Origin of the sequence: Thiohalophilus thiocyanatoxydans (assembly GCF_004366735.1) — a bacterium.
Taxonomy (GTDB): domain Bacteria; phylum Pseudomonadota; class Gammaproteobacteria; order UBA6429; family Thiohalophilaceae; genus Thiohalophilus; species Thiohalophilus thiocyanatoxydans.
In genome coordinates this window covers 458,312-573,654 of sequence record NZ_SOQX01000001.1, presented here as the reverse complement: position 1 = coordinate 573,654, position 115,343 = coordinate 458,312, and the positions used below count along the sequence as shown (strand labels likewise).

Here is a 115,343-nt window from a genome sequence, read left to right as displayed (position 1 = left end):
CTGGTTGGCGGGGCGCCGCTGGTGGTCAAGCTGCTGGAAGGCACCCAGGGCAAGGGGGTGGTGCTGGCCGAGACCAAAAAGGCGGCGGAAAGCGTTATCGACGCCTTTCGCGAACTGAACGCCAACTTCCTGGTGCAGGAGTTCATCAAGGAGGCCGGCGGCTCGGACATCCGCGCCCTGGTCATCGGCGAGAAGGTCGTGGCGGCGATGATGCGTACCGCCAAGGAAGGCGAGTTTCGCTCCAACCTGCATCGCGGCGGCTCGGCCAGGGTAATCAAACTGACCCCGGAGGAGCGCTCTACCGCGGTGCGCGCCGCCAAGACCATGGGCCTGAATGTCGCCGGGGTGGATATCCTGCGCTCCAACCACGGCCCGGTCATCATGGAGGTTAACTCCTCCCCGGGGCTGGAGGGGATTGAACTGGCCACCGGCAAGGATGTGGCCGGGCAGATCATCGACTTCATCGACAAGTCCGCCAAACCCCACAAAACCAAGACCCGGGGCAAGGGTTGAGTCGATGGACGCCGAGTTCATCTCCGTCAACGGTAACCGGATCCCGCGTAACAGCCGGGTCACGCTCGATCTGCCGGTTGCCCGACTCTATACCCACTCCCAGGTGGCCATGCCGGTCCAGGTCATTCGCGGCAAGAAGCCCGGCCCGGCACTGTTTGTCAGCGCCGCCATCCACGGCGATGAACTCAATGGCGTGGAAATCATCCGCCGCCTGTTGCGGCTCCCGGTGCTGAAACGCTTGCGTGGCACCCTGTTTGCCATCCCCATCGTCAATGTTTACGGCTTTATCCAGCAATCGCGCTACCTGCCCGACCGGCGCGATCTGAACCGCAGTTTCCCCGGTTCGGAGCGCGGTTCCCTGGCCGCCCGGGTGGCCTACCAGTTCATGCACGAGATCGTCGAACAGAGCACCCACGGGATCGATCTGCACACCGGCGCCATCCATCGCACCAACCTGCCGCAGATCCGCGCCAACATCGATGATTCGCAGACCGCCGATCTGGCCCATGTGTTCGGCGTACCGGTGATCCTCAATGCCGATCTGCGCGACAACTCCCTGCGCGAGGCGGCGGCGGAAAAAGGCATTCCCATGCTGCTCTATGAAGCCGGCGAGGCGTTGCGTTTCGACGAGGTCAGCATCCGCGCCGGGCTCAAGGGCATCACCAATGTGATGCGTCATCTGGAGATGCTGCCACCCTCCCGCAGCCGACGTCAGCGCGAACACAAGCCCCTCTACGCCCGGGCCAGCAGCTGGGTCCGGGCCCCGGCCGGCGGCATTCTGCGCACCATGGTGCCGCTGGGCGGCAGCGTGGAAAAGGACCAGCTGCTCGGGATCCTGGCCGATCCCTTTGGCGAACATGAGATGGAAATCCAGGCCCCCTGCGACGGCATCGTGATCGGCCGCACCAACCTGCCGCTGGCCAACGAGGGCGACGCCCTGTTCCACGTTGCCCGCTATCGCAAACTGGAAACCGTCACCGCCCGGGTCGAGGAATTCACCGAACAGCACCAGCCCGATACCGATCCCGGCAGCCCCCCTGACGCCGAGCCGCCCATTGTATAAAGTTCCAGATTTGGCAAAATCACATGCAACGCATTTCACCGCAGAGACGCAGAGGATGCAAAGAAATATAATGATATGCGGAAGATACTTTTAGCCTCGACCAGTTATCCTGAAGATCATCGCTAATTAAATCCACTTACTTTATATTTAGTTACCATATTTGAATTACCACCCGGTACCATAGTTTATTTATTCTCTGCGTCCTCTGCGTCTCTGCGGTGAAATAATCTTTTGAGAACCCTATACAACCACTCGTTATTAATCTGAGTATACAGTTATGAATAACAAAGAATTAATGCAACGGGATCTGTCGGTGCTGTGGCATCCCTGCACGCAGATGAAAGACCACGAATCACTTCCGGTCACTCCGATTAAACGCGGGGAAGGTGTCTGGCTGGAAGACTTCGACGGCAACCGTTATATTGATGCCATCAGTTCCTGGTGGGTCAACCTGTTCGGTCACTGCAATCCGCGTATCAACGACCGCATCAAACAGCAACTGGACACGCTTGAGCATGTCATTCTGGCTGGCTTTACTCACCAACCGATCATAGAACTCTCGGAGAGGCTGATCGACATCACGCCGGACGGTCTGTCACACTGCTTTTATGCCGACAACGGTTCCTCGGCCATCGAGGTCGCGCTAAAGATGAGTTATCACTACTGGCGCAACACCGGCAAGCCTCAAAAGACCAAGTTCATTACTCTGAGTAATAGCTATCACGGCGAGACCCTGGGTGCACTGGCTGCGGGCGATGTACCTCTATACAAAGAAACCTACAAGCCGCTATTAATGGACGTAATTACTGCGCCCTCGCCCGACTGTTTTTATCGCGAACCGGGAGAAAGCTGCCGGGATTACAGTGCGCGCCAGTTCGAGCACATGCGCGCCTTGCTTGAACGGCATAGCGATGAGGTCTGTGCCGTGTTCATCGAGCCCCTGGTACAATGCGCAGGCACCATGCGCATGCACGACCCGGTCTATCTCAAGCTGCTGCGCGAGGCCTGTGATGAATACGGCGTGCATCTCATCGCCGATGAGATCGCGGTCGGCTTTGGTCGCACCGGCACCCTGTTCGCCTGCGAACAGGCTGACATCAGTCCCGATTTCATGTGCCTGTCCAAGGGGCTGACCGGCGGCTATCTGCCGGTCTCGGTCACCCTGACCCATGAGCGGATCTATCAGGCCTTTTATGACGAGTACGATAAACTCTCCGCCTTTCTCCACTCACACAGTTACAACGGTAATCCGCTGGGCTGTGCCGCAGCCCTGGCTACCCTGGATATCTTCGAACAGGACGATGTGATCGAACAAAACAGGCGGCTTGCAACTGTCATGCAACAGGCAACCGAACACCTCAAGGATCATCCCCACGTGGGCGAAGTGCGTCAAACCGGCATGATCCTGGCGGTAGAGATGGTCAAGGACAAGGCAGCGCGTATCACCTACCCATGGCAGGAACGTCGTGGATTGCATGTCTATCAGCACGCCCTGAAAAACGAGGCCCTGCTGCGTCCGCTGGGTAACGTCTCCTACCTGATGCCGCCCTATGTCATTACCCCGGAACAGATTGAACACCTGGCCCGGGTGATGACTGAAGGGATCGATCTGGCCACCCGCGACTGACATCCCCTCGTATGCGCATTCCCCGCTTCTATCAGGATCAGCCCCTGCGCGCCGGCAGCACCATCGAGCTGGACACAGCCGCCATGCGCCACAGTATCGGTGTGCTGCGCCTGAAACCTGACGACAGCTTGATCCTGTTTAACGGGGATGGCAGAGATTACAGTGGCAAGCTGACGGCCATATCCAAGAAACAGGCCAGCGTCTATATTGAAGCATCGCATGCAGTAGACAACGAATCCCCCCTGCAAAGCCATCTTGCACTGGGTATCGCCAAGGGCGAACGCATGGACTATGCGATCCAGAAAGCGGTGGAACTGGGTATCAATCACCTGACCCCGCTGCAGACCGAACGCTGTGTTGTACAACTGGATGACAGGCGTGAGCAAAAGCGCCGCCTGCACTGGCAGGGCATTATCCGCAGTGCCTGCGAGCAGTCCGGGCGGGCGGTCTTGCCAAAACTCGATCCGGTGACCGCGTATCAGACGTTTCTTGAAACCCCTTTGGCCGGACAGCACATGATTCTCGATCCGCGCAGCGAACAGGACCTGTCAGACTGCAATCGACCGCAGCCGCTTGTCCTGATGATCGGTCCCGAAGGCGGCTTTAGCGAGGCGGAACGCAAACTGGCCTATCAACACGACGCCATCGGCGTCCGTCTCGGCCCACGGATCCTGCGCACCGAAACCGCCGTCGTCGCCGGCCTCACCGCCGCGCAAACCCTCTGGGGTGACCTCGACCAGGCCCCTTCTCAAGGTCAGAATGATTAACGCGGAGTTCGCGGAGGCGCGGAGACGCAGAGTGAAAAATAAACTGACTTAAGTGAGAATCTTCGGCGAAAGCGTTGGACAAGGACGCAATGCCCTCAATTTAGCGAGACAAAACCTTTACTCTCCGCGCCTCTGCGTCCTCTGCGTTACATTCCAGAGAACTCGAAAAAAGGACTCACACCACCTGCAGACGCTGGATGCGGGATTCGAGGTCGTCGATATCAGGGACGACCAGCGAGACGCCGTCAAGCTGCACGAAACCGGCGATGGACTGCCGATCACCCAGGTCGCGTGAATCCGGCGTAACCTGTTCTTCACGGGCCAGTTTCAGACTGGGCAGCCCCTGGGTCACGATGGCAATATAGGGAAGCCGTGGATTACCCTGCAGGGTATTGAGTACGGCGACGCGTGCGCCATCCAGCGCACCGGGATCCTGACCGCCACTGGCCACCTCAAACGAGACCAGCGGGACCTTGTGTTCACGCCAGGTAATTTTTCCCAGGTACCAATCGGGGGCGCCCGGCTGCGGTTCCGGCTCGAGATAGCCGACCACTTCGGCCACCGCCGCATTGGGCAACAGGATCGACTCCTCGTACATGGGTATCTGCAGGCAGTGAACCGCATCACTGGCCTGTTTGCCGGTCACCGCCATCCCGTCGCGGCGTGTATTAATGGGGGTAATTTCAGCCATAGTCTGCCTGCCGTTGTGTCAGATGTTCCACCAGTTTAGCGGCCAATTGCTCCGGCGTGCCAGTATAGCTGCTGACGCCGGTATTGCGAACCTGATCGGGCATGTTGCTGATGACGCAGCTTTCTGCCTCCTGGGTCCAGATCGGGCCGCCCATGGCATGCATGGCGCGCACACCCAGGACACTGTCATCACACATGCCACTGAAAATAATCGCCCCGCTGTTAGCGCCAAAACGCAGGCCGATATCGGTGATAACCGTATCAATCGAGGGCGTGTAAAACGAAGGAATCACCTGGGGGAGTAACTCGATCACCCCGATGGGATTAATTCTCAATCGCTGCCCGACTGGCGCGACAATGATTTCACCATGGTGCAGCGAGTGGCCGACCCGGGCCGGCATCACCCTGAGGGGCGTGATGCGATCCAGTTGTTGCGCCAATAACGGCTCAAAACTGGCGCCAAGATGCTGAGCCAGAATCAGACTGGCTGGAAAATCCTCGGGCAGCTTCGCCAGAAAGCGTTTGATGGCATCGGGCCCCCCCAGTGAAGCCGCCAACACCCAGACCCGGGTCGCCAGGGTCTTGTCCCGCGCCGACAATGTTTCATTGACAGCATAGCTGCCGGCCTCCATATCCGGCATTTCACCTTCCAGCCGGCCTGTAATTTCGGCAATCTTGCCCATCAGAATACCGAACCATTTGCCCTGTTTTCCCGGTTCATTAAATGCCAGGGCGCTGACATCATTAAATATAATCGGGATCTCTGTCGACTCAAGCAACTTTTCCAGTAACAAATGCTGTGTTTCATCCCCTTCGTCGAGATCGAGCAGCAAAACATCGATCTTGTTGTGGGGAATTTTGGCAATGAAACTGTCACTGAAAGGCTCATTCAATATAACCCGCAGGCCCGCACGCTCGAATATCTTCTGCAGCTTATCACGGTGGCGCGAGGAAGCCGTGGCCACCGCGATACGAATCCCGCGCAACTCGCTCTTCGGCAAATTTACCGACATGAATATTTCGCCATCCATAGAAGCAGTTTTGCCGCGTTCATCCTGTTAAAAGTCTTCCGGCAAGCTCGCCAGGAGCCTTTCTGTCCATCAATGCTTACCAGAAGGACGGAGCGGGATCACAACTTACTGTCCGATCAATGAGTTGATATTTTCCAGTAACGAGGCATCGTTATAGGGCTTGCCCATATAGACATTCACACCGACATCCATAGCGCGCTGACGATGTTTCTCACCCGTCCGGGAGGTGATCATGATAATGGGGACATCCTGGGTACGCTCGCTGCCGCGCATATTGCCCGCCAGCTCGTAACCATCCATTCGGGGCATTTCAACGTCCAGCAGCATGATATCGGGAACCTGTTCCTGTAACTGTGACAGGGCATCCACGCCGTCTTTTGCCTGAACCACTTCGAAGCCGTTGCGTTCGAGCAAACGTGTCGTTACCCGGCGAACAGTAATCGAGTCGTCAACAATCATCACCACCGGTTTGGTATGCACTTTCGGTGCTTCTTGCGGTGTGAGATCGATTACCTCTTCTTCTCGGTGGACCGCGGTCAGGCGGACGAGAACCGCGAGATCCAGAATCAGCACCACGCTGCCATCGCCCATAATGGTTGCGCCCGAGATTCCGCGCAGCGTACTCAGTTGCGGGCCGACAGGTTTAACCACGATTTCGCGACTCCCTGTCAGCCCCTCTACCCGTATTGCGGCGCGGTAGTCACCACTACGCACCAGCAATAAGGGCAGTCGTTCATCATCATCCGGCACAGCCGGCACAGTACCGCCCAGCAGGTTGCCCAGATGCAGCAATTTGTAATCTTCATTAACCCAGGTATAAACCGGATCATCACTTTGCATCAGTGTCCGTAGTTCCCTGTTGCTGATACGTTCGACACCCTGAACATTGAGCAACGGCACAGCGTACAATTCATCACCGACATACACCATCAAAGCCCGCGAGATTGCCAGGGTCAGTGGCAGACTGATGGTAAAGCTTGCTCCGCGCCCTTCTTCGGTATCAATTTCCAGCAGGCCGCCAAGCTGCTTGATTTCACTGTTCACCACATCCATACCCACGCCCCGACCGGCGATCTGGGTTACCTCGTCGGCGGTACTGAAGCCTGACTGCATAATCATATTAAGCAGGATGTCCTTGTTGACCTTCTCGCCCGGATTGAGCAGGCCGCGTTCGATAGCTTTTTGGTGAATCGCTTTCAGATCAAGTCCCTTGCCGTCGTCGTAAATCCGAATCACAATATCCGAGCCTTCACGGGTAAGCGCCATATTGACATTGCCGGTATCGGGCTTACCGGCTGCCTGGCGTTGTTCAGGACTTTCAATACCGTGCGCCACAGCGTTACGCAGCATATGCTCGATGGGCGGGATAACCCGATCCAGTACCTGGCGATCCAGTTCTGCATCCACTCCGGCCAGATGCAATTCCACCTGTTTACCCATCTCATCGGCGGTCTGGCGCACAATACGCCGCAGACGCGGTGCCTGTCCCGAGAACGGCACCATGCGGGTACGCATCAAGCCTTCCTGCAGTTCGGTGTTGACCCGGGACTGTTGCAACAGCAGGGTTTCGGACTCACGGGTAACGTTACCCAGAATCCCCTTGATACTGTCCAGATCGCTGAGACTTTCCATCATCCCGCGCGACAGATGCTGCATCTGGGTAAAGCGGTCGAATTCGAGCGGGTCAAAGTCTTCATACCCCTTCTCCAGACGTTCTTCTTTCTTGAACTGGATCTGGGTTTCCGCCTCGATCTCGAACTGGCGCAACTGCTCACGCAAACGCGACACCGTGTCATCCAGTTCCTGCAAATTGAAACGGAAGGCGTTGGTCTGCTGCTCCATGCGTGAGCGGTAGATGCTCACCTCACCGGCAAAATTGACCAGATTATCAAGCAGGTCAGCACGTACCCGCACCTGTTCATACTGTACCCGCGAGGCCTTGCGTCGATCACGCGAACCATCACCGTCATCCTCGGCCGGTTGCTGTGTCGAAGCCGCGCTCGGAAGCTCTGTTTCTGCCGCAGCTTCCGGCGCTGTATCCGCCAGCTCGCCATCCGGGGCTGCTGCATCCGAATTAACGACGTCGTCCTCGACAACGGCGCCTGACGCAGCGTCAACGGTCTCCGCGTTCCCGGCTTCTGTCTCCGCAGTCTCGTTGCCGCCTGCCTGTCGTCCCAGGCTCGGGCGTCCCAGCAGGCTGTCCACTTCCTGAACCAGATCCTCGGCCGGCTGCGGGCGTAAGCTCTGTTTGACCTGTTCCAGCATGCCGACCAGCCGATCCTGCGCGCGCTGCACCAGGCCGAACATCGGCGGCGAAACCGCCATGTGACCATCCACCACGGCCGTCAACATCGACTCGAGACTGTGACCGAGATCGCCGATTTCGGATACCCCGGCCATGCGTGCGCCCCCCTTGAGGGTGTGCAGTTGCCGTTGCAACGACTCGATCAGCGCCTGGTTATCCGGCTCATCGCGCCATTGCAACAGGGTATCATCGCTTTGCTCCAGAATTTCCTCACCTTCCTCAATGAAGATATCCAGCAAATCCGAATCGTAATCCGCCGACAGGGGCTCGGCCGACGCTGACGCTTCTTCTTCGGGTTGTATTGCTTCCGCCGGCGCTGACACCTCTTCTTCGGGTTGTGTGGCTTCCGCCGACGCTGACGCCTCTTCTTCGGGTTGTGCTTCCGGCTGCCGGGGGGGGGCGGGAGTCGCTGGCGACTCGCCCTCTGCCGGTTGCGCTATTTGCTGCTCGAGATCACTGGACTCCGGCGGCTCAAAATTATCCAGCATAGACTGGATCGAGGCCATTAATCCGCTGCTGTCGGGCAATTCCGCGCCGGGTTGTTCAATAATCTCGACCGCCCGCGAGACATAGCCGTGCAATACCTCCAACAGCTCGACCATGGCCTGATCCACTGGCTGGCTGTATTGCTGCAGTTCCTTGATGTATTTTTCAAACACGCTGCACAGCTCGGCAACGCTCGTTATTCCCGTGGTGCGCGAACTGCCGGTGAGGGTATGCAAGGCACGCAACAGATCGTTACTGGCACTCCGATCGACCCCGTCATACCAGTTAGAGATATATGTCTGCAGGGTCGCCAGATGGGTATCCACCTCCTTGCGATAAATATCCAACAGGACCGGATCAATCCCCGCTGCCTCGGTTTCGTTTTCTTCGATGTTTATGCTCTGTTCCGGCGCCTCTTGCGTCGCATCAGCTGACGAGGACGATGCCGCCGTCTCGTCAGGCGCCGGTGCGGCGGAGGACTCTTTTAGTGCCACCGACTTGCCGTGACTCAGGGCATCGGCATGCTCCATCAGGGCGAGGACGGATTGTGACGGCCGGCTCCCCTGACGAAACTGCTCGAATATCTCGGGCAGGGCTTGTTCGGCCTGCTCCAGGACCTGGAACATTTCCGGTCCGGGCTCAATAGTCTTATCGATCACCCGATTGAGCATGTTCTCAAACGCCCAGGCGAACTCGCCGACATCACTGGCGCCAACCAGCCGGCCACTGCCTTTGAGGGTGTGGAAAGAACGACGCAAATCATGAAGCGCCTGATTATCCTGAGGATTATTCAGCCACTGCGGTAACAGGCGCTGGATATTGGCATGTTCTTCTTGCGCTTCTTCCATGAAAATGTCGATGATTTCATCATCGACTTCGTCAAACCCCGATGCCGGCTCACTCTGCTGTTCCGTTGCAGGTGACTCTTGCTCCTCCACAAGGTCCGCCGCTGCGGCAGGCCGCTCCACACTTTGTGCTCCGTCCTGCTCAGATTCGGTAAAATTTTCTTCCCCGAAACTCAGCTCAACATTCTGCTCTTCAGTACTCTGTATACCTTCAAGCCCGGTTTCATCAAGGTTGTCTAAATTGACGCTGAGATCATCGACTGCACCCAGAACGACGGCCTCCTCATCATCCTTGTCGGGGGAATCACCGGAGTTATCCACCGTATTCTCGAGTTCGCCCCCGTCCTCTTCTGACACGAACCAATCTTCCGGCGTCGCCTCGTCGATTGATCCGCCGTCAGGGTTTCGGGGAGTCGCCGGTTCCGCCTCGGAAAGGCCCTGAGACAGATGATTCAGACTCTGCTCTGCGACATTGAGGATGGCATCGGGATTGCCCCATTTACCTGCCAACGATTCCAGATAATATTCGATGCTGCTGATGGCGTCGGCCAGATGATCCAGGCTGTCTTCGTCCGGTGCCGCCGTATCGACCTGCAACTTGCGGATATAACCTGTCAGCCGATCAAGCAGATCGGCCGCGCGATCCAGATTCAGGATCAGAATACTGCCGCGAATCTGCTCAAAAGAGTGCGGCACCGCAGCCAGTATGTCGCGGTTGCCGGGTTCCCGGCTGAAATCGCTGAGCACTTCCTTGATTCGCGCCAGCTCGACCTTGGCCTGCTCGATGACGGTCTGCAGCAGCTTCTGGCGCTCGACACCCTGCAGACGCTCGGCGCTCTCGGCCTTGTCAGTGTTTTCGTCATATTCCTCATTGGCGGCACGGGCAGTGGCGATTTCTCCCAGCGAGTTTTCGATCGAAAGCATGGCGCCGGCCATGTCCATCAGCGTCGTGTCATCTACTTCCCTTTCACCTGAGACCATCGCCTCGAGAGTTTCAATCTGCTCATTGATCACATTACGTTGTACGCCAAGCCCCAGCATGCCGAGCGTATCCGCCATCTGCTTGAGTGTGTCGCAAACAGGACGGAGTTCTTCGCTATGCCGCTCTTCCGCCCGGACAAACAGATCCAGGTTATCTTTGACCCGGGTCAGATCTTCCAGCAGCACGGTCGAGACTGTTTTCATCAACTGGGCGTTCGGACCACTCAGATCGGCACGCGCCCGTTCCAGCTCACCCGCGCCGGGAAGGATATCCTTCAGCTTGAAGGCTTCTTTGATCTCGCGGGTCAGTTCCCCGTCCGATTGGGAGCTGGCCACATAATAGAGCAGGTTTTTCAGCAGCTCGGCGGGGGGCTCGTGGCTCAGCGCGGTAACGCCGTTATCAATGATCTTCTTGAATTGACGGTCCAGCTGACCGAGTAACAGCTTGATGGAGACATTGCTGTCCAGCCCGCCCTGACGCAGACTCTCGACCAGACCGCTGGCCACCCATAACAGGCGATTCATTTCTTCCTCGCTGGCCGACTCGCGCAAGGTGTTAATCACCTCGGCAATGCGGGCCAGCGAGGCGTCGCTGTCCTGATCGCGGAACCAGCCCAGTAACCCCAGGTGGTAGTTATGCCGCAGTTTGCGGGTCAGCTCACTGAGGTTCTCGCCGGTAATGGTCTCGTTGACCGGCGCCTTGACTGCCAGATCGGGATTGAACAGGGCATTATCTGAAAGCAGGGATTCACCGCGGGTTGCGCGCATGTCATTGAGCAGCGGCAACAGTACCATCGGCATATCCTGGTGACCGGCCAGCAGATGGTCCAGGTAATCGGGCAGCTGCAGAATCCCCCGCATCAATACTTCATAAGCATCATTGCGATTGCCGATTTCACCTTCAATCAAGCTGTCGAGAAGGTGCTCCATCTCCTCGGCAGCCATTGCCGCGCCGTACAACTCGACCATTTGCAATGTGCCGTATACCTGATGCAGGTAGTTTTTGACAAATTGCAGCTGGGTTTCATCCGCCTCATCCTCGACATACACTTCCAGCGCGGAACGCGCCTGACCCAGCGTGTCATCCAGCTCCGCTTTAACCCAGCTCAGGGTATTGAGATCGAGGTCGTTATCCACGCTCATGCCTCAGTCTCCAGCGCTGAGCGTCGATAAGCCAGAGCACCCTGCCGACTTTCGGCCTGGACCAAAGGATTGTGCCAATCGATAATTTCACCGGCGCCCAGCACCAGCAGACCACCCGGTTTGAGATGTTCCGCCAGGTAATCCAGGATTTCCAGGCGCCGTTCGCGCGGGAAATAGATCAGAACATTCTGGCAAAAAATAATGTCCATCTTGCCGATGCGGGACTGGCCCAGCTCCAGCAGATTCTGGCGCATGAAGCAGACGCGTCGCTGTAACTCGGGAATAACCTGTACATGCTGTTCGTCCAGTGCCTCAAAATAATGAGTCTGGAACGATTCGGGCAGATTCTTGATCCGGTGGTAATGGTAAACACCCTTGCGCCCGGCGGTCAGTGCCGCAGAGCTGACATCCGTAGCGGTAATACCGAGATAGGCACAACTGCCGCTATGGATGAACAGATCGTCAAGCAAAATCGCCAGTGAATAGGCTTCCTCGCCGGTGGCGCAGCCGACACTCCAGATGTCAAAGCGCTCGGAGCTTGACGGGTGCTGCTCCAGCCACTGCCGGGCGTGCTGCCGCACCACGGCCAGAGCCTGTTCGTCGCGATAGAAACGGGTTTCATGAACCGTCAGCCGATCGACCAGAATCTCCCATTCCACGGCGCCGCGGGCGCCGGTCGTCAGATAGTTGAAATAGGTCTCATAGTCGGCAATGCCCAGTTCCTGCATGCGAATGTTAAGACTGGAGATCAGAAAGGAACGCCGTCTCGACGGCAAATAGATGCCCGTGCGCCGCTCCAGCAGGTTTGCCCAGCGGCTGAATTGCGCCTCATCCATCGTCTCGCTCGGCGACGATAGCGGCACGGGTTTGTCTAGCACAGCCGTCAATCGACGTTCCTCCAGCACTGTGCGGTTATTGTTGCGGCAGACGGAAACCGGCAACTGAATGGCGTAGTTCATTCGCCAGTTCGGCCAGATTACCGATGGAAGCCGCCGTTTCGTTGGTCCCGGCCGACGTCTGGGTGGTGATCTCCTGAATCACGTTCATGGTGTCGGAAATATTGGTCGCGGCCGTGGCCTGCTGTTTCGCCGCATTGGAGATATGCGCAATCAGTTCCGCAAGATGATTGGAGACCGATTCGATCTCTTCCAGTGCGGTACCGGCGTCCTGGGCCAGCTTGGCCCCGTGTACTACCCCGGAAGTACTCTGTTCCATGGAAGCCACCGCCTCGTTGGTATCCGACTGGATCGCTTTTACCAGCGCGTCGATCTGGCGGGTCGCGTCACCGGAACGTTCCGCCAGGCGCTGGACTTCGTCCGCAACCACCGCGAAACCACGCCCGGCCTCCCCGGCCATGGCCGCCTGGATGGCGGCATTCAGGGCCAGAATGTTGGTCTGCTCGGCGATGTCGTTAATCAGCTCCACGATGTCCCCGATTTCCTGCGAGGATTCACCCAGACGTTTGATACGTTTGGAGGTTTCCTGGATCTGCTCGCGGATAGTGTCCATCCCGTGAATGGTACGTTGCACCGCGTCGGAGCCCTTGCCCGCGATCTGTACCGCGCGCTGGGCTTCATCGGCCAGCTCGGCCGCGTTGTTGGATACGCCTTCGATAGAGACCGCCATTTCATTGATCGCGGTACTGGCGCCGGTGATCTGCTGCGCCTGGTGATCGGAGGCTTCGGCCAGATGCATGGCCGTGGCCTGACTCTGCTGGGCCGCCGAGGAAACCTGCTCGGTGGTATCGTTGATTGCTGATACCAGACTGCGCAGGGCGTCGATCGCGTAGTTAATGGAGTCGGCGATCGCGCCGGTGATGTCCTCGGTGACCGTCGCGGAGACGGTCAGGTCACCGTCGGCCAGGTCACCCATCTCGTCCAGCAGTCGCAGGATCGCTTCCTGGTTCTGGGCGTTGGTCTGCGCGATTGCAGAACGCTGCTGCTCGATCTCTTTGAGTCGTTTGCGTGAATCGCGCCAGTAGAGAATCCCCATCAACACCAGCAGCACAATGGTCAGTGCCGCGAATGCATAAACCAGCACGGCTTCATAGCGCAACTTGATGGCATTCGCATAAGCCTCACCCAGTTGCTGAACATCGGTTAACACGCCATCCGATTGGGCCAGGACTTCTTCCGCGGCGTTGGAGACCTCAAACATCTCGGGAGAACGTTCCAGAATCCCCCCGACCTGCTCGCGCAGGGCACGGAACTGCTCCTGTACCTGTTCCAGTTTTTCGCGTGAGGCGGGATCGGTTATGCGGCGAATCCCCATGTTCCGGTTACCCCGCAACATGTCCGTGATAACCCGGCCGAACAACGCCGCATCACGACCGAAACGGTCCGCGGCGGTCACCGCCTCTTCACCCCCTTCCAGTATCCGGTTAACGTTACTGTGAATACGCTGGGTCAACATCAACTGCCGGGTGGCGATGTAGATCTGATCGGGCTCCGCCCCCTGTTCGGTCATGGTGGCAACGACTTCGTCGGAGAGGGCCAGCAGGTTCGGGATCTGTTCATTGATATTCTGGATATGCTCGCGCATGGTGGTCACTACGTCGCGGTTCTCGAGCATGACATCGACGTTACGGCGATACGCTTCCCAGGACTCGTTCATTCGCTCCAGCGCGGCAGAAGCTTCTGGCGGCGTTCGCGCCGACTGCCAGCGGATACCTTCATTAAACTGATCACGCACCTGCGACAATTTCGGAAAAGCGTCGAGATCACCGCGTGCCGCCTGGGTGGCAAACTTGGCGATTTCCTGCGACAGCACCTGCTGACTACCGGCCCGGTCGACGTATTCCACGTCCTGCGCCTCTTTCTGGGCGTTGAGGTAGAAGCTGACCCCCATTGCCAGTACCGAGGCCAGTAATGCCAGACCCAACAGCGCGAGCAGACGGCCTGTCGAGACCCCTCCTTTCAGACTGATACCTTTGACTTTCATATCTTTACTCCTGCCATCGCATTCGTTTCTGCCGGCATTGTTATTAGCTGTACTGTCCCGCCGTCCTGCCTTGCCGGTACAGACTGTGACACGACGCCCCTAACCGCGCGAGGCGACCTCCATAAACCGGGTGCTTTTCGCCAGATTCCGCATATCGAAAATGCCCCAGACCGTGTTTCCCTGTTTGAACGCGCCATTGAGGTAGGTTGCCAGATTGGTGGACACCGCCGGCAACTGGTCGCTGCGTTCTTCTTCAAAAAAGTGGCGCATCCCCAGAACTTCATCCACCAACAGGCCACTGGTAAAACCACCCTGTTGAATTACCAGCACCCGTGACTCGCGTTGCAACTTGACGGGCTCCTCGCCCAGAAAGGCTTTAAGGTCCATCACCGGCACCAGACTGCCCCGGATATTGGCAATACCCTTGACCCAGGAGAGCGCACTGGGCACCCGGGTTAACGGGGGATACTTGAGTATCTCCAGCACCTCGTCGGTCGGCGAAACCAGCTGCTGATCACCGAGGCGAAAACCGATACCCGACCAGGTCCGGCGTACTTCGATTTTTTGTGGCAGACCCAGTGCTTTTTGCTGGCTGCGGAACTCGATATCCCGCAGCAGCGCAAACGGCTCCTGACTCCGGACTGCCGCCATCTCTTTCAGCCGCCCAGTACCGCGTTGATTTTATTATTGAGATCCGTCTCTTCGACCGGCTTGGTAATATAATCCCGGGCGCCCTGACGCATACCCCAGACCCGGTCAGTCTCCTGATCCTTGGTCGTTACGATAATAATCGGAATATTCTGGGTATCGGGATCCTTGGTCAGGGCCCGGGTTGCCTGAAAGCCGTTCATCCCCGGCATCACCACATCCATCAGCACCAGATCCGGACGGGTCTCCTTGGTGCGGGCAATCCCGCCTTCGGCATTATCCGCGGCATCGACCTGGTGGCCGTTTTTCTCCAGCATTCCCTTGAGCACGTGGGTCTCGGTCGGGGAATCGTCGACAATCAATATGCGCGCCATTTAGTTAAACCTCCTAACACTGAACTGAACAGAATCGTGCCGTCACGTGACGGGTTGTTCTCAGATTTATTCCAGTACCAGACTCTTGATCGCCCCGAGCAACTCTTCTTTGGTAAAGGGTTTGGTCAGGTATTGCTCCGAGCCCACAATCCGTCCTCGCGCCCGGTCAAACAGCCCGTCCTTGCTGGAGAGCATGACCACCGGGGTATCCCGAAAAACCTTGTTATTCTTGATCAGGGCGGTTGTCTGGTAACCGTCCAGCCGCGGCATCATGATATCCACGAAAATGATGTCCGGATGGGTATCCGCAATCTTGGAGAGGGCCTCGAACCCATCCTCGGCGGTAATCACCTCACACCCCACTTTTTTCAACAGAGTCTCCGCGGTCCGGCGGATGGTTTTACTGTCATCGATCACCAGGACCTTGAGACCTTCGTAACTGTCTGTCATTGCTTGCTCTGCCAACACCCGTGCCCACCTGCGTTGAAAATCAAGACCGACTGGAAATTCTTCTCATTCTCAATTGACCCCAGTATAGCCCAGTGCCTCCGAATATTTAACACAGATTTGAGAAACAATCTATAAGTGCGTATATTTTCTCGATAATTTCGTTTCTGTGCGACGGCGATCCGGGCTCCGGGTCGGGAGAATGTCAGTCTTATCGGCGTACTCCTGCTATAACGGCAGGTCGTAACGATACTTTATTTTTCTCATCGAATAATCGATAGCGGATATGGCCTGCGTCCGCGTTCATCTTGGGGTAGTATTTCACTATATTTGCTACCTGAAAAGCCAGCGAGAAAATCAATGAGCGTTGAGCATCTACATGCCGTCCCCCATCTGACCACCGCCCTCTCGGGGCCGCTGCACGATATCGAGTCCCATTTTCTGGCTCACCAGGCACACATCGAGGCCTGGTTCCGCAGCGAGTGGGTCAAGACCCCGGCCCCGTTTTACGCCTCGGTCGATCTGCGCAATGCCGGTTTCAAGCTGGCCCCGGTGGACACCAACCTGTTCCCGGCCGGCTTCAATAATCTTAACGAGGCCTTCATGCCCCTGTGCATTCAGGCGGCACAGGCGGCCATCGAACGGGTCTGCCCCGATGCCGCCAAAGTGCTGATTATCCCCGAAAGTCACACCCGTAATCCCTATTACCTGGAGAGCGTGGCGACCCTGACCGAGATCATTCGCAAGGGCGGCTTTGAGGTCCGGATCGCCAGTCTGAACGAGGAGCTGCCCCTGCCGCAGACAATCGAACTGGAGTCGGGCCGCAGCGTGCTGCTGGAAAAACCCGAACGTCGGGACAAACGCCTGACCCTCGGCGACGACTTCGATCCCTGCGTGGTTCTGCTCAATAACGACCTCTCCGGCGGCCGTCCGGCTATCCTGGAGAACCTGGATCAGAAGGTGATCCCGCCGCTGAATCTGGGCTGGGCGGATCGCCTCAAGTCGGAGCACTTTGCCCACTACCGCTCGGTGGCCCAGGAATTTGCCCGCATGGCGGAGATCGACCCCTGGTTTATCGACCCCCTGTTTCGCAATTGCGGCGAGATCAACTTCATGAAGCGCGACGGGGAGGAGTGTCTGCACAAAAATGTCACCCGCCTGCTGGGGGATATTCAGAAAAAGTATGACGAATACAATATCGACAAACCGCCCTATGTCATTATCAAGGCCGACGCCGGCACCTACGGCATGGGTATCATGAGCGTCCAGTCCGCCGAGGAGGCGCTGGAGCTGAACCGCAAACAGCGCACCAAAATGTCCAAGAGCAAGGGCGGTCAGGCCGTGACCCAGGTGATCATGCAGGAGGGGGTTTATACCTTTGAAACCTGGGGTGAACAGCAGGCGGTTGCCGAACCGGTGGTCTATATGCTGGATCACTTCGTGGTGGGCGGGTTTTACCGGGTACACAAGGAACGCGGCAGTACTGAAAATCTGAACGCCCCCGGCATGCACTTCGAACCGCTGGCCTTCGCCGAAAGCTGCAACACCCCGGATGAGAGCAAGGCTCCGGACGCCAACCCGAACCGCTTCTATGCCTACGGTGTCATCGCCCGCCTGGCCCTGCTGGCCGCGGCCCGCGAATACGCCGAGCATCCGTAACTTCCATGACGATTCAGCTGGGCGTGGTGATGGATCCCATCGGATCCATCAATTACAAAAAAGACTCGACCCTGGCCATGCTGCTGGCGGCCGCCCGGCGGGGCTGGCAACTCCATTATATGGAGCAGCCCGATCTCTATCTCGACGGCAATCGTCCCGGCGCCCGCAGCCGTCCATTAACTGTCCGGGCCGATCCCGAAAACTGGTACGAACTGGGTAGCGAACAGGCGCAGCCCCTCGAGGCACTGGATGTGATCCTGATGCGCAAGGATCCGCCGTTCGATCTCGACTTTCTCTATGCCACCCACCTGCTCGAACTGGCCGAGGCGCGCGGTGTGCGGGTGGTCAATAAGCCGCAAAGCCTGCGCGACGCCAATGAAAAACTGTTCACCGCCTGGTTCCCCGACTGCATGCCGCCGACCCTGGTCAGCAGCCAGCCGGCCCAACTGCGCGAGTTTTTGAACAAGCACCAGGACATTATTGTCAAACCGCTGGACAGCATGGGCGGCAGTTCGGTGTTCCGGCTGCAGCGTGACGGACTGAATACCGGCGTCATCCTGGAGACCATGACCCAACACGGCAAAAGGCTGATCATGGCCCAGCGCTTCGTCCCCGAGATCCGCGAGGGCGACAAACGCATCCTGCTGATCGACGGCGAACCGGTGCCCTATGCCCTGGCCCGGATCCCCGCCGCCGGTGAGACCCGCGCCAACCTGGCGGTGGGCGGTCGCGGCAGCGGGGTACCACTGAGCACGCGGGACTACCAGATCTGCGAACAGGTGGCACCGGTGCTGCGCGACAAGGGCCTGCTGTTTGTCGGGCTGGATGTCATTGGCGATTATCTGACTGAAATCAACGTCACCTCGCCGACCTGCATTCGCGAGCTGGATGAACTTTATCAGCTGAATATCGCCGACCAGTTAATGCACGCAATCGAACAACATTTATCCACGCAGTAATCATTATGAACCGTTTAAAAATCCTGTTTAGTACCTTTATTTTCGTTTTTCTGCTGAGCGCCTGCCAGCAGGAGCCCGAGCCCGAAGAACACAAAAGCACCATGATGGTGTTCGGCACACTGGTCACCATCACCCTGTGGGATGTGGAAGAGGACAAGGCCAATGAGGCGATCAGCGCCGTGGCCGACGATCTGAGTTTTATGCACGAGGCCTGGCATCCCTGGCGCCCCGGCCCCATGGGCCGCATGAACCAGCTGCTGGGGATGGCCGGTGAATTTACCGGAAATATTTCGGTCATACCGCTGATTGAAAAATCCCGCACCCTGTCAGAACAAAGCCAGGGGCTCTTCAACCCGGCGCTGGGCAAGCTGGTGAAGTTATGGGGTTTTCATCAGGAAGATATGTTTGCCAGCTTCCCGCCCCCGCAGGAGGAGATCGACAAATTGCTGGCGGCGAATCCGCAGATCAGCGATATCAGGATCGATGACGTGCGGATCAGTAACGACAATCCCGCCGTGCGTCTCGATCTGGGCGCCATCGCCAAGGGCGAGGCGGTAGAACGGAGTATCGACTATCTGCGATCTATTGGCATTGACCATGCCATGGTCAATGCGGGTGGTGATCTCAAGGCCATCGGCCGTCATGGCGATCGCCCCTGGCACATTGGTGTGCGCCATCCGCGCAAGCAGTGTCAAGAAGAGAATCAGGCCGAGTGCCTTATCGCCCGACTTGATGTACGGGACAACGAAGCTGTCTTCACGTCCGGCGACTATGAACGCTATTTTGAAGACAACGATAAACGTTATCATCATATTCTCGATCCGCGCACCGGCTATCCGGCGGATCAGACCACCTCCGTCACCGTCATTCACCACGACGGCGCCACTGCCGACGCCGCTGCCACGGCATTGTTTATCGCCGGGCCCGAGCAGTGGCCGCAAATTGCCCGCAACATGGGCATCGAACACGTCATGTTAATCGACAAACAGGGCCGGGCACACCTGACCCCGTCAATGGCCGAGCGCATCGAACTGCAGGACGATGATATCGAAACCGTGATTCAGGAATTACCATGACCCTGGCCGACAAAGCGGTGGTGTTCATCGCCGTGCTGGCGGCAGGACTCAGTTTTTACTTTGCCTGGCAACCCTCCGCGCCCGGTACACTGCTGGAGATATATCAGGACAACACCCTCTATGAACGTCATTCATTGAATGAACCGGCCACCCTGAACGTGCCGGGCAAACTGGGCGACAGCGTGATCGAGATCGACCAGGGGCGGGCGCGTTTTCAATCCTCGCCCTGTACCAGCAAATTCTGCGTCCACGCCGGCTGGATGCAGCAGGCCGGCGACGTCATCGCCTGCCTGCCCAACGGCGTCCACATCCAGATCCACGGCGGCCAGGGCCGCTTCGATGCGATTGCTTTTTGACATACAAAACCTTCAACGCAGAGACGCGAATACTAATTATGAATTTTTAATGTTGAATTTTAAATTTTGAACTTTTTTATCAGGGACAGGCACATCAAGCAGGCTACTCAAGGCACTGGCGCGCCCAAGAGTTAATTCAAAATTCAGCATTTAAAATTCAACATTACACCTGTCTGCGTTAAGCTCTTTGCCTGAATCACCCGGGCCTCTCAAAATTGAAACTACACCTGCACCCCACTGTCGAAGATCATCGTATTGCCTGGCTGGCGGCAGCGGCGGTGTCGATCCATATTCTGGAGGCGCTGCTGCCCAGCCCGCTGCCCGGCTTGAAACCGGGCTTTGCCAATGTCATTACCATCTGCGTGCTGTGTCTGTACGGCTGGTCGACAGCGGCCTGGGTCAGTCTGCTGCGGGTGCTGGTGGGCAGTCTGTTGCTGGGGACCTTTTTGTCGCCCACCTTCATGCTCTCGCTGGCCGGCGCGCTGGCCTCGTTGTTGATCCTCTGGCCCATGACCCGCCTGCCCGGGCGCGGCTTCGGGCCGGTCGGTTACAGCCTGGCCGCGGCCATGGCCCATATCAGTGGCCAGTTCCTGCTCGCCTGGGGCTGGTTTGTCCCGCATGCGGGGATCTGGAGACTGTTTCCGGTTTTGCTCAGCTTTGCCGTGCTGGTGGGACTGGTCAACGGTATAATTACCCAGAAAGTGGTAAAACATCTGCATGACTGAAGCTGTACGCAACAATTCGAACCCGGTAACCCCGGGCGATCGGTTCGGGATGACCCTGTTCCTGGCACTGGCGATACACGCCATCCTGATTCTTGGCGTGGGATTCGATCTGACCGATCCCGACGCCAATGACGCCCTGACCACCATGGAAGTCACCCTGGTGCATAACGAGTCGGACGCCGAGCCGGAAGACGCCGAGTATCTCGCCCAGGCCAACCAGGAAGGCGGCGGCAATGTGCAGGAAAAAGTCCGCGACAGCAGCCCCTTCTCCAATCCGCAGCCGACCGACGAGAGCGGCATGGCGCCCGACAGTCCGCAGGACCTGGCGCCCCCGCCCACCCCGGAACAGACAGCCCGGCAGGAAGTGATGACCGCTCCCCGGACCCCCGAGAAGGTCGACAGCGAGACGCAACAGGAGAAGGAACCGCCGCAACCGACGGAGGTCACCGCCGCCCAGCTCTACGAGCGCAGCCGGCAGATCGCCCGGCTCAGCGCCGAGATCGACGAGATGAAACAGGCCTATCAAGTCACTCCGCGGGAGACCTACGTACGCGGCGCCAAGACCCGCGAGCACCGCTTTGCCGCCTATCTCGATGCCTGGCGCGCCAAGGTCGAACGGATCGGCAATCTCAACTACCCCGAACAGGCGGTGCGTAACAACCTCACCGGTGATCTATTGCTCGATGTCGCCATCAACCCCGACGGCACCCTCAAGTCAGTCCGCGTGTTGCGCTCTTCGGGGCACGAGGTACTAGATGAGGCGGCACAGAATATCGTCCGCCTGGCCGCGCCGTTCCCGCCCTTGACCGAGGCGATCCTGGAAGACACCGACATCCTGCACATTCCCCGGGTCTGGCGGTTTAAAAGCGGATCGACGCTGGGGTTAACACGCTAGAGTGGGTCAGGTTGCGCGAAGCGCTACCTGACATTCTCCGTATCGCCAGCGTCACTGACAGAATTAACCAGCTTATAAAGTGTGCATGAAATTTGAAATAGTTGTTTAGATGCAACTTGTCTGTGCCGCCATCCTGCCCGATACTTGAAGCATGAGTTACATCGCCCAACTGAGTAACCAGTTTCTCATCGCCATGCCGTCCCTGGCGGATCCCAACTTTGAGCACACGGTCGCCTATCTGTGCGAGCACAATCCGCAGGGCGCGCTGGGCATCATCATCAACCGGCCCACCGATCTGACCCTTACCGATCTGGCCACGCAGCTGGACATCGAGGTGACCGAGCCGGAACTGGCCGACACGCCGATCTACCAGGGGGGGCCGGTCCAGCTGGAACGCGGCTTCGTCCTGCACACCCCGCTGGGCGAGTGGGACAGCACCCTGGAGGTCACCCCCGAGGTGGGGCTGACCATGTCCCAGGACATCATCGACGCCATCGCCGGCGGGGTGGGGCCGGAGCAGTTTCTGATCGCCCTGGGCTATGCCGGCTGGGGCGAAGGCCAGCTGGAAGAGGAGCTGGCCGCCAACAGCTGGCTGAGCGGCCCGGCCGACAGCCGGATCATTTTCGACTACCCGGTGGAAAAACGCTGGAGCGCCGCGGCGGCGGGACTCGGCGTGGATATCGCGACCCTGTCGACGGACATGGGTCACGCGTGAGTCGACCCATGACCCGACCCACACCCCGACCCAGAACCCTGCTGGGGTTCGATTACGGTCTGCGGCGCATCGGCGTGGCCGTCGGCCAGGAAGTGACCCGCAGCGTCGCCCCGCTCATCACCCTCAGTCGCAAGACCGACAAGCCCGACTGGGACGCCATTACCCGGCTCATTGCCGAATGGCAGCCCGATCTGCTCATTGTCGGCCTCCCCCTGACCCTGGAGGGGGAAGACCAGGAGATGACCCGGCGCGCAAGACGCTTTGGTAATCAGCTCAAAGGGCGTTACAATCTGCCCGTCGAGATGGTCGATGAGCGGCTGACCTCCTACGAGGCGGAACAACTGCTCGAAGAACGCTCGCACAACGGAGCCGGCCGGTCCGATCCCGAGGATATCGATCAGGTCGCCGCGCAACTGATACTGCAAAGCTGGTTCGACCAGCAACTGACCCCGGAACAACATGAGCGAACGCCGTGACGTCCAGACCCTGCTGAGCCCGATGGCCGGCGATCTGCAATCCCTGCTCAACTCACGGCATATCACCGATCCGGCCATCATCGGCATCCACACCGGTGGCGCCTGGATCGCCGAACGGATTCATCAGCAACTCAAGCCCGAGCAACCGCTGGGCACGCTCAACATCACCTTCTATCGCGACGACTTCACCCGCATCGGTCTGCATCCGCAGGTGGAGCCCTCCAACCTGCCGTTCTCGGTCGATGATCGGCACATCGTGCTGATCGACGACGTGCTGCACACCGGGCGCACGATTCGCGCCGCCATGAACGAAATTTTCGACTACGGCCGGCCCGCCTCGATCATCCTGGCCTGCCTGGTGGAACGCAGCGGGCGCGAACTGCCCATCTGCGCCGACGTGGCCGGCGAGCGCCTGACTCTCGAGGCGCACCAGCATGTCAAACTGACCGGGCCGGATCCGCTGGAGCTGTTAATCCAGGAGAGCAAATGAAACGGCAGGATATTCAATGCGACAGCCAGGGCCAGTTGCGCCATTTTCTGACCATTGAAGGGCACAAGCGCGAGACCCTCACCCAGATACTCGATACCGCCGAAAACTTCGTTACCGTCGGCAACCAGCCGGTCAAGAAAGTCCCGCTGTTGCGCGGCAAGACCATCGTCAACCTGTTCTTCGAATCCAGTACCCGCACCCGCACCACCTTTGAGCTGGCCGCCAAGCGGCTCTCCGCCGACGTGCTCAACGTCAACATCAGCACCTCCTCCACCAGCAAGGGCGAGAGCCTGCTCGACATGCTGCATAACCTGGAGGCGATGCACTGCGACATGTTCGTGGTGCGCCACGAACAAAGCGGCGCGGCCCATTTTATCGCCCAGCACGTGGTACCGCACATCAGTATTATCAACGCCGGCGACGGGCGTCACGCCCATCCGACCCAGGCGATGCTCGATGTGTTCACCATTCGCAAGCACAAACCCGACTTCACCGCGCTGCGCGTGGCCATCGTCGGGGATCTGATGCACTCGCGGGTGGCCCGCTCGCAGATCCACGCCCTCAATACCCTGGGGGTGCCGGAAATCCGCGCTATCGGCCCCTGCACCCTGATCCCGCCCTACCTGGAGCAGATGGGTGTGCATGTCTATCACGATGTCCGCGAGGGACTGAAGGACGTGGATGTGGTGATCATGCTGCGCCTGCAACGCGAGCGCATGGACGGCGCCCTGCTGCCCAGTGAACTGGAGTATTTCCAGACCTACGGCCTGACCCAGGAGAAACTGGCGCTGGCCAAACCCGACGCCATCGTCATGCACCCCGGCCCCATTAACCGCGGCGTGGAGATCGAGTCGAGCGTTGCCGACGGGCCCCAGTCGGTGATTCTGGAACAGGTCAGCAACGGCATCGCGGTGCGCATGGCGGTCATGTCGGTGGTGCTGGGCCGCAAACCGTCCGGCGAGGAGGGGGAAGCCTGATGCGTATCCATATAAAAGGGGGGCGCCTCATCGACCCGGCCAACCAGATCGATGGCCGGCATGATCTCTATCTCGCCGACGGCCAGGTGGCCGCCATCGACACGGCGCCGGACGGCTTCAGCGCCGATCAGGTGATCGACGCCACGGATCGGATCGTGATCCCCGGGCTGGTGGATCTCAACGCCCGCCTGCGCGAGCCGGGCCAGGAGCACAAATCAACCATCGCCAGCGAGACCCGCGCCGCGGCCGCCGGCGGCATCACCACGTTGTGCGTGCAACCGGATACCGATCCGATTATCGACACCCCGGCGGTCGCCGAGCTGATCCATCACCGCGCCCGCCAGGCCGGCTATGCCCGGGTGGTGACCCTGGGCGCCCTGACCGTGCAGTTGCAGGGCGAACACCTGAGCGAGATGGAAGAGCTGATGCGCGAGGGCGGCTGTATCGCCGTCAGCAACGCCCTGCAGCCGCTGAACAATACCCTGGTCTATCGCCGCGCCCTGGAATACGCCGCTAACTTCAATCTGACGGTGTTTATCTACGCCAACGATCCCTGGCTGAGCAATACCGGCTGCGCCCACGAAGGGGCCATCAGCACCCGGCTCGGCCTGCCCGGGATTCCCGAATCGGCCGAGACCGTGGCGGTGGCCCGGGATCTGATGCTGATTGAACAGACCGGGGTACGCGCGCACTTCATGCATTTGAGCTGCACCCAGTCGATCCAGAAGATCGCCCGCGCCCGGCACGACAACCTGCCGGTCTCGACCGACGTGGCCGCCCATCAGCTCTATCTCACCGAGATGGACATCGGCGACTTCAACAGTGCCTGCCATGTGATCCCGCCGCTGCGCACCCGGCGCGATCTGGACGGCCTGCGCGCCGGTCTGGGCAAGGGCACCATCAACGCCATCAGCTCGGCCCACCAGCCGCACGATCCCGATGCCAAGCTGGCGCCGTTTTGCGAGACCGAACCGGGTATCTCGGCACTGGAGACCCTGCTGCCGCTGACCCTGCGCCTGGCGGAGGAAAACGTCATGTCCCTCTCCGACGCCATCGCCCGGATCACCCACGAGCCGGCCACGATTCTCGGCATCGACGGCGGCCGCCTCGGGGTCGGTGATCGCGCCGATGTCTGCATCTTCGATCCCGACGAGCGCTGGACCGTCGATTACAACACCCTGGCCAGTGCCGGCAAGAACACGCCGTTTCTCGGCTGGGAGATGCAGGGTCGGGTCAACCAGACCCTGCTGGCCGGCGAATCCGTTTATCAGGTCAACCTGTGAACGCCGCCCTGTCACAGCGCGAGACGATTTTTGTCGAAGAGGCCGAGATTCTGGCGCACGACGCCCACCCCGGCGATCAATACACCCTGCGTCTGCAGGCGCCGCAGATCGCCGCCCGCGCCCTGCCCGGCAGCTTCGTGCATCTGACCGTCAACGCCCAGCGTCCCATGCGCCGGCCCATCTCGATCATGCGGGTCGATGCGCAAAAGGGTTACGTGGATCTGCTCTACAAGGTGTTCGGTGAAGGCACCGCGCTTTTGGCGCAAAACGGCATCGGCGATACGCTGAACCTGATGGGGCCCATCGGCAAGCCGTTCGAATTTCATGCTGACAAAAAGCGCCCCTTGCTGATCGGCGGTGGCGTCGGCATGCCGCCGATGATCTTCTGCGCCGATGTTCTGCGCCAGGACACAAATTACCAGCCCTTTGTGATCCTCGGCTCCGAAGTGCCCTTTCCCTTCCAGAGCCAGCCGTCCGAATTCATGGTTCCCGGCATGCCCGGGGGTGTTATCGCAGCCATGCCGTTGATCGAACAGTGGAACATCCCCTCGCGCCTGACCAGCACGCAGGGCTACCCCGGTTGCCATGACGGTTACGTCACCGACCTTGCCCGCCACTGGCTCGATTCCCTGGCGGATGAAGAACGTCATGAAGTGGAAATCTTCAGTTGCGGCCCGCACCCCATGCTGGAAGCCGTCGCCAGACTCGCTAAAGAATACGATCTGCCCTGCCAGGTCTCGCTGGAAGAATTCATGGCCTGCGCAGTCGGCGGTTGCGCCGGTTGCGTGGTGCAGGTTCAAACTGAACAGGGTCCGGCCATGAAACGCGTCTGTGTCGACGGACCAGTGTTCGACGCCTACGCTGTTTTCTGAAAAGGAGCCTCAACGCAGAGGCGCGAAGGCGTTTATGCCCGTTGTTTGGGTGCAGAGGACCGCAGAGTAAAAATTATTTCGTCATTCCGGCGAATGCCGGAATCCAGGCATCACCGTAAACCCGATATAATCAAAAAGAAATTCTACCCATCTCCGGTTAATATACAGCCGGTCAGAAGGTTTCGTTACCCGGTATGCCGAGATTGTTGATTCGTGTCTTGCCCAGAAGCTTGAGTAACAGGTTGCGAAAAGATCGAAACACCGGGTACAACACGCGAGAGCGTCTTTGTGAGCTGAACAGCCAGTAATTGAACCGATTGAACACGCCCGAGCGCTGACTGATCAACGCCAGCATATGGATGGCATCAGCCCCGTAGTACAACCTGTCACCCATTTTCAGTACCATCCCTTGATCGATATCCAGGCCATTGTCGGTGATCTCCCGCAGCACCTCGCTGTCATCGCGCGCATCGACAATTTGCAGATCCCCAACACTCTCGCGAATCCGAACAAGCCGGCAATACATGTCACAGACCGGACACTCCTTGTCATAGACCAGCAATAGCGCGGGTTGTGTCATAGTTTCCGGCTCATATCGACCTGAATTGTATTCCGAATACCGCCTTTTCCCGGTAAGCTTTGGTCATCATGAAATCACTCCTGACAGGACGAGTCTCTGCATACCGACCCACAAGTGACCTTCACGGACCAAGCATAGCAAACTTTGCGACGAGCAGGCTGACCGACAGTCATAGCGGATTTCAAAAACCCTTTGATGCAGTATTACAATAGCTGCGGCGCCGGACGCCGAAATCAGGCCGGTTATGAGTGAAGATGATTCAATAAAACCAGCCGGTCCGAAATGACACGCCAACGATCACAAACAACACAGAAATGATAGTTACAGGGATCACATGCCAGGCCAGAGCGACCAGGTTGTTTTCAGAAAGATTGGGAATAATCCGCAGACGCGCATCGACCGCAAAAACGGCGGTCACTAACAGCAACAACAGCTTGATGCCCACAAGTTGCGAAACCGAACCGTCGAAGCTGAACCACCGGGCCACGTCCGGCACCATGCGCCAGGCCAGCATGATGCCGGTGATCACCTGTACCAGCAGCGCCGGGATTCCGATCTTTTCATAGCCCGACTCGAAACGCAGCAGTTCCCCGGCAGAGCGCCGGCGTAACACTCCCGGCAGCACGACCAGAGACAGTACAAGATGTCCGCCGGTCCAGATCGTCGCGCCGAGAAGATGTAACAGCAACAGGATATCGAACATACCCTCCACTCTCCGTGCAATATGTCATTACCCGTAATGGATGGACTATGACAGAACGAGCCTGACCCTCGCCATTGCCGGATCAACACTACCCCCCGGCACGGTTTAAAGTAATGCCGGATTGAGCTGCCAGACCGTGTAATTCAATATTACGGCAAAACCGACCCACAGCAGATAAGGCACCAGTAACACCCCCGCCAAATGACTGGTGTGCCAGAAGGCCACCAGCGTTGCCAGGATCAACCCCCACAACAGGAGCACCTCGGCAAATGCCCAGCCGCCGAGATGCCAGCCGAAAAACAGCCAGCTCCACAGCACATTAAAAACAAGCTGAACGAAATACAGCGACAGCGCAACCCGCGCACCGGCAACGCCGTTGGTGCGCCAGACCAGCCAGGCGGCGATGGCCATCAGGACAAACAGGGTCGTCCACACCGGCGAGAATACCGACCCGGGCGGCGCCCAGGCCGGCCGCTCGAGCTGAAGATAAAACGATCCGGCTTCGATCGAGGCCCAGGCACCCAGAGCCGCCGCCACCAAGGTCAGCAACAGCCAGAGAAGCAGACCGGCGAACTGCCGGGGCACGGACAGCACAGACATGGTTCAGACTTTTTTGATCAGCAGGACGATATACAGCAGGACAATCGCCCCCACCGTCGCGGTAATGATCTCGCCAATCAACCCGGTCGCGGCCAGGCCGAGTACCCGGAACATGACCCCGCCGAGCACCGCGCCGACGATCCCGACCACGATGTTTCCCAGCACGCCAAACCCGCGTCCCGTGATCACCTTGCCGGCGATCCAGCCCGCCAGTGCGCCGATTAACAAAAAGACAATCAGGCCGGTAATATCCATAGTTCCTCCACAAGTTATCGTTTCACAGCGAGATAGAGGCCCACAACAAAGCTGGCCGCCCCGCCGATATAGAACATCATCACCCTGTCGCGTTCCGCGCCGGTCAGTGCTTCGGTTATTTGCGAACCGACAGACTGGGATAACTGGTAACCCCAGATCGCCAGCCCGATGCCGACCACGATAAGTGCCAGTCCCAGAACCTTGCCTGTCGGACTCGAACCCTTTGCCATTGTCATCTCCTGATAAGAATTAGGTTAATTACGGCTTGCAGAGCTTTGTCACTGCCGCCGCAGGTTCCCCACGGCAACGCCAGCGTATCTTTTCGCCCTCCACCACCGCGCTCAAGGTCATCCTGAGCGAGTACGATTTCCCAGTAATTATCATCCTGCCCTGCTCGTCAAGCACCAGCGAACCGATTAGATCCGAACACTTGTTGTTGAACTTTACATCGACCACGCCCTTACTGAGAACCTGTCGCGCCACTCGTTCACGAAAATTCTGCGTGCATTTCAGCATCGAAGCCGATGCGATTCTTGAAAGTGTCTCCTCATCCGATTTCGGCAGCATAAACAACAGTACCGCGAATAAGAGAATAACACCAACGACCCACCGGCTAATCATTTGCAATCACCTGATTCATACTGAGAGCGCGGCATCTTGGAATTTTCTATATGCCTACCAGGAAGCAGCATCACCCTGTACGCTGGTACGTTAGTACAAGCAAGGCATCGAATACAAAAAATACCGTAAAAGCCCCTTCCCACCGAACCAGTTTTTTCAGTCCTCAGAGTATTGTGCGAATCCGAGGTTGTTACCTTATTCATTAAACCACCTGCATGGAGCGGACAATAAGAAAGGTGATACAGGGATTGTTTTTAACCTGTTCGCTCGCCTTACTCCTTCCTTTGTGCCGGTCAAAATTTACCCCCTCCACACCCCCTTTTCTCTTTTCCAGGCTTTTCTGAGGCAAAACAGGCAGGGATTATTGCTCCGCTGAATTGTATGCGTCGGGGCCGACGGTAAGCAGATCCGTGCTGACCGCACCATTTGTCATCCCTGAAAATGGTACACCTACTTATTCAGTATAGTCAGGGTTGGCACAGTAAAAAAATTCTTACTTTGACCAACTTCAAATAAATGTCACCAAATATGGGCTTTAAATATCTTTCAATGAACATGGCGCCTATACTTTCCGTATTGCAATCAAGAAACAGGAATTGAGAATATGAACAAACTGCTTTTAGTTGTGGGCCTATCTGCAACGCTGGCGCTGACCGGCTGCACAACCTTTGACCCCTATACCGGCGAAGAGAAAACCAGCAATACCGCCAAGGGTGCGGGAATCGGCGCGGGTACCGCGCTGGTCGTCTCTTATCTTGCCAACAAAGACAAATCAAGCAGCGAACGCCAAAAACGCATGCTGCGCGATGCCGGTATCGGCGCCATTGTCGGCGGCGGCGTGGGTTATTACATGGACACCCAGGAAGCCAAGTTACGCAAACAACTGCGCGGTACCGGGGTCAGTGTTGAGCGTGATGGGGACAATATCAACCTGATCATGCCCGGCAACATCACCTTCCCGACAGACGGCAGCAACCTGCGAGCTGATTTTCATTCGGTTCTAGATTCAGTAGCGCTGGTACTCGATGAATATGAAAAAACAATTATCGTCGTTGCCGGTTATACCGATTCACGGGGATCAGATTCTTATAACCAGTCCCTCTCAGAAAGACGCGCACAAGCTGTGGCAGATTACCTGAAATCGAAAGAAATCATTCCGGCCCGATTTGAAATCGTCGGCTTTGGAGAACGTAACCCGATCGCCGACAACTCCACCGCAGAAGGACGCAGCCTGAACCGACGCGTCGAGCTTTCGCTGGTCCCTATTACTGAATAACTTCCATTTACAATTATCAGTGTCGCTCAAAGGGTCAGGGGACTTGAGATCAGCATGACGCCCGGATTTAAAGTATCCCTCTCTTTTTATCGTTATTATTAACCAAGCACCACGGGGCTGCGAAAGGCAAAAGACAAGACCACCGGCCCCAGCAGCCCGTAAATCCCCACAAGCCGCAACCCCAGTGCGAGAAGCTCAATTCCTTTCATTATTCATCCTTAGATTACCTGGCTAATTTTTAATCCCTCCGTCACCTTTTTCTCTCCTTTTTCTCTTAGTTAGATGCCGAGCATCATAAACAGTGCCGGGGGACGAGTTACGAGGGGCGAAGGAGGTTTGAGAGTGTTCGGTACGTGGAACGCACCCTATCGCTATGAAATTTCATTCCCGTCAGACGACGCCGAGCATCGCAGTGGAAGGAGGAATAGCCCGAAGGGTGCGCGCAGGGTGCCCTGACCCATCGGAGATGGGTAGGGTTGCCCTGACGCTGAAAGCGTAGGGTACTCACAATGAACCCGGAGGGTTCTGTGAGACAACATAATGAAACCCGAAGGGGTTCTATGAGACAAGCCGCCACTCGCCAGTCGGCACAGGGACGTGCCGTCTGGCGAGCCCGACTGGAATGAGAAGCGCAGGGAACCGGTGTAGCAATTGATAAATTGCTACACCGGCGGTGTTTTCGGGGGAGCTTCTTTGGGTACTTTCTAGTCGGTACAAGAAAGTACCTCGCCGCGCGGGCGCGAGAGCCCGCTTTCAAGATCAAGCTCGCCCGGAGGGCGGTCATTCTGATAAAGGCTTGATGCTTGATCACCCCTCCCTCACCCTCCCCTTGCAGGGGAGGGGAACAGGGGTTCAGGTTTCCTGAATAGTAATCCCGTCCAACGCCCCGGTCATCGCATCCACATCCTCGCCTTTAGTCTCGCCCAGCTTGATCATCAGGCGCAGTTCGTTGGCGGAATCGGCGTAGTTGATGGCGTCTTCGTAGGTGATGCTGCCTTCACTGTAGAGTCTGAACAGAGCCTGATCGAAGGTCTGCATGCCGCTCTGGGTGGACTTGGCCATCAGTTCCTTCATTTTGGACACTTCCCCCTTGCGGATGTGATCGGCCATCAACGGGGTGTTGATCAATATCTCGGCACAGAGCACCCGGCCATCGCCGTCGGGGGTCGGAATCAGTTGCTGGGCGATCATCGCCTTGAGATTGAGTGACAAATCGAGATAGAGCTGGTTGAAGCGATCCTCGGGGAAAAAGTTGACAATACGATCCAGTGCCTGGTTGGCGTTGTTGGCGTGCAGGGTCGCCAGACACAGATGACCGGTTTCGGCGAAGGCGATGGCGTGTTCCATGGTTTCGCGCGAACGGATCTCGCCGATCAGAATCACGTCGGGAGCCTGGCGCAGGGTATTCTGCAGTGCCACTTCGAAACTCTCGGTATCCAGCCCCACCTCACGCTGGGTAACGATGCAACCTTCGTGATGATGAATGAACTCGATCGGATCCTCGATGGTGATGATATGGCCGGCACTGTTCTTGTTGCGATGGCCAACCATGGCCGCCAGCGAACTCGACTTACCCGAACCGGTGCCACCGACGAAGATCACCAGCCCTCGCTTGGTCATGGCGATGTCGCGCAATACCGGCGGCAGCTTCAACTCCTCGAAGTTGGGGATCTTGACCTCGATTTTACGCAGCACCATGCCGGCGTGGTTGCGCTGACGAAAGGCGCTGACACGAAAGCGGCCCACGCCGGAGGCGGAGATGGCGAAATTGCATTCGTGATGCTCTTCGAACTCCGCCTTCTGTGACGCGTTCATGATGCCCTTGACCAGCTCCTCGGCCTGTGCCGGCGTCAGTGTCGCCTGGGTCACGGGCATAATCTTGCCGTTGACCTTCATACTCGGTGCGACGCCGGCAGTGATAAACAGATCCGAAGCGTTTTTATGCACCATCAATTTCAATAATGATTCAAAATCCATGACATTAACCTCAAGTCAGCGACCGGCATCCGCCAGTCTGACAGATTACTCGAACGTATCCTTACTGGCCGCCTTGAGCCGGGCTTCCTGCTTGCTGACCACGCCGCGCTGGACCAGATCCTGCAGGTTCTGATCCAGGGTCTGCATGCCGTATTGTTGACCGGTCTGTATGGCCGAGTACATCTGCGCCACCTTGTCCTCGCGAATCAGGTTACGGATGGCCGAGGTGCCGACCATGATCTCGTGGGCCGCAACCCGGCCGCCACCGATCTTCTTGAGCAGGCTCTGGGCGATGACCGCGCGCAGCGACTCGGACAACATGGAGCGCACCATGCCCTTTTCCGCCGCCGGGAACACGTCGACAATACGATCGATGGTCTTGGCGGCGGAGCTGGTATGCAGCGTGCCGAACACCAGATGGCCGGTTTCCGCGGCGGTCAGGGCCAGGCGAATGGTCTCCAGATCACGCAGCTCGCCCACCAGGATGATATCCGGGTCCTCACGCAGGGCCGAGCGCAGCGCCTCGCTGAAGCCGAGGGTGTCGCGGTGCACCTCGCGCTGGTTGACCAGACACTTCTTGGACTCGTGGACGAATTCGATCGGATCCTCGATGGTCAGAATATGACCATAATCGTTTTCGTTCTTGTAGTCGACCATGGCGGCCAGAGTGGTGGACTTCCCCGAACCGGTCGGGCCGGTCACCAGCACGATGCCGCGCGCGTTGTCGGAGACCTCCTTGAACACGGGCGGGCAGTTGAGATCCTCCAGGGTCATAATCTTGGAGGGGATGGTCCGAAATACGGCCGCCGCGCCGCGGTTGTGGTTGAACACGTTCACACGAAAACGGGCCAGTCCCTGGATCTCGAAGGAAAAGTCCGTCTCCAGAAACTCCTCGAAATCCTTGCGCTGCTTGTCGTTCATGATGTCGTATATCAGCGAGTGCACGGTCTTGTGCTCCATCGCCGGGATATTGATACGCCGCACGTCCCCGTCGACACGAATCATCGGCGGCAGTCCGGCGGACAGGTGCAGGTCCGAAGCGCCGTTTTTGACGCCAAAGGCCAGTAATTCGGTAATGTCCATCAGATAATCACTCTTTATTTAGATCGTTGTTATGATACAGCTCTGAACAGCAGACCTTTCGGTTATCGGTAGGTCGTCTGATTTCTTGACCGTCACTAAACTACCGCCGCAACGCCCGCGAGGCAACATGAACAGCATAGCGCAACGACTCGAAAGCGTTAGGGAACATATCACACATGCCGAAAAACAGGCCGGGCGCCCGCCCGGTTCGGTGCAGCTGCTGGCGGTGAGCAAGACCCGCCCGGCCGAGGATTTGCGCGCGGCACTGGGGGCCGGGCAGACCCGCTTCGGTGAGAGTTACCTGCAGGATGCCCGGCCCAAGATCACCGCGCTGGCCGATGCGCCCATCGAATGGCATTTCATCGGTCCGATCCAGTCCAACAAGACCCGCGAGATCGCCGAACATTTTGCCTGGGTACACAGCGTGGAGCGGCTCAAGATCGCCCGCCGTCTGAGCGAACAACGCCCGCCCGAACTGCCCCCGCTCAATGTCTGCCTGCAGATCAACACCTCCGGCGAGGCCAGCAAGGCCGGTGCCAGCCCGGCCGAGGCCCTGACACTGGCCCGCTCCATCGCCGAGCTGCCCCGCCTGCGCCTGCGCGGGTTGATGACCCTCCCCGCCCCGGCCGGGGACTTCGAGCAACAGCGTGTCCCCTTCCGGCAGTTGCGCCAGCTGTTCGATCAGCTCAATGCCGAAGGCCTGGCGCTGGACACCCTGTCGATGGGCATGACCGACGATCTCGAAGCCGCCATCGCCGAGGGTAGCACCATCGTGCGCATTGGCACCGCGGTATTTGGCGCACGAGCGCCAAATAAGGGACGAGGGACGAAGGACGAGTGACGAGGTTTTTTGCCGGGGCTGGTTTTAGATTACCCCTCCCTGGCCCTCCCCTTGAAGGGGAGGGGACCGTGTTTGCTAATTGCAAGGATTTGTTCCCCCTCCCACAGGGACGAGTCCATGGATGGACTCGGTAGAGCGAAGCAGGATGCCCGAGCCGAGGGGGCCAGGGGGAGGGGATATAAAAAACCTCGTCACTCGTCCCTCGTCCCTGGGAATCTCGACGAACACGCAGCACACCACGAAAGCACGGCCTCACCGCCCGCACAGCTTGAGCTTACGAGCCCATGCGGTTAACGTATGCCGCTATGAAAAACGCAACGATCGGTTTTATCGGCGGCGGCAATATGGCCCGCAGTCTTATCGGCGGGCTCTGCCAGAGCGACCTGCCGCCGGCTTCTCTGCATGTCTCCGAACCGGATGAGACCCGGCGCCAGGCGCTGCAGGACGATTTTGGCATCAGCGTGCACGCTGACAACCAGGCACTGGTCGACGCCTGCGAGGTCGTGGTGCTGGCGGTCAAGCCGCAGCAGCTCAAGGCGGTGATCACCGCCCTGCAGAGTCGTGCCGATGACGGCAAGCTCTATCTGACCATCGCCGCCGGCATCCGCACCGACTCCCTGCAACAGTGGCTGGGCGGCGAGCGCTCGATTGTACGCGCCATGCCCAACACCCCGGCGCTGGTGCAAAGCGGCGCCACCGGCCTGTACGCCAACCGGCATGTCACGGAGACGCAAAAAGGGCTGGCCGAATCGATTCTGCGCGCGGTCGGGCTGACCGTCTGGGTAACCGAGGAGGCGCAGATGGATGCGGTCACCGCGCTGTCGGGCAGCGGACCGGCCTACTTTTTTATGGTGATGGAGATGATGGAACAGGCCGCGGTCAAGCTGGGGCTGCCCACCGAGACCGCCCGCCTGTTGACCCTGCAGACCGCCTTTGGCGCGGCCAGGCTGGCGCTGGAGATCGAGGAAGACCCGGCGCAACTGCGCCGCAACGTCACCTCGCCGGGCGGCACCACCGAACAGGCCATCCAGGCGCTGGCGGATCACGACATCCAGCAGATGTTTGAACAGGCCCTGCAGGCCGCCCATGATCGGGCCCGCGAGCTGGCCGATGAACTGGGGCAATAAGCCATGAACTATGTCAGTAATGCCGGCGTCTTTTTGATCCAGACGATCTTCGGGCTGTATGCCCTGATCGTGATGCTGCGCCTGCTGCTGCAGGTGGTGCGGGCCGATTTCTATAACCCCATCTCCCAGTTTCTGGTCAAGGCCACATCCACCCCGCTGCGCCCCCTGCGCCGCTTCATCCCCGGCTATGCCGGGATCGATTTTGCGGCGGTCGTGTTGCTGCTGATCCTCAAGCTGGTCGAGATCACCCTGATCAGCCTGTTCCCCGAGTTTCCCACCCTCGCCATCGGCGGGGCGCTGGCGCTGGCCGTGGTCGAGCTACTGAAACTGCTGATCAATGTCTACATCTTCGGCATTATCATCATGGCGGTGCTCAGCTGGGTCTCGCCGGGGACCTATAACCCGGTGGCGGGCCTGTTGCACCAGCTCATGGAACCGGTGCTGCGCCCCTTCCGGCGCCTGCTGCCGCCGATGGGCGGGCTGGATCTGACCCCGCTGATCGCGCTGATTGCCCTGTGGCTGGTGATGTTGCTGTTCATCGCCCCGTTGCAGGACGGCATCTGCAGCCTGAGCCTGTTCAACAGCACCTACTGCCGTGCCCGGCTTCTATAGCTGGCAAAACGGCGATCTGTTACTGCGGATCTATCTGCAACCGCGCGCCAGTGTGGACGAGATCGTCGGCCCCCACGGCGAGGCGCTGAAGATCCGGGTCACCGCCCCGCCGGTCGAAGGCAAGGCCAACCGCAAACTGCGCGCCTTCCTGGCCGCTCAGTTCGACGTGCCGCCCACCCGGGTGACCCTGGAAAAAGGCCACGGCAGCCGGATCAAGCTGTGGCGCATTCACCAGCCCCGCCGGCTGCCGGCATTGATTGACCCCGCCGAATGACCGGCTGTACCGGGCGGTATTTTTTCGGGAATTTCGCGATAGTTAGAAGAGATTGTTAAACTTGTTCCTTGGCGGGCCGCTACCCCCTTTGCGGGCGACGCCCGGCGGAGCAAGAAATGTGTCGCAATTCACAGTTTGTCGATTGTGGCAGCGAAATATGTACGGCTATATTGCACAGTAAGTGACTTTTTCCGACCACAACCAGTAACCGGACTTCCCATGGCGACAGACCGTTTTACCGATCAGATGCAGGCTTACGGGCGCTGGCGCAGCGACCTCAACAGCGCGATCGAAAAATATCAGCACTGGCTGAATGCCAATAACATGAGCAATCCGGAGAGCGAACTGCGGATCTTCGAGCTGCTCGAGGCACTCAAGTCAGACCGTCTGACCATCGCCTTTGTCGCCGAGTTCGCGCGCGGCAAGACCGAGCTGATCAACGCCATTTTCTTCTCCGAGTATGATCGGCGTCTGCTGCCCTCGGACGCCGGGCGCACCACCATGTGCCCCACTGAACTGTTCTATGACTCCGCGGCGGACCAGAGCTATATTCGCCTGCTGCCCATCGAGACGCGACTGGAAGAGACCAGCATCCAGGAACACAAGAAAGAGCCCATCAACTGGACCACCATCGAGCTGGACACCAACTCCTCGGAAAAGATGGCCGAGGCGTTTCGCGAGGTGGTGCGCACCAAGCGGGTCCCGGCCCCGGTGGCCGCAAGGCTGGGCCTGGTGGACCCGGACGTGCATGCCGAAACCGACATGGTCGAGATTCCCAAGTGGCGTCACGGCCTGATCAGCTTTCCGCATCCCCTGCTCAAGGAAGGGCTGACCATTCTGGATACCCCGGGGCTCAACGCCATCGGTAACGAACCGGAACTGACGCTCAATATGCTGCCCAGCGCCCAGGCCGTGGTCTTCGTCCTGGCGGCCGACACCGGCGTGACCAAGTCCGACATGCAGATGTGGAACCAGTACGTCAAACCACTGGGCGGCGATGCCCGCCACGGCCGTATCATCGTGCTCAACAAGGTCGACACCCTCTGGGATGAGCTCAAGGACGACGACGAAATCGGGGTCAGTGTCGCCAACCAGTGCAAAAGCGCCGCCAAGATGCTGGGGATTGAGGCAAGCAATGTCTTCCCGGTATCGGCCCAGAAAGGCCTGCTGGCCAAAATCCGCACCGACGAGGAGCTGCTTCAACGCAGTAATATCATCGCCCTGGAATCGTTATTGGCGCGGGATATTCTGCCGCGCAAGCAACACCTGGTTCGAGACAGTATCGTCGGCGAGATTGGCGGCATGGCCCAGCAATCGCGCGATCTGATCGCCTCACGGGTGGCCGATGTCAATAAACAGCTTACTGAACTGAAAAGCCTCAGCGGCAAGAATGAAGATGTCATCACCCATCTGATGAAAAAGACCCGCGAGGAGCAGTCCACGTATCACAAAAGCGTGGAGAGCTTTCAGGCCAACCGCAAAGCCTTCAATGAAAAACATGACGAGCTGCTGAAGACCCTCAGCCTGAGCCGGCTCGACAAACTGATGTCCAAGACCCGCAAGGAGATGACCGGCAGCAAGTTCACCATGACGCTGAAGGGTGCCATGAAGGAGTTCTTTGACATCACCCAGGAAACCATGAGCACGGCCAGCAAGCAGACTGACCAGCTCAACATGATGCTGCAGACCATTTATCGACAGTTTAACAAAGAACATGATCTGAGCGACATCAAACCCCGACTGCTCAGCATGAGTAAATACAAACGCGAGCTGGATCGTCTCTATCACGAGGCCGAAGCCTACCGCAACAGTACCAAATTGACGGTGACCGAACAGGCCTTCGTGGTGAAGAAATTCTTTATTTCCATGGTCAGTCACGCACGCAACATCCTGTTCCAGGCCCACGAGGACGTTGAATCCTGGGGCAAGCGGGCCATGGCGCCGCTGGTGACGCAAATCAAAGAACACAAAAACCAGATGGAAAAACGGCTGGAAAGCCTGCGCAAGATCAACGAATCGCGCGATACCCTGCAAAACCGGATTCAGGAGCTGGAAAAAACCGCCGAAACGCTCAACGCCCAGCTGGACGATATCAACACGCTGATGGAAACCCTCAATCGGCCGCTAGAATCCTTTATCGAGCAGAATACGGCCCAGGTCGCCTGAGACCCGCAGCCGTCCCGCTTGCGCCGGGAGTGACCTGTCACTTAGACTTGTTGTCTTGTTGATCAATCAGGTCACGAAGACAGTTTATCCGATGCCCGAGACAATTCCCGCCGATTCCGTCGGTCTGGTTACCCCGCAAAAGCTGGTACACGACACCCCCCTCGATCTGGACTGTGGTCGAGCGCTGCCGGCGTTCGAGATGGTGTATGAGACCTACGGGCAGCTCAATGCACAAAAAGACAACGCGATTCTGATCTGCCATGCCCTGAGCGGCGACCATCACGCCGCCGGTTATCACAGCATGGAGGATCGCAAGCCGGGCTGGTGGGATACCTGCATCGGCCCGGGCAAGCCGATCGATACCAACCGCTTTTTCGTGGTTGCGCCGAACAACCTTGGCGGTTGCAAGGGCACCACCGGCCCCATGAGTACCAACCCCGAGACCGGCAAAGCCTACGGCCCCGATTTTCCCATTGTCACGGTCAGCGACTGGGTCCACAGCCAGGCGCTGCTGGCCGATCATCTTGGCATTGACCAGTGGGCCGCGGTCGCCGGGGGCAGCCTGGGCGGCATGCAGGCGCTGCAGTGGGCCATCGACTACCCGGACCGCCTGCGCCACAGCATCGTGATTGCCGGCGCGCCCAGGCTCTCGGCGCAGAATATCGGCTTTAACGAGATCGCCCGCCAGGCCATCATGTCCGATCCGGACTTCCACGAAGGGCGCTATTACGATTACAACACCATCCCACGACGCGGGTTAATGATCGCCCGCATGCTCGGACACATCACTTATTTGTCGGATCTCTCCATGCGCGCCAAGTTCGGCCGCGAGCTGCGCGAGGGCAAGATCAACTTCGGCTTTGATGTCGAATTTCAGGTGGAAAGCTACCTGCGCTATCAGGGCAAATCCTTCGTCGAGAAGTTCGATGCCAACACCTATCTGCTGATGACTAAGGTGCTGGATTATTTTGACCCGGCCAAGGAGTACGACGATGATCTCTCCGCCGCGCTGAAGGATACCCAAGCGGAATTTTTTGTCGCCGCGTTCACCGGCGACTGGCGCTTCGCACCGCAACGCTCGCGGGAGATCGTCAAGGCCCTGGTCAAGGGACGCAAGACTGTCAGTTACTCGGAGATCACGGCGCATCACGGCCATGATGCCTTCCTGATGCCGATCCAGGACTATATGGATGCATTGCGAACCTACATGAACCGGGTGGCACAGGGAGGCGCACAATGAGCCTGTTACGCTCGGAACTGCGCATGATCGCCGACTGGATTCGTCCCGGCTCCCACGTGCTGGATCTGGGTTGCGGCGACGGTACCCTGTTACGCTATTTGCATGAGAAGCGTCAGGTCACCGGGTACGGGATGGAAATCGATCAGGACAAGATCGTCAAGGCCATCGAGAACAACATCAATGTCATCCAGACCGACCTGGACGCCGGCCTGTCGGAGATCGAATCCGGGTCATTCGACTATGTGATTATGAGCGAAACCCTGCAGGCGGTCCGCTACCCGGACAAACTGATCGATGAAATGTTACGCATCGGTGCCGAAGCGATTATCACCTTCCCCAACTTCGGTCACTGGCGCTGCCGCCTGGAGCTGTTTCACGGGCGCATGCCGGTTACCCCTTCATTGCCCAACACCTGGTACAACACACCCAATATCCACCTGTGCACCATCACGGATTTCGAACAGTTGTGCGAAGACATGAGCCTCACCGTGCTGCAACGCATCGTGGTCGACCGGGATCACAAGCCCAGTGTCAGTGCCTGGCTGCTGCCCAACCTGATGGGTGAGATCGCCCTCTACCGGCTGCAGCGTCAGTAAGACCGGCGAAGCCAAAATCCGCAAGAAACCACCTTGTCAAGCAGGTTGAACGCGATTTTGTCGTCTATATTTACCTGTAATAACAACAGTACGAGGAGTCGCGTCATGAAGTCACTGCTGAAATGGTCAACCACCGCCCTGCTGGTATTCAGCCTCCATGCGGCGCCGGTCATGGCCGAGCAGGCCAAGCGGGTTGGCGATTATGCTATTCATTACAATACGTTAAATACCGATACGCTGAACCCCGATGTGGCCAGCGAATACGGTATCCAGCGCAGTAAAAGCCGGGCAATGCTCAACGTCTCCGTCATTCGGACCTCCGACAACCAGCCGGTCGAGGCGGAAGTGACCGCCAGCAGCGGCATGTTGACGGGTCACAAACAGACCCTGCAGATCCGAAAAATCCGTGAAGGGGAGGCTATATACTATATCAGTGACTTTCCGGTCGCCCACCGCGACACCCTGAAATTCACCATTCGCGTGAAACCCGAAGACAGTCGTCGAACCCACACGATCGAATTCCAGAAACAGTTCTTTACCGAATAAGTTTCGATCACAGGGACGTGACACAGCGGCAATAATGCCCGGCAGGTCCTCAGGCGGGCAGCGGCTGCCAGGCCAGATACAGGGTAACCACACCGAACAGCATGACCAGCCCGCCGGCGCCATAGCGGACCAGCGGATAGCGGACAAACTTCTGCAACGCCGCGGCGAACATTCCCATCAGCAACAGATTGGGCAGCGTACCCAGGCCAAAACTCAACATCAGCAGGCCGCCTTCCAGCGCGCTGCCGGTGGAGATGGACCAGATCAGCACGCTGTAGACCAGCCCGCAGGGCAGCCAGCCCCACAACATCCCCAGCAGCAGCGCCTGCCCCGGCCGGGTCACCGGCATCAGACGCCGGCCCAGCGGCTCGATATGGCGCCACAGCAGCCGTCCGCCGCTTTCGATATGCCGCAGCCCCGTCCACCAGCCGGTGATATACAGACCCATCGCCAGCATGAACAGCCCGGCGATCACCTGCAGGATGCTCTGGTACTGATGAATGACCAGCAGGTTGTCGGCCAGGCCGCTGAGCCCGCCCAGCAGCACACCACCCAGGGTGTAACTGGCGATGCGCCCAACGTTGTAGCTCAGTTGAAAACCGAACAGGCGGGCTCGCGACTGCGGTTGCGGCAAACCAAACGTCAGCGCGCCGACGATGCCCCCGCACATACCGATACAGTGCACCCCGCCCATCAGGCCGACCAGAAACGCCGCCAGCAAGGAGAATTCCACGCTCATGAACTAGCCATCCACCCGCGTCGCTTCCCGACGCATCAGATACAGAATCAACCCGATCACCGGCACCCCGAGCAGCGCGGTGAGCAGGAAGAAACCGGGATACCCCAGGCTCTCCACCATACCGCCGGAGTAACCACCCAGCACCTTGGGGAACAGAGTCATCAGCGAACTGAAGATCGCGTACTGCACGGCGGTAAACGAGATACTGGTCAGACTGGAGAGATAGGCGATAAACGCCGCACTGGCCAGTCCGGCGCACAGGTTGTCGGCCGCAATCACCAGCGCCAGCATCGGCACGTTCGGCTCCAGGGTCGCCAGTAACATGAACAGCAGGTTGGTGGCAGCCGCCAGGATCGCGCCGGTCAACAACATACGCATGATGCCAAAACGGGTGGTCAGCAAACCGCCAATAAACCCGCCGAGCAGCGCCATGACCAGCCCCAGCACCTTGTTGATAGAGGCGATCTGCTCCTTGGTATAGCCCATATCAAAATAGAAGACATTGGAGATCACCCCGAGCACGATATCCGAAATGCGATAAAACCCGACCAGTAACAGAATCCACAGCGCCAGCTTCGCATAGCGGCGGAAGAAATCGACGACGGGATCCACATAGGTCGAGCGAACCATCTCGCGGTTGACTGCGTGAACCAGGATCAGTCCACGTGCGGTAATCGACGACAGCGCGACAGCGACGACAATCTGCACGGTCTGTCCGAAAAAGGCGGCCAGTACGCCATTAAAGCCCAGCCCTTCACGCAGCGACGACTTCACTGCATCGGCAACACCCAGCTGCAAAAACGCCAGAATAAACACGCCGGTAACCGTTATGAACAACAGCACAAAGCGCAAATAATCAAAATTGCTGTGTAAATAGGGCTCGCGCTGCTGATTGGGTGCCGGCTCCTTGATTAGCAAAGTCGTCATCACGCCGATCATCATCAGCATGGCCATACACAGATAGGTCAGGCGCCAGGCCTGGTAACTGTATGTCTGATCACTGCCGAACCAGGTGGCCAGATACAGCGCCCCGGCACCGGAGGCGAGCATGCCGACCCGGTAACCGGCGATATACATGGCCGCCAGTGCCGCCTGCAGCTTGTCGCCGGCCGACTCGATGCGATAGGCGTCGATCACGATATCCTGACTGGCCGCCGATAAACCCAGCAGCACCGTGGCCAGCGCCATCATCGGCAAATTATCGATCGGATCGGTCATGCCCATCATGATAATCGAGGTCATGATCAGCAGCTGCGCGACCAGCAACCAGCTGCGTCGTCGCCCGAGCAACGTATACAGGCCGGGTAACGGCAATGTATCGATCAACGGCGCCCAGACAAACTTGAACGAATAGGCCAGCGCCGCCCAGCTGAAGTAGGTAACCGCACCGCGCTCCACCCCGGCCTCGCGCAACCACAACGAAAGCGACGAGAAAATCAGTAGCAGCGGCAACCCGGCGGAGAAGCCGAGAAACAACATGGCAATCGCCTGAGGTTTTCGATAGACCTCAACTGCGTTGCGCCAGTTCGCCAGGGAAGGTAGAGACAAATCGTATTCCGTCTTGTGGTGGCCAGAATCAGACGCGGTTACTCTAGCATGATCGGCCCGTGCAAGGTAAAAGCCGCCCGGGCAAGTGACACATTGTTGTCCGGCCGGGTCATTCCGGGAGCCGAAACTGCCGGCCCGGCCTACCTGCGCTGTCGTAATTCTGTCAGAATTGGCCGCTAGCATATGCGGGGCCGTGAGCCGACGCTTCACGCTACGGCCTGGATACAACCGGATGAGGAACTTCATGAACTGGCGAACACTGTTATCCCTGGGACTGGCCTCCCTGTTACTGAGCGCCTGCGCGCCATCCGGCCCGGTCAAGTTTTATAGCGGCCCGGAGAAATCCCCGGGCGAAATCGCGCGGGTCAAGGTGCCCGGCCCGATCACCGTCACGGCCATCGACGACAGCAAGATCAGCGCACCCTCCCAGGACGAAGGCTTTTATGAGCTGCACCTGCCTCCCGGCCGGCATACCCTGACCCTCAAATATGAACTCTACTGGGGATCAGGCAGCGACGGCATGCTGGTCAAGTCCAGCCCGACCGATATCCGGGCCGAGTTCAGCGCCGGCCGGGTGTATGAATTGCGCTACGCTGAACCCGGTGATGAAGATGAGGCTTTCAGTCTGGCCAACGACTTTCAGGCCACGCTGGTGGAAACCGGCAGCGGCACTCGCATCGCCGCCACCGCCTCGGAGGAATACCCCTCAGGATTGACCAACGCCGAACCGGTGGTCCGCGACGCGCCCACCGCAACACCCGCGCCGGCCGACGGCTCGCTTCCCTCCGCCGACCAGGCCGCCAATGAAGACGCCGTCAAACGGCTCAAGTTCTGGTGGCTGATGGCGGATGAGAAAGAACGTGAGGCATTCCGAAAGTGGATGCAGCAGGACATGCCCAACTTCAATGAATAAAAATTTGAACCACGAAGACGCGAAGAACACGAAGGAGCCCTGTTTAGCCTTACCTGAAATTATACTTCGTGACTTCGCGTCTTCGTGGTGAAAAGATTTTTTTACCACTATTCCCCGATACCGTACTGGTTACGGTAGGCCTTGACGGCCTCGAGTTTGTCTTCCATCCCCGTTTGCTTTGACAGGTATTCGATTAAAAGCTCGAGCTGGATGATGCTGTGTACCGGGATGTGGTAGTTGTTCTCCACTTCCTGGATGGCGGACAGGTCGCCCTTGCCTTTCTCCTGACGATCCAGCGCGATCACCACCCCGGCCGGGCTGGCGCCGTTGGCCTCGATGATGGCCATCGCCTCGCCGATGGCGGTACCGGCGGTGATCACATCATCGATGATCAGCACCTTCCCCTGCAGCGGCGCGCCGACGATGTCGCCGCCCTCGCCGTGGGCCTTGGCCTCCTTGCGGTTGAAGGCATAGGGCACATCCCGATCGTGCTGCTCGGCCAGCGCCACGGCGGTGGCGGCGGCCAGCGGAATACCCTTGTAGGCGGGGCCGAACAGCACGTCGAACTGCACGCCGGAGTCAACAATGGTCTGCGCGTAATAGCGCCCGAGCCGCGCCAGTGCCCTGCCGCTGTTAAACAGCCCGGCGTTGAAAAAATAGGGACTGACCCGCCCCGACTTGAGCGTAAATTCACCAAAACGCAGCACCTCGCGCTGCAGGGCGAACTCGATAAATTCCTGTTGATAGTCACGCATGCGATAAATTCCGGATTGTAGGGCTGGGGATTTCGGGGTTCAGGTTGTGTATCATACACCTTTGGTCGTAACCGGATAAGTGTGATGTTCAGAGTGATTACCGCCAACCTCAACGGCATTCGCGCCGCCCAGCGCAAGGGGTTTTTCGAGTGGATGAAACGCCAGAAAGCCGACGTAATCTGCATCCAGGAGACCAAGGCGCAGGAGCACCAGCTGGACAGTGAGATTTTCTATCCCCGGGGCTATCACACCTATTATTTCGACGCTCAGAAAAAGGGCTACAGCGGTGTGGCGATCATGAGCCGCCATCAGCCCGACAAGGTCTCCATCGGCCTGGGCTGGGATCATGTCGACAGCGAGGGGCGCTGGATCGAGATCGAGATCGGCAAGCTCACCGTCGCCTCGCTCTACCTGCCCTCCGGCGCCTCCAGCGAGGAGCGCCACAACAACAAGCTGATCTTCATGGACCGCTTCGCCGAGGACCTCAAGGCCATGCGCCGCCGACGCCGCGATTACATTATCTGCGGCGACTTCAATACGATACACAAGGAGATCGACATCAAGAACTGGAAGTCCAACCAGAAAACCTCCGGCGTCACCCCGGTCGAGCGCGCCTGGCTGGACAACCTGTTCGACAACATCGGTTTCATCGACGCCTTTCGCGAAGTCAACCAGAAGCCCGACCAGTATACCTGGTGGTCCAACCGCGGCAACGCCCGCGAAAACAACGTCGGCTGGCGCATCGACTACCAGATCATCACCCCGGGCCTGAAGGGTACTGTTAAAAAAGCCTCGGTGTATAAAAACAAATGGTTCTCCGACCACGCCCCACTGACCATCGACTACGATATCGATATTCGCGATTTCTAAACCACCAGGACTCTAAATAAATGTTCCGAACACCAGAACACCAGGTTCAAAAGATTGCTTCGCCTGGCTCGCAATGACTGAAAATACTGGGGTCATTGCGAGAAACAACGTGACGAAGCAATCTCCCTAGACTGGTATTCGGAACATGTATTTAGGACACAAAAAGACATAATCACAAACCAACTTTCCCCGTCAATTCAATATCAAAATTATCTTTTCTTGTTACCTTCGTGTCTTCGTGTCTTCGTGGTTAAATCTTTTATCCGATGATCAGCTTCAGACCCACCAGAACCGTCACGATTTCAAACACTCGTTTGATCGCCCGGTTGCCCTTGATGATCGAATAGTGGGCGCCGAGGTAGCCGCCCAGTAACGAGCCGAGCAGCAGTACCGGCACCCAGTCCCATTTGATCGAGCCGAGCAATCCCAGGGTCAGGGCCCCGCTGCTGTTCCAGAACAGGCCGACCATCACCAGGGTATGGGCGACGGCACGTTTGTAGTCGAGGCCGAACCAGCGCACCAGCCACAGGGTGACGAACAAACCGGTGCCGGAGGTCAGCGAACCGTTGAGAATGCCGATGCCAAACAGTACGCTGCCACCGATTACCCAGCCGGCCCGGTCGCGGTGCGTCCGCGTATCGACCTGCCCGAGCCCCGGACTGGCCCAGGAGTAGACGCCCAGCCCCATGGTCAACAACCCCAGCGCCAGTTCCGCCCAGCGGTCCGGCACACTGAGAATCACTCCGGCACCCAGGACCACGCCCGGCACGCCGGCCAACAACATCAACAGCGCAAATTGCCAGTCGAGATTCCTTTCCCTAAAGTGGCGGGCCGAGGCGCCGATACCCAAGGCAACGCTGGCCAGCTTGTGGGTCGCCAGCGCCACGCTAAAGGGCAGGCCGAGGAAAATCAACGCGGGCAATTGCAGCAGCCCGGCGCCCCCGCCGGCAAAGGCGGAAAACGCATTGGCCACCAGGGCCACAACAAATAACAGGATATACTCCAACATGTGTGTCACATTGCCTACAATTGTGATTCGAAACTTGGGAACCCTTTAAATGCTATCCGAATCCCGACTGGTGACGCGTCTTTGTCTGCTGGGCCTGCTCGGTGCTTTTGCGCCCGCGACATTGGCGGAAGCCTACAAATGCTGGACCAATGAAGACGGTATTCGGGAGTGCGGCGAGAGTGTCCCGCCCGAATATTCCCAGCAACGTATCGAAATCCTCAACCGGCATGGCGTGGTTATCGATATCGAGGAACCGGCCAGGACCCCCGCGCAACTTGAACAGGAAAAGCGTGCCAGTAAACAGCGTGAGTCGGAAGCGCAACAAAAGAAGGAAAAACGCCGGCAGGACCACATTCTGTTAAGCACCTTTACCACCGAGCGCGATCTGAAGCTCTATCATCAGGATAAGCGCGAGTCCATTGAGGGGCAGGTTGAAATTACCCGCTCCAGTAACCAGGCTCATCAGGAAAACCTGAAGGCATTGAAAAAGCGGGCGGCTAATCTGGAACGCCGTGGTGAGCCCTTGCCTGACAATCTCCTGGAAAAAATGGAACAGCTCAAGCGTCAGATTGCCAATAACGAGAGGTTCATCGCCAACAAACAACAGGAACTGGAACGATTAAACGAACAGTATAAAACCAGGCTGAAGCGTTATCGTGAACTCACGTCATCAGACTGACGTTAGCCGCGCTCTATCCGCGACCTTGCAGCAGTTCCTCCAGCAGGCGCCATTGATCCTCCCACATCTCCAGCGGCACGCGCCGAAAACCGCTGCGCACATACTGATTGATCCGGCCTTCCACCACCGCCAGTAGCAGGTTGGCACTCGGCCCGACAGGCAGATCAGGCGGCAATTCGCCGTTCATTTCACCCTCGCGCAATACCTGCTTGAGCTGGGTTTCCAAACGATCGTAAAACTGATCAATACGACTGCGCAGGCGCTCCGTCTCACCCACCAGCACGTCTCCGGCCAGCAGACGGGTAATGCCGGCATTCTTGCCGGCAAAGCCGAGTACCAGGGTCATAATGTGTTCACTGCGCGCGAGAGCGGGTTTTTGATCCTCAAGAATCCGGTTAATGAGTCCGAATATGGATTCCTCGATAAATTCGATCAGGCCTTCAAACATCCGGGCCTTGCTCGGAAAGTGTCGATAGAGAGCCGCCTCGGAGACACCGACCGCCCGTGCCAGGCCCGCAGTGGTAATTCGCTCACCGGGACTGTTTTCCAGCTCGGCCGCGAGAACTTCAAGGATCTGCTGGCGGCGTGAGGGTTTGTTGGTTTTGTTCTCGGCCATGTAACTCTATCAGCTCCGGATCAGGGTACCGACACCTTCATCGGTCAGCACTTCCAGTAATACCGCATGCTCGACCCGGCCATCGATAATCTGGGCCGTGCCGACACCGGAGTGAACCGCATCCAGTGCACAACGAATCTTGGGCAGCATGCCGCCGTGAATCGTGCCATCGGCGATCAACGCCTCAACCTCTTTGGCCTTGAGGCCGGTCAGCAGCTCACCTTCGTTATCCAGTACGCCGGGCGTGTTGGTCAGCAGGATCAGCTTTTCCGCCTCCAGGGTCTGAGCCAGTTTACCGGCCACCAGATCGGCGTTGATGTTATAGGACTGGCCATCCTCGCCGACGCCGATGGGCGCGATCACCGGAATAAAGTCCCCCTGCTTGACCAGCATATTGACCACGGACGGATCGATGCTCTCCACGTCGCCGACATGCCCGATATCGATGATCTCGGGGGCGTTCATTTCCGGGTTGTGCCGTTCGAAGGTCATCTTGCGCGCCCGGATCAGCCCGCCGTCCTTGCCAGTCAGGCCGACCGCATGCCCGCCAGCCTGGTTGATCAGGTTAACAATATCCTTGTTGACCAGGCCGCCCAGCACCATCAGCACCACGTCCATGGTTTCGGCATCGGTCACCCGCATGCCTTCGATAAACTTGCTCTCCTTGCCGATCTGATCCAGAACATTGCCGATTTGCGGCCCACCGCCATGCACGATCACGGGATTCATCCCCACCAGTTTCATCAGCACGATATCGCGCGCGAAGCCCTGCTTGAGCTTCTCGTCCACCATGGCGTTACCGCCATACTTGATGACCATGGTCTTGCCCTGAAAACGCTGAATATAGGGCAATGCCTCGGTCAAGACCTTGGCGATGTTCAGTGCTGTATCCGGGTTAATGCTCATAGAGTTCGCTTGTTCTACTGATCAGGGTCTGTGTCGTATTATCAATTTATCAAAACGGTATTGCCAGGTCCGCCCTGACCGATTGTAACAGCTCGCGGAATTTCTGCTGAATTCGCTGCAGGGATTTGCTGTCCCTCGCTTCAAACCGCAGGATCAGACTGGGCGTGGTATTGGAGGCACGCACCAGTCCCCAGCCATCCTCGAAATCGGCGCGAATGCCGTCGATCATGAGCATGCTGGCATCCTCGAAATCGACCCGACTCACCAGCTCTTCCATGATTCGATGCTGCTCCCCTTCCGCCAGATCAATGCGCAGCTCGGGCGTATTGACCGAATCAGGCAGATCGGCAAACACTTCCCGCGGGGATCGCTTGTCATTCGCCAGAACTTCCAGCAAACGCGCGGCAGCATACAGCGCGTCATCAAAACCGTACCAGCGTTCCTGGAAGAAGATGTGTCCACTCATTTCGCCGGCCAACAGGGCACCGGACTGTTTCATCTTGGCCTTGATCAGGGAATGGCCGGTTTTCCACATGATCGGTTCACCGCCTTTCTCGTAGATCACCCGGGTCAGATTACTCGAGCATTTGATGTCATAAATAATCTGCGCGCCAGAATTACGTGACAGGATATCGGCGGCATACAACATCATCAGCCGATCCGGCCAGATGATATCACCCTCGCTATTGACCACACCCAGACGGTCTCCATCACCATCAAAGGCAATACCAAGATCCGCGTTCTTGCTTCGCACCAGTTCGATCACATCGTGCAGGTTATCCGGTTGACTGGGATCGGGATGATGGTTGGGAAAGTCGCCGTCCACTTCGCTGTAAATATCGATCAAATCGACGCCGAGCCCCCGGAACAGTGCCGGCGCCACCACGCCGGCCACGCCATTACCGCAGTCGATCACGACCTTCAGGGGCCGGGTGATCCGGATATCGGCGATAATGCGCTTGATGTAGTCGTCGGTGACCTTGTGCGCAGCATAACTGCCATTGTCCCGGACAAAATCCTGCTTTTCGATGCGCTGACGCAGGCTCTGGATGGCCTCACCGGAGAGGGTCTCCCCGCCCAGCATCATCTTGAAACCGTTATAGTCAGGCGGATTGTGACTGCCGGTCAGCATGACCCCGGATCCGCCGGCCATTTCATGCGCGGCATAATACAGCACCGGCGTCGGTACCATGCCGACATCGATCACCTCCATACCGGCCGCCTGCAGCCCGCGCACCAGCGCCGCGCCCAGTTCCGGGCCGGACTTGCGTCCATCACGAGCAAAGGCGATTTTCGTCAACCCGCGGCGGCTGGCCTCACTGCCCAGGGCCTGGCCAATCAGCGTGGCGTACCGGGCGTTCAGTGTACGCCCGACGATGCCCCGAATATCATACGCCTTGAAAATCTCCGCCGGGGGCCCGGCCTGCTGGCCTGGCAGGGGCGCCGGGTCGGTGCCGTCGTCCAGATCGTCGTTTGGTCTGCTGTTGTCCGTGACGCGTTGATCGCGCGCAGTATTGCGCGGGCCAGTGTCATTGGCCTGTTCGCCCTTCGCGAACGGAACGCCTGCCAGCTCGTCCAGCCGTTCGGCCATTTGCCGAAACTCTTTCATTTTCATGGGGTATGTATGGCGCTTGTTGCCCCGCAGCAAACTGGCCTCAAGCAACATAAAGTTTTCCAGATCGTGACGGATGGAGCGCCCCATGGCCTGATACAACAACAGCACCACGATTCCGACCAGGATGATGCTCACTGCAATAATGCTCAACAGATTCACATTAAACGCCGAAACCCGAACCACCTGCGGCATCCAGGTCGACAACTCCCAGTCGGTATGGGGAATCGCCACGCGGGTCGACTCGGCCCGGGCCTGATAAGCGGGATCGCCCGCCTTGCCCAGCAGAACGGGTTCCTGGTTGCTGATTTTCTGCTCCAGCTCAACATAGCCCTCCGAGGCGGCCTGTTGCACCCATTGCTCCAGCAAGCCGGCATCGAGAGCCAGTTGCACATGTCCCAAAACCGTGTCGCCAGCCGCATTGAGTACCGGCTCGACGATATCGATGTGTTGCTGCGGGTTACCCGGCGCGTGCACCTCGACCGGCGGACGGGCAAGCGATTCTTCCGCCTGACGCTGCAGATCCAGACAGGCAAAGCTCAGATGCGGCTCGCTGCTTTTATCCGGAGAGTAGATTTTCGGCTTCAGCAGGCGCACCCGCAAAGCCCCGTCAAACATGGATTGCAGCTGATGTTCGCGTTCGGCGATCGCCGCCCGATCGCCGGCTCGCAACAGGTCACGGGTCCGGGGATCTTTCGCCACACTGTGCAGACCCTGGGCATAATCGGCCACCGCCTGGCTGATACCCGCCGCCGTGTGCCGGGCCTCGTTTTCCAGTACCGCATTTTCCTGGGTCTGCAAGGCGAGTAGCGGTGTCATCTGACCGACAAATACGGCCACGATCAAAATGGCACTGAACAGGAAAAAGGCGATCAGACTCACCGCGGTCAGCGTGAGGCCGCCGGAATGATGCGGTTGTTGCGGGTGTTTGTTTATGCGTTCACGACGACGGGCCATGCTGCCTCTCCCTGTCTTCTGGATTATGCACTGCCGGTGTGCCCAAACCCGCCTTCTGCCCGGACGCTCTGTTCGAAATCCTCGACGAGGTCGAACTGCGCCTGAACCACGGGGACCAGTACCAGCTGGGCGATACGCTCGCCAATTCCGACCGTAAAAGACTCGCTGCCGCGATTCCAGCAGGAGACGAATAACTGCCCCTGATAGTCCGAATCGATCAAACCGACCAGGTTGCCCAGCACAATACCGTGTTTATGCCCCAGTCCCGAGCGCGGCAGGATCACCGCCGCCAGCGACGGATCAGCGATATGGATCGCCAGCCCCGTCGGGATCAACTGGGTTTCCCCGGGGTTTAACACCAGCGGCTCTGAAAGACAGGCGCGCAAGTCCAGGCCGGCGGAACCGTCGGTGGCATAGTGCGGCAGGGGAATATCCTTGCCGATACGATCATCGAGCAACTTGAGTTTGATACGCGTCATAGTGACTGAACCCGTCTGTAGTGGATTGAGTGTTGATTGTTGTGTCCCGGCGGCGAACCGTGGTGACGGATTATAATTATCTTTTGGGCCGGACAGCCTGATTTAATTCGACTATTTTACCCTTGCCGGCGGCAGTCATATCGCGCTGTTCGTAGCGACTGACGATCACCGGAATCAACTGACGAGCCAGTTGCCCCTTGGGGGCCAACGGCAGATGGGTCTCCCCGCCCGGCCAGAAAACCTGCAGAACATTGGTCTCGCTGCCAAAGGTCCCCTCCGTCTCGGGCGTGGCCGAACCCACCAGGTTGGCCACCACCATCTCCAGCCGCTTGTCGTCCAGTTTGGCGCGGGCATAACGTTCGAGATCGGTGGTTTCGGCCGCGAAACCGACACAAAACACACCCGGATGCTGTTGCTTGACCCCGGCCAGAATATCGGGATTCTTCTCCAGTTCCAGTGTCAGCTGCGGCTGATCTTTTTTGATTTTCTCCGCCGGGACCTGACGCGGCCGATAATCGGCCACCGCCGCCGTGGCGATAAAGATATCGGCTTCGCCAATGCGTGAATCCACCGCCGCCGCCATCTGTTGTGCACTGACCACATCGAGGCGCTCGACGTGCGCCGGCGTGGCCAGGTTGACCGGCCCGCTCACCAGAATCACCCGCGCACCGGCCTCCACCGCCGCCTCGGCCAGAGCGAAACCCATCTTGCCGGAGCTGTGGTTGGAGAGATAACGGACCGGATCGATCGCCTCCCGGGTCGGCCCGGCGGTAATCAGCAGCGTGCGACCGGTCAGACTGCCGGTGCTGAACAGGTCGGCCAGTTGCGTGATGATGGACTCCGGCGAACTCATGCGCCCGGCGCCGACATCGCCGCAGGCCTGTTCCCCCGCCTCCGGACCGATCAACAACACCCCGCGTTTTTGCAGACTCCGGACATTCTCGCCCGTGGCCGGATTGGCCCACATGTGGGTATTCATGGCGGGCGCCACCGCCAGCGGCCGTTCGGCGGCCAGACACACGGCGCTGAGCAGATCGTCGGCGCGGCCCTGGGCCAGACGGGCCAGAAAATCGGCGCTGGCCGGCGCGACGATAATGGCATCGGCCCAGCGCGCCAGCTCGATGTGGCCCATGGCCGCCTCGGCATCGGCGTCCAGCAGGTGCTGGTGCACCGGGTGACCGGAAACCGCCTGGAAGGTCATGGGCGTGACAAACTCGCCGGCTCCGGCAGTCATCACCACCCGCACCTCGGCCCCCGCCTCGCGCAAGCGGCGTACCAGATCGGCCGCCTTGTAGGCGGCGATGCTGCCGGTCACCCCGAGCAGAATATGTTTGTTGGCCAGTTGCGTCATACTTATAAAGTGTACCAGAGTTTCCGGGCCCTTCGGAGTAAACTCCGAAGGGCAGGGCCGAGGGACGAGTTACGAGTGACGAGGGAACCACGGTTTAGCCGCTGCTGATTTTCCTCGTTACTCGGCCCTGTTCCTGGCTATAATTGAACGCAAATCCGGCAGGCGAACCACTGGCCGGTTTGCCAAATCTTCTGAATAAGCGACAGGGAGGTCGTCATGCCCCTTACCGACTGGCCGCAGGCGGAGCGCCCGCGGGAAAAACTTCTGGCCCGGGGCCCGGAGGCCCTCTCCGACGCCGAACTGCTGGCGATCTTTCTGCGCACCGGCACCCGCGGCAAGACCGTCGTGGATCTGGCCCGCGAGGTACTGCACCAGTTCGGCGGCCTGCGCGGGCTGCTGACCGCCAGCCAGGAACAGTTCTGCCAGCTACCCGGGCTGGGTCAGGCCAAATACGTGCAACTGCAGGCGGTGCTGGCCCTGGCCCAGCGCCATCTGGGCGAGGCCCTGCAGCGCGATGCCGGCCTGCACAGCCCCGAGCAGACCAAACAGTACCTGCTCAGCCGCCTGCGGGATCTGCCCCACGAGGTGTTTGCCTGCCTGTTTCTCGACAGTCAGCACCGGGTGATCCGCTACGAGGAACTGTTTCGCGGCACGCTCAACGGCGCCAGCGTGCACCCGCGCGAGGTGGTCAAAAAAACCCTGCATTACAATGCCGCAGCGCTGATTTTCGCCCACAACCACCCCTCCGGCATCGCCGAACCCAGCCACGCCGATCGCCACCTGACCGGTCGCCTGGTCCAGGCGCTGGAGCTGGTAGAGGTGCGGGTGCTGGACCACATCGTGGTCGGCGACGGGGAGTGCGTGGCGTTTTCGGAGCGGGGCTGGCTCTGAAAAACAGGGCCGAGGGACGAGTGACGAGTAACGAGGAACACCGGCACGACCAACAGCTTGCCCAAAATCCACGCGATACGGCACTTTAGGAGGAATTGGGCTTGTAAGGCTGGCGGGAAATCCGTAAAATTCGCGCTCTTTGACGCATTGTGCAGCTGATTTTTGGAGAATAACCATGGCCAGAGTCTGTCAAGTGACTGGCAAACGTCCGATGAGCGGGAACAACGTGTCCCACGCCCATAACAAGACCCGTCGCCGTTTTCTGCCCAATCTGCATACCCACCGCTTCTGGGTGGAATCGCAGAACCGCTGGGTAAAACTGCGTGTCAGCAGCAAGGGCATGCGTGTTATCGACAAGAAAGGTATCGAGGTCGTCCTCGAGGACCTGCGTCGCCGCGGCGAAAAGGTGTAAGGAGCTACTATCATGCGTGACAAAATCAAACTCGTCTCCAGCGCCGGTACCGGCCACTTCTACACCACGACCAAGAACAAGCGCAACATGCCGGAAAAGATGGAAGTGAAGAAGTACGATCCGGTGGTTCGCAAACACGTGGCCTACAAGGAAGCGAAAATCAAGTAACCCGTTCAGCGCCACGCGTCTGAATTTAAAAACCCGCTGCCTCGTCAGCGGGTTTTTTTATGTCGTGGAACCGGCGCCTTCTGCGGATTCAGCCCGGCCTCGCGCTACGCCAATCAGCCCCGGTTTAATAACAGGCAGCCTGTCTCATGCACCCGGGCCTGCCAATCCGGTGCGAGATAGGTGGTGGAGACGGTTTCGGTGATCAATGCCGGCCCGCGAAGGGTTTGTCCGCCGACCAGTTGTGCCCGGGCATAGACCGGTACCGGTGTGTCGATCCCATGCAACTCAACATGCTCATAAGGTTCGCCCGGATCGCCCTGGCTGACGGCCTGTAACACGATCTGCTGGGGAGGACGCTGCAGGGCAACACGCAGATTGACCAGCTCCACCGGCAACGCGAGTCGATGGCCGTAGCGTTGTTCGTGTTGGGCATGAAAAGCCTCCGCGGCCTGGTCGATCGACTCCCAGGGGATATTGAGATAATAGGACTGGCCCCGGTAACGCAGATCGACGCTGGGCTGGACCGCGATCGCCTCCCGCGCGACGCCCTCCTGCTGCATCGCCTCGAGTCCCGGTTCGATCAACCTCCCAAATGCCTCCTCCAGCGTCGGGGTATCCCACTCCTGCAACAGGCCGCTCAGGGTCCGTGACAGTTGCCGGGCGCGCGGTGCCACCAGCATCCCGAGCGCGGACAATACCCCGGCGTAGACCGGGACGATGGCCTGTTGCATGTTCAGCGCCTCGGCCAGGGCGCAGACGTGCAGGCCACCGGCCCCGCCAAAGGAGACCAGCGCCAGCTTCCGCGGATCGATTCCCCGCTGGACCGACATGACCCGCAGGGCATGGGCCATGTGCTCGTTGGCCAGCCGCAGGATCCCTGCGGCCGCCTCTTCGGGCGACAGATTGAGCTTTCGGGCAATCTCACCGACTGCCGCCTCCGCCGCCGCCCCGTCCAGCACCATATCGCCACCGAGAAACGCGCCGGGGCGCAGGCGCCCCAGCAGCAGATTGGCGTCGGTCACCGTGGCCCGCTTGCCGCCCTGGCCGTAACAGGCCGGACCGGGATCGGCCCCGGCCGACTCGGGCCCCACCTGTAACAAGCCGCCCGCGTCCACGCTGGCCAGCGAGCCACCGCCGGCACCGATGGTGTGCATGTCGACCATCGGTACCGCCACCGGGTAATCCCGGATGTGCCCTTCACTGGTCAGTTTGAGCTCGCCGTCGACCAGTGCCACATCGGTGGAGGTACCGCCCATGTCGAAAGTCAGCAGGCGCCGGCAACCGACCTGCTCGCCAATATAACGGGCCGCGGCCAGCCCGCCGGCCGGACCGGAGAGCAGCATGTGTACCGCCTCTTCCCCGGCCTGGCGGGCGGCGATGGTGCCGCCGGAACTTTGCATCACCGTAATCTGCGCCTGCGGCACCCCCTGTTGCAGTCGCTGCAGATAGCCCTCGACCCGCGGTCCCACACAGGCGTTGAGCCAGGTGGTCATACCCCGCTCGTACTCTTTGTATTCCGGTAACACGCGTGAGGCGCGGGAAATAAACAGATCCTGCGGCAGGGCCGCCTCGATCTGCTTTTCGAAACGATCATCCAGATAAGAGAACAGCAAATTGATCGCCACCGCTTCGGGCTGCAGGCGCGCAATCGCCTCGCGCAGCTGCTGCAGATCGGCCCCGGTGAGCGGCTCGATGACACGGCCGTCCGCGGCCAGGCGCCCGCCGGTCTCCAGGCAGTGATCCCGCGGTACCGGTGGCGCCAGGGTGTGCGGCTGCAGGTTATACAGCTCACGCCGGGTCTGCCGGCCGATGCTCAGCATGTCACCCAGCCCGCGGTTGGTGATAAAGACGGTGCGCGCGCCCTTGCCTTCCAGTACTGCATTGGTCGCCACGGTCGAACCATGCACCATATAAAAGGCCGTCCCCTCCGCCAGCTGATCCAGCTGCAGATCCCGCACCCCTTGCAGGATCGCCGCCTCCGGCGCCGCCGGGGTGGACAGCACTTTGTGCGTGGTGATCGTGCCCTCCCGATACAGGACAAAATCGGTAAAGGTCCCGCCGGTATCGACGCCGAGAATTACGCTCATGGGTAAACCCTTCCATCCGGATTCGCGGTCGATTGTAGCATCCTGCTATGCTGACGCCGCGCTGCAATTTGTACCGGCAAGGATTCGACGTTGTCGGCAACAGCGCGCCACTGTCGCGCAACGCGAGGTTATTCTGTTGAGTATTTGTGCCGGCTATGCCTTGCTGAACCAGGATTGCCGTGGGCAGTCAAAACAATCCTGCGCCAGTTGGCCAAAACGGCATTGCGGGCTTGTCACCCGGACGCAGAAGCTTATAATTTCGCCCCAGCATGACATTGATAATAATCACAGCCGCTGTTAACCGACATGTCCAATGACAACCTGATCAGCGTGGAACATCTTTACCGGCGTTATGCCGGTCTGGTGGCGGTCAAAGATGTCAGCTTTGAGCTGCAACGGGGTGAAGTCCTCGGCTTTCTCGGCCCCAACGGCGCCGGCAAGACCACCACCATGCAGATCATTACCGGCAACCTGGCACCGACCAGCGGTCGCATCCTGATCAACGGCCTCGATCTGCTCGATCGGCCCAGGCAGGCCAAGGGCGAAATCGGTTATCTGCCGGAACAACCGCCGCTGTACCGCGAACTGACCGTGGATGAGTATCTGCGCTTTTGCGCCCGGCTGAATCGTCTGCGGCGTGACACCATCACAGCGGCCGTCGATCGCGCCAAGCAGCGCTGTGGCCTGGAGCAGGTCGGTCGGCGACTGATCAACAATCTTTCCAAGGGCTATCAGCAACGGGTCGGAATTGCCCAGGCAATCATTCATTCCCCGGCCGTGGTGGTCCTGGATGAGCCCACCGTGGGACTGGATCCGATCCAGATCCGCGAAATCCGCGAACTGATCCGGGAGCTGGGCGAGGAGCATGGGGTGATTCTCTCCACCCATATTCTGCCCGAAGTGCAAATGACCTGTGATCGGGTGCAGATCATCAATCGCGGGCAGCTGGTATTCAGTGATCATGTCGACAACCTTGATCGCCGCATGCAATCGAGCAGCCTGATTCTCGGATTGCAGCAGCCACCGGCACAACACATCCTGGAGGCCCTGCCCGGCATCAACGACGTGCAGGCGCTGGATAACCACCGCTTTCGCCTGCTGCATGCGGCAGAGACGAATCCGGCCGGGGCGATCGCGCAGCAGGCCGTCGAACAGGGCTGGGGCCTGTTCGAGCTGACCCCGGAGCACAAGACGCTGGAGCAAATCTTTGTCGAAATCACCAGTTCGGAGCAGAGCGATACGGAGATTGAAGCGGCATGATGGTGTTTACCCTGGCGCAACGCGAACTGCGCACGCTGTTTCTCTCCCCGCTGGCCTGGTCGATTCTGGCGGTGATGCAGTTCATTCTGGCGTACCTGTTTTTGACCTCGCTTAACGATTTCATCAACCTGCAGCCCCGGCTGCAGAACCTGGAATCGCCGCCCGGCGCCACCGAACTGGTCGTCGCCCAGGTCTATGGCAGCGCGGCGTTTATTTTCATGATGGTGGTGCCGCTGTTGACCATGCGCGTCATCAGCGAAGAGCGCCGCAACCGCAGTATTGCCTTGCTGTTCAGCGCCCCGCTGTCCATGACGGAAATTGTTCTCGGCAAGTACCTTGGGCTGCTTGGCTTCTTGCTGCTGGCCTGTCTGATGATCAGCCTGATGCCGCTGTCGCTGCTGTTTGCCGGACCGCTTGATCTCGGCCTGTTGCTGGCCATGTTCCTCGCCCTGTTCCTGCTGAGCGCCTGCTTTGCCGCCATCGGCCTGTTTCTCTCGACCCTGACCCTGCAGCCGACTATCGCCGCCATCAGTACCTTTGGCGCCCTGTTGCTGCTGTGGATTATCGACTGGGCCGGTGATCAGGCCGGGGATATCGACGCCAGCGGGGTACTGGAATATCTGTCCATACTGCGTCATTTCGAGCCCCTCAGCCGAGGCCTGTTCAGCAGTACCGACATACTCTATTTTCTGTTGTTTATTACGGTGTTCCTTGTGCTGAGCATTCGCCGCCTGGATGCGGATCGCCTGCAACACTAACCCTTTGTGGAATTCTGACAACCATGCAAGTCACGCCCAAAAGCCGCTTTCAGATTCGTGTACAGAACATTCTGTTTGTCGTGCTGTTTCTGGCCATCGTGGCCCTGCTGGCCTGGCTCAGTGTGCATTACAAATACGAAAGCGACTGGACCGCCGCCGGTCGCCATACGCTCTCCGAGGCGACGGTAACCCTGCTGGAGCGCATGGAGGGGCCGGTGGAAATCCTCGCCTTCGCGCGCAGCGGCAAGCTGGCCTCGACCCGGCGCAATATTGCCGGGATGATCGAACGCTACCAGCAGCATAAAGACGATATTCACATTCGCTATATCAACCCGGAAACCGAACCGGAATTGACTCGCGAATACGATATCAGCGTCGACGGTGAACTGGTGGTCACTTATAACGACCGCACCGAACACGTCCAGGACATCAGCGAGAGCGCGCTGACCAATACCTTGCAACAACTGCTGCGCAGTGGCGAGAAACACCTCGTTTTTATTGCCGGACACGGCGAGCGTAACCCCGAGGGGCGGGCCAACCACGACTACGGACGCTTTACCGAACACTTGCGCGACAAGGGGATCCGAAGCAGCACCCTCAGGCTGAGCGACGATCCCGCCATCCCCGCCGATACCGCGGCCCTGGTGATCGCCGGCCCGCAACTGGATTATCTGCCCGGTGAAGTCGAGATTATTCGTGACTACGTGCGTAACGGCGGCAACCTGCTCTGGCTGCATGATCCCGGCGAACTCTACGGCCTGCAGCCCTTATTGCAGGATCTCGGCCTGACGTTTCTCCCCGGCACCATCGTCGATCCCTCGACCCGAAGGCTCGGCATTAATGATCCGACTTTTGCCGTCATTGCCGACTACAGTGCCAGTTCCCATCCGATCACCCGTGATTTTCGGCTTATGACGCTGTTCCCCCGTGCCGCCGCCATCGACACGACACAAGACAGCCCGTTTGACGCCAGTCCGTTTTTACAAACCGTCCCGCGCAGCTGGGTGGAAACCGGCAAGCTGGACGGTGTGATCAACTATGACGAAAAGGACGACACAGCCGGTCCCCTGCATCTGGGTATTGCCCTGACCCGCAACCCGAACAGTGATGAACAGGCCAGTCATGACGGTGCCGGACAACGCATCGTGGTGCTGGGTGACGGGGACTTTCTCGCCAATGCCTATCTCGGTAACCAGGGTAACCAGGATCTCGGCTTCAACATTATCAATTGGCTGAGTCATGACGACGCCTTTATCGATATTCCTTCGCGTACCGCGCCGGATACGGAACTGACTCTGGAATCGCTGACCTGGTCGATTCTCGGCCTGCTGTTTCTGTTCGGCCTGCCCTTGTTGTTACTCGGCTACGGTCTGTACACCTGGTGGCGACGGCGTAAACCCTGATGCGCTCGCGACTCCTGCTCAATCTGGCGCTGTTACTGCTTCTCATTATTCTGGCGCTGGCGGTATTCTATACGTCCCGGGAATCCAAACAGCCCGGGCCGCAACAGTTGAGCGAGCTGGACCCCGGGGAAGTCACGCAGATCGAATTACAGCGCAAGCAGGATGAGCCGATCACGCTGCACAAGCGACAGGCTGGCTGGTATATGCAAAGCCCCTATACCGTGGCCGCCAATGACTATCGAATCCAGGCCCTGTTGCGTTTGCTGCAGGCCGAATATACCGGCAGCCACGATATCACGAAGCTTGATCCCACAGATTACGGGCTCGACCAGCCACGTGCCACGGTGACCTACAACGACACCCTGCGCATCGCCTTCGGTGACACCGAACCGCTCTCAGAGCAGCGTTATGTCCGCCTGGCGGATCGCTTGTATCTGATCCCCGACACCCATTATTACCATACGGTCAGTCCGGCCACCGGTTATCTCAGTCATGCCCTGTTACCCGCCGGCAAAATCACCGCTCTGCAACTGCCGCAGATGCAGCTCGCCCTGGAGAATGGTCAGTGGCAAGTCCGCCCGTCGCGTGAAGACCGCTCGGCCGACGCCCTGACCGAACTGGTAGCCAACTGGCGCACTGCTCAGGCCATCCGCCTGGAGTCGTTCGAAGCGAAAGAACTCCCCCCAGCGGATATCCGGATCGAACTGGCGGGTCGGCAAGCCCCCGTGCGTTTCACGCTGGAGGAAAAGGATGGACAGCCTACCCTGCTGCGCCACGATGTGCGCCTGCGTTATGTGATCAATGAGGATATCCGTCAACAGCTGCTGCAACTGCCCGAACCCGTTCCCGAGCCCGAACTTGAGCGCTCACCACGAAGTCACGAAGAAACGAAGTGATTTAATTTTACTTCGTGGCTTCGTGACTTCGTGGTGAAATAACCAGCCCAGAGAACAGACCAGGACACCGGACGTGATCACCCATGCCTGAACTGCCCGAAGTGGAAACCACCCGCAAGGGTATTGCTCCGCACCTGCAAGGACAGAGGGTGCGGGCGGTGATCCTGCGCCAGCGGCAACTGCGCTGGCCGGTGCCGCGCAATCTCAACGCGTCCTTACAGGGGCAGGTGATTGAGCAGGTCGATCGCCGCGGCAAATACCTGTTATTACGCATGCCCGCGGGGACCTTGATCATCCATCTCGGAATGTCCGGCAGCCTGAGAATTTTGCCGGGACAAACGCCGGTCCAGAAACATGATCACCTGGATATTGTACTGGACAACAACCAGTGTTTGCGTCTGCGCGATCCGCGCCGCTTTGGCGCCGTACTCTGGACTCGCGAGGATCCGCTTCAACATAAACTGTTAAAAACACTGGGGCCTGAACCGTTGTCGGACGCCTTCGAGGCTGACTACCTGTGGCAAGCGTCGCGGGGTCGCAAGCTGGCGATCAAGGCCTTTATCATGGACAGCAAAATCGTCACCGGCGTCGGCAACATCTACGCCAACGAAGCGCTCTACCTGGCCGGCATCCATCCCAAACGCGCCGCCGGCCGGATCGCCCGGGCACGCTATACCGGCCTGGTCAATGCGATCAAGCAGGTCCTTGAGGCGGCCATTCGCCAGGGCGGAACCACCTTGCGCGATTTTACCGCCAGTGACGGCAAGCCCGGTTATTTTCGCCAGCAGTTGCACGTCTATGAGCGCCACAAAATGCCCTGTCATCAATGCGGTCAGCCGTTGCAGCAGATAGTCATCAGTCAGCGCGCCAGTTACTATTGTCGACACTGTCAGCGTTGACGCTTGTTGCTGCAGTACCGCCATCATATAAGCATAAAATAATATTAATAACATGTACTACAAGGGATTGCCCCCTTTACTGAAATATTTCAAGTAACCTCCACGCCTGCCGACAAACCGGTCACGGTTCAGAAATATACCGTTATTATTCTGTCGTGCTCGACTGAATACCTGAAAAACAAGGATAATTCAGACTATGAAGAATCATTTTTTGGCGGTTTCAGGTGCAAAACTTATCCTCCTGTTAGTGTTCCTGAGCAATGTCGTTGCTGCAGACGAAGAAGAGATCATTGAACATATTCCCGGTGTTAACAAAGTCAGCGCCGAAGAACTGATCGAACTGGCCAATCAAATCCCTGAACTGCTGATCATTGATTCTCGAATTGTCAGCGATCGAGCCCATGGGTATATAGAAGGCTCCAACAGCCTGCCCGATACCGACACCGACTGTGACAGTCTGGCTGAAACTATTCCCGACAAGACGCACCCGACGCTGTTTTATTGCAATGGCCCAAAGTGCGGACGTAGTGCCAATGCCGTTCAAATTGCCAAGCAGTGTGGTTATACCAACCTGCACTGGTTTTTTGGTGGCTTCGAGGAGTGGCAAGATAAAAAATATCCCTACGTTAAAGATAAACAATAAGCCATACATCCTCGTATATGCCACTCTATGTCTCAATCAAAACCAACCTCGTACTGACTATTTTTCTGGTAGGTTTACTGGGGTTAGGGTTGGCACTGGCCAGCACCAGTATTTATCAGGATGTCATCCTGGATTACAAACGCCAGTCTCTTGTCGATCTGGTAGAAATTAAAATTCGCGACAAAATGAATGAACTGGAAGAGTACGCGCAGGATCTCGGCAATAATTTAAAAATATCAACCAGATTTCGCCAGGCATTGGGTAATAACGATACTACTGCTCTACATGATGCACTCGCACAACAATTTCATCAGTATTTTGTTACCGCCAATATTTTGCGCCTGGAACGCCTGCTTGTCTTTAGCCCTGATTTCGAGCCCCTGGCAGAGTCCAGCGCCGAAAACACCTCTCTGAAACACCCCGGCGCGGTATGTCCGGGACTGGTGGAACAGGCCGAACAGCGCCGCGGGGCAGAACGTCTGAAGATTCTCGCAACTTTGTGTAACAACAATGAGCGTCCATACCACGCTGTCCTCTTGCCTCTGGGCGGGCTAAACCCCAGCGGTTATCTTGAGATCGTCACCGCACCAACACGCAGTCTGAGCCCGATTGAAGACGAGCTGGGGATGCCGGTACAGTTCCGACTACCTGATGGTGAACTTCTCTACCGATCACCTCAGTGGCCCGAATCACGTGACGGCGGGCTGGTCGCCCGCTACCGCCTGGATACAACCGATCATCAAGAATCCGCATTATTAATTGAGGTCTATGACGACACCCGAAATATGTATCAGCAACTTCAACAAACCCGCAACACTATCATGTTGCTCTCAGCCATTATCATTGCACTGGTAACCGCCGTAGCACTGATTCTTTTGCGTCGCACGCTGATCCGCCCATTGCAGGTGCTCAATAGCCACTTGCAACGACTGCATGGCGACAACAAGCTTTTGGGAGAGCCAATAACATCCCGCAGTAATATCATCGAAGTCAATCAGCTTATCGATGATTTCAACCTGATGGCCGGCGAGCTACATAATCTCTATGGCCGACTTGAACGCATGGCCTATACCGATCCCCTTACCCATCTGCCCAATCGCGGACTTTTTAATAACTATATCGATTACCTGCTCAACGAATACAGCGATAGCGAAAAACGCTTTGCCCTGTTTTTAATTGATCTGGATGAATTCAAACGGGTGAATGACGAGTTCGGTCACGAGGCGGGTGATATGCTGCTGTGCGAAATCGCTTCACGCATGAACAATATTTTGCGCACACCGACATTGACGGACAATAAAGGCATCTCTCTGGTCGATATTGCTAACCATGATCTGCTCGTGCGTCTTGGCGGCGATGAGTTCGCTGTTGTTCTGCCTGACATAAAGAGTAATGAACAGGTCGATGAGATCGCAAAAAAACTGACCACAGCAGCCCGAGCACCGATAACAATTCATAAGATACCGGTAGTAACCCGTTTAAGTATAGGGATTGCTATCTATCCTGACGACAGCAACGGTCGTACCGGCCTGCTACGCCGGGCCGATGTCGCCATGTACCACGCCAAGAACCACAAACTCGACTACTGCTTTTACCATCATGAAATGACATGACCCCGGGCCTTTCACTCCTGAGCTAGTGGTAAAGGTTACCGGCTAACAGCCAACCCCTCGCCACGCGGGTCGCTGGCCGCCTCAACCCGGTTATTCAACCGGTTCCAGATCACCAGTTGCATGTTGCCATAGTGGTTATCCAGCTCACGCAGTACATGGCCCCGGCGGGTCAGTTCCTGTTGCTGCTCCGCGGTCAGGGCCCCGGGCTCATATTGCACCTGATCCGGCAGGTACTGATGGTGATAACGTGGCGAACCGACAATGGTTTGCGCGCTATGCCCCTCGACGAAACCCAGAATACCGTGTAAGACCATGGTAATGATCCGGCTGCCGCCCGGCGTGCCCAGGATCGCCAGTCGATCGTCATGCTCTACAAAGGTCGGGCTCATGCTTGAGAGCATGCGTTTCCCCGGTTCAATGGCATTGGCCTCGGCGCCGACCAGACCATACGCATTCGGCTCGCCCGGTTTGGCGGAAAAATCATCCATCTCGTTATTCAGCAACACCCCGGTCCCCGGTACCATGAAACCGGAACCGAATGGATAATTGACACTCAGCGTCGCGGCGACCCGGTTGCCCTCGCTATCGAGGATGGAAAAGTGAGTGGTGTCGTTGCCTTCCGTACTCTCGGTGGCCGGGGGTAGCATACGGCTGTCAGTGGCCTGTTCGAGCTCAATGCTCTGTCGCAGGCGCGCGGCGTAGGCCTTGCTGGTCAGTCGTTCAATATCCATTTCGACAAAATCGGGATCCCCCAGATACTCGGCCCGATCACGGTATGCGCGGCGCATGGCTTCAATCATCAAATGTACGCGGTCGACCGCCGAATGCGCCGCCAGGTCATAATCTTCAAGCATATTCAGCATGCTGACCAGCGCCACACCGCCGGACGACGGGGGCGACGCGGAAATGATCCGGTAATCGCCGTAACTGCCGGTGATCGGCTCACGCTCCACGACCTGATACCGGCGCAGATCCTCGCGTGTCCAGATCCCCCCCGCGGCACGGGTCTCTTCGACCAGCCGTTCGGCCAGCTTGCCCTTGTAAAAACCTTCGCTCCCCTGGCGCGCGAGCTGTTCAAGTGTCGCCGCCAGATCCGGCTGTCGAATCACATGGTCCAACGGGGGGACCTCGCCGTCCAGCAAAAATACTTCTGCTGCGGCCTGTGAACGACGCAATACCTCCAGACGAAACCGGGCCATGCGTTGATAATGGGGGGTGACGGCAAACCCCTCGCGGGCGGCACGAATGGCCGGCGCCAGGGTTCGGGATAAGGACAGGCGCCCATACTCCCGGGCCAGATGCACCAGTGTCGCCGGTTCCCCGGGGATCCCGGCGGCCAACGGCCCGTCCATCGACAGTCCGTCAATCACCTCGCCCTGCTCATCAAGATACATATCTCGCCGGGCTTGCTGCGGTGCTTTTTCGCGACCATCGATCATCACGTTTCGGTCCGTGTCGACCTCATGCAGCAACCAGAAACCGCCGCCACCGAGTCCGGAGCTGTAGGGTTCGACCACCGCCAGGGTCGCACTGACCGCCACCGCCGCATCAAACGCATTGCCGCCTTCCTCCAGCACCGCCAGCCCGGCCTCGGTCGCTGCAGGGTGGGCGGAGGCCACCGCCGGCGAAGGCGTCGACTGATTACAGGCGGCGGTCAGCCCCCCAATCAACAACAAAATGCAAAGACGAACGATTTTCATGATCTCTCCCCTGGGTTGCGACAACGCCATTGAGTTGCGAAAGCAAACAGGCACAACGCTCATCCGCCAACGCCGCAAATGCAAAATACTCGAATTAATTATAAATCTGTTTGGATTTATTTGCGTGCCCCGGTGGACTGTGTATCAGCACAATGACTCCCGCACTGGCGCCATTTTAGCGTTTTCTGCCGCGCAAAAAAAAAGCCCCTCACAGGGGCTTTTTGATATGCAAACAATCCGTCACTTTATGCCGGAGCCGTCAGCTTTTCGTATTTGGTCTGTAGCTGTTCCTTGCTTTCCGGGTTGTCCGGATCGACGATGATGCAATCGACCGGGCAGACTTCGATACACTGGGGCTCATCGAAATGGCCGACGCACTCGGTACACAAAGTCGGATCAATCTCGTAGATCTCATCACCCTGATAGATGGCCGTATTCGGACACTCCGGTTCACACACATCACAGTTGATGCATTCATCGGTAATCAGTAGGGACATGCCGAACTCCAAATCAGTAATACCAGGGGATTTTGAATTTTATCGCATCCGTCGGTTCAATGCAGCCACAACTTTCTCGTGGACAAACGGCGACACATCGCCACCCAGTCTCGCGACTTCCCGCACCAGGCTCGAGGAGATATAGGAATACTCCTCGGCCGGGGTCATAAATACCGTTTCGATATTCGCCGCCAGATGCCGGTTCATACTGGCCAGCTGAAATTCGTATTCAAAGTCGGAGACCGCGCGCAGGCCACGAATGATCACCGTGGCATCATGCTGCTGCATAAAGTCCACCAGCAGTGTATCAAACCCGCAGACCGTGACGTTCTCGATGGGCTGCAATACCTCGCTGGCCAGGGTGATGCGTTCATCCAGCGAAAAGGTCGGTTGCTTGCCGGTACCGCCGGCGGCAATGGCGACGATAACCTTGTCAAACAGGCGACTGGCACGTTGCACCAGATCGCTGTGACCATTGGTCACCGGATCAAAGGTCCCCGGATAGATGGCGATACGCATAAACTGTCCCCGAAGTTTTTCGTAGTGTAACGCGTCACCCGCGTGGCGACCATCCACGCCTCACGCCGGCGGCACTCGCCGGGCGAGCAGATAGGCCACCTGGCCGCTCTGTTTGTCACGCTGCAGTTGCCAGTTGGCCGGCAGCGACGGTGCCGGCTCATGACTGTCATGTTCAAAATAGATCCGGGCATCGGGGGTCAGCCAGCCGCCTGTTTCCAGGCGTTCAAAACAGGCCTCCAGCACCCCGGATTGATAAGGCGGATCGAGAAAAACCAACTCGCACGCTTCAGCGGGTCGAGTCAGATAACGCAGCACGTCCGATTGACAAACCTGGACCTGTTCGGCCTGTAACAGGCGCACATTCTGCTGCAACTGGGAGACCGCGCGTGGATGGCTGTCCACCAGGGTAACCCGGGCGGCGCCCCGGGAGGCCGCCTCAAGACCGAGTGCGCCACTGCCGGCGAACAGGTCCAGCACCCGGGCACCCTGGATCACCGGCGCCAGCCAGTTAAACAAGGTCTCCCTGACCCGATCCGGTGTCGGGCGCAAACCCGGGGCGGGAAAAAATCCAAGCTTGCGGCCACGCCACTGCCCGCCGATGATCCGAAACTGGTTACGTTGTCCCGCCATGTTGGTTGTTTCCCGCTGATACATCGTCACGGGTGTTATAACACGCTACCTGATTTGTACCAATCATGATTACTCTCGCAAAGCCCGAAGAGAATGACATAACGTGGCGAGCTTTGCGTCTCGGCGAGATCATGTAATGCTTTATCTCACACTTTGTTTTATACCAATAATGAAAACTCTCGCCAGGGCGCAGAGACGCAAAGGGAACAATATAATCTGGATATGCTCTGCGCGCCCCGGCGAGAAATCAAGAGTTACTCACTACTATTACCATTGCCGACAGTGACAGTGAGCAGTTTTTCGGGATCGATACGACGCTGGAAGGCCTCGCGAATATCCGCCGCAGTGATATCTTCGACATTATCATTAAAGGTATCCAGGTAATCATGCGGCAAATCATAGAAGCCGATCATGGCAAGGTATTCAACGATGTCCTTGTTACTGTCGATACGCAGCGGGAAACCGCCGGTAATATTCTTTTTCGCATGTTGCAGCTCTTCCTCGGTCGGCCCTTCGTCAATAAATTTCACCAGCACTTCCTGCAGCAGACCCAGCGCCTGTTCGGTCTGTTTGTTACTGGTTTGCAGGCCCATGATAAACGCGCCATTGACACGCTGGGGGACAAAATAGCTGTAACTGCTGTAAGCCAGCCCCCGATCTTCGCGAATGGTCTCCATAATTCGTGAACCAAACCCGCTGCCCCCCAGAATATGATTGCCGACATACAGGCTGAAGTAATCGCGATCCCCGCGCCGCATCCCCGGTTGCCCGACCAGGATATGGGTTTGCGCCGACGGATGGGATAGATCAACCCGCTTCGCTTCCGGCAAGGGTTCCACTTCCGGCAGAGACGGGGCCGGCTCACCGCTTTCCAGTTTCCCTGTCACCTGCTCGGCCAGGGCTTCTGCCTGCTCGCGGCTCAATTTGCCGACGATGGCCACCACGGCATTGCTGGCCACCATATGCTCTTTATAGAAGGCTCGCAGATCCGCCCGCTGTATTGCCTTGACGCTCGCCTCTTCACCGCTGACCGGCGTTGCATAGGGATGCTCGCCGAACAGTTCTTTATAAAATTTGTCCTCGGCAAGATCGCCGGGAGACTGTTTCTTGTTCTGCAGGCTCACCAGCGTATTACGTCGCACTCGATTAAATGCCTCCCTCGGGAAGGTCGGTTCTCCCAGTATGCTGGCAAAGGTGCTCAGCGCCTGCTCACGCAACGGTTTATCCACCAGGGTACGCAGACTGAATGCCGCCATGTCCCGTTTGGCCGAGGCACTGTAATTGGCGCCAATGTCGTCGAAGCGCTTCGCCAGCTCGTCGGTATCCCAGTCACCGGCGCCTTCATTCAGCATGCCTGCAGTCATTCTCGCCAGGCCCGGTAACTCACCGTCCCGGGCACTGCCGGCATCAAATACGACCCTCACATCAACCATCGGCAGCTCGTCGGCCGGGACAAAAACGACACGTGCGCCGTTATCGGTTTTCCAGCTCTGGATTGCCAGGCTCGACGAGCTATCCGCCGAGTCGATGTCACCCGGGCGATCCAGCCGGGCGACCGTAAACGTCAACGCCACAATCACAATAACCGCGGTAGTTATTTTCCAGTTCAGTCGTTTCATGGTATTTATCATTTTAGGTTTGTTCAGTGCGGACTGGCCGTCGTCGACGGCGCCATCCCGGGTAGCTGACTATTCAGAGGCAGAGGTTTGAGGGTCGCCACAGTGCGGTTATTCACGCGCAGATACTTGCGCGCCACCTTACGGATCTGCTCCGGCGTCACCGCATCGATCTTCTCCCGGTACGCCTCCATGGTCTGCCAGCCGAGCCCGACCGTCTCCAGAATGCCCATCTGCATGGCCTGGTAAAAGATAGAGTCCCTTTCGTAAACATCATTGGCCACGACCTGGGCCTTGATGCGTTCCAGCTCCTGTTCGCTGACCAGCTCGTTCCTGAGCGTTTCGATCTCCGCCAGCAGGGCCTGCTCCAGATCGTCAAGATTATGATCTCGCGCCGGCGTCGCGCTGAGCGTGAACTGTTCACTTTGCCGGGCATAGAGGCTGTAACCGGCATTGGCACCGGCGGCGATCTGTTTGCCACGCACCAGCTTCGCGGGCAGCCGGGCACTGCGCCCACCGCTTAACACCCCGGCCATCACTTCCAGGGCGTAGGGCTCCCACTCTGTCTCGGCCGTCTTGAGCACCGGCACGTGATAGCCCAGTATCAAATAGGGCAGTTCCGCCGGCTCCCGCACCGTAATCCGGCGCTCACCGGTTTGCGGTGGTTCAAGCCGCGGCTTGATTACCGGCGGCTCGACCGCCGGAATCTTGCCAAAGTGCTGTTTCGCCAGCGCATACACCTGATCCGGTTCGACGTCGCCCACTACCACCAGCGTGGCGTTGTTCGGGGCATACCAGTGGCGATACCACTGCCGCAGGTCCTTCACGGCGAGGTTTTCGAGATCGTTCATCCAGCCGATGGTCGGATGGCGGTAGGGGCTGATCATAAAGGCCGCCGCGTTGAACTGCTCATAGGTCACGGCGCGAGGGTTATCTTCGGTGCGCAACTTGCGCTCCTCGATCACCACCTCGCGCTCTTTGCTGAATTCCTCTTCGGGCAGGGTCAGGTTGCGCATCCGATCGGCCTCCAGTTCGAAGCTGATCGGCAGGCGGCTTTTTTCCAGTTGCTGGAAATAGGCGGTGAAATCCTTGCTGGTAAAGGCGTTTTCGCGTCCGCCGTGTTCGGCAATAATCCGGGAAAACTCGCCGGGACCGTGTTTTTCGGTCCCCTTGAACATCATGTGTTCCAGCAGATGGGAAATGCCGGTAATGCCGTTGTGTTCGTAACTGGCGCCGACCTTGTACCAGATTTGCGAAACCACTACCGGTGCGCGATGGTCCTCGCGGACCAGTAATGTCATCCCGTTATCCAGCTCATACTCGTGAACCTGGGCGAACGCCGGTGCAACCAGCGCACCCAGCATGAACAGAATCAGTAAACGTCGCATTAATTTATTTGGCCTGTATGACGTGTTATTAACTTACTCAAAAGAGCGAGCGATGGTAGGATAGTGCGCCTGGAACACAGGAACAACCGATTCCACCGCATTTCGTTTTACAACTACTACGACCCTATATTCAATGTTTGGTTTCCGCAAATCCAAGACAAAAACGCCGGATGAGGCAGCGGCCTCGCCGGGCCTGTTTGCCCGGCTGAAACAGGGCCTCTCGCGCACCCGCGCCGGCCTGGGCGACGGGCTGGCCCAGCTGACCCTGGGCAAAAAGCGGATCGACGATGATCTGCTCGAAGAGATCGAGACCCTGCTGTTGAGCGCCGATGTCGGCGTGGAGGCAACCCGGCGGATCATCGATGAACTGACCGCCCGGGTCTCGCGCAAGGAACTGCAGGACAGCGACGCCCTGCTGGAGGCCCTGCAGCAGAATATGCAACAGATCCTGGCCCCCTGCGAGGCGCCGCTGACCATCGACACCACCTGCCGGCCGTTTGTGATCCTGATGGTGGGTATCAACGGCGCCGGCAAGACCACCACCATCGGCAAACTGGCCCGCCAGCTACAGCAACAGGGCCATTCGGTGATGCTGGCCGCCGGCGATACCTTCCGTGCCGCCGCCATCGAACAACTGCAGACCTGGGGGGAACGCAACGCGATCCCCGTCATCGCCCAGCAACACGGCGCCGACAGCGCCTCGGTCATTTATGACGCCATGGCCGCGGCCCGCTCGCGGGGCATCGACGTGCTGATTGCCGACACCGCCGGGCGCCTGCATACCCAGTCCAACCTGATGGACGAGCTGAAAAAGGTCAAACGGGTGATGACCAAGCTGGATCCGGCCGCGCCCCACGAGGTGATGCTGGTGGTGGACGCCGGCACCGGCCAGAACGCCCTGGTCCAGGCCGAGCAGTTCCATGACGCCGTCGGACTCACCGGCATCACCCTGACCAAGCTCGACGGCACCGCCAAAGGCGGGGTAATCTTTGCCATCGCCCAGAAACTGGGCGTGCCGATCCGCTTCGTCGGCGTCGGCGAGAGTATCGAGGACCTGCGCCCGTTCCACGCCGGCGAATTCGTCCAGGCCCTGCTGGGCAGCGACGCCGGCGAGGCGCCGGAGCAATAATAAAAAAGCGGCAAGTCGGTCAATTCGTGACCGCGTCAGACAAACAAGGCAAGCCAAAGCGTTACGCACCGTACTTGCATGTAAAGGGGAACCCGGGGTGAATCCAAATCAATCACCGATAACACCGAAACCACTGAATTCGGCTTTGACCGGAAAGCTTGCGGGCTTTCCTCGTCCCTCGTCCCTCGTCCCTCGTCCCTGTTATTACTGATGATTCGCTTTACCGCGACCAGCAAACGCTACCCCGGCGGCTACGAGGCGCTGAGCAATGTCAATTTTTACATACCGGCGGGGCAGATGGCCTTTTTAACCGGTCATTCGGGGGCCGGCAAGAGCACCCTGCTCAAGCTTATCGCCCTGCTGGAACGGCCCAGCCGTGGCCAGGTATTCATCAACAACCAGAACCTGGCGCGCATCAGCCGTCGCCGCATCCCCTATTTCCGGCGCAATATCGGCATTATCTTTCAGGACCATCAGCTGCTGTTCGATCGCACCGTGTTCGACAATGTGGCCCTGCCGCTGATCATCGCCGGTCAACCCCGGGGCGAGGTCGACCGTCGGGTCCGTGCCGCGCTGGACAAGGTGGGTCTGCTGGGCAAGGAGAAGGCCTATCCGATCACCCTCTCCGGCGGGGAACAGCAGCGGGTCGGCATCGCCCGCGCGGTGGTCAACAAGCCGCCGCTGCTGCTGGCCGACGAGCCGACCGGGAATCTGGATCCGACGCTCTCCACCGAGATCATGCGCATTTTCGAAGATTTCAGTCAGGTGGGGGTCACCGTACTGGTGGCCAGTCACGATCTGGCCCTGATTTCGAGCCTCCCCTATCGCCGCCTCACCCTGGAACAGGGTCGGCTGAGCACCGACAGCGATCCGGCCGAGTAATCCCATGCGCCGCACCCGTCACGCCCAGCACAAACCCCGGTCCCGGCCCCGGCCAGCGCGCAGCGAATCGCGCCGCGTCGGTCTGGCAGGCCGGCTCAAGACGCATTTGCTGCGCCACGCCCAGGTATTTTTCTATACTCTCGGCCAGCTCAGCCGACGCCCGACCTCCCTGCTGATGACCGCGGCGGTCATCGGGATCGCCCTGGCCCTGCCCACCGGGTTGCATGTGGTGCTCAAAAACGCCCAGCAGCTGAGCGGCGGCTGGGACGAAGCCAGCCAGATCTCCCTGTTTTTGCAACGCGGCACCGCTGACAGCCAGGCACGCCGGCTGGTGAGCCAGCTCGAGGAGCACCCCCGGATTCGCCGGGTCCACTATCTTTCGCCCGAGGAGGCGCTGGCCGAATTCCAGCGACTGTCGGGCTTTGGCGATGCCCTCGATACCCTGGAGGAAAACCCCCTGCCGGCGGTCGTCGTCGTGCAACCGCGCCTGCAACGGAACGATCCGGCGACGACTGAAGCGCTGCTGGACGAGTTGCGCGAGGATCCCCGGGTGGATCTGGCTCGCCTCGATGTGCAGTGGGTCAAGCGGCTCTATGCCATCATGGACATCCTGCGTCAGGGAGTGTATGTGCTGGCCAGCCTGCTGGCGCTGGCGGTGCTGCTGGTGGTGGGCAATACCATTCGCCTGGCCATCCAGAACCGCCGGGACGAGATCGTGATCATCAAGCTGATCGGCGGCACCGATGCCTTCATCCGCCGGCCGTTTCTCTACACCGGCTTCTGGTACGGGCTGTTCGGCGGGATCATCGCCTGGCTGCTGGTCAGCATCTCGCTGTGGATCCTCAACGGACCGGTGCAAAAGCTGGCCGCGCTCTACCAGAACAGTTTTACCCTGACCGGGTTGAATACCCAAACCACCGTGGGCCTGTTAATATCGGGTATTCTGCTCGGTCTGGTGGGCTCCTGGATTGCCGTGGGGCGCCATTTGCGCGATATCGAACCCGGCTGAGCGCCACACACTAAAACAACCCTGAATTCGTTACAGATTGTGCCGTGGCTGTCGATACAAACGGTGGCCCGGTAACATGTGATATCGAATAATAAACCATGTCAGAGACGCTTACCCGCATCATGGTAGTCGACGGTTCGTCCGTATCACGGGCGATCCTCGCGCGGATTTTGCGTAGCGAAATCGAGAACGTCGAGGTCGTCACCTGTGAATCGGGAACTGACGCCATCACGCAACTGAAAGAGCAGGATTTCGATCTGGTAACCACGGCCCTGCTGCTGTCGGACATGGACGGACTGGCACTGAGCCGGGCCATCCGCGACACCAAACGCCACCATTATACCCCCGTGATCGTGGTCTCCGGCGACGCCGATATCCGCCTGCTCAAGGAGGGTTTCGAATCCGGTGTCACCGACTATTTCGACAAGTCCAACGGCTACAGGGCCTTCGGCGATTTCATCAAATCCTTCATCCAGCGCAACACCGGGCTGGTGGGCCATATCCTGTATGTGGAAGACAGCCGCACCGCCGCGGCGGTGACCCGCAAAATTCTCGAAAAACACGGCCTCAAGGTCACCCTGACCGACAACGCCGAACAGGCCATTGTCCTGCTCGATAATCAGAGCGGAAAAGACGATTTCGACATGGTCATTACCGACTTCTTCCTCGAGGGCTCGCTCACCGGGGGGGATCTGCTGCACGCTATCCGCGCCCGCCTGCATCTGTCGCAACAGGAGTTGCCGGTGCTGGTGTTGACCGGGTCTGACGACAAACAGAAACAGGTCGAGATCTTCCATGCCGGAGGCAACGACTTTGTCGGCAAACCGCTGATCGAAGAGGTTCTGATCGCCCGGGTGCGTTCCCTGTTGCTGATCAAGCATCAGTACGATGCCCTCAAACAGCAGGCCGAAACCATGCGCTGGATCGCCGCTACCGACAGCCTGACCGGCGTGCGCAGCAAGCGCTATCTGATGGATAATGGTGAAAGCTACATCCAGAACCCCGATCTGCACCCGCTGTGGGCCATGCTGATCGACATCGACCACTTCAAACGGACCAATGACACACTGGGACACATTACCGGGGATCACGTCCTGGCCGAACTGGGGCAAACGCTCAATCAGTGGTTCCCCGAAAACATGGTGGTACGCTTCGGCGGCGAGGAGTTCTGCGTGCTGATCAAACAGCAACCGGCCGACGCCATGCTCGACCGTGCCGAGCAGCTGCGCCAGCACATCGAGCAGCTGCAGCCGGCGGGCGTCGACACCACGGTCAGCATCGGCCTGGCCAGCACCGAGGATCACCCGGACTGTCACCTGAGCGAGTTTCTGAGCAAGGCCGATGAGGCCCTGTATTATTCCAAGGCACAGGGCCGCAACCGCGCCAGTATCTTCACCAGCGAGGGGCCGCAGGCGTCGCCGTGGAACTTTTCCAACGAATGAGCGGTCTCAACCCCTTGAAATGGCAACGCTTTCCGGCTATATATTAGAGGGAACTAATGGTCGATCTGGCACTCTAAAGTTGTGAGTGCTAGTATTGAGAATATGATGAACGAGGATACACAGACTATGAGTAAGGGTCTACAACTGCAACTGGCCGTGCCAACCGGCAACCTGGAGTCCTACATCCAGGCGACGCGCAGTATTCCGATGCTTTCCGCGGAGGAAGAGACCTCACTGGCCCGGCGCTGGCAGGAGCAACAGGAGCTGGACGCCGCGCAGCAGCTGGTGCTCTCGCATCTGCGCTTCGTGGTCCACATTGCCCGCAGCTACAGCGGCTACGGCCTGCCCCAGGCGGACCTGATCCAGGAGGGCAATATCGGCCTGATGAAGGCGGTCAAACGCTTCGACCCCAATGTGGGGGTGCGTCTGGTCTCCTTCGCGGTCTACTGGATCCGCGCCGAGATCCACGAATACATCCTGCGCAACTGGCGCATCGTCAAGGTGGCCACCACCAAGGCGCAGCGTAAACTGTTCTTCAACCTGCGCAGCGCCAAACAGCGTCTGGGCTGGTTCAACCAGGACGAAGTCGAATCGGTCGCCGAGGATCTGGGTGTCACCACCAAGGACGTGCGCGAGATGGAATCGCGCATGAGCGGGCAGGATGTCGGCTTTGATCAGCCCGACGATGACGATGATGATCGCCCCAATCTGTCACCGGTGGGCTTCCTCGAAGATATGAGCCACGAGCCTTCGCAGGAGGTGGAAGATCAGCAGTGGGAAGCGCATAACAAACAGCAGTTGCTGGGCGCCCTGCAGAATCTGGACGATCGCAGTCGCGACATCATCACCCGGCGCTGGTTGAGCGACAAAAAATCCACGCTGCATGATCTGGCCGATACCTACGACATCTCGGCCGAACGGGTTCGCCAGCTCGAATCCAACGCCATGAAGAAACTGCGCGGTGCATTGGCCGCTTAAACTGGACTACATGCATCAATAAAAAGGCCTCCACTGTGAGGCCTTTTTTGTTTCAGTACCCGGTAGGTTTCTCTCATACGCTCTGGCATACGCTCTGGGAATAACGCGGAGGACGCGGAGTCGCAGAGGCGCGGAGAATAAAATGCTGCCAATGCGAAAAAGAGTTATGGCACAAAATAATAACTCACCGCCTTATGCCTGAGGCCACAAAATATCTTCTCTGCGTCCTCCGCGTTAATTATCAGCCCTGCGGAATGAGTACGGGTTGCGTACTACGCAGCGTCAACTCGCACGAATAGAATGACTACACCGACATAACAATTCATTTCTCCGCGCCTCTGCGACTCCGCGTCCTCCGCGTTAACTTCCAGAGTCTCCGGGAATTGACTCCGGCTTATCAGGCACGTTGTTAGATTCATAGTCACTGCCCAGATCGATACCCAGCTCGTCTGCCACCGCCTGCCAGTAGGGTTCGATCTCGCAGGAACAGCAATCACACCAGACCGCGATTCCTTCATGCATGCTGATGGACGAACGGGATTGCGCTTTCTTGTCGGCCATAAAACACCTCCGCGATTGCCAACACGTGTTCAGCGTCCCCTGCCAACAACGTAGACCTCTTTGGGCGGATTTTCGACAACCTTGTTATTGCACTCGCCCACAGCGGGGGCTGCTGCGCAGGAACCACGCGCAGGAAAAGAACGGTAAGGTAGGTGGAACGCACCCTTACCAGACGAGGCGGAACCGCCTCCCCGGTAAAGGGGCCGGGGCGGGATTCAGCCGGCAATCAGGACTGTCAGTAAGCTGAACCAGGAAATGGCAATCAGCACAACCACGATTACCATGGGCAAATTCTGGAAAGTGAACATCTCTTTCATCGGGTTCTCCAAAAAGGCATCATCGTTAATAAGTAAATTCTAATAAAGCCGGGGCCGCGCATCAAGTCGGCTTGTCCTTATCCTGTTCCGGCTTCCGGGAGGATTCGGCCTCCTCCCGTCGGCGGGGAATGCGGGGATCGTCATCATCCATCAATATCCGGTGGGCCGGTCCCTCCAGATCATCAAACTGCCCGCTGCGCACCGCCCACACCAGCGCGCCAATGGCCACGGCCATGACCACCACGGCGATGGGGATGAGCAGATAAAGAATTTCCATGCTGAGGACTCCTCTGTCCGGCGCCGGGCCGGCTCAGCCGGTTTTGGCCTTATTATCCGCCATCTTGTCCGGCGGCTGAACCCCGGTGCGGCGGGCCGCCGGCGCGGGCGACGCCTCGTCCTCCCGCCGCAACAGGCGCAGGGCGTTGAGTACCACCAGCAGCGAGCTGAGGGACATGCCCAGCGCGGCCAGCCACGGGGTAAGCAGACCGGCGGCCGCGACTGGCAACGCTACCAGATTATACCCCAGTGCCCAGCCGATATTCTGGTGAATAATACGCAGGGTCGATCGCGCCTGATCCACGGCAGCCGGCAAATGGCTCAGCCGGTTGGACTGGAGGATCATATCGGCACTGTTGCGTGCCAGCTCAACCCCGCTGGCCATGGCAATGGAGACATGGGCCCGGGAGAGCACCGGCGCGTCATTCACGCCGTCACCGACCATGGCCACGGTGCGCCCCTGCGCCTGTAACTCGCGCAATCCGGCCAGCTTGTCGGCCGGCAACAGGCCGCCCCGCGCGTGCGCAATCCCGAGCTGCTCGGCCACCCGCTGCACCGTGGCCGGCTCATCCCCGGAAAACAGCCGCACCGCGATCCCCTGTGCCATCAGCGCCGCCACGGTCTGCGCGGCGTCGGGGCGCAATTGATCGCTCAGCGTCAGCACCGCCAGTAATCCGTCCGACGCGCCCAGATAGACGGGACTCTGACCCGGGACCGGTTGCGGTACGGACCCCGCGCCGCTGAGCTCCTGCACAAACGCCAGATTACCGACCCGATAGGCGACGCCGTCGATCTCGCCGGCGACGCCGCGCCCGGGCGTGGCCTGCAACTGCTCGACCGGCACGGTTTCGGGCGCCTCGGCGACGATCGCCCGTGCCAGCGGGTGCTCCGAGCCCTGCTCCAGCGCCGCGGCCAGGGCATGGCAGCGCGCCGCCGGCAACGCGCCCAGCGGCGTCACCTGCTCCAGACGCAGTTCGCCCTCGGTGAGGGTCCCGGTCTTGTCGAACACCAGGGTATCGATTCGCGCCAGCGTCTCCAGGGCATGGCCGCGGGTGGTAATCACCCCCCGTCGGGTCAGCTGGCCGGTACTGGCGGTCATCGCCACCGGGGTGGCCAGCGCCAGGGCGCAGGGGCAGCTGACCACCAGCACCGCCACCGCCACCCAGAAGGCCCGCACGGGCTCGATCTGCCACCAGACCAGCGCCGCCCCCGCCGCCAGCACCAACACCCCCAGCACGAACCAGCCGGTGCCCCGCTCGGCCAGCCGGGCAATCCGCGGCTTCTCGCTCTGGGCCCGGTCCAGCAGGCGCTGGATCCCCGAGAGGACCGTGTCCTGCCCGACCCGCGTCACCCGCATGTCCAGCGGACTCTCCACATTGACTGCGCCGCCGATCAGCGCCTCGCCGGGACGCCGGGCGCGGGGCAGACTTTCACCGGTCAGCAGCGACTCGTCCACGCTCGAGGTGCCGTGCAGGATCTCGCCATCGGCCGGCACCGTCTCGCCCGGGCGGATACGCACCCGGTCCCCGGGAGCCAGCTCGGCCACCCCGACCCGGGATTCACTGCCATCCGCCTCCAGGCGGGTGGCCAGTGCCGGCAGCAGGGTGGCCAGGGACTCCACCGCCGCGCTGGCGCGCTGGCGTGCCCCCATCTCCAGATAGCGCCCCATGAGCAAAAAGAAGACGAACATGGTGGCCGACTCGAAATAGACCTCGCCACCGCGGCTGACGGTGGCAATCAGGCTCGCCAGATAGGTGCCGCCCACGGCCAGCGCCACCGGCACATCCATGCCCAGCCGGCGCTGGCGCAGATCGCGCCAGGCGCCGCTGAAAAACGGCCACCCCGCATACCAGACCACCGGCGTGGCAATCACCAGGCTGACCCAGCGCAAAAAATGCATCATCTCGGGGCTCATGCCCTGGTCCTCGCCGGCGTAAAGCGCCACGGCCAGCATCATCACCTGCATCATGCCCAGCCCGGCCACGGCGAGCCGGCGCAGGGCGCGCCCCCGCTCACGCTGGTGCACCTTCGCCTGATGCCGGGGATCATAGGGGTGGGCCAGATAGCCAATGGCGCTGATCGCCTTGAGGATGTCACTGAGCTGGATCTGGCGCTCATCCCAGCGCACCCGCGCGCGCTGGGTACTGTAATTGACGGAAAACTCCAGCACCCCCGGCAAGCGGCCGACATGGCGCTCACTCAACCAGACACAGGCGGCGCAGGTGATCCCCTCGAGGATCAGTGCCGCTTCGCGCTCCTCGGGTTCGCCACTGACAAAACGCTGTTGCACCTCGGGCCGGTCATACAGATCCAGCGTCTCCAGAACATCCGGGACCAGTTGAGAGGGATTGGGGGCGTTATCTGTGCGATAACGGTAGAAGTCGTCCAGACCCGCCTCGACAATGGCGTTGGCCACCGCCTCGCAACCGGGGCAACACATGGGCCGCGCCTGCCCGTCAATGACGACCTGGTAGTGACTGCCTGGAGGAACCGGCTGCCCGCAGTGAAAACAGCTGTGTTGCTCCTCAACCATGGGCGGGCGCCTCAGCGAGCGGCCTCGATCCGCGTGGTGGCCTTGATCTCGTGGGTTTGTTCACCCCGACGCACCTGCAGCAACAGCTCCCAGCGGCCGGCGTCGGGCAGGACCAGCTCGACCCGATAACTGCCGGGCTCCCCGGGCTGCGACTGCATCTCAAACGGCTGATCCAGCCGGCTGTCGCCCGGGCGCAGGAACACGCCACTGACCTCGGCATCGCCGATCGGCGTGCTGTTTCGATCGAGCACCCGCAGTTTGAAGCGGGACGGTTGCCGGGCCAGGGCCTCGCCCACCCAGCCCTTCTGAATCTGCCAGCCACGGGCCGCCTGTTCCTTCATCTGCTGCTGAAACTGGTTGAACTCCCCCTCTTCCTTGCGAAAATCGCGCGCCACGGTACCGGGGAAGTGGGAGCTGACCTGCCCGCCGCCGCGCGGTTCGGGTAGCAGCCAGTTGGTTGCCTTGCTGTCCAGGCCCTTTTGCGCCATCAGGATATAGACGGAGTTCACGGCGATGACCACCATGAAAAAGATCACAATTGTCGCCGGTCCCCAGTGAAACCAGCGCCCTGTCTCGCCATCTTCGCGCCGCGCATCGCGCTGGCTGCTGATAATCCCCAGCACATAGACTGTGACCAGATAGAGTGCAATATGGATCGCGAACACATCGGCACCCGGCCATTTGATAATCACCAGCGGCATGTAGATACCCACTACCAGCAAGGCGACAACCACGGCGACCATCTTGCCGTCCAGCCGGCTGAAGCGATACAACAGCATGAATACAACCGAGACAGCAACCATACCGCCAAGTAGTGAATAAAGTATGTCCGTCATGGCAAAGGCCCTGGTGTGTTCATGGTGTATAGAAAAAGGTTGTACGGCGGGATTCCAGGGGCTGTTCACTATCCAGCTGATGGATCACAAAATCGAACGTCTCACGCCCCTCCTTCGCGGACTCGGGTCGCCGGTTCACCTTGGCAATTAACTTGAGACTGTTTTCAGGACCAATAGTCACCTTCGAGTCGTCACTCAGATCCAGCTCGGCACGTGGCAGACCCTCGATACTGATCCGGTAGCGGACCGACTGGCTTGTTTTGTTATTGATCTTGATCTCGTAACGGTTCTGGATCCGGCCATCGGAGAGAGTGACCGACAGCGGCTGACGGAACTGGGCAACACTGAGTTCCACCATATCGCGGTGAGTTATCGCCCAGACCAACATGCCAATCGCCGCCAGCAACACCAGTGCATAGCCGGTATTTTTCAGGTTAAAGAGATTACTCTTCTCTCCTTCAAGCGCCTTCTGCGAGGTATAACGAATCAGACCGCGCGGATAACCGATGCTGTCCATAATGGTATCGCAGGCATCGATACACAGGGCACAGGAGATGCACTGGTATTGCAGTCCATTACGGATATCGATGCCCACCGGACAGACCTGTACACAGTACCCGCAATCGATGCAGTCGCCTACCTTGTCGGCGATCCGGGCCTCGCGTTCCATGTAGTCCCTGGAAGGCTTGTGCCGTCCCTGCTCGCGCTCACCGCGCTGCTCGTCATAGGCGACGATCAGGGTATCGCGATCGAACATCACCGCCTGGAAACGGGCATAGGGACACATATAGGTACAGACCTGCTCGCGAGCCAGTCCGGCCATCACATACGTCGTCGCCGTCAGGAACAAGGTGGTGGCATAGGCAGCAAAGGGTGCCTCGCCACGGAAGAAGCTGAGCACCAGCTCTGGCGCATTACCCCAATAAAGGACAAAGGTCAGCCCGGTCACAAACGCCATCACCAGCCACAGCAGGTGCGTCATCCCCAGCTTGAAGAACTTGATCTTGCTCCAGGGGGCTTCGGCCAGTTTGATTCGGGCATTACGTTCACCCTGTACCAACCGTTCGATCAAAATATAGACATCGGTCCACAGGGTCTGAAAACAGAAATAACCGCAAAAGACCCGGCCCGCCAGCCCGGTCACGAAAAACATTAACAACGCAAAGATCACCAGTACGCCGGCGAGCCAGAAAATATCCTGCGCGTATACCACCAGATCGAACAGATAGAAATGCCGCCCGGCCAGATCAAACAATACCGCCTGGGTCGGTCCGCTCTCCCGCTCCCAGCGCAACCATGGCAGCAGGAAATAGACCCCGTAAGCGAGTGCCAGCACCGCGTACTTGATCGTCCGAAAACGACCTTTGACGGAACGCGGATAAATCGGAATACGGGACTGATAGGCGGTTTGTGTCATTCCTGCTTCATTTTAATCTCAGATAACCAATACGGTAACACGATACCTGTTACGACAAGCGGCTCAGGCCCTGTTACGCACGACGACCACAGATAACAAAGGGAGGGCCGTCCGCGTTCTGCAAACGTACCCTCCCCCCCTGGCTGTTATTCTTCGAGTCTGGCTGGCTTATTTGCCACCGCCCATCTCGTGCACATAGTAAGTCAGAATCTTGATTTCAGTGTCCGACAAACGTTCCTTCCAGGCCGGCATTTCCCGGGATTTACCCTCCCTTACCAGTTCCATAACAGCGGATTTTTTCTCCTCCATACTGTCGGCGGCGGGCACATCCACGATAGTCCAGATACTGTCGGTCAGATTCGCCGACCCCATCGCGGTCTTGCCCTGGGCATCGTTACCATGACAAACGGCGCAATTGGCAGCAAAAACCTCTTCACCCCGGGAAATTTCATCTTCCGGCATCTCGTGACCGGACAGGCTCAGAACATAGGCAGAAACATCGCCTATCTGCTGTGATGACAATTGCCCCTTGAAGCCGGGCATATTCCCCTGACGACCTTCACGGATACTTTGCTCGATTTGTTCGAAGGAGCCGCCCCACAGCCAGGCATCATCAATCAAGTTCGGATACATGCCAATAACACCATTACCGCCGGTCTGGTGGCAGGCGGCACAGTTATCCGCAAACAGTACCTTGGCCATGGAAAAGGCGAATCCACTCTGCTCCGGATCCGACTGGATCTCCTGGTAGGAGGCATCGCTCAACCGTTCCACATATTTGGCCTGCATTTCCCTCGCCTCCTGCATCTCTTTTTCAAACAGGGCGCGGGTATTCCAGTGTGTGGTCTCGGTCTTGCCGTCTTCGGTCGTATAGGTGATATCGTTAAATGCACCCTTGGTATACGTATCACCAATCGGCAGCGTCGGATAAAGTATCCAGTAAATAATGGCAAATACGACCGTGGCATAAAATGCCCAGAGCCACCATGTCGGCAGGGGGTTATTAAATTCCTGCAGATCACCGTCCCAGGCGTGACCGGTTGTCTGAACTGTTTTCTGGGTTTTGTCTTTACTCATTGTCTGTATCCTTGCGATGGACTACATCATCATCTTCAAACGGAATATTCTTGTATGACTCGAGACGGCTGCTGCGTTTTCGATTTGTAAACACATATAAAATGACGCCCACAAATGTAAAGAAGAACAGGAAAAGCAGGAAGGTTTTCGCGTCTCCGGAGTAAACAATCGATTTTATCCAGTCATACATTGAAGGTCACACTCAACGGAATTTCACAAAGTGGCCATCTTCGAACTGGTTGAAATCAACCATGGTTCCAAGAACCTGTAAATAGGCCACCATGGCGTCCATTTCACTGACGACCCTCGGATTACCGTCGTAATTCCCCTGGTTGGCCTGGGCAACCAGGTTGTCCGCAGCCGAGTTGATATCCAGCTTTTTGGCAACTTCTTCACCAAAACGCTCGACGTTGGCCTGATACTCCGCCTCGGTTTCCGTGTACGGCACACCGACGATCTTCAGCGCGCGCATTCGATCCCCGACATCCTTGTAGTCAAGCTTGTTTTCCAGCAACCACGGATAGTTCGGCATGATGGACTCGGGCACAACCGAACGCGGTGCAATCAGATGCTGTACATGCCATTCGTTGGAATACTTGTCGCCTACCCGGGCCAGATCCGGTCCGGTGCGCTTGGAACCCCATTGGAACGGGTGATCAAACTTGGATTCCGCCGCCAGGGAATAGTGCCCGTAACGCAAGGCTTCATCACGGAATGGACGTACCATCTGCGAGTGACAGGTATAGCAACCTTCACGCAGATACAGATCCCGCCCTCGCAGTTCGAGAGGCGTATAGGGCCGAACAGTTTCCTTGCCGGCGACCTTCACCTCTTCCACCGTATCATCGATCAGATACAACGGGACGATTTCGACCAACCCACCGATACTGATAACGATCAGCGTCAGGACGATGAGCCAGCCGGCATTGGTTTCAATAGTTTCATGTTTCATTGCGCTTCTCTAATCCTGTTTTCTTTAGGCCTTGGCCATTTTCGCGGCCAGTTTGGCATCCAGTTCAGCCCGTTCACGATTTCCTTTGCGGATAGTCATGTAGGTATTGAACGCCATCAGGACAATCCCGACGACGAAGAATGCTCCGCCCAACGCACGGAAGACATACGGCTGATGCAAGAAGGCAACGGATTCCACAAATGTGTAAGCCAGGTTACCGTACTCATCAAACGCGCGCAGTAACAAGCCCTGACCAATACCTGCTACCCACATGGCAGTGATATACAGCACGATGCCGATAGTCGCCAGCCAGAAGTGCAGATAGATCAGCTTCTCACTGTACATTTTGGTTTCCCACAGGCGCGGAATCAGGTGATACAGCGAGCCGAAGGTAATCATGGCCACCCACCCCAACGCACCGGAATGCACGTGGCCAATGGTCCAGTCGGTGTAATGCGACAGCGCGTTTACACTCTTGAGTGACATCAGCGGTCCTTCAAACGTCGACATGCCGTAGAAGGATAACGCCACGATCAAAAAGCGAATAATCGGATCGGTACGCAGCTTATCCCAGGCGCCTGACAACGTCATGATGCCGTTGATCATCCCGCCCCAGGAGGGCATCAGCAGCAAAATGGAGAAGGTGGCCGCCAGTGTCGAGGTCCAGTCCGGAATCGCTGTCCAGTGCAGGTGGTGAGTACCGACCCACATATACAGGAATATCAGTGCCCAGAAATGGATGATCGACAAACGATAGGAGTAAACCGGACGTCCGGCCTGCTTGGGCACAAAGTAATACATCATCCCGAGGAAGGCGGCAGTCAGGAAAAAGCCCACTGCGTTATGGCCGTACCACCACTGAGTCATGGCATCCTGGACACCGGCATGCAGACTGTAGGACTCCAGACTGAACATACTGACCGGCACAGCCATGTTGTTAAAAATATGTAACAGGGCTGTGGCAAGAATAAAGGCGATAAAGAACCAGTTGGCGACATAGATATGCGGCTGGCTTCGACGGCGCAGGGTCTGGACATAAATCCAAAAATAGGCCACCCATGTCACCGCGATCAGGATATCGATCGGCCAGACCATTTCGGCGTATTCGCGTGCCTGGGTGTAACCCATGACATAGGAGATGGCCGCCAGAACAATCGACGCCTGCCAGCCCCAGAAAGTCAGATTGGCCAGTCCATCATTGTATAACCGCACCTGACAGGTCCGCTGCACGACATAATAGGAGGTGGCAAACAGGGCGCTACCGCCAAAACCGAAGATCACCAACGTGGTATGCACCGGACGCAAACGACCAAAGGTGATTTCCGGAATATCGAAGTTCAAAAAGGGCCAGGCAAGTTCGGATGCTATGTACAAGCCTGCGAACATCCCCAGCACACCCCAGACAATCGTCATAATGGTGAACTTGCGGACAATATCGTAGTTATACTGCTCCGTAGCCTGCGCAGTTGAGTGGGCCATATAACGCCTCTTGGTTCTAGGTTGAATCAGGTAATATAGATTTAAAAGGGGCAGTCCCGCGTCCCGCGCCAGCACAGGAAACCCGAGAAAACCCCTCTGGTATATGAAGATATCCTAATATTGTAAAGTATCTGTTAACAGACAGGCAACTCCGGATAGCCCCGCAAGTATAGACAGCTGAGTCATCCGGGGCTGGATACGGGAAAATTTACACCGGCCTTTAAGACTTACAATAAAAGTGGATTATGGCCGTAGCGTCAGTAACAACGGGACATAGTGATCGATCAGCAGCAGGGCAAACAGTCCCATCAGATAGACGATGGAATAACCGAATGTTTTGATGGCGATTTTCGGATCCTTGCCAGACTGCATGCGGATCGCATAGTAGAGGAAAATGCCGCCCAGGATAATCGCGCCAATAAAGTAGAGCCAGCCGCTCATCCGGGTGGCGAACGGCAACAGGGTGATGCCGAACATAATAATGGTATACAGCAGGACATGCAGGCGGGTGAACTGCACGCCGTGGGTCACCGGCAACATCGGCACATCCACCTTGGCGTACTCCTCGCGCTTGTGGATGGCCAGCGCCCAGAAATGGGGCGGCGTCCAGGTGTAAATAATCAAAAACAACAACAGGCTATCGGGATGGATCTGCCCGGTCACGGCGGTCCAGCCCAGTACCGGCGGCGCGGCACCGGCGGCCCCGCCGATGACGATATTCTGCGGGGTGGCCCGCTTCAGATACATGGTATAGATAAAGGCGTAACCGATCAGGGAGAAGAGCGTGAGCACGGCGGTTAGCGGATTGACCAGATAAACCAGGATCAGCATCGAGACGATACCCAGCAGGGCGGAAAACAACAAGGCCTGTTTGTTGGTAATGGTCCCGGAAGGCAGCGGACGTTTCGAGGTCCGCTGCATCTGGGCATCGATCTTCTGATCCACAATCTGGTTAATCGCCGCCGCCGAGGCTGCGGCCAGACCGATCCCCAGCGTGCCGAAGATCAACGGCTGCCATGGCACCATTCCCGGCACGGACAAAAACATGCCGACGACCGCCGTAAACACGATCAGTGCCACGACCTTGGGCTTGCACAGGGTATAGTAATCACACCACAACCGGAAAATCGCCGGGCGAGCTTCAGACTGTTTGACGGACTCACCCATCACGTTCTCCGCGGCTTGAATGCCAGGTGATTCAGACTCACCAGGGTCAATAACAATAACGCACCCACGCCGTTATGCGCCACCGCCACACCCAGCGGCAGGGACAACAACACATTGGCGATCCCCAGGCTGACCTGCAGTAACATTATGAGTAACAAGGTCAAACCCATCGGTCGCAGGCTCCCTCCAAAACGCCCCAGCAACAGCATTAGCCCGAGTGCGCCGAGATACAAGAAGACCACCAGGGCACCGACTCGATGTGTGACGTGTACCGTGACCCGTGCGGTATTGCTCATCACGCCGCCTTCATAGTCGGGACCGATACCGTGCCACATCGTAAAAGCCTCGCCAAAATCGGTTTGCGGCCACCATTCACCCTGACAAGTGGGAAAATCGGTGCAGTGCAGGGCCGCATAGTTGGCACTGGTCCAGCCCCCCAGCATGATCTGGCCGACCACCACCAGCAACCCGACCAGGGCCAGTTTTTTCAGTCGACTCTCCTGTATAGCCCCGCGCAGGCGGGCAAACAGATTCAGGTGTCGCAGGGTCAGCCACCACAACAACGAGAGGGTTGCCATCCCCCCCATCAGGTGCAACATTACGATCAGCGGCTTGAGCTTGATGGTGACGGTCCACATCCCCAGCAAAGCCTGAAATATGATCAGTACGCTCAGGAACAACGGCAACTTGAGTGCCTGCCCGGGATGCCGGCGATTACGCCAGGCAATAAAGGCCAGGCTGAATACCAGCAGCCCGAGAATCCCGGCGAAATAGCGATGAATCATCTCCTTCCAGGCCTTGTGCGCCTCGACCGGCCGTTCCGGGTACAGTGAATTGGCTGTCATAACCTCCTGCTCGGTTTTCGGCACACCCAGGTACCCGTAGCAGCCGGGCCAGTCGGGACAGCCCAGCCCCGCGTCAGACAGACGCACATAGGCGCCCAGTATTACCACACACAACGCCAGTGCGGTGGCAATGAATCCCAGTCTGGCAAACAGCGTTTCTTTGTTCATTTTTTATTATCCTGAACGGGCAAACTTCAACAAGCGTTCCAGATCCCGGATAGCACCCTTCGGTTCATAATCATCAGGGTAACTCATCATCAGATATCCCCGGGGATCAGCCAGGTACATTGACTGCACATCCGGCCCACTGCCGACATCATGTTTAAACAGTTCGACAATTTTCTTTATTTCGGACTGCTCCCCATACACCAACTTCAACTCGGGATGATCGCCCAGCACATTACGCAGGCTTTCTTTCGGGGCACCGTCTGTCGATATATATATCCGTACAATACGCTGCCGGTTTCCACCCTGAGCCAGACGTATCTGCCGCATAAGGTATAGCTCATCCCTGCACTTCTCGTTACATTGCGCACCGCCGAATTTGATCATGAGCCACCTGTCACGCACATCGGAAAAGCGAAACTCTTCGCCCTGCACGTCGGTCATAACAATATCTCTTAATTCACGTGGCGGCTGAATCAGTTCCCCATGATTACGCTCCCCGCCTATTTCCCATTTATCCAGATTGAAATACAGAATCAGGACAATAATAATCGGTAGAAAGAATACGGCCACCAGCAGCAAAAAATCCCGCCGGCCCTTGTTGCGCTGTGCTTTACTTACGTTCATGTTCTGCATGGTCAATTTTTCTACTGTTAACGAATATGAATATTAAAACCAGGACCAGCGCAAGCGTGAACCACTGTACGGCATAACTGGTACTCTGCTCAGGCGAACTGCTGACAATTTTCCACTCTCTGACAAACCCGTGCGGCTGGTCTTCATCCAGTTGCAATATATAAGGATACAGCTCGTAGCCGGTCTCTTTTTCCAACTCCTGAATATCAAGCCACTGCACCACCCGTGGCCAGTCGGTGTCGGTATAGCTCTGATCGCCAAGTTTAATGCCGATCCCAGCCGGCATTTTCAGCCGGCCGGTCAGTGCAACTGCGTCATCCGGAGTGTTAACTTCCGGTAATTTGCTACGTTGCATGCTGCCATTCACCCAGCCGCGATTAACCAGGATATACCGGTGGCTGTCTTCAATCTGTAACGGCGTCAGTATATGATAGCCAGCCTGTCCCTGATGGATCTGGTTATCCAGCAGGATCTGTCGCTCGTCAGCAAAGTGTCCACGAACCGTAACCCGCCGATATTCTATCTTGTCTGCCGGGTCGAGCCGGTTTAACCCGACCGCCGGACGGGACTGCTGTTCGGTATAACGTTGTTCAATCTCACGTTTTTCCTGCGCCCGATCCAGCTGCCAGAAGCCCAGCCAGAGCAATACCGGCAACAGAATGAGTGTTGCTACAGTCGGCCACAGGCGCGGCCGGAATTCGCGATTGCCGAATTGCATTTTCTCACCAATCGTCCATATGCCCGTCGCGGCAATTTGGGTATACTTTGCTCATCAGCTTGCGGAGGTAACCATGCTTTTCAAAGCCATCATCGTCACTGTCCTGGTGCTGATCTTGCTCAGCCTGGCTACAGCCCTGTTTTCCATGCTCAGAGGCAATCAGGACTCTACCCGCACCGTCAAGGCATTGACCGTACGGATCGCCCTGTCCATCGGCCTGTTGATTTTCATCATGATCGGCTATTCACTCGGGCTTATTTCACCACACGCGCTGATATAACGCTATTGCGATTTTTTCACCGTCTCTAACTGCATTCTATTACACCACTACCCGGCCAGACTCTTAAGCAAAAAAAAGGCGCCGCGATCGCGGCGCCTTCCATAGCCCTTATATATCCGCTTACAGCCAGTATACGAAAATAAACAGGCCGAGCCAGACCACATCCACAAAGTGCCAGTACCAGGCAGCCGCTTCAAAGGCAAAGTGATGTTTGGCAGTGAAGTGACCCTTGATGGCTCGCAACAGCATCACCAGCAACATGATAGCACCGATGGTAACGTGCAATCCGTGGAACCCGGTTAACATAAAGAATGTCGAACCGTAGATACCGGATGACAGCTTCAGGTTCAGATCGGTATACGCATGACCGTATTCCCAGGCCTGTAAGGCAACGAATAACGCGCCCAGGGCAACCGTCAGGAACAAACCCGTGATCAGTTGTGTACGGTTGTTTTTCTTCAGCCCCCAGTGTGCCCAGGTAACGGTCAGCCCGGAGGTCAGCAGGATAATCGTGTTATAGAACGGGACACCCCATGCACCGACAACTTCCTTCGGTCGGTCAAAACCTTCCGGGTTCGGGACATCCATCAACGGCCAGGCTGCCTGAAAATTCGGCCACAACAACTCGCCGGTCATCGCATTGTTTCCAGCGCCATCCAGCCAGGGCAATGCCCATTGCCGCACATAGAACAGAGCACCGAAGAAGGCGGCAAAGAACATGACTTCCGAGAAAATGAACCAGGCCATGCCCATCCGAAATGAAACATCAACTTGCGCGTTATACTGCCCGGATTCACTTTCAGAAATGACCTTGCCGAACCAGCCAAACATCATCACGATGACAATAATTGCGCCAACGATTATCCACAGGCTACTGCCGCCGTGCAGCCATCCGGCGAAACCGGCCAGCAGGGTGAACAGGCCGATCGAGCCCACAATCGGCCAGTGGCTCGGTTCGGGCAAATAATAGCTACCTTGTGCTTGTGACATGGCTACCCCTCTTTATGCTTATATGTCGTGGTAATTGTTATTAGTTCAGATACGCCTTGCTGCTTTCAGCTGCCGCCATGATGATTTTCTCGTCACTTTCCAGCCCGGCTTTTCTGTCCGTATCAAAAAATGTATAACCCAGGGTTATCGTATTAACATTTCTGGGTAAATCCGGATCAACAACAAATACCAGTTGCATCTCCTTGGTTTCACCCGGTTCGAATGTCTGCTGATCAAAGCAGAAGCATTCCATTTTGGTAAAATATTTTGTGGCCTGGCCCGGCGCGACACTCGGCACCGCCTGGGCGACAACTTTCTTACCGGTCTTGTTATGAGCCAGGTATTTCACCTGCTTGATCTCACCCGGGTGCAATTCCATGCTGCGTGTTAATGGCTCGAATTCCCAGGCCATACTCTGGTTCAACGTCGCAGTAAATTGCACTGTAATGGTACGATTGATATCTCGTCGGGTCGCCAGTTGCTGCCCCTTGATCTGCCCTTGCTCGGCGCCAAATGTACCCTGCTCGATTTCAACAAACCGGCCGTTAAGACCAAACGCATCGCAAATCATGTCATACATCGGCACCAGCGCAAATCCGAAGCCGAACATGGCAAACACTACTACGGTCAGCTTCCCGACCAGTTTGCCGTGTGATATGGCAGATTTTTTATCCTCGGCCATAACCCATCACCAGTATTTGGCAAAAATCGCGATATAAAACCCCACTGCGATCAATACCAGAATCGCGATGGTTGATTTTTTAGCTTTCACTCTCGCCACATTACTACTCATCTATACAGCCTTGTATTAATTGACCGGGAGAACGCCTGTAAAGGAAGTTCTCCCGCGTCAATGATCTTATTTGACCTGCGGCGGCGTTTCGAAAGTGTGGTATGGCGCCGGTGAAGCGACAGTCCATTCCAGACCTTCCGCACCTTCCCATACTTCGTCAGTAGCCTTTTCGCCACCACGAATGGTCTTGATAATGATGTACAGGAACAGCAACTGACTGGCACCGAACACGAACCCACCGAGAGAAGCCATCATGTTAAATTCGGCAAACATCGGTGAGTAGTCCGGAATACGCCGCGGCATACCGGCCAGGCCGACAAAGTGCATCGGGAAAAACAGCACGTTGACCGAAATGGCTGAAAGCCAGAAATGCCATTTGGCCAGCCCTTCGTGATACATGTTCCCGGTCCATTTTGGCAACCAGTAGTAGACACCGGCGATAATCGCGAAGACTGCCCCGGTGACCAGTACATAGTGGAAGTGCGCCACCACGAAATAAGTATCGTGGTACTGGAAGTCGGCCGGTGCCACACCCAGCATCAGTCCGGTAAAGCCGCCGATGGTAAACAGGAACACAAAGGCAATCGCCCATAACATCGGGGCTTCAAAGGTCATGGAGCCCTTCCACATGGTTGCGGTCCAGTTGAAGACCTTGACCGCAGTGGGCACGGCAATCATGACCGTAGCGTACATAAAGTACAGCTCACCGGCGACCGGCATGCCGACAGTAAACATGTGATGTGCCCAGACGATGAACGACAGGAACGCAATCGCCGCGGTCGCATAGACCATCGAGGCATACCCGAACAGCGGTTTGCGCGCGAAGGTCGGGATGATCTGTGAAACCACGCCAAAGGCCGGCAGGATCATGATGTACACCTCGGGATGACCGAAGAACCAGAACACATGCTGGAACAGAACCGGATCACCACCACCGGCGGCGTCAAAGAAGCTGGTGCCGAAATTGCGGTCGGTCAGCATCATGGTGACCGCACCGGCCAGCACCGGCATAACCGCAATCAGCAGGAAGGCGGTAATCAGCCAGGTCCAGACAAACAGCGGCATCTTCATCAGGGTCATACCCGGCGCCCGCATGTTCAAAATGGTGGCGATGATATTGATGGCCCCCATGATGGACGAAAAGCCGAGCAAATGAACCGCAAAGATGAAGAAGTCGGTACTGGCCGGCGCGAAGGTCGTGGACAACGGCGCGTAGAAGGTCCAGCCGAAGGCCGGGCCGCCGCCTTCCATGAACAGGGTACTGACCAGCATGGTGCCGGCAAACGGCAGGATCCAGAATGACCAGTTATTCATGCGCGGCAGGGCCATATCCGGCGCGCCGATCATCAACGGAATCTGCCAGTTGGCCAGACCGACGAAAGCCGGCATGACCGCCCCGAAGACCATGATCAGCCCGTGCATCGTGGTCATCTGGTTAAAGAAATGCGGATCGACGATCTGCATGCCCGGCTGGAAAAGCTCGGCACGTATGACCATCGCCATGGCCCCGCCCAGCAGGAACATGATGAACGCAAACCACAGATACAGGGTACCAATATCTTTATGGTTGGTCGTAAACAGCCAACGCGTAATACCCGTCGGGTGGTGATGCTCGTGTGTCGCAGCTACTGTACTCATTCTTATATCCTCCACTACGCCTTAGCGTGCTGCCTTAACGTCTGACGGTTGCACAACGCTGGCGTCGTTGCCCCAGCTTTTACGTTCATAAGTGATAACCGCGGCCAGATCGGCATCGTTCAATTGCGGGCCAAAGGCCTGCATAGACGTGCCGCTCTTGCCGTTCAGCACGATATCAATGTGGCCTTCTGCCGAACCAGTGGTCAGTTCACCGCCGGCCAATGCCGGGAAGGTACCCGGAACGCCTTCGCCGTTAGCCTGGTGACAAGCCGCACAATTGGCTTTGTAAACCTCTTCACCACGAGTCATCAATTCGTCCTCGGACCATTCACGATCACTGCCTGCACTGGCAGCGGCTGACGCTTCTTTTTGTTCCGCAACCCAGTTCTGATAGTCATTTTCTGCAACTACCTTGACCACGATAGGCATAAAGCCGTGATCCTTGCCGCAGAGTTCGGCGCACTGACCACGGTAGGTGCCCGTTTCGGTCGCCTTGAACCAGCTTTCATTGATATAACCGGGAATGGCGTCACGCTTGATGCCGAGATCCGGGACCCACCAGGCATGAATAACATCGTTGGAAGTGGTCAGAATCCGGACTTTCTTGTTAACCGGCACCACGATCGGCTTGTCGACATCCAGCAGATAGTTATCAACAGTCCGCACATTGACGCCCGAACCTTTTTCACGCGCTTCGTTACTGTCGGAGTCCAGATTGCTGAAAAAGCTTATATCCTCATCCAGATATTCATATTGCCACTTCCATTGCCAACCGGTTGCCTTGACAGTCACGTCGGCATTACTGCTGTCTTCGATCTTCAGCAGCGTCTTGGTAGCCGGAATCGCGATCAGGACCAGAATCACCAGCGGGATAACTGTCCAGATAACCTCCACGGCTGTGCTTTCGTGAAACTGTGACGCCACCGCACCTTTTGACTTGCGGTGTTTAAACAATGAATAGATGATGACTCCGAAAACGCCGATCCCGACGATGGTAACAATCCAGAGCACCAGCATATGCAGTCCGAATATCTCCTTGCCGACGACGGTGACACTCTCGGGCATATTCAGTTTGTATTCCGCAAGTGCACTGCCGGGCCCCAACAGCAAAACAGCATATAGGAAGCTTCGGAGCTTTCTCGTTATCGTATTTGCCGACATACCTCTACCTCTTCCGGTTGGGATTACTAAATTCTGGTTATGATTTTAAACACCCGTCGCCCTACAAACCTGTTGGAAGTAAATGCTGACGTGCGCGGATAATTCTTAAATGTTTATATAATTCTTATTACTTTTCTCAGCCCGATTTTTCCGCCGCGGTATGTAAGTCAATGCGCTCGCGGGCACTATATATTTTTATTATTCTTCCCCCACGAGGGTGATCTCGTGTTCAGGCTGTCGTGCATGGTAATCAGGCGGGACTGGCTGCGCAATAAAAAAGATAGAATAGGTCTATAACAAACAGAAATAACAGTAGATGGTTATATATTTATTTACTAATTAGTATTTACTGCTATTTATACAGGTCATCGAGTGATTGATTTTGTCAGCCAGCCTCATTCGGCTAATAACCTTATCGATCAGCTGACATTTTTCCAAGCACTTTCATTCTTTCAGAATATTACAACCAGCTTATATTTATGCCTGCGGCCACTTCTTGCTGTCGTAATGGGGTAAAGGGTTCACCATGGTAGGGGATCTGCGCCAGACAAGGCGCTTCAAGGCGGTATTCAAGGGTTTGGAGATTCGCCTGTTGTGCATCGAAAGCGGGATCGAGGTAGTTGGCCATCCAGCCCACCACGTGGCTACCGGTCTGCTCGATACTTTCTATCGTCAACAGTGCATGATTGAGACAACCCAGTCGCATCCCGATCACCAGGACCACCGGCAGATTTAATAAACGCGGCAAATCGGATACCGCGAAATCCTCCGCCAACGGCACTCGCCAGCCACCCACACCCTCGACCACAATCTGATCGGCCTCGGCTTTCAATTGGGAAAACGCCTGCTGAATCGGTTCGGGCCGGATGACCTCCCCGGCCTGACGGGCGGCCAGATGGGGTGCGACAGGGGGCTCGAACACATACGGATTAACCAGCTCGTAAGCCTGGTTAAGGCCGGACTGTTGCTGCAACTGCAGGGCATCGTCATTGACCAGCTGTCCTTGTCGGTATTGACCGCCGCTGGCGACCGGCTTCATAGCGGCCACGCGCAGCCCCCGTTGCTGCAAGGCGTCGATCAGCAGGCAACTGCAAACGGTCTTACCGATCTCCGTATCGGTGCCGGTCACAAAGATACCCGGGTATGCTGCGTCAGTCATGAACGGCCGGCATCAAAGGAGACATTAACCGATTGAGGCACCGCGCAACCCTCTCCGGCACTCTCCATTGCCCAGGCGTGGCCATACAGCACTTCATAGGAGACCGGCAGGCGCTGTTCCTGACGAAACTGTTCATACGCCTCGCTCACCGCCTGCATACGCCGCTTGCCCGTGAGGCCCCGGGCACGCCCCTGAGTGACGTTATGTGCCCCGATCTGTTTGAGATCGCGCATGATAGACAGGACATCATCATAGGTCACTGTCAGCATTTCCATATCCATGACCGGATCGCCGAACCCGTTACGTAACAGGGCATCGCCGATGTCATGCATATCGATAAACTGGTTGGTATGTGAATAGTCATCGACTGATTCAAAACAGTGCCGCAGTTCCCTGAGCGTATCCGGGCCGAATGTACTGAACATCAGCAAACCGTCCGGCTTGAGCACCCGGCGCATCTCGGCAAACGTGCGATCCAGGTCCACGCACCACTGCACCGCCAGACTGGAGAAGATCATATCCACACTGGCATCCGCCAGGGGTAATTGCTCGGCATCGCCGGCCACATAGCGAAATCGCCCGCGAAACTTTTGCCATAACGTCGGTTTGCGCCGCGCCTGATCGAGCATATTGAGCGAGACATCCAGCGCCCAGATCTCACTGCCGGGATAGCGCCGGGCAAGGGGTTGCAGGGTATACCCGGTTCCGCAGCCGACATCCAGCAGCCGCTGCGGCACATGTTTAATATAGTCCAGTCGTTCCAGAATCCGGTCGGCCACCTCGCGCTGTAATACGGCCGCCTGATCATAACTGCCGGCGGCGCGATCAAACGCGCCCCGGGCCAGACGTTTGTCGATTATCTGTGCATCATTTCGTTGCATGTAAACAGGTCATCACGTGTTGAATAAATTGCTGCGGCTGTGACACAAACGGCGCATGGCCCGCGCCGTCGATCACCACCTGCAGACTGTCATCAAAATATTCCGCCAGCGCCTTTGCTGTCGACGGCGGCACCAGCATGTCGTATTCGCCGAATATCATCAGCAGCGGCAGATGCCGGATCTCGTGTAACCGATGACGCAAATCGGCCTGCTTCAATATGGCCAGTCCGCTTTGCAGGGCCGAAACATTCACCCCGGCATTGTCCAGGACCCGCTGGCGCAGTGTGCGCAGCGTCGCTCTGGCATCATCACTGCCTTTGACCTGCAAGGCCAGAAAACGCTGCAGGGTTGGCTGATAATCCTCGGCCAGTTGTTCGGCAAAGGTATCAAGCAACGACATGGACATCGCATGCGGCCAGTCAGCGGCCTGACTGAAACGCGGGGTACTGGCCACCAGCACCAGCGCGCGCGTCTGTTCGGGATGGTCTAACGCGATCTGCAACGCCGCCATCCCGCCCAGGGACCAGCCCAGCCAGACGGCCGGCCCCTGCAATTGCGGCGCGACGCTTTGCCAGATCATCCCGGCCAGCCGGTCGAGATCAAACGTCCCATCGACCTGTTGGCTTTGCCCATGACCCGGCAGATCCACAAGATGCAGCCGAAAATGCGACTGCAACGGGCCGATCAGATCGTGCCAGATACCGCTATGCATTCCCCAGCCGTGCAACAACACCAGATCCGGTCCCTCGCCGGTTCGGCTCACATGCAACGGCGCGACGCTGTCCATAATCTAGCGCACCCCGGCGATCACACCCAGCAGGTGATCCACATCCGCCGCCTCGTGGGCGGCCGAGAAGGTGATCCGCAGACGCGCCGTCCCTTGCGGGACCGTGGGCGGGCGAATGGCACTGATCAGAATCCCCTGTTGTTTCAGCTTCTCGCTGAGCTGCACGGCCTGTTCGGTGTCGCCGACGATCCACGGCTGGATCGGCGTGGATGATTCACCCAGCTGCAACCCCAGCTGCGCGGCACCACTACGAAACTGCGCGATCAACGCCTGCAGTTTTTCCCGTCGCCAGCTCTCGCGCTGCACCAGCTGCAGACTGGTCCGGGTGGCCTCGGCCACCGCCGGTGGCAACGCCGTGGTATAGATATAACTGCGTGCCTCCTGAATCAGGGTTTCGATCAACGCTGCCTCACCGGCGACAAACGCACCGAAGGTCCCGAAGCCCTTGCCCAGCGTCCCGACCAGGATCGGCACCTCCGCCATGCCCAGGCCGAACTGCTCCAGGGAACCCCGGCCGGTTGCCCCGATCACCCCCAGTCCGTGGGCATCATCCACCATCAGCCACGCGCCGTGCTGCCGCGCTACCTGGGCCAGCGCCGGCAACGGCGCCAGATCGCCGTCCATGCTGAACACGCCATCGGTAGCGATCAGCTTGTCAGGCGAGGGGTTATTTTCAACCAGCTGCTGCAGATGTTCGATCCCGGCATGCCGGTAACGTTGCAGCCGGGCGCCGGACAGCTGCGCCGCATCGAGCAGCGAGGCGTGATTAATCCGATCCTCGAATATGGCATCCTTGCGCCCGAGCAGGGCACTGGCCACCCCGAGGTTGGCCATGTAACCGGTGGAAAACAGCAGCGCCCGCGGCCGGCCAACAAACCCGGCCAGCTCTTCTTCCAGTTGATGATGGGACCGGGCATGGCCGGTTACCAGATGCGCCGCACCGCTGCCGACGCCAAATTCGTCGACCCCGCGTTTGAATGCCTGTACGACTTCAGGATGGTTGGCCAGACCCAGGTAATCATTACTGCAGAAGTTCAGATACTCCCGTCCGTCGATCACCACCCGCGGCCCCTGCGGCCCCTCCAGCACCTGCCGCGAGCGATACAAATGCCGCGCCCGGCGCGCTTCCAGAGACTGTTGTAATTTCACAGTATCTATCATTTTTTAGATTCCCTGGAAAGTAACGCAGAGTTCGCGGAGACGCGGAGGCGCAGAGAAAAATAGTTACTTACTATTTGGATTCGATTTCAGGCCTGGTGACTTCATTCGAAACTTTATCAGCCTTTTCAAAATTTATTACTCCGCGTCTCTGCGCCTCTGCGACCTCCGCGTTGATCATCCATCCTCTCTAGATGGCCTGGATGCCGAGTTTGTCGAACAGTTGCTGGTCGTGGTCGGCGCCGGGGTTGGGAGTAGTCAGCAGTTTTTCACCGTAGAAGACCGAGTTGGCCCCGGCCAGAAAACAGAGCGCCTGCATTTCATTGGACATCTCTTCACGCCCGGCTGATAGACGCACGTAGGATTGTGGCATCAGGATCCGTGCCACGGCGATGCTGCGGATAAACTCGAGATGATCGAAATCCTCGGCTTCCTGCAGCGGCGTCCCCTCCACGCGCACCAGCATGTTGATCGGCACGCTTTCGGGATGCTGCGGCTGGTTGGCCAGTTGCTGCATCAGGCGAACGCGGTCATAACGGCTCTCACCCATACCCAGAATGCCGCCGCAACAGACATGCATGCCGGCATTGCGCACGTGCTCCAGCGTATCGAGGCGATCCTGGTAGGTGCGGGTGGTGATCACCTCACCGTAGTATTCCGGCGAGGTATCCAGATTGTGATTGTAATAATCGAGGCCGGCTTCCTTGAGGCGTCGGGTCTGGCTCTCGGTCAACATGCCCAGCGTCAGACAGGTCTCCAGGCCCAGATCCTTGACCGCCCTGACCATGTCGATCACCGGTTCCAGATCCCGATCCTTGGGACTGCGCCAGGCCGCGCCCATGCAGAAGCGGCTGGAGCCATTGGCTTTGGCGGCCTTGGCCGATTCGATCACCTCGTCCAGGGGCATCAGCGGCTCGACTTCCAGCCCGGTGTCGTAACGAATGCTCTGCGGGCAATAGCCGCAATCCTCCGGACACTTGCCGGTCTTGATACTCAGCAGGGTGCTGACCTGTACCTGGTTGGGATCGAAATAGTGGCGATGCAGCTGCTGGGCGTGAAACAGCAGATCATTGAACGGCAGGTTGAACAGGCTGTCGATCTCCCCGACCTGCCAGTCGTGACGCAGGTTATTGTCGATGGCGGTAGCGGTTTGTGTCATTGCGTCTCCCCTTCCCCGTACGTGTCTTGCCAGGGTTCTTGTTGAATGCGGTGCAGATCCCAGAGTGACCAGGGGATCAGAATCAGCGCGACAATCCCGCCGGTCATGATCCACAGCTGCCACTGGGTGCCATAAAAAGTGCCCACGGGTATCACAATGCCGAAGGCCCCGTAAAAGCGGTACGCGGCCTGCTGGGTGTAATGGCCGACTCGCTCATTGGGATGATGGCGGGCGATGGTATAGATGGCAATGGAGACACCGAACCACAGGATCGGTGGAACCACCATCAGGATAAACATGAAAATCAGGGTCATATGGGGCGGATCCCCGAGCAGGATCCAGGGCGCCATGACCAGCCCGGGGGCCACGGCGATCACATTGCCCAGATTGAATAGCCGCGCCATGCGCTGGCAACTGCCGGCGCTGAAAAAATGGCTGGAACGGGTAGGCTCGGATTCCATGCGGGTGAATGCTCGGCTAGACTGGAACAGGGAATGGCATGATAGACACCCTGCTGTCGGTGTCAACTCGCAAGGATGCGCAAAGTGAACAACTGGTTAAATTTCGATCTTTTTCGGCCGGGCTGCTGGCTCTGTCACACCCCCCTGACCGGGGACTCCCCCCTCTGTCCGGCCTGTTTCACCCTCTTGCCCCGCAATCAGCACGCCTGCCGGCGTTGCGCCCTGCCGACCGCACCGGGCCAGATCCTGTGCGGACACTGTCTGAGCCACCCGCCGGTTTACCAGCACAGCCTGATTCCCTTTATCTACGCCCCGCCGCTCGATCAGCTCATCACCCGTCTCAAGTTCCAGCAGCGGCTGCCGTATGCCCGCCTGCTCGGCGTGCTGCTGGGCCAGAGCCTGCCGGCGGCCCGGCTGCAGTCGCTCGACGCACTGCTGCCGGTTCCCCTGCACCCGCGGCGCCTGCGGGAACGCGGCTACAATCAGTCACTGGAGATCGGCCGTTTTATCGCCCGCCAGTGCGGTCTGCCGCTGTTGACCCGACACACCCATCGCCGGCGGCACACCGAAGCCCAGAGCCGGCTAGCGCTGGAACAGCGACGGCGCAATCTGCGCCAGGCCTTCTACACCGACGCCGATTTGCGTGGCCGCGCCATCGGGATCATCGATGATGTGGTCACCAGCGGTCACACCGTCAACGAGCTGGCCCGTTGCCTGCGCCGGGCGGGAGCCGAATCGATCACCGTCATCGCCGTCGCCCGGGCAGACTCTCCACGCTAAACAAATGTTTTGAATACCCGTCCATTGACTCGGTAGTCTGGATCAAGACGCAACGCTTCCCGATTTGCCGGTTCAGATGGAACCGCCGCGCTTGCTCCACCCTGCGCGGGGTGATCGGGTAATGGGAACTTTGCCAGTGCGGCTAATGAAGTCACACGGCCTGTTCGATGGCGAAGGCCGCCGCACAATCAAGCTTTGCGCCCTCCGCGCCTCTGCGGTGAAAGACTTCCAGGGTATTCAGAGAAAGAAGGGCTGGTTCAGAAGTCCATGAACAGATCGAGGAAGAGTCCCCGGGATTCATAGTCCAGGCGGGTTGCGGTCTGCTCGGCCTCCAGGGAGTATTGCTGATGCCGCCAGCCCCCTTCCAGGCCCAGCCCCCGATTCCATTTGTATTCCAGCTTGGCCTTGTAATCGAAAGCATGGGTCTGTTCCGTGTCCCGATGGCTCCCTTCCAGGGAGGCGGAGAGCCCATCGAAGGGCAAATCGAACAGCGCCGTGGCATGGAACATCGGGATAGCCTGATTGAAATTATGAATCGCCATCGCCCCGCCATCCCGGGAAGAACGGCCCACGCCATTGAGATACTTGATATTGACGCCAAGATCCAGCGACATTCCGTGAATGCCACTGACCGGATAAAACAGTCGTGCATCATACTGCTGCACTGACTGCGCCGGGCGGCGCGACTCCGTCACCGGATCGGCCGGATCGAAACTGTTCAGACGGGGCACCAGAATCGGTTCCTGTTCGAAGTCGGTTACGCCCGGCAATGAGTCCCGGGCGTTTTGATCCATGTGCAGGCGAAACTGGGGCAGATACCCGTTGCCCTGTTCGCCGGCCAGCACGGGCCCCGTCACCAGTGACGGAAACACGATGAAGGCCAGCAATCCGGCGATGAAAGTTCTGATTTTCAACATGGCAAGCAAGGGCAAGGGGCTTGCCCGCAATTATAGAACAGCCCCGCAGCCGGAGCTACACAGCAATCACAGGAAGTCTGAAATTTTACCCTCCGGCATTGGCCAGGACGGCCAGCCGTTTGTCGACATACTCTTTAAGGTTTTCTGTCAGCTGGGTGCGATCTTTTGCGCGCTGATACGCGGCACGCGCCTCGTTATATTTCTCCAGCTGTTCCAGGGAGATCCCCAATCCAATCCACCAGCTACCCTGACGGGGATTCACCCGAAGTATATCCCGGTAAGTGGCTGCCGCCTTGAGATGCTGATCCGTCCGTTGATAGAGCGCCGCCAGCAGCGCGTGATACTCACTGTCTACCCCCGGCATCGGCGGCTGCTGTTCCAGTATGGCGATCGCCTGGTTCGGCTTCTCCTGCTGGAGCATAACCCGCGCATACAGCTTGGCAAACAACGCGTGTCCCGGTGCCAGCGCGAGTCCCTCTTTTAACAGCGTCCCGGCTTCCACATATCGTCCACTCTTGATATACAGACTGGCCAACAGCTCCCGCGCCCCGTGATGACGCCGATAGTGCGCCAAAGCTTCACGCAGATAACGCTCACCGGCCTCGCGCTGGTCCCGGCTAACCCGTTGATAGCCTTTCTTATAGGCCAGCTCGGCACGCTGTTCGTCACTCATCGGCCGGTCACGTTTGTTAACCGGCCCGTCATCCTGCCCGGCCTGTGTCGCGGAAACAGCGGGCTCTTCCGTCTTCTGCTTCGCCGGCCCGGGCGACGCCGGCGCCCTGGCGGTAACCCCGGACTCGGGCTCGGGCTCGGATTTGGGCTCGGATTTGGGCTCGGGCTCGGGCTCGGATTTGGGCTCGGGCTCGGGCTCGGATTTGGGCTCGGGCTCGGGCTCGGGTTTGGGCTCGGATCTGGGCTCGGGTTCAGACCTGGATTCGGGCTCGGGTTCGGACCGGGGTTCGGGCTCTGCCTTTACCAGCGGCGTCTTGACCGGTGGCGTATCACTGCCGGGCGGTGTTTGTGGTGCTTCCGCCGGGGCGGGCATTGCGGCGGCCACCGGCGGCGTGGAAGCCCCGGGCTGCGGCGGATTGAGATAGGCCCAGCCTAAAAACCCAACCAGCGCCACCAGAACCAGCAACAGCCCCCCCAGCGCATACAACAGATAGGGCGAGCCCCGGCGCGCGACGTTGTAACGATTCACCCCTTTTAACGGGCTGTCCGGTGACTCCACCGCTTCGGCGCGACGATTCTCCAGATCCTTGAGCATCTGATTGATCAGACTCATAAACTGACTCCCGGCATCTTGTCACCCTGCCAGTAAAACAGCACCGCCGCGGCCACGACGCCGGCCGCCAGCCACCAGGGCCAGCGCCTTGGCGGCCGCGACAACTGGGTATCCTCGGTATCCTTGACGGCCATCCGCATATGCCGTTCTCCGATCGTCGTGTCGCCCCGTCCGTAAGCGGCCATCATTGCCTTGTGGGAGAGAATATTGATCAAGCGCGGAATCCCTCGACTGCATTTATATAATGTCTGCATCGCCCGATGTTCAAACAGGGCACCGCCCTGATAGCCGGCGACAACCAGTCGGTGCGATACATACGAATCCAGACCGTCACGATCAATCGGTTCGAGTCGGTAGGAGAAGGTAATGCGTTGTTTAAGCTGACGAACCTGCCGGGTATTCAGCCGTTCATCCAGTTCCGGCTGACCAAACAGTACCACCTGCATCAGCTTGTATTTTTCCGTCTCCAGGTTGGTCAACAGGCGCAGGGTCTCCAGGGTATCGGTTGGCATGGCCTGAGCCTCATCCAGACACAGCACCACTTTACTGCCTTCACCGGTCAACTCAATCAGGCGATCGCTGATCAGCTTCTGCAACTGATACTGCCCATAAGGCCGGTTGGACAGGGTGACGCCCAGTTCCGAAGCCAGACCGGCCAGCAGACCGGAGGGCGTTACCATCGGATTGGGAATGTAGGCCGTGACAAAATCCTTGTCCACGGTATTGAGCAGCTTGCGACACAGCAGGGTTTTGCCGGTACCGACTTCACCGACCACCTTGATAAACCCCTCGCCACCGCGCAGCGCTACCAGCAGGGTATTCAACGCATCCGCGTAATGACCATAAGCGAAGAAGTACGACGTATCCGGGGTAAGCGAAAAGGGTGCTTCGCGAAGGCCGAAATGTTGCAGATACATCATAATATCGTACTCATACGATCCGGCTTAGCGTCGGTTACGTATATTCTTGATCCGATCCTGCGAGGAACGCACCGCATCCGACCAGGTCTGGTCGCCTTCTACCAGAACGGGCTTGAGCAGGATCACCAGTTCACTCTTGCGGGTGACTTCACGGGTATGGCGGAACAGCCCCCCGATCAGGGGCAAATCACCCAGCACGGGAACGGAAGCGTCCTCATCGCTGACCGAATCCTGCATCAGCCCGCCGATCACCACTACCTGGCCACTGCGTGCGCGAATGATACTATCCGACTCCCGGATGGTGCTGATTGCCAGCGGCACGCTGAAACTTTGCGACGAGGAGATACCGATGTTTTTGGTTTTTTCGGTGACCGTGCTGACCGAGGGATGGATGTGCAAAATAATATTGCCTTCATCACTGATCTGCGGGATCACATCCAGCGCCACGCCGGTAAAGAACGGTGTCAATTCCACGTTGTTGCTGGTCGTCGAGGTCCCCGTCGTGATGTCCGTATTGGAAGCCACATCGGTAATAAAGAATTCGTCTTCGCCGACTTTGATAACCGCTTTTTGATTATTAATAGTCGACACCTTGGGACTGGAGAGCACCTGCACATCACCCTGGGTCTTTAGCAGCTCGATAAACGCGGCAAAATCATTACCGATATTCAAGGCCATGGAGAAAACCCCGCCAAAGGCCGAGGCGGCTGAGCCTTCGATCTGATCGAGGTTGCCGGGGTCCAGGTCACCGGAACTACCGGACGTATTGGCGACGTTCGAACCGCCAAAGATACTGCCGCCGCCGGTCTGGTTGGCCTGAAACCTGTTACTGGCGGTATCATGCAGGGCCGACCAGTTGATGCCGGTCTGGAAACTGTCGTTGAGCTCCACCTCGATGATCTTGGCTTCCAGAATCACCTGGCGTTGCACCACCTCCTGGGTGGAATTGATAAAGCGCTCCACCGCCCGCAGTTCCGTGGGCATGGCATTGACGACCACGATACCCGACTGGGCATTCACCACCACATTACGGCCGTCTTTATTCCCGACAATGGTCTGAATCGCGCTTTTCATATCCTTCCAGAAATCGGATTCGGATTCGGTATTGATGGAACTGCCCGAGAGGTTACTGCGCTGCCCCCCCGGCTGATTGATGTTGCCACCGGTGTTACCGACCCCGGAACCGGACAACCCGCCGGTTCGCCCGGTCCCGGTACTGGGGGCCTGTTCAGTCACCTGGCCGGAACTGACTCGCAGGTTGGAAACCCCTTTGCGCTTGATATCCAGATAGTCCAGCTTGAAAATGCGCGAGGTCATGGTGTTGGGATACACCTTGAAGCCGCTGCGGGTCTCTTGATAATCATACCCGTAAACATCGCGCACCACTTCCATCGTCTCGGCGACAGTGACATTTTTCAGATCCAGGGTAATGCGACCTTCCACATCGGGATGCATTACCATGTTATGTGGCGTACCGGAGACCAGCTCCATAAAAAAGCGGCGCGCATCCGCGCGGTTTACCTTGATATCAAAACGCGGCTCGGTGTCGATCCCGGTGCTGTCCGGCAACGACAGATTGAACTCCGGCAACAGGGCGTCACTGATACTGGCCGGCGCCTTTTCGCGTCGTTCGTCGGGGCCCGCCCCCGCCTCGTCGAGCGCCGCATCGATGGATTCGAGTGTCGCCGGCGGGCGCTGCTGATTGCCCGCGCAGGCGGACAGGCTCATTACCAGCCCGGTTAGGATGATGATTTTCAATTCTTTTATCATGACTCGACTCAATACGGTTGCTCTGTTTTAGCGAAACTGTTTATGAATGGTCTCCGGCACCAGACGGATGGCGATCACTTCCTGTTTGTAACGCAGGCGCACATGACCCGGCTGAATATCCATTACCCTGGCACCATCGACGCTGTCACCAACCCGGACGCGTTTGCCGTTGATGATGGCGATGCGCTCACGCTCACCGATCTTGATCGTATTCACATGCCAGCTCGGTCCCGTCTGCGTGCCACCCGGCAGACGGTAACCCGGCGGCCGGGTCGGATCATCCAGCTGCGCGGCGGCGGGAACCATCACCCCGGCCATGATCCACAACAACACGATTCGGCCCGTCTTGTTAAACACCGATCCAGCCCTCTTTCAGACTCAGTGTATGCACCGTGAGGGTGACTTTCGAAACCGGGTACGACTCGGTCTGTAATTGCAGGCTGTCCCAGTAAAAATCCCAATCCAGCTCCTGCAATGCCTTGAGGTAATCCAGGGTACTGAGATATGTGCCGCTGAATTCAATCTGCATGGCATGGCGATAGACGCCCGACTCGGCAGATTGGCGCTCCGCGTCGGACGGCAGTTCCAGCAACGGCTGGATAGGCAGATTGCGCACCCCGATCAACTCGAGATCGGTTTTTTGCGTCAATACCGCCTCCAGTGCCTGCGCCATCTGGGTCGGACTGATCAATCCGCCCATTTGTGCCTCCAGCTGTTCGTCCACCCGGGCCAGTTGCTCGCGCAGTTTCTTTTCGCGCCGCCGGTTGGCCCGATCGGGATCCTGTTCGGCCTCCTCACTGAACGCGGTAATCTGCTGATTCAGCGCGATGATCTCCGAATCCGCCGCCTCAATCCGGGTTCTGATCGCCTTGCCGGCCCCGGCCTGTGCCAGATAAATGAATTCCAGCCATAAAATGCCCACCACGACCACCGCGGCGATCGCCAGAATGATTCGCTCGCGCTGGCTCAGGGCATTGAACCGTTTGGCCCACTGTTGCAGAAGCCGGGTCATTTGCCGTCACCCCGCCCCGTTTTGCTCTGCAGCTGAAAGTCCAGCTGTCCGGGATGATCCTCGTTGCGCCGGATAACCAGATTCTCGAAATCGGTCCCGGCAAAGATCGGCTCGGCGGAAAGCTTCTGTAAATAGTTCGGCACATATTCGGGCTTCAGACTCCGGCCTTGCATGTCCAGCCGGGTCCCGCCACGACGAATCACCAGTTCCGTCAGCCATAGCCCCTCGATACGCTGGCGCGCCAGGCCGCTCAACTGCTCGACAAAACCCTCGCTATTGCCAAAACGCTGACCGGAGAGAGCCTGCAAAACTCGCTGCTTGGTCGACAGCTCCCTGTTCAGGGCATCCACCGATTCCTGCAACGCCTGATCGCCCTTTTCGGCTTGCAGCTGCTGACGAAATACCGCCAGCTGCTCCTCCAGATCCGCCTTTTGTTGCTCTCGCGCTACCAGCTGTTCCTGCAAGCCCTGTTGCTGCCAGTACATTCCCGCGGATACCAGCGCCAACACCCCGATCAATAACAGCACGAGCAACGAGACCTGGCGGGCCGAGACCTGTACCGTCTGCTCCCGGAAGATATCCTGATAAAGATTGATCTGCTGATGCACGCTCATGCTTCGACCCCCCGCAAGGCCGCACCAATAGCCAGCAGGCATTCGGCCTGCAGGCTCCGATCCGTGGTCTGCTCGACGTCCACAATATCGGCCAGCTCCAGTTGCCTGACCGCCACGCCAAGGTTTTCACCCATGTAATCGAGCATGGCGGGAACGGGCATCGGGGTCGGCGCGATCACCAGATGCCCGATCGGTGCCAGGCCGAAATGGCTTTCAAAATAATCCAGCGAGCGTTGGACCTCGAGTACCAGGGTTTCCAGCGCGCGGCGCTGATCCGGTAACAGATTCTCGGCCAGTTGCAGACCGCCGGCTTTCCCCTCCGGGGGCGGCGCGGCACTCTCCAGGGCGCGGTACCCCACATCAATCTCCCGGGCCAGATACAACACCCCGTCACAGGTGAGAGTCAGCAGCCCGGCATCCGGGCCCAGCGACAACATCGCCACGCCGCGGGCGTCCTCGTTCAGTCGGACAGCCAGGTTGCGCTGCGCCAGCTCGGGAATATCCACGCAACAGAGATCCGCGCCGGCGTTCTCCAGCAAATCAATATAGCGCTTCACCTGTGCCTGACGCGCCGCCACCACATACACCATGGGCGGACGTCCCCGTTCCTGCTGGCCGGGGATGGGGAACACATCCAGCACCGCCTCATCGAGGGCATAATCCAGCCGGTCCTTGATGCGCCAGCGCACCGCCGCCCGCAGCTCTTCGGCGGTCACGTCCGGTGCCTCGATCAGTTGCAGATCAAACTCGCCGACATCCAGCAGCGTACTGACCCGCATCCCCGCCAGGCCCTCCTGCGCCAGCAACCGCGCCAGCACCTGCGGGCGCTCGGCATTACTGGCCGACGCGAATTCGCAATAGCTGAGCACCGGCTGCTGTGCGTGATAACGGACCACCGCCACGGCAATTCCGCGATCAGAGAAATGCACCCCGGCCAGACCCGGCGTTGCGCTGGATTTTTTCAACCACCCGAACAGGGTACACCCCCTATTTCAGAATCTGGCATCCATGCCGACGAATCCGAATCTTCAATGAATCGGCCTGTTAGCAATAATTTTTAATATTATACTCAAAATACACAATCTAACTTATTGTAGTTTATAGATATAACAGGCGAAATTACAGTGTATACCTGCCGTCGTCCCGATTTACCTACTATATATATGCCATAAACAGACCGGCGAAGACGGCAGCGCCCAGCCAGTGGTTATTGAGAAAGGCCCGGAAACACTCGGCGGGGCGCCGATCCCGGATCAGATATTGCTGATACACCGCCAGCCCCAGCGCCACCGCCAGCCCCAGGTAGTAAGGTGTGCCCAGCGCCAGCTCCCGCCCCAGCAAGACCAGTCCCAGCAACATCAGCCCCTGCAGCAGGCCGATGATGAAACGGTCCGCATCGCCAAAGAGAATAGCGGCGGACTTGACCCCGATCTTGAGATCTTCGTCACGATCGGCCATGGCATACATACTGTCATAAGCCACTGACCAGACCACATTGATCACAAACAGCAGCCAGGCCACCTTCGGCACTTCGCCCGCCTGGGCGGCAAAGGCCATGGGGATCGCCCAGCCGAAGGCCATACCCAGCACCACCTGCGGCAGATGGGTGTAACGCTTCGTGAATGGATAGATCGCGGCCAGCGCCACCCCGACAAACGCGAGATAAATTGTCAGCCGGTTCATGCTCAGCACCAGCAAAAACGCCAGCACGCAAAGCGCCGCGAACAGGCCCAGTGCCTCGCGGGGCGTCACCCGGCCGCTGGCGATGGGCCGCTCCCGGGTCCGCGCCACGTGAGGATCAAAGTGACGATCCGCATAATCGTTGATCACACAACCGGCGGAGCGCATCAGGAGCACCCCGAGCACAAACACCACAAAGACCCCCGGGCGGGGAAAGCCCCCGGCGGCGATCCACAACGCCCACAGGGTCGGCCACAACAGCAGAAAAATGCCGATCGGGCGATGCAGGCGCATCAGCAGAGAGTATTGATACAAACGCTCGCGAATCATCTCGCGCTTGATCGCCGGCAATAACGGTCTCATTCAACCTCGGTCGCGGGTGTTGTGTCTGGCCTGATACGGGATTGTAACAATACTGCTATGGGAAGAGATATCAGATTATGTCAAAGATGAAGTTCACAGTTTTTCAATTCCCGGCAGGAATATCTCGTTTACCAGCAGGGGCTTGGCGGCCAGGTAGAAGACCGAGCGACGTCCCCAGATCGCCGGCGGCGGACTCGCCAGGCGTTGCACGGCCTCGGCAAACAGCCGTTCGCCGCTTTGCAGGCGGGTAAACTCCAACGGCTCGCGGTGCATGCGCGGATCGGCGAACAGCAGTGCGCCCAGCGGCCGATTCCCCAGTACCGCCAGATGGCGCTCGGCCCCGCTCAGGGTCTGCCGGGGCATAATGGTGCGGGCAAACACACAGGGCACGTCGTCACAATAGAGATAGACCTGCCGCACCAGCGCCAGCCGCCGGGCCGGCAGCGCCAGTCGGCGACGCTCGTTGAGTAGCGGCCGTTGCCACTCCTGCGCCACCACCTCGACCCGAAATTCGCCGTCACAGGCGTGTTGCAGCCGCCGGGTCAGGGAGCCGTTATCAAACAACCACGCCCGGATCGCCGGCAGGGGTGAGAGCAGCTGCTGCCGATAACGCCAGACCGGTTCGCAAAAGGTGTGCGGGCAACGTCTCATACCAGCGTCCGCGGATCACACACTGCCATAACGCACGGCCTGCCCCACCCAGCGCTGAATCAGCGGCTGAACGGCCCCGGGGTATTGCTTCAGTAATTGATCACTCAAACTCACGACCTTCGGCATCAGCGCTTCATCACGTTGCAGATCGGCGATCTTCAGTTGCAACAACCCGGTCTGCCGCGTCCCCAGCACTTCACCGGGACCGCGCAATTCCATGTCCTTGCGCGCAATCTCAAAACCGTCGTTGCTGTTGCGCATCACCGCCAGCCGTTCCCGGGCATTGGCGGAAAGCGCCCCATGATACATCAGGACACAGACGCTTGCCTGGCCACCGCGGCCCACCCGGCCGCGCAACTGATGCAACTGGGCCAGGCCCAGACGCTCGGCGTTTTCGATGATCATCAACCCGGCGTTGGGCACATCCACCCCCACCTCGATCACCGTAGTGGCCACCAGCAGATCCAGCTCGCCGGCCTTGAAGCGGGCCATGATCGCCTCTTTGTCCGGCGCCTTGAGCCGCCCGTGCACCAGACCGACCCGCACATCCGGCAACGCCGCCTGCAACAACCGCGCGGTCTCTTCCGCCGCCTGGCACTGCAGCGCCTCCGACTCCTCGATCAGGGTGCAGACCCAGTAGACCTGGTTGCCCTGCTGACAGGCCCGGTGCACCCGTTCCACCACGTCATCCCGGCGGCTGTCGGGCAACACCACCGTCTCCACCGGCTGACGCCCCGGCGGCAACTCGTCGATAACCGAGCAGTCCAGATCGGCATAGACCGCCATGCTCAGGGTGCGCGGGATGGGCGTGGCGGTCATGATCAGCTGGTGGGGCAACACATCATCGTCCCGGCGCCCCTTCTCGCGCAGGGCCAGCCGTTGATGGACCCCGAAACGGTGCTGCTCATCGATGATCACCAGCGCCAGATCCCGAAACTGTATCGCCTCCTGAAACAGGGCGTGGGTCCCCACCGCGACGGCCGCCTGCCCCGAGGCCAGCGCCTCGCCCGCCGCCCGCCGTTCGCCCTGCTTCGCCTTGCCCGACAGCCAGGCCACCTCGATACCCAGCGGCGCCAGCCAGGCGGCGAAGTTGTGATAATGCTGTTCGGCGAGGATTTCGGTCGGCGCCATGATCGCCGCCTGACAGCCCGAGGCCACGGCCGCCAGTGCCGCCAGCGCCGCGACCACCGTCTTGCCCGAGCCCACGTCGCCCTGCACCAGACGCTGCATGGGGACCGCCTGCCCCAGATCCGTTTCGATCTCCGCCACCACCCGCTGCTGGGCCGCGGTCAGTGCAAACGGCAAGGCCCGAAGAAAGCGATCCCCCAGCTCGCTGCGAATCGACAGGGGGCGCGCCTGATGGGTCCGGCTGCGCTGGCGTAACTGGCGCAGACTCAACACATGCGCGAGCAGATCCTCAAGGATCAACCGTTGCATCACCGGATGGCGCGCCTCGAGTAGCTCATCCAGATCGGTTTCGGGCGGCGGCTGATGCACGAACAGCAGCGCCTGCTTGAGATCTGGCAGCTCATCGGCCGCCAGCAACCCGGCCGGCAACAGCTCCGGCAACGACAACCGATCGGTACGTAACAGGGCCAGGGCCTGTTGCAGGGCATTGCGCAGGGTCAGCTGATGCAACCCTTCGGTGGTCGGATACACCGGCGTCAGCCCCGTTTCCGCCACCGGCGCGGCATCCGTCTCGATCACGCTGAACTCGGGATGCACCATCTCCAGACCGCCGCTGCCCCGGCGCACCTCGCCATAGGCGCGCACCCGGTTGCCCCGCGCCAGGTTTTCCTGCTGTCGGGCGTTGAAATGAAAAAAGCGCAAAGTGATAAAGCCGGTGCGATCGCTGAGGCGTACCAGCAACATCCGGCGGCGGGCGAACTTGATTTCACTCAGCTGCACCTCGCCCTGAATCACCGCGTGCATACCCGCACGCAAGGCGCCCAGTGGCGTTACCCGGGTGCGATCTTCATAGCGCAGGGGAAGATGAAACAGCAACTGCTCCACTGAATCGATCCCAAGACGGGCAAATCGCTCGGCCATTTTCGGACCGACGCCCTTGAGGCGGGTCAATTCAGTCGCGGAAGCAATGGGCATGATCATGGCAGATGACTATACCATGGGGCTGAGCACGCGCTGAACGGTTCATCCATGAAGCAGGCCCTGGGTTAAGTCAAACGTCCCTGTTTTATTGTTTCGCCACGGCGGCCCAAACAGGGCCGATCACAAATCGTTACTCTGCCAGAACCATAATGGCATCCATCTCCACCTCCGCCCCCTTGGGCAGCGAGGCGACACCGATAGCCGCGCGCGCGGGATAGGGTTCGGCGAAGTACTCGCTCATGATCTCGTTCACCGTCGGAAAGTGACTCAGATCGGTCAAAAAGATATTCAGCTTGGCGATGTCATTGAGACTGCCTCCGGCGGCCTGGCAGACGGCAGCGAGGTTATCAAACACCCGGCGAATCTGGCCATTGATGTCACCACCCAACAGCTCCATGCTCTCGGGGATCAACGGAATCTGGCCGGACAAATACACGGTGTTGTCGACCTTCACCGCCTGGGAATAGGGGCCAATGGCGGCCGGGGCGTTGTCGGTATGAACAATTTCGCGAGGCATAATAAAGCTCCAATACTGTTTTTCTTTTCAAGACTACGATAACTGAGAATCAAGTTGGCAGTCGTCAGTTTGTAGTATCGTTTTTATATCCCCTCCCCCTAACCCCCTCCCTGCGGGAGGGGGAACTGACCGTGCTAATAGCAAGGTCCCCCTCCCCTGGAAGGGGAGGGCCGGGGAGGGGTGATATAAAATCAGTCCCGGCGAAATCCCAGGTATCTGTAACTCCTGGTATCCAGAACCTGCCTCGAAGGGCACCCGGTACTGCCAACTTTACCTTCATCGCTTCAGGCGATGAATGCGGGACACTATCTCAAGCTTGCGCAGGCGGCGCATGATGCGCGCCAGATGCTGGCGGTTTTTAACCGAGACGGTAAAACTCAGCGTGGAGTGCAGACCGTCGCGTTCCTCGATGGTGACGTTTTCGATGTTGGCTTCCATCTCGGAGAGACTCGCGGCCACCCTGGCCAATACACCGCGCAGGTTTTGCACCAGCATGCGGATATCGATGGGAAATTCGCCTTCGATCTCCTTTTCCCATTTGACGTCGATCCACTTCTCCGGCCGATTGCGGTATTCGGCCACGTTCTTGCAATCCTCGGTGTGGATTACAATCCCCCGTCCCGAGGTCACAAAACCCAGGATCGGATCACCGGGGATCGGTCGACAACATTTGGCATAGGTAACCACGGTCCCTTCGGTCCCCTTGATAGCCAGCGGGGTGCCCTGGGCCTTCTCCTGATCATCATGTACCTCATCCTGTTCGGTGGCCAGCAGGACCCGTGCGACGACCATGGCCATCTGATTACCAAACCCGATCTCGCTGAACATCTGCTCCATGCTCTCAAAACCGAACTCGGTCAGCATCGCATTCACCTGATCGTCGTCCAGATTATCCAGTGACAAACCGTGGGCGGCCAGGCTCTTGTGTAACAGCCTCATCCCCAGAAGAACGGCCTCTTCCATATGCAGGTTTTTTAAATAAGCACGGATGTTGGAACGGGCCTTGGCCGTGGTAACAAAGTCCAGCCAGGCCGGATTGGGTTGCGCCCCCCTGGAGGTGACGATCTCCACGGTCTGACCATTAAGCAGGACGGTCCGTAACGGCATCAGGCGGCGATCGATCTTGGCCGCCACGCATTGATTACCCACATCACTGTGCACCGCATAGGCAAAGTCGACGGCGGTGGCGCCGCGCGGCAACACCTTGATCTCGCCATGCGGGGTAAGGACATAAACTTCATCGGGAAACAGATCGACTTTGACGTGTTCGAGAAACTCGATGGAATTGCCGGCGTTCTGCTGCATCTCCAGCAATTCGTGCAACCACTGGCGGGCGCGCATCTGAGCATTGTTGCTGATGCCTTCGTTGGTTTTGTACATCCAGTGCGCGGCGATTCCCGCTTCCGAGACCTTGTGCATATCCTCGGTACGGATCTGCACTTCGATGGCCACACCATAGGGACTCATCAGTACCGTATGCAGGGACTGATAGCCATTGGCCTTGGGAATGGCGATGTAATCCTTGAAGCGGCCCGGTACCGGCGTATACAGATTGTGGATCGCCCCCAGTACCCGGTAACAGGCATCAACTTTGTCAACGATGATGCGAAACGCATAGACATCCATTACCTCACTGAAGGAGAGATGCTTGTCACGCATTTTCTTGTAAATACTGTACAGATGCTTCTCGCGACCGATGACCCGGCCAACCAGACCTTCCTGTTTCAGGCGGGATTTGATGGTCTCCTCCATCTTGCCCACGATCTCCTTGCGATTGCCGCGCGCCTTTTTCAATCCCTCTTCGAGTATCTTGCTGCGCAGCGGATACAGGGCACTGAATCCCAGATCCTCGAGCTCCAGACGCACGTTATTCATGCCCAGGCGGTTGGCGATCGGGGCATAGATGTCGAGGGTTTCGCGGGCGATGCGCCGGCGCTTGTCCGGGCGCATCACACCCAGCGTGCGCATGTTGTGCAGCCGGTCGGCGAGCTTGATCAGAATCACCCGGATATCACGGGTCATGGCCAGCATCATCTTGCGGAAGTTTTCCGCCTGCGCCTCGGCCTTGTTTTCAAAATGAATATGGGTAAGCTTGGAGACGCCGTCGACCAGTTCGGCGATATGCTTGCCGAAACGTTTTTCCACCATCTCCTTGGGGACCTTGGTGTCCTCAATCACATCATGCAGGATGGCCGCCATGATGCTGAGGTGATCGACCCGCAGCTCCGCCAGGATGCGGGCAACGGCAATGGGATGGGTGATATAGGGTTCGCCACTGAGACGGTGCTGGCCGTCGTGGGCCTCGGCCCCGAACAGGTAGGCCTGGTAGACTTCGGCGACCTGTTCGGGCTCAAGGTATTCATCGAGCATCTCGCACAGATGCCTGATGCGAAATGCCTCGTTCGGCGGGGGGGTGACCTCTGAAAGTGGACGAGCGATTACCCGCGATCCTCTTCGTCTGATTCTGATGACGCTTCACCGGAAGCCGGTTTCTCGGCCTCCTCCTCACCACTGTCGCTACCCAGCTCGGCACCCAGCGCGGCCTTGATGGCAGCGGCCACATCGACATCCTCGTCACTTTCCGCTTCAGCGGTTTCGGCTGTGCCGGTTTCGATCCCGGTACTGCCGGATTCCAGTTCAGCGGCCATTTCCAGCTCGGCGGCCGCCTGTTCGTCGCTCAGCGGGGCAAAATTGTCCTCAATGACCTCCGGCGTATCCAGAATCGAGCTGTCGATGAGCCCCTCGGAAATCTCGCGCAGCGCCAGGACGGTGGGCTTGTCGTTTTCCGGGTCGACCAGCGGATCCCGGCCATTGGCGAGCTGACGGGCGCGACGCGCGGAAACCAGTACCAGCTCGAAGCGGTTTTCGAGGTTGTCCAGACAATCTTCTACGGTAACACGTGCCATTATTTTACTCCGGGGATTCGGGCCGCGCCCCCTGCGGCGCGGCCGGGCAATGCTTCAGGGACCGACCATTATAGTCATCCGGCGGGGGTGGCGCCAGACATAAAAAACAGGGCCGAGTGACGAGGAGGACGGGGGGTTTGCCGGGGCTGTTTTCCTACCCCTCCCCGATTTCCGGACACGCGTCACGATATCCGGCCTGCTCACTGAGCGCAGAAGGGGGGCTCTCCTCGTCCCTCGTCCCTCGTCACTGCTCCGCCAGGAGCTGCTTGAGGGATTCGG

115 protein-coding genes (2 of these 115 running past the window's edge) are annotated in these 115,343 nt (G+C 58.3%); 45 read left to right on the top strand and 70 right to left on the bottom strand.

Annotated elements, in window-relative coordinates; genetic code table 11:
- From rimK to EDC23_RS02685, 4 genes are all read left to right on the top strand, one after another.
- A protein-coding gene (gene rimK / locus EDC23_RS02700) for a 30S ribosomal protein S6--L-glutamate ligase (RefSeq protein WP_134080864.1) crosses the window boundary here: on the top strand, positions 1-513 show its 3' portion. Its footprint begins 393 nt before the window's first position; the window shows 513 of its 906 coding nt (coding positions 394-906); its start codon lies off the left edge, out of view; its stop codon occupies positions 511-513.
- A 4-nt stretch (positions 514-517) separates the two neighbouring features.
- Positions 518-1,576 carry a succinylglutamate desuccinylase/aspartoacylase family protein gene (locus EDC23_RS02695; RefSeq protein ID WP_134080862.1) on the top strand — a complete coding sequence of 353 codons (1,059 nt, stop codon included), beginning with the start codon at positions 518-520 and terminating at the stop codon, positions 1,574-1,576.
- Between the two features lie 277 nt (positions 1,577-1,853).
- On the top strand, positions 1,854-3,203 hold the full coding sequence (locus tag EDC23_RS02690; RefSeq protein WP_134080860.1) for an adenosylmethionine--8-amino-7-oxononanoate transaminase: 1,350 nt from the start codon (positions 1,854-1,856) through the stop codon (positions 3,201-3,203).
- Between the two features lie 11 nt (positions 3,204-3,214).
- Positions 3,215-3,970: a 16S rRNA (uracil(1498)-N(3))-methyltransferase gene (locus EDC23_RS02685; RefSeq protein ID WP_134080858.1), complete on the top strand. Its 756-nt coding sequence runs from the start codon at positions 3,215-3,217 to the stop codon at positions 3,968-3,970.
- A gap of 175 nt (positions 3,971-4,145) precedes the next feature.
- Here the strand turns inward: EDC23_RS02685 and EDC23_RS02680 are convergent, their stop codons facing one another.
- The 8 genes from EDC23_RS02680 to pilG all read right to left on the bottom strand — a co-directional run bounded on the left by EDC23_RS02680 (position 4,146) and on the right by pilG (position 15,863).
- A complete protein-coding gene (locus EDC23_RS02680) occupies positions 4,146-4,661 on the bottom strand; it encodes a chemotaxis protein CheW (protein WP_134080856.1) in 516 nt (171 codons plus the stop codon).
- Entirely contained in the window at positions 4,654-5,673 is a 1,020-nt protein-coding gene (locus tag EDC23_RS02675) for a chemotaxis protein CheB (protein WP_166668752.1), read from the bottom strand. The genes EDC23_RS02680 and EDC23_RS02675 overlap by 8 nt, the downstream gene beginning before the upstream one ends.
- 123 nt (positions 5,674-5,796) lie before the next feature.
- Positions 5,797-11,451: an Hpt domain-containing protein gene (locus EDC23_RS02670; protein ID WP_134080853.1), complete on the bottom strand. Its 5,655-nt coding sequence runs from the start codon at positions 11,449-11,451 to the stop codon at positions 5,797-5,799.
- Positions 11,448-12,329 carry a CheR family methyltransferase gene (locus EDC23_RS02665; RefSeq protein WP_243830703.1) on the bottom strand — a complete coding sequence of 294 codons (882 nt, stop codon included), beginning with the start codon at positions 12,327-12,329 and terminating at the stop codon, positions 11,448-11,450. The genes EDC23_RS02670 and EDC23_RS02665 overlap by 4 nt, the downstream gene beginning before the upstream one ends.
- 34 nt (positions 12,330-12,363) lie before the next feature.
- A complete protein-coding gene (locus EDC23_RS02660) occupies positions 12,364-14,391 on the bottom strand; it encodes a methyl-accepting chemotaxis protein (RefSeq protein WP_134080849.1) in 2,028 nt (675 codons plus the stop codon).
- A 99-nt stretch (positions 14,392-14,490) separates the two neighbouring features.
- A complete protein-coding gene (locus EDC23_RS02655) occupies positions 14,491-15,042 on the bottom strand; it encodes a chemotaxis protein CheW (RefSeq protein WP_134080846.1) in 552 nt (183 codons plus the stop codon).
- 5 nt (positions 15,043-15,047) lie between these two features.
- Positions 15,048-15,413, bottom strand: coding sequence for a twitching motility response regulator PilH (pilH, locus tag EDC23_RS02650; RefSeq protein WP_134080844.1), 366 nt, complete (start codon positions 15,411-15,413; stop codon positions 15,048-15,050).
- Between the two features lie 66 nt (positions 15,414-15,479).
- Entirely contained in the window at positions 15,480-15,863 is a 384-nt protein-coding gene (pilG, locus tag EDC23_RS02645) for a twitching motility response regulator PilG (protein ID WP_134080842.1), read from the bottom strand.
- Positions 15,864-16,220: 357 nt separating this feature from the next.
- Here pilG and gshA point away from each other — a divergent pair, with 357 nt between their 5' ends.
- The 12 genes from gshA (at position 16,221) to EDC23_RS02585 (ending at position 26,343) form a co-directional block, all read left to right on the top strand.
- A complete protein-coding gene (gene gshA, locus EDC23_RS02640) occupies positions 16,221-17,519 on the top strand; it encodes a glutamate--cysteine ligase (RefSeq protein WP_134080840.1) in 1,299 nt (432 codons plus the stop codon).
- Between the two features lie 5 nt (positions 17,520-17,524).
- Positions 17,525-18,478, top strand: a complete 954-nt coding sequence (gshB, locus tag EDC23_RS02635; RefSeq protein WP_134080838.1) for a glutathione synthase — start codon at positions 17,525-17,527, stop codon at positions 18,476-18,478.
- Positions 18,479-18,483: 5 nt separating this feature from the next.
- Entirely contained in the window at positions 18,484-19,554 is a 1,071-nt protein-coding gene (locus EDC23_RS02630; protein ID WP_134080836.1) for an FAD:protein FMN transferase, read from the top strand.
- Positions 19,551-19,910, top strand: a complete 360-nt coding sequence (locus EDC23_RS02625; protein WP_134080834.1) for a NusG domain II-containing protein — start codon at positions 19,551-19,553, stop codon at positions 19,908-19,910. The genes EDC23_RS02630 and EDC23_RS02625 overlap by 4 nt, the downstream gene beginning before the upstream one ends.
- 215 nt (positions 19,911-20,125) lie before the next feature.
- A complete protein-coding gene (locus EDC23_RS02620; protein WP_134080832.1) occupies positions 20,126-20,635 on the top strand; it encodes a Gx transporter family protein in 510 nt (169 codons plus the stop codon).
- Entirely contained in the window at positions 20,628-21,530 is a 903-nt protein-coding gene (locus EDC23_RS02615) for an energy transducer TonB (protein ID WP_134080830.1), read from the top strand. Before EDC23_RS02620 ends, EDC23_RS02615 begins: the two co-directional genes overlap by 8 nt.
- 151 nt (positions 21,531-21,681) lie before the next feature.
- The gene (locus EDC23_RS02610) at positions 21,682-22,245 is read left to right on the top strand and encodes a YqgE/AlgH family protein (protein ID WP_134080828.1); all 564 of its coding nucleotides are present in this window, start codon (positions 21,682-21,684) and stop codon (positions 22,243-22,245) included.
- The gene (ruvX, locus tag EDC23_RS02605; RefSeq protein WP_399359069.1) at positions 22,242-22,721 is read left to right on the top strand and encodes a Holliday junction resolvase RuvX; all 480 of its coding nucleotides are present in this window, start codon (positions 22,242-22,244) and stop codon (positions 22,719-22,721) included. The genes EDC23_RS02610 and ruvX overlap by 4 nt, the downstream gene beginning before the upstream one ends.
- Before the next feature lie 22 nt (positions 22,722-22,743).
- The gene (gene pyrR, locus EDC23_RS02600; RefSeq protein WP_243830702.1) at positions 22,744-23,211 is read left to right on the top strand and encodes a bifunctional pyr operon transcriptional regulator/uracil phosphoribosyltransferase PyrR; all 468 of its coding nucleotides are present in this window, start codon (positions 22,744-22,746) and stop codon (positions 23,209-23,211) included.
- The gene (locus tag EDC23_RS02595; RefSeq protein WP_134080822.1) at positions 23,208-24,188 is read left to right on the top strand and encodes an aspartate carbamoyltransferase catalytic subunit; all 981 of its coding nucleotides are present in this window, start codon (positions 23,208-23,210) and stop codon (positions 24,186-24,188) included. The genes pyrR and EDC23_RS02595 overlap by 4 nt, the downstream gene beginning before the upstream one ends.
- The gene (locus EDC23_RS02590) at positions 24,188-25,471 is read left to right on the top strand and encodes a dihydroorotase (protein WP_134080820.1); all 1,284 of its coding nucleotides are present in this window, start codon (positions 24,188-24,190) and stop codon (positions 25,469-25,471) included. Before EDC23_RS02595 ends, EDC23_RS02590 begins: the two co-directional genes overlap by 1 nt.
- Positions 25,468-26,343, top strand: a complete 876-nt coding sequence (locus EDC23_RS02585; protein ID WP_208321248.1) for a dihydroorotate dehydrogenase electron transfer subunit — start codon at positions 25,468-25,470, stop codon at positions 26,341-26,343. The genes EDC23_RS02590 and EDC23_RS02585 overlap by 4 nt, the downstream gene beginning before the upstream one ends.
- A gap of 172 nt (positions 26,344-26,515) precedes the next feature.
- On the opposite strand, the gene EDC23_RS02580 is transcribed toward EDC23_RS02585, so the two are convergent.
- From EDC23_RS02580 to EDC23_RS02555, 6 genes are all read right to left on the bottom strand, one after another.
- Positions 26,516-26,923, bottom strand: a complete 408-nt coding sequence (locus EDC23_RS02580) for a DCC1-like thiol-disulfide oxidoreductase family protein (RefSeq protein ID WP_134080818.1) — start codon at positions 26,921-26,923, stop codon at positions 26,516-26,518.
- A gap of 259 nt (positions 26,924-27,182) precedes the next feature.
- Entirely contained in the window at positions 27,183-27,626 is a 444-nt protein-coding gene (locus EDC23_RS02575; protein WP_134080816.1) for a CopD family protein, read from the bottom strand.
- A gap of 105 nt (positions 27,627-27,731) precedes the next feature.
- Positions 27,732-28,226: a TspO/MBR family protein gene (locus EDC23_RS02570; RefSeq protein ID WP_134080814.1), complete on the bottom strand. Its 495-nt coding sequence runs from the start codon at positions 28,224-28,226 to the stop codon at positions 27,732-27,734.
- Between the two features lie 3 nt (positions 28,227-28,229).
- Positions 28,230-28,481 carry a GlsB/YeaQ/YmgE family stress response membrane protein gene (locus tag EDC23_RS02565; RefSeq protein WP_134080812.1) on the bottom strand — a complete coding sequence of 84 codons (252 nt, stop codon included), beginning with the start codon at positions 28,479-28,481 and terminating at the stop codon, positions 28,230-28,232.
- Between the two features lie 14 nt (positions 28,482-28,495).
- Positions 28,496-28,711 carry a DUF3185 family protein gene (locus tag EDC23_RS02560; RefSeq protein WP_134080810.1) on the bottom strand — a complete coding sequence of 72 codons (216 nt, stop codon included), beginning with the start codon at positions 28,709-28,711 and terminating at the stop codon, positions 28,496-28,498.
- A gap of 28 nt (positions 28,712-28,739) precedes the next feature.
- Positions 28,740-29,102: a hypothetical protein gene (locus EDC23_RS02555; RefSeq protein WP_134080808.1), complete on the bottom strand. Its 363-nt coding sequence runs from the start codon at positions 29,100-29,102 to the stop codon at positions 28,740-28,742.
- 604 nt (positions 29,103-29,706) lie between these two features.
- Here EDC23_RS02555 and EDC23_RS14315 point away from each other — a divergent pair.
- A complete protein-coding gene (locus EDC23_RS14315; protein ID WP_134080806.1) occupies positions 29,707-30,378 on the top strand; it encodes an OmpA family protein in 672 nt (223 codons plus the stop codon).
- Positions 30,379-31,230: 852 nt separating this feature from the next.
- On the opposite strand, the gene EDC23_RS02545 is transcribed toward EDC23_RS14315, so the two are convergent.
- Both EDC23_RS02545 and EDC23_RS02540 read right to left on the bottom strand, forming a co-directional pair.
- Complete coding sequence (locus EDC23_RS02545; protein ID WP_134080804.1) at positions 31,231-32,355, bottom strand: PilT/PilU family type 4a pilus ATPase; 1,125 nt, start codon at positions 32,353-32,355, stop codon at positions 31,231-31,233.
- A gap of 45 nt (positions 32,356-32,400) precedes the next feature.
- A complete protein-coding gene (locus EDC23_RS02540; protein WP_134080801.1) occupies positions 32,401-33,438 on the bottom strand; it encodes a type IV pilus twitching motility protein PilT in 1,038 nt (345 codons plus the stop codon).
- A gap of 127 nt (positions 33,439-33,565) precedes the next feature.
- Here EDC23_RS02540 and EDC23_RS02535 point away from each other — a divergent pair, with 127 nt between their 5' ends.
- The 8 genes from EDC23_RS02535 (at position 33,566) to EDC23_RS02500 (ending at position 40,840) form a co-directional block, all read left to right on the top strand.
- Complete coding sequence (locus EDC23_RS02535) at positions 33,566-34,279, top strand: YggS family pyridoxal phosphate-dependent enzyme (RefSeq protein WP_134080799.1); 714 nt, start codon at positions 33,566-33,568, stop codon at positions 34,277-34,279.
- A gap of 305 nt (positions 34,280-34,584) precedes the next feature.
- Positions 34,585-35,406, top strand: coding sequence for a pyrroline-5-carboxylate reductase (gene proC / locus EDC23_RS02530; protein WP_134080797.1), 822 nt, complete (start codon positions 34,585-34,587; stop codon positions 35,404-35,406).
- A 3-nt stretch (positions 35,407-35,409) separates the two neighbouring features.
- Positions 35,410-36,018 carry a YggT family protein gene (locus EDC23_RS02525; RefSeq protein ID WP_134080796.1) on the top strand — a complete coding sequence of 203 codons (609 nt, stop codon included), beginning with the start codon at positions 35,410-35,412 and terminating at the stop codon, positions 36,016-36,018.
- Positions 36,002-36,292, top strand: coding sequence for a DUF167 family protein (locus EDC23_RS02520; RefSeq protein WP_134080794.1), 291 nt, complete (start codon positions 36,002-36,004; stop codon positions 36,290-36,292). The genes EDC23_RS02525 and EDC23_RS02520 overlap by 17 nt, the downstream gene beginning before the upstream one ends.
- A gap of 219 nt (positions 36,293-36,511) precedes the next feature.
- Complete coding sequence (locus EDC23_RS02515) at positions 36,512-38,458, top strand: dynamin family protein (protein WP_134080792.1); 1,947 nt, start codon at positions 36,512-36,514, stop codon at positions 38,456-38,458.
- Between the two features lie 91 nt (positions 38,459-38,549).
- Positions 38,550-39,698: a homoserine O-succinyltransferase MetX gene (gene metX, locus EDC23_RS02510; protein ID WP_134080790.1), complete on the top strand. Its 1,149-nt coding sequence runs from the start codon at positions 38,550-38,552 to the stop codon at positions 39,696-39,698.
- Positions 39,695-40,294, top strand: a complete 600-nt coding sequence (gene metW / locus EDC23_RS02505; RefSeq protein WP_134080788.1) for a methionine biosynthesis protein MetW — start codon at positions 39,695-39,697, stop codon at positions 40,292-40,294. The genes metX and metW overlap by 4 nt, the downstream gene beginning before the upstream one ends.
- A gap of 105 nt (positions 40,295-40,399) precedes the next feature.
- Entirely contained in the window at positions 40,400-40,840 is a 441-nt protein-coding gene (locus tag EDC23_RS02500; RefSeq protein WP_134080786.1) for a DUF4426 domain-containing protein, read from the top strand.
- A 49-nt stretch (positions 40,841-40,889) separates the two neighbouring features.
- Here EDC23_RS02500 and EDC23_RS02495 read toward each other — a convergent pair whose 3' ends face one another.
- Positions 40,890-41,579 carry a sulfite exporter TauE/SafE family protein gene (locus tag EDC23_RS02495; RefSeq protein WP_134080784.1) on the bottom strand — a complete coding sequence of 230 codons (690 nt, stop codon included), beginning with the start codon at positions 41,577-41,579 and terminating at the stop codon, positions 40,890-40,892.
- A 3-nt stretch (positions 41,580-41,582) separates the two neighbouring features.
- On the bottom strand, positions 41,583-43,127 hold the full coding sequence (locus EDC23_RS02490) for an AmpG family muropeptide MFS transporter (RefSeq protein WP_243830687.1): 1,545 nt from the start codon (positions 43,125-43,127) through the stop codon (positions 41,583-41,585).
- A gap of 244 nt (positions 43,128-43,371) precedes the next feature.
- Here EDC23_RS02490 and EDC23_RS02485 point away from each other — a divergent pair, with 244 nt between their 5' ends.
- On the top strand, positions 43,372-44,040 hold the full coding sequence (locus EDC23_RS02485) for a DUF2057 family protein (RefSeq protein ID WP_166668750.1): 669 nt from the start codon (positions 43,372-43,374) through the stop codon (positions 44,038-44,040).
- 107 nt (positions 44,041-44,147) lie between these two features.
- On the opposite strand, the gene pyrE is transcribed toward EDC23_RS02485, so the two are convergent.
- Entirely contained in the window at positions 44,148-44,795 is a 648-nt protein-coding gene (gene pyrE, locus EDC23_RS02480) for an orotate phosphoribosyltransferase (RefSeq protein WP_134080780.1), read from the bottom strand.
- An 84-nt stretch (positions 44,796-44,879) separates the two neighbouring features.
- Here pyrE and EDC23_RS02475 point away from each other — a divergent pair, with 84 nt between their 5' ends.
- Positions 44,880-45,665: an exodeoxyribonuclease III gene (locus EDC23_RS02475; protein ID WP_134080778.1), complete on the top strand. Its 786-nt coding sequence runs from the start codon at positions 44,880-44,882 to the stop codon at positions 45,663-45,665.
- Between the two features lie 259 nt (positions 45,666-45,924).
- Here the strand turns inward: EDC23_RS02475 and EDC23_RS02470 are convergent, their stop codons facing one another.
- The gene (locus EDC23_RS02470) at positions 45,925-46,674 is read right to left on the bottom strand and encodes a sulfite exporter TauE/SafE family protein (protein ID WP_134080776.1); all 750 of its coding nucleotides are present in this window, start codon (positions 46,672-46,674) and stop codon (positions 45,925-45,927) included.
- Between the two features lie 49 nt (positions 46,675-46,723).
- Between EDC23_RS02470 and EDC23_RS02465 the strand changes: the two genes are divergently transcribed.
- Positions 46,724-47,353, top strand: coding sequence for a hypothetical protein (locus tag EDC23_RS02465; RefSeq protein WP_134080774.1), 630 nt, complete (start codon positions 46,724-46,726; stop codon positions 47,351-47,353).
- 13 nt (positions 47,354-47,366) lie between these two features.
- On the opposite strand, the gene slmA is transcribed toward EDC23_RS02465, so the two are convergent.
- The 5 genes from slmA to coaBC form a co-directional block, all read right to left on the bottom strand.
- Complete coding sequence (slmA, locus tag EDC23_RS02460) at positions 47,367-47,969, bottom strand: nucleoid occlusion factor SlmA (protein ID WP_134080772.1); 603 nt, start codon at positions 47,967-47,969, stop codon at positions 47,367-47,369.
- A gap of 9 nt (positions 47,970-47,978) precedes the next feature.
- Positions 47,979-48,875 carry an acetylglutamate kinase gene (argB, locus tag EDC23_RS02455; RefSeq protein WP_134080770.1) on the bottom strand — a complete coding sequence of 299 codons (897 nt, stop codon included), beginning with the start codon at positions 48,873-48,875 and terminating at the stop codon, positions 47,979-47,981.
- 49 nt (positions 48,876-48,924) lie between these two features.
- Complete coding sequence (locus tag EDC23_RS14235) at positions 48,925-51,444, bottom strand: phosphomannomutase/phosphoglucomutase (RefSeq protein ID WP_134080768.1); 2,520 nt, start codon at positions 51,442-51,444, stop codon at positions 48,925-48,927.
- Positions 51,445-51,467: 23 nt separating this feature from the next.
- Positions 51,468-51,923 (bottom strand): dUTP diphosphatase, encoded by a 456-nt coding sequence (gene dut / locus EDC23_RS02445; RefSeq protein ID WP_134080766.1) that lies wholly within the window; start codon positions 51,921-51,923, stop codon positions 51,468-51,470.
- Positions 51,924-51,999: 76 nt separating this feature from the next.
- The gene (gene coaBC / locus EDC23_RS02440; protein ID WP_134080764.1) at positions 52,000-53,274 is read right to left on the bottom strand and encodes a bifunctional phosphopantothenoylcysteine decarboxylase/phosphopantothenate--cysteine ligase CoaBC; all 1,275 of its coding nucleotides are present in this window, start codon (positions 53,272-53,274) and stop codon (positions 52,000-52,002) included.
- A gap of 216 nt (positions 53,275-53,490) precedes the next feature.
- Between coaBC and radC the strand changes: the two genes are divergently transcribed.
- From radC to rpmG, 3 genes are all read left to right on the top strand, one after another.
- Entirely contained in the window at positions 53,491-54,165 is a 675-nt protein-coding gene (radC, locus tag EDC23_RS02435) for a RadC family protein (protein ID WP_134080762.1), read from the top strand.
- 175 nt (positions 54,166-54,340) lie between these two features.
- Positions 54,341-54,577, top strand: a complete 237-nt coding sequence (gene rpmB, locus EDC23_RS02430) for a 50S ribosomal protein L28 (protein ID WP_134080760.1) — start codon at positions 54,341-54,343, stop codon at positions 54,575-54,577.
- Between the two features lie 12 nt (positions 54,578-54,589).
- Positions 54,590-54,745: a 50S ribosomal protein L33 gene (rpmG, locus tag EDC23_RS02425; RefSeq protein ID WP_134080758.1), complete on the top strand. Its 156-nt coding sequence runs from the start codon at positions 54,590-54,592 to the stop codon at positions 54,743-54,745.
- Positions 54,746-54,858: 113 nt separating this feature from the next.
- Here the strand turns inward: rpmG and EDC23_RS02420 are convergent, their stop codons facing one another.
- Positions 54,859-56,832 (bottom strand): hydantoinase/oxoprolinase family protein, encoded by a 1,974-nt coding sequence (locus tag EDC23_RS02420; RefSeq protein WP_134080756.1) that lies wholly within the window; start codon positions 56,830-56,832, stop codon positions 54,859-54,861.
- Positions 56,833-57,138: 306 nt separating this feature from the next.
- Between EDC23_RS02420 and EDC23_RS02415 the strand changes: the two genes are divergently transcribed.
- The 7 genes from EDC23_RS02415 to EDC23_RS02385 all read left to right on the top strand — a co-directional run bounded on the left by EDC23_RS02415 (position 57,139) and on the right by EDC23_RS02385 (position 64,304).
- The gene (locus EDC23_RS02415; protein ID WP_134080754.1) at positions 57,139-58,092 is read left to right on the top strand and encodes an ABC transporter ATP-binding protein; all 954 of its coding nucleotides are present in this window, start codon (positions 57,139-57,141) and stop codon (positions 58,090-58,092) included.
- On the top strand, positions 58,089-58,850 hold the full coding sequence (locus EDC23_RS02410; RefSeq protein ID WP_134080752.1) for an ABC transporter permease subunit: 762 nt from the start codon (positions 58,089-58,091) through the stop codon (positions 58,848-58,850). The genes EDC23_RS02415 and EDC23_RS02410 overlap by 4 nt, the downstream gene beginning before the upstream one ends.
- Before the next feature lie 23 nt (positions 58,851-58,873).
- The gene (locus EDC23_RS02405) at positions 58,874-60,253 is read left to right on the top strand and encodes a GldG family protein (RefSeq protein ID WP_134080750.1); all 1,380 of its coding nucleotides are present in this window, start codon (positions 58,874-58,876) and stop codon (positions 60,251-60,253) included.
- The gene (locus EDC23_RS02400) at positions 60,253-61,149 is read left to right on the top strand and encodes a DUF4340 domain-containing protein (RefSeq protein ID WP_134080748.1); all 897 of its coding nucleotides are present in this window, start codon (positions 60,253-60,255) and stop codon (positions 61,147-61,149) included. The genes EDC23_RS02405 and EDC23_RS02400 overlap by 1 nt, the downstream gene beginning before the upstream one ends.
- A gap of 83 nt (positions 61,150-61,232) precedes the next feature.
- The gene (gene mutM, locus EDC23_RS02395; RefSeq protein WP_134080746.1) at positions 61,233-62,048 is read left to right on the top strand and encodes a bifunctional DNA-formamidopyrimidine glycosylase/DNA-(apurinic or apyrimidinic site) lyase; all 816 of its coding nucleotides are present in this window, start codon (positions 61,233-61,235) and stop codon (positions 62,046-62,048) included.
- A gap of 196 nt (positions 62,049-62,244) precedes the next feature.
- The gene (locus EDC23_RS02390; RefSeq protein ID WP_134080744.1) at positions 62,245-62,691 is read left to right on the top strand and encodes a rhodanese-like domain-containing protein; all 447 of its coding nucleotides are present in this window, start codon (positions 62,245-62,247) and stop codon (positions 62,689-62,691) included.
- A gap of 17 nt (positions 62,692-62,708) precedes the next feature.
- Positions 62,709-64,304, top strand: coding sequence for a GGDEF domain-containing protein (locus EDC23_RS02385; protein WP_134080742.1), 1,596 nt, complete (start codon positions 62,709-62,711; stop codon positions 64,302-64,304).
- A gap of 35 nt (positions 64,305-64,339) precedes the next feature.
- Here EDC23_RS02385 and ggt read toward each other — a convergent pair whose 3' ends face one another.
- From ggt to EDC23_RS02355, 6 genes are all read right to left on the bottom strand, one after another.
- Positions 64,340-66,004, bottom strand: a complete 1,665-nt coding sequence (gene ggt, locus EDC23_RS02380) for a gamma-glutamyltransferase (RefSeq protein ID WP_134080739.1) — start codon at positions 66,002-66,004, stop codon at positions 64,340-64,342.
- Between the two features lie 245 nt (positions 66,005-66,249).
- On the bottom strand, positions 66,250-66,501 hold the full coding sequence (locus tag EDC23_RS02375) for a YfhL family 4Fe-4S dicluster ferredoxin (protein WP_134080737.1): 252 nt from the start codon (positions 66,499-66,501) through the stop codon (positions 66,250-66,252).
- A gap of 39 nt (positions 66,502-66,540) precedes the next feature.
- The gene (coaD, locus tag EDC23_RS02370) at positions 66,541-67,020 is read right to left on the bottom strand and encodes a pantetheine-phosphate adenylyltransferase (protein WP_134080735.1); all 480 of its coding nucleotides are present in this window, start codon (positions 67,018-67,020) and stop codon (positions 66,541-66,543) included.
- 60 nt (positions 67,021-67,080) lie between these two features.
- The gene (gene rsmD / locus EDC23_RS02365; RefSeq protein WP_208321247.1) at positions 67,081-67,650 is read right to left on the bottom strand and encodes a 16S rRNA (guanine(966)-N(2))-methyltransferase RsmD; all 570 of its coding nucleotides are present in this window, start codon (positions 67,648-67,650) and stop codon (positions 67,081-67,083) included.
- A gap of 254 nt (positions 67,651-67,904) precedes the next feature.
- Positions 67,905-69,269, bottom strand: coding sequence for a M16 family metallopeptidase (locus EDC23_RS02360; protein ID WP_134080733.1), 1,365 nt, complete (start codon positions 69,267-69,269; stop codon positions 67,905-67,907).
- A 23-nt stretch (positions 69,270-69,292) separates the two neighbouring features.
- Positions 69,293-70,654, bottom strand: coding sequence for a M16 family metallopeptidase (locus EDC23_RS02355; protein WP_134080731.1), 1,362 nt, complete (start codon positions 70,652-70,654; stop codon positions 69,293-69,295).
- Positions 70,655-70,787: 133 nt separating this feature from the next.
- Between EDC23_RS02355 and ftsY the strand changes: the two genes are divergently transcribed.
- The 5 genes from ftsY to rpoH all read left to right on the top strand — a co-directional run bounded on the left by ftsY (position 70,788) and on the right by rpoH (position 76,094).
- On the top strand, positions 70,788-71,783 hold the full coding sequence (gene ftsY / locus EDC23_RS02350) for a signal recognition particle-docking protein FtsY (RefSeq protein ID WP_134080729.1): 996 nt from the start codon (positions 70,788-70,790) through the stop codon (positions 71,781-71,783).
- Positions 71,784-71,993: 210 nt separating this feature from the next.
- Complete coding sequence (ftsE, locus tag EDC23_RS02345) at positions 71,994-72,665, top strand: cell division ATP-binding protein FtsE (protein WP_134080727.1); 672 nt, start codon at positions 71,994-71,996, stop codon at positions 72,663-72,665.
- Between the two features lie 4 nt (positions 72,666-72,669).
- Positions 72,670-73,674: a permease-like cell division protein FtsX gene (gene ftsX / locus EDC23_RS02340; RefSeq protein ID WP_134080725.1), complete on the top strand. Its 1,005-nt coding sequence runs from the start codon at positions 72,670-72,672 to the stop codon at positions 73,672-73,674.
- A 98-nt stretch (positions 73,675-73,772) separates the two neighbouring features.
- Positions 73,773-75,116: a response regulator gene (locus tag EDC23_RS02335; protein WP_134080723.1), complete on the top strand. Its 1,344-nt coding sequence runs from the start codon at positions 73,773-73,775 to the stop codon at positions 75,114-75,116.
- A 126-nt stretch (positions 75,117-75,242) separates the two neighbouring features.
- Positions 75,243-76,094, top strand: a complete 852-nt coding sequence (gene rpoH / locus EDC23_RS02330; protein WP_134080721.1) for an RNA polymerase sigma factor RpoH — start codon at positions 75,243-75,245, stop codon at positions 76,092-76,094.
- A 360-nt stretch (positions 76,095-76,454) separates the two neighbouring features.
- Here the strand turns inward: rpoH and EDC23_RS02325 are convergent, their stop codons facing one another.
- From EDC23_RS02325 to EDC23_RS02265, 13 genes are all read right to left on the bottom strand, one after another.
- A complete protein-coding gene (locus EDC23_RS02325; protein ID WP_134080719.1) occupies positions 76,455-76,655 on the bottom strand; it encodes a hypothetical protein in 201 nt (66 codons plus the stop codon).
- A 378-nt stretch (positions 76,656-77,033) separates the two neighbouring features.
- Positions 77,034-77,249, bottom strand: a complete 216-nt coding sequence (gene ccoS / locus EDC23_RS02320; protein WP_134080717.1) for a cbb3-type cytochrome oxidase assembly protein CcoS — start codon at positions 77,247-77,249, stop codon at positions 77,034-77,036.
- A 33-nt stretch (positions 77,250-77,282) separates the two neighbouring features.
- A complete protein-coding gene (locus tag EDC23_RS02315) occupies positions 77,283-79,781 on the bottom strand; it encodes a heavy metal translocating P-type ATPase (RefSeq protein WP_134080715.1) in 2,499 nt (832 codons plus the stop codon).
- A gap of 11 nt (positions 79,782-79,792) precedes the next feature.
- Entirely contained in the window at positions 79,793-80,617 is an 825-nt protein-coding gene (locus EDC23_RS02310) for a FixH family protein (protein WP_134080713.1), read from the bottom strand.
- A gap of 19 nt (positions 80,618-80,636) precedes the next feature.
- On the bottom strand, positions 80,637-82,034 hold the full coding sequence (gene ccoG, locus EDC23_RS02305) for a cytochrome c oxidase accessory protein CcoG (protein WP_134080711.1): 1,398 nt from the start codon (positions 82,032-82,034) through the stop codon (positions 80,637-80,639).
- 168 nt (positions 82,035-82,202) lie between these two features.
- A complete protein-coding gene (gene ccoP, locus EDC23_RS02300) occupies positions 82,203-83,111 on the bottom strand; it encodes a cytochrome-c oxidase, cbb3-type subunit III (protein ID WP_134080709.1) in 909 nt (302 codons plus the stop codon).
- Complete coding sequence (locus tag EDC23_RS02295; protein ID WP_134080707.1) at positions 83,104-83,301, bottom strand: cbb3-type cytochrome c oxidase subunit 3; 198 nt, start codon at positions 83,299-83,301, stop codon at positions 83,104-83,106. The genes ccoP and EDC23_RS02295 overlap by 8 nt, the downstream gene beginning before the upstream one ends.
- Positions 83,302-83,313: 12 nt before the next feature.
- Complete coding sequence (gene ccoO, locus EDC23_RS02290) at positions 83,314-84,063, bottom strand: cytochrome-c oxidase, cbb3-type subunit II (RefSeq protein ID WP_134080705.1); 750 nt, start codon at positions 84,061-84,063, stop codon at positions 83,314-83,316.
- Between the two features lie 24 nt (positions 84,064-84,087).
- Positions 84,088-85,542 carry a cytochrome-c oxidase, cbb3-type subunit I gene (gene ccoN / locus EDC23_RS02285; protein ID WP_134080703.1) on the bottom strand — a complete coding sequence of 485 codons (1,455 nt, stop codon included), beginning with the start codon at positions 85,540-85,542 and terminating at the stop codon, positions 84,088-84,090.
- 243 nt (positions 85,543-85,785) lie between these two features.
- Positions 85,786-86,709, bottom strand: a complete 924-nt coding sequence (cyoE, locus tag EDC23_RS02280; RefSeq protein ID WP_134080701.1) for a heme o synthase — start codon at positions 86,707-86,709, stop codon at positions 85,786-85,788.
- Positions 86,709-87,722 (bottom strand): COX15/CtaA family protein, encoded by a 1,014-nt coding sequence (locus tag EDC23_RS02275; RefSeq protein WP_134080699.1) that lies wholly within the window; start codon positions 87,720-87,722, stop codon positions 86,709-86,711. Before EDC23_RS02275 ends, cyoE begins: the two co-directional genes overlap by 1 nt.
- 6 nt (positions 87,723-87,728) lie before the next feature.
- A complete protein-coding gene (locus EDC23_RS02270) occupies positions 87,729-88,355 on the bottom strand; it encodes an SCO family protein (protein ID WP_134080697.1) in 627 nt (208 codons plus the stop codon).
- The gene (locus tag EDC23_RS02265) at positions 88,333-89,073 is read right to left on the bottom strand and encodes an SURF1 family protein (protein WP_134080695.1); all 741 of its coding nucleotides are present in this window, start codon (positions 89,071-89,073) and stop codon (positions 88,333-88,335) included. The genes EDC23_RS02270 and EDC23_RS02265 overlap by 23 nt, the downstream gene beginning before the upstream one ends.
- 73 nt (positions 89,074-89,146) lie before the next feature.
- Between EDC23_RS02265 and EDC23_RS02260 the strand changes: the two genes are divergently transcribed.
- Positions 89,147-89,353: a twin transmembrane helix small protein gene (locus EDC23_RS02260; RefSeq protein ID WP_134080693.1), complete on the top strand. Its 207-nt coding sequence runs from the start codon at positions 89,147-89,149 to the stop codon at positions 89,351-89,353.
- A 120-nt stretch (positions 89,354-89,473) separates the two neighbouring features.
- Here the strand turns inward: EDC23_RS02260 and EDC23_RS02255 are convergent, their stop codons facing one another.
- From EDC23_RS02255 to EDC23_RS02210, 10 genes are all read right to left on the bottom strand, one after another.
- The gene (locus EDC23_RS02255; protein WP_134080691.1) at positions 89,474-90,343 is read right to left on the bottom strand and encodes a cytochrome c oxidase subunit 3; all 870 of its coding nucleotides are present in this window, start codon (positions 90,341-90,343) and stop codon (positions 89,474-89,476) included.
- A 40-nt stretch (positions 90,344-90,383) separates the two neighbouring features.
- Entirely contained in the window at positions 90,384-91,025 is a 642-nt protein-coding gene (locus EDC23_RS02250; RefSeq protein ID WP_134080689.1) for a cytochrome c oxidase assembly protein, read from the bottom strand.
- Between the two features lie 177 nt (positions 91,026-91,202).
- Positions 91,203-92,774: a cytochrome c oxidase subunit I gene (gene ctaD, locus EDC23_RS02245; RefSeq protein WP_134080687.1), complete on the bottom strand. Its 1,572-nt coding sequence runs from the start codon at positions 92,772-92,774 to the stop codon at positions 91,203-91,205.
- Between the two features lie 21 nt (positions 92,775-92,795).
- Complete coding sequence (gene coxB, locus EDC23_RS02240; RefSeq protein ID WP_134080685.1) at positions 92,796-93,935, bottom strand: cytochrome c oxidase subunit II; 1,140 nt, start codon at positions 93,933-93,935, stop codon at positions 92,796-92,798.
- 460 nt (positions 93,936-94,395) lie between these two features.
- Positions 94,396-95,094 carry a dethiobiotin synthase gene (gene bioD / locus EDC23_RS02235; RefSeq protein WP_134080683.1) on the bottom strand — a complete coding sequence of 233 codons (699 nt, stop codon included), beginning with the start codon at positions 95,092-95,094 and terminating at the stop codon, positions 94,396-94,398.
- A complete protein-coding gene (gene bioC, locus EDC23_RS02230) occupies positions 95,091-95,975 on the bottom strand; it encodes a malonyl-ACP O-methyltransferase BioC (protein ID WP_134080681.1) in 885 nt (294 codons plus the stop codon). Before bioC ends, bioD begins: the two co-directional genes overlap by 4 nt.
- A complete protein-coding gene (bioH, locus tag EDC23_RS02225; protein ID WP_134080679.1) occupies positions 95,962-96,762 on the bottom strand; it encodes a pimeloyl-ACP methyl ester esterase BioH in 801 nt (266 codons plus the stop codon). The genes bioC and bioH overlap by 14 nt, the downstream gene beginning before the upstream one ends.
- A gap of 3 nt (positions 96,763-96,765) precedes the next feature.
- Positions 96,766-97,923, bottom strand: a complete 1,158-nt coding sequence (gene bioF / locus EDC23_RS02220; RefSeq protein WP_134080677.1) for an 8-amino-7-oxononanoate synthase — start codon at positions 97,921-97,923, stop codon at positions 96,766-96,768.
- Positions 97,924-98,110: 187 nt separating this feature from the next.
- Positions 98,111-99,079 (bottom strand): biotin synthase BioB, encoded by a 969-nt coding sequence (bioB, locus tag EDC23_RS02215; protein WP_134080675.1) that lies wholly within the window; start codon positions 99,077-99,079, stop codon positions 98,111-98,113.
- A complete protein-coding gene (locus EDC23_RS02210; protein ID WP_134080673.1) occupies positions 99,076-99,540 on the bottom strand; it encodes a hypothetical protein in 465 nt (154 codons plus the stop codon). The genes bioB and EDC23_RS02210 overlap by 4 nt, the downstream gene beginning before the upstream one ends.
- An 84-nt stretch (positions 99,541-99,624) precedes the next feature.
- Between EDC23_RS02210 and EDC23_RS02205 the strand changes: the two genes are divergently transcribed.
- Positions 99,625-100,320, top strand: coding sequence for a ComF family protein (locus EDC23_RS02205; RefSeq protein WP_166668749.1), 696 nt, complete (start codon positions 99,625-99,627; stop codon positions 100,318-100,320).
- A gap of 257 nt (positions 100,321-100,577) precedes the next feature.
- Here the strand turns inward: EDC23_RS02205 and EDC23_RS02200 are convergent, their stop codons facing one another.
- The 15 genes from EDC23_RS02200 to gmk form a co-directional block, all read right to left on the bottom strand.
- Positions 100,578-101,237: a porin family protein gene (locus EDC23_RS02200; RefSeq protein ID WP_134080669.1), complete on the bottom strand. Its 660-nt coding sequence runs from the start codon at positions 101,235-101,237 to the stop codon at positions 100,578-100,580.
- Positions 101,238-101,322: 85 nt separating this feature from the next.
- Positions 101,323-102,522: a tetratricopeptide repeat protein gene (locus EDC23_RS14200; protein WP_134080667.1), complete on the bottom strand. Its 1,200-nt coding sequence runs from the start codon at positions 102,520-102,522 to the stop codon at positions 101,323-101,325.
- Positions 102,519-103,439, bottom strand: coding sequence for an ExeA family protein (locus EDC23_RS02190; RefSeq protein ID WP_134081283.1), 921 nt, complete (start codon positions 103,437-103,439; stop codon positions 102,519-102,521). The genes EDC23_RS14200 and EDC23_RS02190 overlap by 4 nt, the downstream gene beginning before the upstream one ends.
- A 27-nt stretch (positions 103,440-103,466) precedes the next feature.
- Positions 103,467-105,200: a pilus (MSHA type) biogenesis protein MshL gene (mshL, locus tag EDC23_RS02185; protein ID WP_208321246.1), complete on the bottom strand. Its 1,734-nt coding sequence runs from the start codon at positions 105,198-105,200 to the stop codon at positions 103,467-103,469.
- 39 nt (positions 105,201-105,239) lie between these two features.
- Complete coding sequence (locus tag EDC23_RS02180; protein WP_134080663.1) at positions 105,240-105,569, bottom strand: hypothetical protein; 330 nt, start codon at positions 105,567-105,569, stop codon at positions 105,240-105,242.
- Positions 105,562-106,224, bottom strand: a complete 663-nt coding sequence (locus tag EDC23_RS02175; RefSeq protein ID WP_134080661.1) for a hypothetical protein — start codon at positions 106,222-106,224, stop codon at positions 105,562-105,564. Before EDC23_RS02175 ends, EDC23_RS02180 begins: the two co-directional genes overlap by 8 nt.
- Positions 106,221-106,838 (bottom strand): PilN domain-containing protein, encoded by a 618-nt coding sequence (locus tag EDC23_RS02170; RefSeq protein WP_134080659.1) that lies wholly within the window; start codon positions 106,836-106,838, stop codon positions 106,221-106,223. Before EDC23_RS02170 ends, EDC23_RS02175 begins: the two co-directional genes overlap by 4 nt.
- A complete protein-coding gene (locus tag EDC23_RS02165; protein ID WP_134080657.1) occupies positions 106,835-107,803 on the bottom strand; it encodes a type IV pilus biogenesis protein PilM in 969 nt (322 codons plus the stop codon). Before EDC23_RS02165 ends, EDC23_RS02170 begins: the two co-directional genes overlap by 4 nt.
- A gap of 190 nt (positions 107,804-107,993) precedes the next feature.
- Complete coding sequence (gene ubiA / locus EDC23_RS02160; protein WP_134081281.1) at positions 107,994-108,848, bottom strand: 4-hydroxybenzoate octaprenyltransferase; 855 nt, start codon at positions 108,846-108,848, stop codon at positions 107,994-107,996.
- 126 nt (positions 108,849-108,974) lie between these two features.
- Complete coding sequence (locus EDC23_RS02155; protein WP_134080655.1) at positions 108,975-109,532, bottom strand: chorismate--pyruvate lyase family protein; 558 nt, start codon at positions 109,530-109,532, stop codon at positions 108,975-108,977.
- A 15-nt stretch (positions 109,533-109,547) separates the two neighbouring features.
- Entirely contained in the window at positions 109,548-111,635 is a 2,088-nt protein-coding gene (gene recG / locus EDC23_RS02150) for an ATP-dependent DNA helicase RecG (protein ID WP_134081279.1), read from the bottom strand.
- A gap of 136 nt (positions 111,636-111,771) precedes the next feature.
- The gene (locus tag EDC23_RS02145; RefSeq protein ID WP_134080653.1) at positions 111,772-112,158 is read right to left on the bottom strand and encodes a RidA family protein; all 387 of its coding nucleotides are present in this window, start codon (positions 112,156-112,158) and stop codon (positions 111,772-111,774) included.
- 276 nt (positions 112,159-112,434) lie between these two features.
- Positions 112,435-114,528, bottom strand: coding sequence for a bifunctional GTP diphosphokinase/guanosine-3',5'-bis pyrophosphate 3'-pyrophosphohydrolase (gene spoT / locus EDC23_RS02140; RefSeq protein ID WP_134080651.1), 2,094 nt, complete (start codon positions 114,526-114,528; stop codon positions 112,435-112,437).
- A 68-nt stretch (positions 114,529-114,596) separates the two neighbouring features.
- Positions 114,597-115,064, bottom strand: coding sequence for a DNA-directed RNA polymerase subunit omega (gene rpoZ, locus EDC23_RS14400; protein ID WP_134080649.1), 468 nt, complete (start codon positions 115,062-115,064; stop codon positions 114,597-114,599).
- Positions 115,065-115,308: 244 nt separating this feature from the next.
- On the bottom strand, positions 115,309-115,343 hold the 3' end of the coding sequence (gene gmk, locus EDC23_RS02130) for a guanylate kinase (protein ID WP_134080647.1). The gene runs 607 nt beyond the window's last position; only the last 35 of its 642 coding nucleotides appear in the window; its start codon lies off the right edge, out of view; it ends in the stop codon at positions 115,309-115,311.

Coding starts and splice junctions, on each gene's coding strand:
- EDC23_RS02695 (WP_134080862.1), top strand. CDS start 518: ATGGACGCCGAGTTCATCTCCGTCAACGGTAACCGGATCCCGCGTAAC.
- EDC23_RS02690 (WP_134080860.1), top strand. CDS start 1,854: ATGAATAACAAAGAATTAATGCAACGGGATCTGTCGGTGCTGTGGCAT.
- EDC23_RS02685 (WP_134080858.1), top strand. CDS start 3,215: ATGCGCATTCCCCGCTTCTATCAGGATCAGCCCCTGCGCGCCGGCAGC.
- EDC23_RS02680 (WP_134080856.1), bottom strand. CDS start 4,661: ATGGCTGAAATTACCCCCATTAATACACGCCGCGACGGGATGGCGGTG.
- EDC23_RS02675 (WP_166668752.1), bottom strand. CDS start 5,673: ATGTCGGTAAATTTGCCGAAGAGCGAGTTGCGCGGGATTCGTATCGCG.
- EDC23_RS02670 (WP_134080853.1), bottom strand. CDS start 11,451: ATGAGCGTGGATAACGACCTCGATCTCAATACCCTGAGCTGGGTTAAA.
- EDC23_RS02660 (WP_134080849.1), bottom strand. CDS start 14,391: ATGAAAGTCAAAGGTATCAGTCTGAAAGGAGGGGTCTCGACAGGCCGT.
- EDC23_RS02655 (WP_134080846.1), bottom strand. CDS start 15,042: ATGGCGGCAGTCCGGAGTCAGGAGCCGTTTGCGCTGCTGCGGGATATC.
- pilH (WP_134080844.1), bottom strand. CDS start 15,413: ATGGCGCGCATATTGATTGTCGACGATTCCCCGACCGAGACCCACGTG.
- pilG (WP_134080842.1), bottom strand. CDS start 15,863: ATGACAGACAGTTACGAAGGTCTCAAGGTCCTGGTGATCGATGACAGT.
- gshA (WP_134080840.1), top strand. CDS start 16,221: ATGAGCGTTGAGCATCTACATGCCGTCCCCCATCTGACCACCGCCCTC.
- gshB (WP_134080838.1), top strand. CDS start 17,525: ATGACGATTCAGCTGGGCGTGGTGATGGATCCCATCGGATCCATCAAT.
- EDC23_RS02630 (WP_134080836.1), top strand. CDS start 18,484: ATGAACCGTTTAAAAATCCTGTTTAGTACCTTTATTTTCGTTTTTCTG.
- EDC23_RS02625 (WP_134080834.1), top strand. CDS start 19,551: ATGACCCTGGCCGACAAAGCGGTGGTGTTCATCGCCGTGCTGGCGGCA.
- EDC23_RS02615 (WP_134080830.1), top strand. CDS start 20,628: ATGACTGAAGCTGTACGCAACAATTCGAACCCGGTAACCCCGGGCGAT.
- EDC23_RS02610 (WP_134080828.1), top strand. CDS start 21,682: ATGAGTTACATCGCCCAACTGAGTAACCAGTTTCTCATCGCCATGCCG.
- pyrR (WP_243830702.1), top strand. CDS start 22,744: ATGGCCGGCGATCTGCAATCCCTGCTCAACTCACGGCATATCACCGAT.
- EDC23_RS02595 (WP_134080822.1), top strand. CDS start 23,208: ATGAAACGGCAGGATATTCAATGCGACAGCCAGGGCCAGTTGCGCCAT.
- EDC23_RS02590 (WP_134080820.1), top strand. CDS start 24,188: ATGCGTATCCATATAAAAGGGGGGCGCCTCATCGACCCGGCCAACCAG.
- EDC23_RS02580 (WP_134080818.1), bottom strand. CDS start 26,923: ATGACACAACCCGCGCTATTGCTGGTCTATGACAAGGAGTGTCCGGTC.
- EDC23_RS02575 (WP_134080816.1), bottom strand. CDS start 27,626: ATGTTCGATATCCTGTTGCTGTTACATCTTCTCGGCGCGACGATCTGG.
- EDC23_RS02570 (WP_134080814.1), bottom strand. CDS start 28,226: ATGTCTGTGCTGTCCGTGCCCCGGCAGTTCGCCGGTCTGCTTCTCTGG.
- EDC23_RS02565 (WP_134080812.1), bottom strand. CDS start 28,481: ATGGATATTACCGGCCTGATTGTCTTTTTGTTAATCGGCGCACTGGCG.
- EDC23_RS02560 (WP_134080810.1), bottom strand. CDS start 28,711: ATGGCAAAGGGTTCGAGTCCGACAGGCAAGGTTCTGGGACTGGCACTT.
- EDC23_RS02555 (WP_134080808.1), bottom strand. CDS start 29,102: ATGATTAGCCGGTGGGTCGTTGGTGTTATTCTCTTATTCGCGGTACTG.
- EDC23_RS14315 (WP_134080806.1), top strand. CDS start 29,707: ATGAACAAACTGCTTTTAGTTGTGGGCCTATCTGCAACGCTGGCGCTG.
- EDC23_RS02545 (WP_134080804.1), bottom strand. CDS start 32,355: ATGGATTTTGAATCATTATTGAAATTGATGGTGCATAAAAACGCTTCG.
- EDC23_RS02540 (WP_134080801.1), bottom strand. CDS start 33,438: ATGGACATTACCGAATTACTGGCCTTTGGCGTCAAAAACGGCGCTTCG.
- EDC23_RS02535 (WP_134080799.1), top strand. CDS start 33,566: ATGAACAGCATAGCGCAACGACTCGAAAGCGTTAGGGAACATATCACA.
- proC (WP_134080797.1), top strand. CDS start 34,585: ATGAAAAACGCAACGATCGGTTTTATCGGCGGCGGCAATATGGCCCGC.
- EDC23_RS02525 (WP_134080796.1), top strand. CDS start 35,410: ATGAACTATGTCAGTAATGCCGGCGTCTTTTTGATCCAGACGATCTTC.
- EDC23_RS02515 (WP_134080792.1), top strand. CDS start 36,512: ATGGCGACAGACCGTTTTACCGATCAGATGCAGGCTTACGGGCGCTGG.
- metX (WP_134080790.1), top strand. CDS start 38,550: ATGCCCGAGACAATTCCCGCCGATTCCGTCGGTCTGGTTACCCCGCAA.
- metW (WP_134080788.1), top strand. CDS start 39,695: ATGAGCCTGTTACGCTCGGAACTGCGCATGATCGCCGACTGGATTCGT.
- EDC23_RS02500 (WP_134080786.1), top strand. CDS start 40,400: ATGAAGTCACTGCTGAAATGGTCAACCACCGCCCTGCTGGTATTCAGC.
- EDC23_RS02495 (WP_134080784.1), bottom strand. CDS start 41,579: ATGAGCGTGGAATTCTCCTTGCTGGCGGCGTTTCTGGTCGGCCTGATG.
- EDC23_RS02485 (WP_166668750.1), top strand. CDS start 43,372: ATGAACTGGCGAACACTGTTATCCCTGGGACTGGCCTCCCTGTTACTG.
- pyrE (WP_134080780.1), bottom strand. CDS start 44,795: ATGCGTGACTATCAACAGGAATTTATCGAGTTCGCCCTGCAGCGCGAG.
- EDC23_RS02475 (WP_134080778.1), top strand. CDS start 44,880: ATGTTCAGAGTGATTACCGCCAACCTCAACGGCATTCGCGCCGCCCAG.
- EDC23_RS02470 (WP_134080776.1), bottom strand. CDS start 46,674: ATGTTGGAGTATATCCTGTTATTTGTTGTGGCCCTGGTGGCCAATGCG.
- EDC23_RS02465 (WP_134080774.1), top strand. CDS start 46,724: ATGCTATCCGAATCCCGACTGGTGACGCGTCTTTGTCTGCTGGGCCTG.
- slmA (WP_134080772.1), bottom strand. CDS start 47,969: ATGGCCGAGAACAAAACCAACAAACCCTCACGCCGCCAGCAGATCCTT.
- argB (WP_134080770.1), bottom strand. CDS start 48,875: ATGAGCATTAACCCGGATACAGCACTGAACATCGCCAAGGTCTTGACC.
- EDC23_RS14235 (WP_134080768.1), bottom strand. CDS start 51,444: ATGGCCCGTCGTCGTGAACGCATAAACAAACACCCGCAACAACCGCAT.
- dut (WP_134080766.1), bottom strand. CDS start 51,923: ATGACGCGTATCAAACTCAAGTTGCTCGATGATCGTATCGGCAAGGAT.
- coaBC (WP_134080764.1), bottom strand. CDS start 53,274: ATGACGCAACTGGCCAACAAACATATTCTGCTCGGGGTGACCGGCAGC.
- radC (WP_134080762.1), top strand. CDS start 53,491: ATGCCCCTTACCGACTGGCCGCAGGCGGAGCGCCCGCGGGAAAAACTT.
- rpmB (WP_134080760.1), top strand. CDS start 54,341: ATGGCCAGAGTCTGTCAAGTGACTGGCAAACGTCCGATGAGCGGGAAC.
- rpmG (WP_134080758.1), top strand. CDS start 54,590: ATGCGTGACAAAATCAAACTCGTCTCCAGCGCCGGTACCGGCCACTTC.
- EDC23_RS02420 (WP_134080756.1), bottom strand. CDS start 56,832: ATGAGCGTAATTCTCGGCGTCGATACCGGCGGGACCTTTACCGATTTT.
- EDC23_RS02415 (WP_134080754.1), top strand. CDS start 57,139: ATGTCCAATGACAACCTGATCAGCGTGGAACATCTTTACCGGCGTTAT.
- EDC23_RS02410 (WP_134080752.1), top strand. CDS start 58,089: ATGATGGTGTTTACCCTGGCGCAACGCGAACTGCGCACGCTGTTTCTC.
- EDC23_RS02405 (WP_134080750.1), top strand. CDS start 58,874: ATGCAAGTCACGCCCAAAAGCCGCTTTCAGATTCGTGTACAGAACATT.
- EDC23_RS02400 (WP_134080748.1), top strand. CDS start 60,253: ATGCGCTCGCGACTCCTGCTCAATCTGGCGCTGTTACTGCTTCTCATT.
- mutM (WP_134080746.1), top strand. CDS start 61,233: ATGCCTGAACTGCCCGAAGTGGAAACCACCCGCAAGGGTATTGCTCCG.
- EDC23_RS02390 (WP_134080744.1), top strand. CDS start 62,245: ATGAAGAATCATTTTTTGGCGGTTTCAGGTGCAAAACTTATCCTCCTG.
- EDC23_RS02385 (WP_134080742.1), top strand. CDS start 62,709: ATGCCACTCTATGTCTCAATCAAAACCAACCTCGTACTGACTATTTTT.
- ggt (WP_134080739.1), bottom strand. CDS start 66,004: ATGAAAATCGTTCGTCTTTGCATTTTGTTGTTGATTGGGGGGCTGACC.
- EDC23_RS02375 (WP_134080737.1), bottom strand. CDS start 66,501: ATGTCCCTACTGATTACCGATGAATGCATCAACTGTGATGTGTGTGAA.
- coaD (WP_134080735.1), bottom strand. CDS start 67,020: ATGCGTATCGCCATCTATCCGGGGACCTTTGATCCGGTGACCAATGGT.
- rsmD (WP_208321247.1), bottom strand. CDS start 67,650: ATGGCGGGACAACGTAACCAGTTTCGGATCATCGGCGGGCAGTGGCGT.
- EDC23_RS02360 (WP_134080733.1), bottom strand. CDS start 69,269: ATGAAACGACTGAACTGGAAAATAACTACCGCGGTTATTGTGATTGTG.
- EDC23_RS02355 (WP_134080731.1), bottom strand. CDS start 70,654: ATGCGACGTTTACTGATTCTGTTCATGCTGGGTGCGCTGGTTGCACCG.
- ftsY (WP_134080729.1), top strand. CDS start 70,788: ATGTTTGGTTTCCGCAAATCCAAGACAAAAACGCCGGATGAGGCAGCG.
- ftsE (WP_134080727.1), top strand. CDS start 71,994: ATGATTCGCTTTACCGCGACCAGCAAACGCTACCCCGGCGGCTACGAG.
- ftsX (WP_134080725.1), top strand. CDS start 72,670: ATGCGCCGCACCCGTCACGCCCAGCACAAACCCCGGTCCCGGCCCCGG.
- EDC23_RS02335 (WP_134080723.1), top strand. CDS start 73,773: ATGTCAGAGACGCTTACCCGCATCATGGTAGTCGACGGTTCGTCCGTA.
- rpoH (WP_134080721.1), top strand. CDS start 75,243: ATGAGTAAGGGTCTACAACTGCAACTGGCCGTGCCAACCGGCAACCTG.
- EDC23_RS02325 (WP_134080719.1), bottom strand. CDS start 76,655: ATGGCCGACAAGAAAGCGCAATCCCGTTCGTCCATCAGCATGCATGAA.
- ccoS (WP_134080717.1), bottom strand. CDS start 77,249: ATGGAAATTCTTTATCTGCTCATCCCCATCGCCGTGGTGGTCATGGCC.
- EDC23_RS02315 (WP_134080715.1), bottom strand. CDS start 79,781: ATGGTTGAGGAGCAACACAGCTGTTTTCACTGCGGGCAGCCGGTTCCT.
- EDC23_RS02310 (WP_134080713.1), bottom strand. CDS start 80,617: ATGACGGACATACTTTATTCACTACTTGGCGGTATGGTTGCTGTCTCG.
- ccoG (WP_134080711.1), bottom strand. CDS start 82,034: ATGACACAAACCGCCTATCAGTCCCGTATTCCGATTTATCCGCGTTCC.
- ccoP (WP_134080709.1), bottom strand. CDS start 83,111: ATGAGTAAAGACAAAACCCAGAAAACAGTTCAGACAACCGGTCACGCC.
- EDC23_RS02295 (WP_134080707.1), bottom strand. CDS start 83,301: ATGTATGACTGGATAAAATCGATTGTTTACTCCGGAGACGCGAAAACC.
- ccoO (WP_134080705.1), bottom strand. CDS start 84,063: ATGAAACATGAAACTATTGAAACCAATGCCGGCTGGCTCATCGTCCTG.
- ccoN (WP_134080703.1), bottom strand. CDS start 85,542: ATGGCCCACTCAACTGCGCAGGCTACGGAGCAGTATAACTACGATATT.
- cyoE (WP_134080701.1), bottom strand. CDS start 86,709: ATGGGTGAGTCCGTCAAACAGTCTGAAGCTCGCCCGGCGATTTTCCGG.
- EDC23_RS02275 (WP_134080699.1), bottom strand. CDS start 87,722: ATGAACAAAGAAACGCTGTTTGCCAGACTGGGATTCATTGCCACCGCA.
- EDC23_RS02270 (WP_134080697.1), bottom strand. CDS start 88,355: ATGCAGAACATGAACGTAAGTAAAGCACAGCGCAACAAGGGCCGGCGG.
- EDC23_RS02265 (WP_134080695.1), bottom strand. CDS start 89,073: ATGCAATTCGGCAATCGCGAATTCCGGCCGCGCCTGTGGCCGACTGTA.
- EDC23_RS02260 (WP_134080693.1), top strand. CDS start 89,147: ATGCTTTTCAAAGCCATCATCGTCACTGTCCTGGTGCTGATCTTGCTC.
- EDC23_RS02255 (WP_134080691.1), bottom strand. CDS start 90,343: ATGTCACAAGCACAAGGTAGCTATTATTTGCCCGAACCGAGCCACTGG.
- EDC23_RS02250 (WP_134080689.1), bottom strand. CDS start 91,025: ATGGCCGAGGATAAAAAATCTGCCATATCACACGGCAAACTGGTCGGG.
- ctaD (WP_134080687.1), bottom strand. CDS start 92,774: ATGAGTACAGTAGCTGCGACACACGAGCATCACCACCCGACGGGTATT.
- coxB (WP_134080685.1), bottom strand. CDS start 93,935: ATGTCGGCAAATACGATAACGAGAAAGCTCCGAAGCTTCCTATATGCT.
- bioD (WP_134080683.1), bottom strand. CDS start 95,094: ATGACTGACGCAGCATACCCGGGTATCTTTGTGACCGGCACCGATACG.
- bioC (WP_134080681.1), bottom strand. CDS start 95,975: ATGCAACGAAATGATGCACAGATAATCGACAAACGTCTGGCCCGGGGC.
- bioH (WP_134080679.1), bottom strand. CDS start 96,762: ATGGACAGCGTCGCGCCGTTGCATGTGAGCCGAACCGGCGAGGGACCG.
- bioF (WP_134080677.1), bottom strand. CDS start 97,923: ATGATAGATACTGTGAAATTACAACAGTCTCTGGAAGCGCGCCGGGCG.
- bioB (WP_134080675.1), bottom strand. CDS start 99,079: ATGACACAAACCGCTACCGCCATCGACAATAACCTGCGTCACGACTGG.
- EDC23_RS02210 (WP_134080673.1), bottom strand. CDS start 99,540: ATGGAATCCGAGCCTACCCGTTCCAGCCATTTTTTCAGCGCCGGCAGT.
- EDC23_RS02200 (WP_134080669.1), bottom strand. CDS start 101,237: ATGTTGAAAATCAGAACTTTCATCGCCGGATTGCTGGCCTTCATCGTG.
- EDC23_RS14200 (WP_134080667.1), bottom strand. CDS start 102,522: ATGAGTCTGATCAATCAGATGCTCAAGGATCTGGAGAATCGTCGCGCC.
- EDC23_RS02190 (WP_134081283.1), bottom strand. CDS start 103,439: ATGTATCTGCAACATTTCGGCCTTCGCGAAGCACCCTTTTCGCTTACC.
- EDC23_RS02175 (WP_134080661.1), bottom strand. CDS start 106,224: ATGACCCGGCTTCTGCAACAGTGGGCCAAACGGTTCAATGCCCTGAGC.
- EDC23_RS02170 (WP_134080659.1), bottom strand. CDS start 106,838: ATGAGCGTGCATCAGCAGATCAATCTTTATCAGGATATCTTCCGGGAG.
- ubiA (WP_134081281.1), bottom strand. CDS start 108,848: ATGATTCGCGAGCGTTTGTATCAATACTCTCTGCTGATGCGCCTGCAT.
- EDC23_RS02155 (WP_134080655.1), bottom strand. CDS start 109,532: ATGAGACGTTGCCCGCACACCTTTTGCGAACCGGTCTGGCGTTATCGG.
- recG (WP_134081279.1), bottom strand. CDS start 111,635: ATGCCCATTGCTTCCGCGACTGAATTGACCCGCCTCAAGGGCGTCGGT.
- EDC23_RS02145 (WP_134080653.1), bottom strand. CDS start 112,158: ATGCCTCGCGAAATTGTTCATACCGACAACGCCCCGGCCGCCATTGGC.
- spoT (WP_134080651.1), bottom strand. CDS start 114,528: ATGCTCGATGAATACCTTGAGCCCGAACAGGTCGCCGAAGTCTACCAG.
- rpoZ (WP_134080649.1), bottom strand. CDS start 115,064: ATGGCACGTGTTACCGTAGAAGATTGTCTGGACAACCTCGAAAACCGC.